The following is a 115343-nucleotide window of genomic DNA, read 5'->3' on the forward strand; positions in this document are numbered from 1 at the left end:
CAATAAAATCTTTTCAATATAATTCGATTCACATAATGGTATATGAATAACAACCTTTTGTTCGTTTAAATATACACTTGTTTCCTTATATAAGGATTCCGTTCTTTTCGTTAGTTGTCTGTATACGTGCACAGCATCATTTTTTTCTTCGAAGCAAATTTCAATCACTTTTGTCCCCCCTTTTATCCCCGCTCTAAAGGATTGCATCTATACGTTACAAATCCTATAAGAGTCCGATCTATGGAAGTTCACTCTTAGTAGAAACCTATCTCCCATCGTTAGAACATCCACTCGATATGGCTTGCTAATTTTATATATATTAAGGGAGGGAGAAAAAAATGATACAAGCTACTCTGAAAAAATGATTAAAATAAAGTGAAACTTTAATCAGTGGAGGTTTTGTCCATCCTCCACTGATTATTAGCCTTCACCAATCGGGCTTTTACGGGCAGCCCGACTCCCACCTAACTTCTTTGCTTTACAGCCGAATTTTGAGGTGGGAGTCTTACTGCCCGGCAAATAGCGGGATAAAAAAGAGCAAGCTTCTCAGCTCGCTCTTTACTTATTACGACGGTTCTTCCCACCAATCGGAATTGGTTTCGCTAAATATCTAATTCGTTCCATAATACGAGCTGCTTTCATTTTTTCTGCTTCACCGCGCTGTGTATACGTTAAATGATGTTCCAACTCCTTAAAATCAAAGTTAGATGTAAAGAACGTCGGTAAGTTTTCTAACATACGGAACTGCAAAATTGCGCCGAGCACATCATCACGTACAAAGCTTGACATCGCTTCTGCTCCAATATCATCTAACATTAAAACTTGTACGCGTTTCACCGCATCAATCTTTTCGCCAATCGAATTATCTTGAATCGAACTTTTAATTTCACGTAAAAATTCTGGAAAGTATACGAGCATCGAACTTATTTTCTTTTGAGCAAGCTCATTCGCAATTGCCCCTAAAAGATACGTTTTCCCTACACCAAATTTACCGTACAAATATAAACCTTGCACTTTTTCACCTGGTTTATATGCGCTTAAAAATTCATTCGCTGCCCCAATTGCATCAATACGTGCATCTAAATCGGACGGATCTAAGTTTTCCATCGTTGCCTGTAAAATGTCAGCTGGCATATATACACTTTGAACAAGTTTTTCATATTTTTTTCTCTCATCATATGCTACTTTTCTAATGCAACGATCGTATTGAATATCAATCATCTTACCTTGGATGACGAGCTTCGGCTCATATCCTTGTAGCATATTTTTACATGATCCTAAATTTGGACAATCAGCGCACCCTACACTTTGTCCAATGTATTCATATAACTTCACAAGACTTCGTTCAATCATCGAAGTCGTTACTTCACCTTTATGTTCGTCTATAAATTCTTTCACACGTGGGTGCGCCATTACTTCTGCTTTTAACACTTCATATCTATTTTTAAAGTTTTTATTTTCCATTAACTTCGCAAACGAATTTTGAATATGCTCCATTTCCTCACCTCAAAGAGCGTTCATTCTCTTCTATTAATCACGCTTATATTTTTTTAACACTTCTTCTAATCGCTTCCGTTCATCTTCTAACGAACTTGAATTTTTCTCCACACTCACGTCGTTTTTCACAGTTTCTTTCACTTCTTCTTTCGGCTCTTCTTTAAGCCAATCTGGTACCATTTCGCTTCGTACCGTTTTCTTCGCCGTACGACCTTTTTTCTTCGTCTCAGCCCACTCTTGATATTGACGATTCTCTTCTTTCGCTAGCGCCATCGCCTCACCTACTGTACCGACCTTTTTTCGCGCCCAATGTCCAGCAATCTTCTCGACATACGTTTTAGCAAGCTTCATATCTGAGCGTAGCATAACGTAATAAATAAGTACATTCACAACCCCTGGCGTTAACTTTTGGTTTATCATTACATCCTCAACGATTTGCAAGTCCGCTTTCGTCGCCTCTGCACCGCCTGAAATCTCTTTCAACAGTTGTTTTGGCGAGATTTCCTCTAACTGCTTCATTAGCATCTCTTCTTGCGTAGATGGTTCTTTCTCTTTCATGGTACGAGCAGCATGAGGTTGCACCCTTTCACTTAATACAGGTAATGCTTGACCATTTTCGAATTGATACCAATCGCGTGCTCCCTTCCGAAGCCTTTCGATATCAATTGTTTGTATCTCTGTCACTGCGCCAAGAACGATATTTTGCATCGATAACACATCCACACCGTACACATAAGCGAGTGTAATGACACATTCTCTCACTTGATCTGTAATCGCCTTTTTAGGAACAAGCGCTGATAGTCCTTCTACAAATAAAGAGAAATCAAAGAAATCATTCCAAACTTTCGGAGCATCCCCATTCTCGTTACTTGGCATAGTTGTCGTTTTCGGGATACGCAGTTCTTCTTGCGCATATTCAAACTGACCTGGGTTAAACGAATCAAATACATCGTTGAAGGAGCGCGTAACATTTTCATAAGAAGCAAAATCGAATTCTTCTTCTAAGAAATATTGCTTTACTTGGTTGTATTTTGTCCGACTCAAGCGATTATATAAAAAGATACTTAAAACAATATCATCAAAAAACTGCTTCGGAGATAAAGGTGGTTGCAATTCATATATAAACATTCGAATATCTTTTTCTTTCTTAATATATACATTTAAAAGACCAATCGCTTCTAACTTTACTCGTTCCCCATATATTTCAGGAAGTTGCATTTGCATAGTCACCATAAGAGAGTGATGTGTATTCTCTTTTCCAAACACACGATCTTGCTCTAACTCTCCCCATAGCGTCATGTATAAGCTAAAAGCTCTACTACCTATTAACGGCTGATACAACATCGTTAATACTTTCCGGTCGTAATTATGTAACAACCCTTTCGCACTTACTTTATAACGATCAATCGGCAATAGCTCCATCCATGACTGTTTTTCCATTCTTGCTTTTCCTTTCTCTCATCCAATCTAACCTATATTTCACTCGTTCTATCTTTATTATATAATTTATTCCGCTATTTGCGGACAGTAAGACTCCCACCTCAAAATTCGGCGAATGCGAGGAAGTTAGGTGGGAGATAAATTCCCGTAAGTGCCCGATTGGTGAAGGCTAATAATTATTGGGGATGAACCACCCAATGATTAAAGTTTCACTTTATTAGCGAAAAAGAGCTATTAGCTTCCGCTTCTAGCTCTCTTATCTCGTTTACTTACAGTATATAAAGAGATTCCTTCTACTCTCTCTCTTTTTGCAGTATATCTTTTAATTCTTCAATAAATACATTTAAATCTTTAAATTGACGATACACAGAAGCAAAACGTACGTAAGCAACATCATCAATATCACGAAGTTCTTCCATAACAATTTCACCAATCATATCACTTTTCACTTCTGATATACCTAAGTTACGAAGTTCACGCTCCACACTTTGTGTTACTTCTTCTAACTGCCTTAAAGATACAGGTCTTTTTTCACACGCTTTAATTAAACCGCGTAAAATTTTCTCTTTATTAAACTCTTCTCGTGTTCCTTCTTTTTTAACAACGATAAGAGGTGATTCTTCTACTCTTTCAAATGTCGTAAAGCGACTTAAACAACTTTCACACTCTCTTCTTCTTCGAATAGAACGCCCCTCGTCTACCGGACGCGAATCTAACACTCTTGTGCCATTATGAAAACAGGATGGACAACGCAATTCATTCACTCCTTTACAATATAATCTTTATTCTTTCGCTACTCACCTACATGTGAAAATATATATACAATATTATATAACTCATTCTTCTACAATGACCACTCTAAGTTATTACATATCGTGATCCTATTTTATATAAACTAAAAAAGAGGTGCATTATACACCTCTTTACATTTTAAATCAATTATGTTCTTTTTTAAAGAGCTTTTGTTTCTCTCTGCTTAATTTCGAAGCTACCAGTGCCTCGAGGAAGCTCGATGCTCTCACGCGTTTTCGCGTTTAAACCTTCTGCAATATATTCTGCAGCAACATTTGGATCAATACGATCCCCACAAGTATAAACATCAATACTTGCATAACCGTGCTCCGGAAAGCTATGAATTGTTAAATGTGATTCCGAGATAATTACCACTCCACTTACACCTTGTGGTGCAAATTTATGAAAAGCAACCTCACGTACTTCAGCACCAGCTCTTAGTGCTGCATCCACAAATAATTGTTCAATATACGGCATGTCATTAAGCTTGTCGAAATCGCAATCCCAAAGTTCAGCGATTACGTGACGACCCATCGTATCCATAGTATCCATTCTACAGTTCCCCCTTGTAAATTTATTCTAACTGTTCGAATTGAAAACTAATTTGCAATTTGGCTTGCTCCACTACCACGGGGGAAAGTTAGTCCAGAGAGGTCCTAACCCTTTAAGTAGCGACTACGTACCTCAGCTCTTAAGTTTACGAGTGTTAGTATACTTTGTTTATTTTCATTTTGCAACAACAGTTTTTTCGATTTTCTGTCATAATTTCCTCTTTACTTTTCCCTAAAAAAAATAAATGATTCACAAATACAGTAATCACAACGTTTTTGGTATGTCCACTATTTGAAAATATACCCATATAATTTTTTTCTTTTCAGAAAAAAATAAAAAAAGAGAGCAAATATTCACTTGCCCTCTCCCTTATTCACTTAAATATGTTGCACATTTTCTTGTTTTGCTAATTCATCAACAACTAACGTTACAAGATCTACAACACGACGAGAGTAGCCCCACTCGTTATCATACCAAGCAAGTACTTTCACTTTACGATCACCCATTACCATTGTAGATAAACCATCAATAATAGCTGAGTGTGTATTTGTATTAAAGTCGATAGACACTAAAGGCTCTTCACTGAATTCTACAATTCCTTTTAACGCACCGTTTGCAACAGTTTTGAACGCTTCATTAATATCTTCAACTGTTACATCACGTTTTACGTCTACTACTAAATCAACAAGAGACACGTTTGGTGTTGGTACACGAAGTGCCATACCATGAAGTTTTCCATTTAAATGTGGAAGAACTTTTGCAAGCGCTTTCGCAGCACCCGTCGTTGTAGGAATGATTGACTGTCCGCAAGCACGTGCTCTTCTTAAATCTTTATGTGGGTTATCAATATTTTTTTGGTCATTTGTATAAGCGTGAACAGTTGTCATTAAACCGTTTTCAATTCCAAACTGCTCATCTAACACCTTTACAACAGGTGCTAAACAGTTTGTTGTACAAGATGCATTTGAAATAACGGTATGTTTTGTAATATCTAATTGGTCTTCATTCACACCAACTACAATTGTTACATCTTCATTTTTACCAGGCGCTGTTAAAATAACTTTTTTCGCTCCAGCTTCAACGTGAAGAATTGCTTTTTCTTTTGAATTAAATTTACCAGTTGCTTCAATTACAACTTCAACACCTAGATCTGTCCAAGGCAATTCCTTTGGATCACGGTTGTTTAAAAGGCGAATCATTTTCCCATCTACTAATAAGTGATCTTCAAATGCTTCCACTGTTCCGGCAAACTTACCGTGTACTGTATCATATTTAATTAAATGTGCTAACGTTTCGGACGGATAGCTTGCATTGATTGCTACAATTTCGAATGCGCTTTCTTTTATTGCTTGACGAAACACCATTCTCCCAATACGTCCAAATCCATTAATTGCCACACGAGTCATAATATGTTATCCCCCTTGAATGCGTTATACTATTTATCTCAAATCCCAATATTAGTATAACACAAAAAGGAGGAATGTCACTAAGCATTTTCATTAATTTCACAATTTTTTAATCAATAATGTTCCACTTCTTTAAAATTACCTGTAATTGTGTTTTCGTTCCCATAATTGTGCCATCATTATTTATCACTTCATCTGCATTCTTCACTTTTTCTTCTAATGGCATTTGAGATTGAATACGCACCGTTGCTTCTTCTTCTGAAAAGTTATTTCGTTTCATTAAACGGTCTAATTGTGTATTCGGCGTAACCGCTACAACTAAAACGCGATCAACGAGACTCGTTAATTTACTTTCAAATAAAAGAGGAATATCTAACACAACCGCTTGCACACCTTCTTTTATGTACATTTCCTTTTGCATATTCATTTCCTCACGCACTGCCGGATGAACAATTTTATTTAACTGCAATCGTTTTTCTTCATTATGGAAAACGACACTTCCTAATTTCGGTCGATCCAGTTCTCCGTCTTTTTGTAACACTTCCGTTCCAAATACTTCTACAATTTTGTTATATGCTGGTTTTCCTCGTTCTACAACTTCTCGCGCAATAATATCTGCATCAATAACTGGTATACTTAGCTCGCGAAACATTTGAGACACTGTACTTTTTCCACTTGCAATGCCCCCTGTTAATCCAATTACTACTGTCATCATAATCCCCCTCATAATAAAAGGCGCGAAACTAGTGTTCCACGCCCATACTTACATTTTCCAAATTCCAATAATAATGAGTAATACCCCAGGCAGGAATGTAAATTTTTGTAACCATTTCATATTCGACAAAACCGTACCAAGCTTCATTCCAATAAATAAAAATAAAGAACTCATAACCGCGACTAATATCGCCATCATAGCAGGTGCATAACCTAATAAAGATGCACCAATTCCAGCACCAAACGAATCTACAGAAAGAGCTATACCAAGAAGTAGCGCTTCTCCTGCAGAAATGGTGCCCGATTTATCAAAATCCGCAACAGTCGGTTTCCGTAAAATTTGAATCACTAGTCCTAGTGAAGCAATCTCTAATTTCCAAACCTTCTCCTCTTGCTTCGGTTCTTCTTTTTTATCACTCCGAAAAAATTGGTATAATACCCAAATCCCTATTCCAATAAGAACAAGCCCACCGATACGCGTTGCGATAACAGGTGAAAAAATTTTCGCGATCATATGTCCAATTCCCATTGAAACGAGCATAACAGCCGCTGAACAGATTCCGATAATTATAATTGATCTTAGTGGAATTCTTACGCTCCTTAACCCGTATGTTAGCCCTACACTACAGCTATCTAAGCTTAATGTAAAAGCTAATAAAATAAGAGATAAATAAAGGTACATCGGTAAACTCCTCCCTTATACATAGCTCTGCTGTATGTATATGACAAATGCCTATCCGATGTTATCTCTTTTCTATATTCTAGGCTGACAAATTGGGCAGTAATGTGTTCCTCTTCCACCAACAACTGTTTTTTCTAAAATCGTACCGCAAGTCACACACGGTTCTCCCTTTTTTCCATATACATTTAGAAGTTCTTGGAATGAACCGATTTGCCCTTGCGAATTGATATACGTTCTAATTGTACTTCCGCCTCGCTTCACTGCTTCGCCTAGCGTTGTAACAATCGCTTCGTAAACTCTCTCAATTTCTTCTTCCGTTAAAGATGACGCTTCTCGCTCTGGATGAATATGAGAACGGAATAATACTTCATCTACATATATATTTCCAAGCCCTACTAAAAGACGCTGGTCTAATAATACGACTTTTATTTTACGATTTGTCTTTTGCAATCTCTCTTGCAAATACTTCGGTGTCAATTCAGCATCAAATGGCTCCGGTCCTAAGTCAGCAAGGGGCATTTGATTCAATTCTTCACCTTTCTTAAAGAGATGCATCGTACCAAACTTTCTCACATCTTTATAATGTAATTCAGTTCCATCTGTAAATAAGAAACGGACATGCGTATGTTTATCAATCGGCTCACCCTCTTGATGCAGTAAAAACTTACCTTCCATACGCAAATGTGAAACAATGACATAATTCGTTACATATAAAAGCAAAAACTTTCCTCTTCGCTTTATATTTTCAATTGTCTCGCCTCTTAGCATTTCTTTAAAGATTTCCGCGTCATCTGGGCGTTTTACTATTTTAGGATAGGTAACGATGACATCTTCAATCGTTTTTCCCGTCACAAGATTTTCAAGCGTCCGTCTAACATTTTCAACCTCTGGTAATTCAGGCATTTCATCACTTCCTTATTTCGCGTCGTACCAAGTTGGGCCGTAAGAATAATCAACTTTTAACGGAACTGCTAGTTCAATTGCATGCTCCATTACTTCAGGTACAAGCTTCTCTAGTTTTTCCACTTCTTCTTTTGGTGCTTCAAAGATCAATTCATCGTGTACTTGCAGAAGTAAGCGAGCTTGTAGACCTTCTTCTTCTAATCGATCCGCCATAATAATCATAGCCTTTTTAATAATATCCGCCGCACTACCTTGAATTGGTGTATTCATCGCTGTACGCTCTGCAAAGCTACGTAAATTAAAGTTACGGCTCGTAATTTCTGGAATGTAACGACGGCGATTTAATAACGTTGAAACATATCCTTTTTGCTTCGCATCTTTTACAATGTCAGCCATATATTCTTGTACTCCAGGGAAGCTTTCTAAATACCTTTCAATAAATTCCCCTGCCGCTTTTCTCGTGATTCCTAAGTTTTGTGAAAGGCCGTAATCACTAATACCGTATACAATGCCGAAGTTTACAGCTTTTGCTTGTCGTCTCATATTAGATGTCACTTCATCTTTTCCAACACCGAATACATCCATAGCTGTTTTCGTATGAATATCCATGTCATGTTGGAACGCTTCAACTAAACCTTTATCTTTTGCAATATGAGCAAGCACACGAAGTTCAATTTGTGAATAATCGGCTGCGTACATAATCCATCCCTCTTCTGAAGGAATAAACGCCTGACGAATCTTCCTTCCCTCTTCTAAGCGAATCGGGATATTTTGCAAGTTTGGTTCCGTTGAACTTAGTCGTCCCGTTTGCGTTAACACTTGGTTAAATCGAGTGTGAATTTTAGATGAATCGTCATGTACAACTTTTAATAACCCTTCAATATATGTAGAGTTTAGTTTCCCTAATTGACGGTAGTGTAAAATCTTCGGAATGATTGCATGATGATCCATAAGCTTGTCTAGTACATCAGCAGACGTAGAATAACCTGTTTTCGTCTTTTTAATAACAGGTAAATTTAAGTTTTCAAACAGAATAACCCCAAGCTGCTTCGGTGAATTAATATTAAATTCCGTTCCTGCAAGCTCATAAATTTCTTGTTCCATTTCTTTTAATCTACCCGCAAGCTCTTCTCCCATATTACGAAGACGCTCCGTATCAACTTTAACACCTTTCACTTCCATGTCAGCTAATACACGAGCAAGAGGTAATTCTAACTCTGTAAATAGTTCATATTGCTCATTCTTTTCTAATTCTTCCTCGAATGTTTGCTTCACATCATATAATACATGCACTTTACGGGCTACATGCTCAGCTACTACCTCTTGCTCCGGAACAGCACGCTTCGCACCTTTTCCGTAAACTTCTTCGTCAGATTTTACCGCATGTGTTTCTTTCATTTTCGCAACGGCACGGAAATCTTTATCGGTATCCGCTGGATCAAGTAAATAAGCGGCAATTAATAAATCAAAATCAATTCCTTGAATATCTACACCATTCCACTTGAGAGCAACGATAGCACGCTTCGCATCAAATGTATGCTTTCTCATTTCTCCATTTGCAAGCCATGTTTTGAATGCATCTGATTTAAGAGCTGTTTCTGCCGAAATGAAGTAACAACCATTTTCATTTTGAATACCAAAACCTTGAATATCCGCTTTATGATAGTTATCTTCTTGTACTTCAACAATAAGCGCACTATCTTGCTGAAGCATTTCTTCTGTAACTTCTTCCACAATATCAAATGTAATATCATCTAATTCCGCTGGAGCTGTTTCCTCTGGCGTAACACCTAACTTATTTAAAAGAGATGTAAATCCTAAATTCTCAAACATCGGAATAACATCACTTGCTTCATATCCTTTATATTCCATATCATCTACATGCACAGTAATTGGTGCATCTGTAATAATAGTCGCAAGTTCTTTACTCATAAGAGCTTGTTCTTTATTTGCTTCTAGCTTTTCTTTTAATTTCTTCCCACTTACTTGATCTAAATTTTCATATACTGCTTCTACCGTTTCAAATTGCGTTAATAATTTAATGGCAGTCTTTTCACCAACACCTGGTACACCTGGAATGTTATCTGACTGATCTCCCATTAAACCTTTCATATCGATAATTTGTTTTGGTGATAAGCTGTATTTCTCAAATAAAGCTTCTGTCGTATATTCATCTACTTCCGTAATCCCTTTGCGAGGAATACATACGAGTGTATTATCTGAAACAAGTTGAAGTAAATCTTTATCTCCTGAAATAACTTTAACATGAAGCCCTTGCTCACTCGCCTCTTTCGCTAACGTCCCCATAATGTCATCCGCTTCATAATTTTCTAGCTCATAACGCGGAACATTAAATGCATCAAGTACCTCACGAATAAACGGGAATTGCTCTGATAACTCAGGTGGAGTCTTTTGACGCCCTCCCTTATAATCACTATATGTTTTATGACGGAATGTTGTTTTACCCGCATCAAACGCTACAAGCATGTGCGTCGGTTTTTCTTCCTCTAATATTCTCATTAACATCATCGTAAAACCGTAAATTGCGTTCGTATGTATACCTTTGTCGTTATTTAAAAGCGGTAGTGCAAAGAAAGCACGATACGCGATATTATTACCATCTACTAATACGACTTTTTTTTCCAAACTATAAACCTCCCCATACAAATTTGAAACGATTTTTCCATAGAAAAAAACCGTTCCTTTCCTCTCTCTATATTAACATGACTAATAGAGAGAAGAAAAATAACGGTTTTTTTCTATTATATATAAACAGACTTTTATTGGCATAAAAGGGAAGTGACGAGAATAGCATAACTATTCTCGTCCAAAATTACTCCTTGGATGAAGGGGTTTTCATATATTATATTAACAGAGCTTTATTAATATTTAATTAAGCCATTGTTAATATATTGTAAATATCCTTCATCCTATTTTTCAGTTGCTGATTTTGGTAAAACAACCGTAAATGTTGTCCCTTGCCCAACTTCACTATCGACTGTAATCGTACCGTGATGAGCTTCAACTAAATGTTTCACAATTGATAAACCAAGACCTGTTCCACCTGTATTTCTACTTCTCGCTTTATCAACTCGATAAAAACGTTCAAAAATACGAGGAATTTCTTCTTTACTAATGCCAATTCCAGTATCCGACACTTTTATATACGCATTATATTTATCCTCTAATAATTCAACAGAAACAACGCCTCCAGCCGGCGTATATACGATTGCATTATTAATTAAATTAATAAAGATTTGTTTTAAGCGGCTCGGATCTCCAATAACGGAAACTCGTTTCAATACATTCACTTGTAAAGAAATTTCTTTTTCTCCCGCTTTATTATCAAGCACCATGTGAATGTCTTCAAGAATCCCCTTCATATCAACCGTACCCATATTTAATCTAAACCCTTGCTGCTCGATTTTTGACAAATCTAATAAATCTTCAATTAATCCTTGCATACGCTCACTTTCTTTTAAAATGATATGCAAGAAATGTTCGCAGAATTTTTTATTATCCATCGCTCCGTCCAAGAGTGTTTCTGAAAAACCTTTAATAGAAGTAATCGGTGTCTTCAATTCATGAGAAACATTCGCTAAAAAGTCTTTTCTCATTTGTTCTAATCTCTTCAGCTCAGTAATGTCATGGAATACGAGAACAATCCCTTTCCACTCATGGTTTGTCCCAATAATTGGCGCTCCGTATACTTCGAAATGCTTTCGCTCAATACCAAGCAGCAATAACATTTGTTTACGCACTTTCACTTCTGTCATAAAGATTTCTTCCACAAGCTCAATAATTTCCGTATGATGAAACGACTCATAGTATAAACGGTCTAAATATTCTTCGTCTGTTACGTGGAAAGTCTCCTTATAAGAACGGTTTACAAGGTTTATATAACCACGGCTATCAATTAGAATCATTCCGCTTCCCATATTTTCAATTAATGTGTGCAGGCGGTCTTGTTGCATTTCTTGTTCGAGTGTCATCTCTTGTAAATTACGCGCTAAAATATTAATTGCTTTACTCAGCATTCCTGTTTCATCCGAATGACTTTCGTATGCACGCGCTTTATAATTACCCTTCGCTAATTCGATTGCAACTTTCGTAACTGATTCAATTGGCCTAATGTATTGCCCTGTAATTTTGACACCTAAGAATACAACTACGAGACAAGCAATGACAAATCCGATAATTAATAATCCCCACGTTTTTTGGTGAACGTCCCTCAAAGTATCAATTGTACTTTTCACCAAGATGTACCCTTGTTTCCCTTCTACATCTTGGACGAACACAGCATGATAAAATTCATTCTTTTGATCTGTTTCTTTCGTAATGACTTTATTTTTTTGTTTTCCTGCTTCAGAAGAAAGTTCTTTAATCATCTCTTGACTAAATGTAGATTGTTTCCCTCCGCTATATTGAACTTTCTTTTTTTCATCCACAAATATAATAGAAGCTGGTATTTGTTCTTCTAACTTTTCAAAGACATACGGCTTTTTTAAAACAGAATCAAACCCTTGCTCCTCTGCTAATACAGCAACATACCTTGTCTCTTTTACCATTCTCTCTTTAGCATGATCTATATAGTAATTTTCAAATACGGTTTCTAATAATACACCTAGTCCAACTAAAATAAAAACGATAAGAGAAACAAATGTAAAAAGAAGCCTGGAGCGAAATTTATTCATCCCCTTTTGGCTCCTCTAATTTATAACCTAAACCACGTATCGTTTTAATGTACGTCGGTTTTTTCGTATTTTGTTCAATTTTATCGCGCAAATGGCTAATATGGACATCAACAATTCTTGTATCACCAGCAAAATCATAATTCCATACAGCACTTAATAATTGATCACGAGTTAATACACGACTTTTATTTTTCGCAAGATAAACAAGTAACTCAAATTCTTTCGGTGTTAACTCCAGTTTCCTTCCTTGGAAGTACGCTTCATAAAACTCCGGTAAAATTTTAAGCTCTGCAATTATGATGCTATCTTCATCTGGTGCTTCCAAAACTTGTTCTTCTTGCTGTAATTTCGTGCGGCGCAAAATCGCTTTCACACGAGCAACAACTTCCCTTGGGCTAAACGGCTTCGTCATATAATCATCAGCCCCAAGCTCAAGACCTAGCACCTTATCAAATTCATCATCTTTTGCTGTTAGCATTAAAATCGGCGTCATAACACGCTGCAATCGTAATTCTTTACAAACTTCCATACCATCCATTTTCGGAAGCATTAAATCTAATATAATTAAATCTGGGCGTTCTGTTGTCGCTTTTTGAAGCGCCATTTCTCCATCCATCGCTGTTATAACTTCAAACCCAGCTTGTTGTAAATTAAATTCAATTAAAGTTAAGATAAATTCCTCATCATCAACTACTAAAATACGATTGTTCATTCTTTTCCTCCAAGTTATAGACTTGAAACCTTCTTCATCCTAGTATTTTCCCCGTTATTCTAATCATACTAGAAAACAAGGTCCCCCTCAATATAATTGTCTATTCATGGAGCTCGTTTGTGTAAAATTGAGAAAATAGAAGTAATTATGGCTCACCTTCAGCTACACAGGATTTTTCCAAACTTTATAGATTGCTCTCTCTTTTTTAAAGCTCACTTCCGTATGAACTATAAAGTGAAACTTTAATCAGTGGGGGTTTTGTTCATCCCCCACTGATTATTAGTTGAACCAATCGGGCTTTTACGGGCAGTTGATTCCCCACCTAACTTCTTTGCTTTCGCTGAATTTTGAGGTGGGGATCTTACTGCCCGTTAATGTGGGATAAAATCTTGATTTTGCGCTAGGAAAAACGCAAGAGCATACGCTATTTTATAATCTGGTGTTTCATATCCATCAAATACTCTCCCGTACATTTCATTCGCGATCGAATCAGCCCACACTTCAGCTTCTCTCATCGTTTCAAAGATTATGTCTTCTCTTTTCCATTTCACCTTAAAAAATCACTCCTTCAATTGACTTCAACTATTAAATTATGCGATAGTTTATATTTTTTATTCAAATATATCGATATTAATAATATGGAGGTTCTATTATGCGACTAGTACTACCTATTCTATCTTTAGTAGTAACATGTATTCTTACTTTCAACGCCCCGAGCTGGGATACTATTAAAACAGGTTGTTCAGACTTCGCTGAAGGATTCACACAAGGATTCTTCAACTAAAATAGCGCTAGCTCCCTTATTAAAGGTATGCTAGCGCTATTCGTATTTTCATGTTTTAAAAATTATCTAATGCTTTTTCCATAATAGAAACTGATTTATAAGGCGGTGTTACTGTTAATGAGCCTTTCACAACAGTATCTCCCTTTTCATCATGAGCAGATACAAGCATATCAATTGTATGTTCCTCCTCAGAAACAGCCACAACTTCAAAGTGGATTTGTAACGTTTCATAATGGTGAACATGTTTCACGAACGTAAGGTCCTTCCTAGTAATATGACTACCTGGACCTGGTAAATATTTCGTAACCGCCGTTGTAATCATCCCTGTTAGCATAATGCTTGGTACAATCGGCTTTTCATACGGAGTTTGGGATGCGTAATCATGCTGAATATATAATGGATTGGCATCATTCGTTAGCCCTAAGTACAATAACAAATCTTTATCCTCAATTTTTTCAGTGATAGATAATTTCTCTCCTACTGTAATTTCATCCATTTTACGACCAATTTGAACTTTTTTCTTTAACATGTTACAACCCCCTCCGATTTTTTCACCATATTATCCTACTAAAAGCGATACCTTCTCCGAAATTTACTATGATGAGGGCAATATATAGTATAAGTCTATAGTTTCATTATAGGATACACCAAATGATAGCGTTTACATATTATTTCAAAAAAACAATTTAGTAAATAGTAGAAAAAGATTCGGGGCCCCGAATCTTTTTCCGCTTATATTTAATTATTAAACAAGAACTTTCATAACGTTACGTACAGATTCTACAGAGCGATCTAACGCTTCTCTCTCATCTGCAAGAAGTTCTAATTCAATAATTTTTTCAATTCCGTTACCACCTAGAATTACTGGTACCCCTAAGTAAAGGTCACTATAACCATACTCACCTTCAAGGTATGCAATAGCAGGTAATACACGGCGTTGATCTTTCAAGATTGCTTCTGTCATTTCAACTAAAGAAGCTGCTGGCGCATAATATGCACTACCGTTTCCTAATAAGCCTACAATTTCGCCGCCACCTTTACGTGTACGTTCTACGATTGCTTCTAAGCGCTCTTTTGGAATTAATGTTTCTAACGGAATGCCACCTGCATAGGAATAGCGTACAAGAGGTACCATATCGTCACCGTGTCCACCAAGAACAAATCCTGTAATGTCTTTCACAGAAAGATTTAATTCTTGTGCAATGAATGTACGGAAACGAGCTGTATCTAATACACCCGATTGACCGATAACACGCTCTTTCGGGAATCCTGCTTCTTTAAATACAGAATATGTCATTGCATCAACTGGATTTGTTAATACAACAATAATCGCATTTGGTGAATGTTTTGCAATGTCGCGCGTAATACTTTTCATAATTTTAGAGTTTGTTGCTACTAAGTCATCACGGCTCATACCAGGCTTACGAGCAATACCTGCTGTAATAACGACAACGTCAGAATCAGCAGTATCTGCGTAATCTGATGTGCCAATAATGTTAGCATCAAAACCTTGTACTGGGCTCGCTTCTAACATATCTAACGCTTTCCCTTTTGTTGGATTTTCCAGCTGTGGAATGTCCACTAATACAACATCTGCTAGTTCTTTTTGTGCTAATAAGAATGCTGTTGTTGCTCCTGTAAATCCTGCACCGATGACTGAAACTTTCTTGCGTTTGATTGTCATAATTTACCCCCTGCTTTAATTATGCGTTTTTGATTATCGCTACATCCATGTTTTTAATAAGTTCATTAGCGAACTCAGAACATTTCACTTCTGTTGCACCTTCCATTAAGCGTGCGAAATCATAAGTTACTACTTTTGATTCAATTGTTTTCTCAACTGAAGCAGTTACTAAATTCGCAGCTTCGTTCCATCCTAAGTGCTCTAATAATAATACACCAGAAAGAAGAACAGAAGATGGATTTACTTTATCTAAACCTGCATATTTTGGAGCTGTACCGTGTGTAGCTTCAAAGATAGCATGTCCAGTCACATAGTTAATGTTCGCACCAGGTGCAATACCAATTCCACCTACTTGTGCAGCAAGTGCATCAGAGATATAGTCTCCATTTAAGTTCATTGTTGCAACAACATCGAACTCACGTGGACGAGTTAAAATTTGTTGTAAGAAGATGTCTGCAATAGAATCTTTTACGATGATTTTCCCAGCAGATTCTGCTTCTGCCATCGCTTTATTCGCTGCATCTTTACCATCTTTTTCAACGATACGATCATATTCAGCCCAAGTAAATACTTTGTCTCCAAATTCTTGTTCAGCTACTTCGTAACCCCAGTTTTTGAAAGCACCTTCTGTAAATTTCATAATGTTTCCTTTATGAACTAATGTAACAGAAGAACGTTTTTCGTTAATTGCATATTGAATTGCAGCGCGAACAAGACGCTTTGTCCCTTCCTCTGAAATTGGTTTAATACCAATCCCTGATGTTTCTGGGAAACGAATTTTATTAACGCCCATTGCTTCTTTTAAGAATGCAAGAACTTTTTCCGCTTCTGGAGAACCTTGTGCATATTCAATACCAGCGTAAATGTCTTCTGTATTTTCACGGAAAATAACCATATCAGTATCTTCCGGACGTTTTACAGGTGAAGGAACACCTTCAAAGTAACGAACTGGACGTAGACATACATATAAATCTAATTCTTGACGAAGCGCAACGTTTAGAGAACGAATACCACCGCCAACTGGAGTTGTAAGTGGACCTTTAATTGCGATTAAATATTCACGAATTAAATTTAAAGTCTCTTCTGGTAACCACTCGCCTGTTTGGTTGAATGCTTTTTCCCCTGCAAGCACTTCTTTCCAAACGATTTTCTTCTCACCATCATATGCTTTCTCAACTGCTGCTTCTATTACGCGAGATGCTGCCGCCCAAATATCAGGACCAATTCCATCTCCTTCGATAAATGGAATAATCGGATTGTTTGGTACATTCATAACACCATTAGTTACAGTAATTTTTTCACCTGTCGTCAATGTGATAACCCCCATGTTTGAAATTTCATATGTATGAAACTGAGGGAGTAACCCCTCAGTTCAAACCGTTAGTCAAATTAAAATATTCTAATCATTATATCTTTCCGAAAAAATCAGACTTTTGAAAGCGTATTTTCACTATCAAAATAGTGTTTTCACTTATCGTTGTGCGATTGGAACATACACTTGATGCGTAGGTCCATTATAATCAGCACGCGGACGGATTAAACGGTTATTTTCATATTGTTCTAGAATATGAGCTAACCAGCCTGACATACGGCTAATCGCAAAGATAGGTGTAAATAAGTCATGGTCAACTCCTAAACAATGGTATACAGAAGCTGAATAGAAATCAACATTTGGTGGAAGACCTTTTTCTTTTGTTACAATGTCTTCAATTTTGATAGACATATTATACCATTTGTCTTCTCCTAAAAGCACGCATAATCTCTTAGACATTTCGCGTAAGTGTTTCGCGCGTGGATCACCATGCTCATATACGCGATGACCAAATCCCATAATTTTCACTTTATTTTGAAGAGCATTATGAATATATGATTCTACATTTTCTTCTTCGCCAATTTCAGTTAGCATCTTCATTACATTTTCATTTGCTCCGCCGTGAAGAGGACCTTTTAATGCACCGATTGCTGCTGTAATACCAGAATACACATCTGAAAGTGTAGCTACGCAAACACGTGCAGTAAATGTAGAAGCGTTTAACTCATGATCCGCATGAAGTACAAGTGCCTTATCAAAAGCCTCAATTTCAACTTCATTTGGCTCACGATCATTTAACATGTACAAGAAGTTTGCAGCTAATGATAGATCTTTTCTTGGCTCAACAACATCTAAACCTTTGCGAATTCTTGCATAAGCCGCAATTAAAGTTCCTACTTGAGCCTGTAATTTAACCGCTTTCAAATAATTAGACTTTCCATCCATTATTTCAGCGCTCTCATCGTATAATGATAGCATGGAAATCGCAGTTCGTAAAACCGACATCGGATGTGCGACTTTTAAATCTACTTGTTTCAAATACGTTAAAATCTCACCTGGTACTTTATAGTATTCAGATACAGTTTCACTAAATTCCGCTAGTTCTTTTTCGTTAGGAAGTTTGCGGTGCCATAATAAGTACACTACTTCTTCGAACGTAGCATTCTCAGCTAAATCATCAATATTATACCCAACATAAGTTAATGTATCATCAATAATAGAGCTCACAGATGATGTTGTTGCTACTACCCCTTCTAAACCTCGAATAACAGTCATGACATTCTCTCCTTTTCCTGAAAATTCTCCCAACCTTGCTCCTTATATCTATTTGCTCCCCTTATAAATTATGAACGCTCGTTCACTCTTTAGGCAAGCAAAATGCACGTTCATGCAAATTTGTTGCGATGTTCCCCTCTTATTGTCCATTACTTACATGGAAAGCATGAGCGTGAATGTCTCCCCGAATCCTCACGCTCAGAACAACAAGTTAGTGAGGAAAATGAATTCCGAAGAGTTTTATGATAAAAACAACATAAAACAATATCATTATAAAATTGTTTTATGTTGTTTTTATTTTATCTGGTGTAAAGTCTCTGCTGTTATGTAACTTTTCAAAGTTTCTAATCCTATTATAAACAATTATCTGACTTTTGTGAACAGAAAGAATTCAAAAATTTTATATTACTATAAAATTCCTTATTTAAACATTTGTATAATACTCATAACTGCATAGGCAATTCCAGCCCCAATTAATGGACCTACAGCAACTCCATTAAATAGAGCTACAGCTATAATTGTCCCAAAAACAAGTGCAGTTGTAATATGAGGATCAGTCGTTAATAATTGCACCCCACCTTTCGCCAATAAAGCAACCGCTACCCCTGAAGCTAAAGCAATCCATGCATAGTATGATTTCGCCGCTTCTCCAAGTTGTTTAAACCCTATTTCCCCCGTCGCAATTGGGACTAGCACCGCAATTGTAATAACCGTCACACCGAGGTTAATTCCTTTCGTTTGTAAATAAGGAAAGACTTTATCGCCTAAAAACGTAAACTTCAATAAAAATAACACTCCAACAGCTACAGTAAGCGATTGGTTTTTAGCAATAAGTCCTATAATAAGTAGTATGAATAAAAATAACGTTGACTGACTAATCATGATTGCACTTCCTTTCTGAAAATAATGAACTTGTTTCCAAACAAAAATACCTTTAAACCTATCGTTATACATGCTATATCGATTCATATTCATCAATTATAATAAAGAAACAATTTGATTTTCATATGCATTTCAAAATTACAAACAAGACTTTAACCAGAAAAAATAAAGCATGCATATACATTTAAAAGCGGATGTCTCTCCTTTCTTTTATAATAAGAAACAGGTAAAATAAAAAGGAGAGAAAATGAATTTTTTACCATATAGTAGAAGCATCACCAACAAGCTTCTGTAGTCATGAATCCGCTGCAAAAGCAGGATAAATCCATCATTCCACTATAACATAAAGTTAAACTTTGATCAGTGAATCTCACTAGTTATAAGTTGAACGAATTAGGATAATCCAAATTGGAATGGGAGGTATACATCTTTGAATCGAAACTTACTATATATGATATTACGACTCATATTCGTCATTGTAGCAACGGTAGCTGGGTTCTATGCCTTACTTTACATGTCAGGCCTTATTTACCCTTTTATTATTGCTTTTGCATTCGCTTATTTGATTAATCCTGTCGTCAATTTCCTTAATCAAAAACTACAATTTCCTCGTGCGTTATCGGTACTCGTTAGCTTAATTCTCGTATTCGGGGCTATCGTCGGACTTGTTACATACCTTGTAACTGAAGCAATCTCTGCCACAACATACTTACTACAAATTGTTACAGTGAAGTTTCCAGATATCGTTGCATTCGCCCAAAATTTTGCACTTAATCATATTATGCCTCTCTATGATGATTTAATTTCTAAATTTAATCATCTCGGAGAACCACAGCGATATACTATTACACAAAACATTCAAAACTTAGGTACCGAAGCAACGACACAAATGAAAGAACTTTTAACCGCCATCATAAGCGGATTAACAAATTTCATTAGTGCATTACCAACAACTTTAACGGTCCTTGTATTTGTCTTATTAGCCACTTTCTTCATTAGTTACGATTGGCATCGTCTTGCTCATAAAGTAAGAAAACTTCTACCTAATCGTGTACATGGATACGGAAAAACTATTTTTGTCGATTTAAGAAAAGCTTTGTTTGGTTTTGTTAAAGCACAACTTACACTCGTATCTATGACAACTATCATTGTACTAATCGGCCTTTTAATATTACGCGTGCCATACGCAATTACTATCGCAATTATTACAGGGGTTGTAGATTTACTCCCGTATTTAGGAACTGGAGCCGTCTTCGTTCCTTGGGTTATATACGTATTTTTCACAGGCGATACTGCATTCGCCATCGGTCTTCTCATCCTATACATCGTCGTGATTGTCCAAAGACAAATCATGGAGCCAAAAGTACTTTCATCTAATATTGGACTCGATCCATTAGCGACACTCATCGCTCTATTTGTCGGCTTTAAGCTCTTTGGTTTTTTAGGATTAATCATCGGTCCAGTCATATTAGTACTACTTAATACATTACACAAAGCTCATGTATTCCACGACTTATGGAAATTCATTAAAGGCTCACCATCAAAATAATATTTTCTAATTCACATACAACAAAAAACTTAACTATAATCAGTGGGAAATTCCCACTGATTATTCATTGTACTTATTTTTATATTAATTACATTTTAAACGAGAGGATTTCCTAAAAAAGGATAATTCTCTTGTTTTTTGCATAGAAAACGCATATTTCGTGGTATTTTTACATTTTTATTCTATTTACTTCATAATTATTACTTACATTTATTACTTTTTATGTAAATGAATAAATATACAAAATAACATACGAGAAGACTTTTCACCAACAATTTTTCCACTCTTATACCATTTCTTGATGCTACTTAATCTTATATATAAGGTTAAGAATTATATATATCGAATCGAAAATACATAGGGAACACAATAAAGCAGGGTGTTCATCCCCACTGATTATTAGCCCCACCTAACTTCCTCGCATTCGCCGAATCTCGAAGCAGGAGTCTTACTGTCCGGCAAATGGCCGGATAAAACAACACTTTAATCCCTGGCACCAATTAGGCTTTTTCAGGATAAAAAAATAGTGCTTAGATTGCTATAATCTAAGCACTATTTCTGCACAATAATAGTAGAGTTCTTTCTAAACTTCCATTCCATCCACTTCATAACAAACGGCTTCAACAATGCCCTCGTCACAGGAATAACAAAGATAAAACCCATTATATCCGTTACATATCCAGGTAGTACTAAAAGAATACCTCCTGCAAAGATAAAAATACCATCTAGCACTGCCTCTCCTGGCATTTCTCCTCTATTCAACTTAGATTGAATCTCTCCAAGCACTTTAAACCCTTGCCTTTTCGCCAAATAGACACCTACAACACCCGTAAATACAATCATAGCGAACGTAGACCATAAACCTATCACATGACTTGATCCAATTAAGACTGTAATCTCAATCGCCGGTATTAAAATAAACAAGAATAGTAACCACTTCACAGTTCTACACTCCTCTCACACATCATCACTTTAAACGCCCTCACAACGCCCGTATACACCATGTAAAAACCTAATACATTTTCCGGTATCAAACTCATAGTAAACAGCTTTTAAAAGCAATTTCAGGCGTTTCAAGCTATTTCTAGCTTATTTTGTGTAAAAAAAAGAGAAGGACTCCGATCCTTCTCTCCGTATTACTTATAGCACTTCCGCATGTCCATTATAAACAATTCCGCGTGCTGCATCAACTGTTACTTCTTGGCCACTTTTTAAAGTTGTTGTTACGCCGTTTACACCAACGATAACAGGAATACCGATTGATACACCTACAACAGCTGCATGGCTTGTTAAGCCACCTTCTTCTACAACTAGAGCAGCAGCTTTTTCAATTGCAGGAATCATATCTTTATCAGTGCTTGTTGTAACAAGGATATCACCTTTGTTTACGTTCGCTACAGCTTCAGCAGCTGTTTTTGCTACAACTACTTTACCTTTTGCAGCTTTACGACCGATCCCTTGTCCTTTAGCAACTTCTTCACCAACAACGTGGATTTTCATTAAGTTTGTTGTACCAGTTTCAGCAACTGGAACACCAGCAGTGATTACTACAGTATCTCCAAGTCCAATTAGACCCGCATCCATACCTGTTTGAATTGCTGTATCTAACATTTCGTCAGTAGAAGCTGCACGTTTCCCAGCCATAAACGCTTGTACACCCCAAACAAGTGCAAGACGACGTCCTACTTGCTCGTCAGATGTTACAGCTACGATTGGAGATTTCGGACGGTATTTAGAGATCATTTTCGCAGTATGTCCACTTTCTGTTGGAGCTACAATTGCAGCTACATCAAGAGCAAGTGCTGTATGCGCAACAGATTGGCTAATTGCATCTGTAATTGTTGGAGTGAACTCTTTAATACGTTTTTTGAACATATCTTCATATTGTAATGATTTTTCAACACGCACTGCAATGTTAGCCATCATTGTTACAGCTTCTACAGGGTATTGACCCGCAGCAGTTTCACCTGAAAGCATGATTGCATCTGTTCCATCAAAGATTGCGTTCGCTACGTCACTTGCTTCCGCACGAGTTGGGCGTGGGTTACGTTGCATAGAATCTAGCATTTGTGTCGCAGTAATAACCGGTTTACCTAATACGTTACATTTTTTAATTAGACGTTTTTGCACTAAAGGTACTTCTTCTGGTGGGATTTCCACACCCATATCACCACGAGCTACCATTAAACCGTCAGAAACTTCTAAGATTGAATCGATATTGTCGATACCTTCTTGGTTTTCGATTTTTGGTACGATTTGGATGTATTGAGCGTTATGCCCTTCTAATAATTCACGAATTTCTAATACGTCAGATGCTTTACGTACGAAAGATGCTGCAATGAAATCAACTTTTTGCTCGATACCGAAAACGATATCTTTTACGTCTTTTTCAGTGATACCAGGAAGCTTAATGCTTACGTTCGGTACGTTAACACCTTTTTTGTTTTTTACAGTTCCGCTGTTTAATACTTTTGTACGGATGTTTCCGTCAGCTTTTTCGATTACTTCTAGTTCGATAAGACCGTCATCGATTAGAATACGAGAACCTGGGTCTACATCGTCATAAAGACCAGCGTAAGATACAGAGAACTTCTCTGCAGTACCTAATACTTGCTCAGTAGAAAGAACTACTTCAGCACCTGTTACAAGCTCAGCTTGTCCGTCTACGAAGTCGTGAGTACGGATTTCTGGACCTTTTGTATCAAGTAAAATACCAACTGTTTTACCAGTTTTCTTTGAAGCTTCACGAATGTTTTTAATACGAGCTCCGTGCTCTTCATGGCTACCATGAGAGAAGTTTAAACGAGCAACGTTCATACCTGCTTCGATTAATTGCTCTAATTTCTCAATACTTTCACTAGCAGGACCTATAGTACATACAATTTTAGTTTTACGCATATCGCACCTCCGAAAATTATGAAACCGTTCCCAAATATCTGACATTAAGCCGATTAGATGGATAATTCTTTAGATAATTGATACATATCTTTATCGATTGTATGCTTTTGAGCTAACGCTTCGATAATGTCATGATCAACAAGTTTATTATTTTGAATACCAACACAACGTCCGCCATTACCAGCAATTAACAATTCAACAGCTCTTGCGCCAAGACGACTAGCTAATACACGGTCTTGTGCACTTGGTGATCCACCACGTTGTACGTGACCTAACACAGTTACACGAGTATCAAAGCTTGTTGCTTCTTCAATGTGCTTACCGATGTCAATTGCACTTCCAACACCTTCAGCTACAACGATAATACTGTGCTTTTTGCCACGTTCACTACCGCGTTTTAGACGAGCGATAACATCTTCCATGTCATACTTCTCTTCTGGAATTAAGATAGTTTCTGCACCATCAGCTAAACCAGCCCATAATGCGATATCTCCAGCGTGGCGTCCCATTACTTCAATAACATATGTACGTTCATGAGATGTAGCTGTATCACGAATTTTATCAATTGCATCAATAACAGTATTTAAAGCTGTATCGAAACCAATTGTGAAGTCTGTTCCAGGAATATCATTGTCGATTGTACCTGGTACACCTACACATGGGAATCCTTGCTCAGTTAATTTTTTCGCACCTTGGTAAGAACCATCTCCACCAATAACAACAAGTCCTTCGATACCATGTTTCTTTAATTGCTCGATTCCTTTTAGTCGTACTTCTGGGTCTTTAAACTCAGGACATCTTGCTGTATATAATTTTGTACCACCACGGTGGATAATATCGCCAACAGAACCAAGTTCTAATTTTTCAATGTGACCAGAAATTAATCCAGCGTATCCATGGTAAATACCATATACTTCAATATCATGGAAAATCGCTTTACGAACAACTGCACGAATGGCAGCATTCATACCAGGTGAATCTCCACCACTTGTTAATACACCAATACGTTTCATTTGTACTCACCTCATAAAGATTATTTGCCTTATAATAAAATAACACGAAAAAATATAAAAACACAATGGAGAAGATGTGTCTTTTCATAATAAAAACGTGCATTCGCGAAGAGGAACGCACGCTTTTATTATTTTATCCCAATGGAAGCGTTTGAAAACGAAACTTGCCCAATTTTCATATATTTTTCATAACGTTTTTCGATTAATTCATCTTTCGAAATTCCGCTTAATTGTTCAAAAGTTTTCTTAAGCATTAAATCTATATTTTCTGACTGTTTTAAAATATTACGATGCGCTCCGCCTTTTGCCTCTGGAATAATTTCGTCAATTACACCTAATTCTTTCAAATCTAATGCTGTTATTTTCATCGCTTCTGCAGCTTCTTTTGCTTTACCAGCGTCTTTCCAAAGAATCGCCGCCGCACCCTCTGGTGTAATAACAGAATAAGTGGAATTTTCTAGCATATGAATGTAATCTCCTACCCCAAGACCTAACGCACCACCGCTACCACCTTCACCGATAACGATACAAATAACAGGTACTGTTAAACCTGCCATCTCAAATAGATTGCGAGCGATAGCTTCACTTTGTCCACGTTCTTCAGCTGCTTTACCAGGATAAGCTCCCTTCGTATCGATGAAACAAATAACAGGACGATTAAACTTTTCCGCTTGTTTCATTAGACGCAGTGCTTTTCGATATCCTTCTGGATGAGGCATCCCAAAATTACGACGAATATTTTCTTTCGTATCTTTTCCGCGCTGATGCCCAATTACAGTTACAGGCATCCCCTTATATTTCGCAATGCCGCCGACAATCGCTGCATCGTCGCCAAATAGGCGATCTCCATGACATTCAAAAAAATTAGTAAATAAGTGCTCAATATAATCGAGCGTTGTCGGTCGTTCTGCATGACGAGCAATTTGAACACGGTCCCATACTTTCATATTGCCGTATATATCTTCCTCTAATTTTTCTAGCTTGTCTTCCAAAATACGAATCTCCTCACTGAAGTCCATCTGGCTGTTTTTCGTATAGTCTTTCAGTTCACGAATCTTATTTCTTAGCTCAACAACTGGTTTTTCAAATTCTAGCTCTGCCATACAGCCATTTCCCCTCCTTGATGAACTTCTAAAATCTTGCGAAGTGATTCTCTCATATCATCACGATGCACCACCGCATCTAATTGACCGTGCTCTAGTAAGAATTCTGCCGTTTGGAAATCTTCCGGTAGTTTCTCACGCACTGTTTGTTCAATTACACGTCTACCAGCAAATCCGATAAGTGCACCTGGCTCTGCAAGGTTATAATCACCAAGTGAAGCGAAACTCGCTGAAACCCCGCCCGTCGTCGGGTGAGTCATAACAGAAATAAACAATCCTCCTGCATTACTATGCTTTTTCAAAGCTACGCTTGTTTTTGCCATTTGCATTAAACTTAATATACCTTCTTGCATACGGGCACCACCCGAAGCAGTAAAGATAATAAATGGAACTTGTAAGTCGTATGCCTTTTCAACCGCACGGGCAATTTTTTCTCCTACAACAGAGCCCATGCTCCCCATTCGAAAACGAGAATCCATTACTGCAACAACAACAAGCATGTCATCCATTGTTCCTTCACCAGTTACAACCGCTTCATTCAATTCAGTCTTCTTACGATCGTTCTCTAATTTCTCTTCATATCCTGGAAACTCGAGTGGATTTAATGAAACCATTTCTTTGTCATACTCACGGAATGACCCTTCGTCCAATATACTATCAAGGCGCTCCCATGCATTCATAGGATGATGATATCCACAGTTCACACATACTTTTAAATTTTTCAGAAGTTCTTTCGTATACATGATTTTTTTACATTTCGGACATTTTGTCATAACGCCATCTGGTACATCTTTTCGTACTTGTTCTGAAGGTATTGCAGCATACTTTTTCTTTTTCACGAATAAATCTCTTAGCACAATTTGACCCCCTTCGTTGAGAGCTAAGGTTAGCGTAAGAAGAAAACGGGGCTAACACCAAAGTTTGATGTTAGCCTTATCTTCTCAATCTGTCTAATAACCTCTCTCTTTACGTTTAACTTTAACCGCTATGCGGTAGAATGTTTGTCATAACGTGTCATGGTCATTTCGACAAATTTTATACATTACGAGTGAAACTGTATATTCTCTACTAATTCATCGTAAATTTTTAGTGCATCATTTTCCTGCTTCGCTTCCAAAGTAGCGTAAAGCTTTCTATACATTTCGATAGAATCTCCTGAAACTTCACAAGAAAGAGTTGCGACGTAATCATTTACGATCATCCAAATGCGATATAGTAAATAATTATCGACTTGTTCAATAAGTGTTTTAAAGAACGTTTGATGAAGCGTTGGAATTGAGCTTTCATTTCCTTCAAGCACTTGATGTAACTTACTTAGTACTTTAGAAAACGTTTCTTTCGGTAAATTACACACAATTCGAATCATATCTTTTTCAAGCAATCGTTTTGTTTGTAATAAATCACGAATTGTTTTCTCATCTTGCAATAGAAACGGAGCGATTAATTGTACAAGACCGTTGTCGTAAAAGTTTCGAATAAACGTCCCCTCACCACGTCTCGTTTCAATTAATCCTACCAGTTCTAAAGCACGTAATGCTTCTCTTACAGAGGAACGTCCAACATTTAAGCGTGAACTTAACTCACGCTCTGATGGCAAACGATCCCCCGCTACTAAACAATCCTCTTCCATAATGGAACGGATTTTTTTTACAATTTCGAGATATACTTTTGTATTTGATGATGTCAATGGAAATTCCTCGCTTATTCTTTACCAATCAGCGCTAATTGTTTTGTTTTCTCAGCGACTTCATTTGGATCTACTTGACGGCGAGCTACTCCTGTCTCCATTGCTGCTTTCGCAACGTAAGCTGCTACTTGAGGCGCTACACGCGCGTCAAACGGCGCTGGAATGATATGGTCTGCATTCAACTCATCCTCTGATACAAGCTCTGCAATGGCTTGTACAGCTGCCATCTTCATTTCTTCATTAATTTGCGTCGCATGTACATCAAGTGCACCGCGGAAAATACCTGGGAACGCTAGTACATTATTTACTTGGTTCGGGAAGTCAGAACGACCTGTTCCAACAACAGCTGCGCCCGCTGCTTTTGCCAATTCTGGCATAATTTCTGGAACCGGATTCGCCATTGCAAAAATAATTGCATCGTCATTCATTGTACGAACCATCTCTTCAGTTAATGCACCTGCTGCAGATACACCAATGAATACGTCCGCACCTTGTAAAACGTCAGCTAAAGAACCTTCTATACGATTCTTATTTGTATATTTTGCAACTTCATCTTTCACCGGATTCATACCGACAGGACGACCTTCATAGATTGCACCTTTACGGTCACACATAATAACGTCACGTACACCATAGCGATATAAAAGTTTAATGATTGCAATACCTGCTGCACCTGCACCATTTGCGACAACTTTAATGTCAGACATTTTCTTTCCAACTAACTTAAGCGCGTTCACAAGGCCTGCTACTGTTACGATAGCTGTTCCGTGTTGATCATCATGGAATATCGGAATGTTTGTCTCTTTTTTCAAACGTTCTTCAATAACGAAGCAGTTTGGTGCTGCGATATCTTCTAAGTTTACACCGCCAAAAGTTGGCTCCATTAATTTTACAGTTTCAACAATTTTATCTACATCGTTTGTATTTAAGGCAATCGGGAATGCATCTACACCAGCAAAGCTCTTGAATAATACAGCTTTACCTTCCATTACTGGAAGAGATGCTTCAGGTCCAATGTTACCAAGACCAAGTACAGCCGTTCCATCTGTCACAACTGCTACCATATTTCCCTTCATTGTATATTCATATACCTTACTTTTATCGTCATAAATTTCTTTACAAGGCTCTGCAACCCCTGGAGAATATGCAAGACTTAAATCTTTTGCATTTTCTACTTTTACTTTTGATACAGTTTCTAATTTTCCTTGATGCACTTTATGCATGTGAAGTGCTTCTTCACGAAGTGTTGACAAACTATCCACTCTCCTCAAATTATTCTAGCTGGTATCAATTTCTCCAAGTGGTCTGACCACGAACACTACTACTATGATAATCGAAGTGTAGGGAAATTGTCCATTATATTTTCACAACGACATTTTCTTCACCGACAATTTCACGAAGTGTTCCTAAGCATTCTTCACTTGGATGAATTGATAAACTCCGAGATAATTGTACCATTTTATGTTCTTTTTCATAATAAATTAGTACTTTCGCAAAACCTGAATAGTCAAACAATATTTTCGTAACCTGATTTAAAAGCTTTTTCTCATACTGAGATGGCAATTTCACGTAAACAGATGCGTCTTTCTTTTCTTCATAAACATCCATTTCCTCTAACGGATAGAGTCCATTTACAATCCATTGCAGCTTATGATTTCTTAGCTCAATCGTACCGTCAACTAAAACAATTGCCCCTTCTTGTAACTTGTCTGAGAAATGTATATACGTTTCCGGGAAAACAACCGCTTCCATTTCATCATTTTGATCACAAAATGTAATAAATGCCATCTTTTGCAACTTTTTCGTACGAATCACTCTCACACTTGTTATATACACGATAGCCCTTTGCACTTTTTTCTTATGTCGCATCGCCTGAGCAAGAGATGGGATTTCCAATTCTTTTCCTAACTTCACATACTGCGCTGTCGGATAACTAGATAAATAAAAACCGAGCGCTTCCTTCTCTTTATTTAACTGTTCAATAAAAGATAGCTCTTCTCCTTGTACGTATTTTGATTTTGGAACAGCATCTCCTAAATCACGTGCAAGGTTTGCATACTCTAACGCTCCTTTAAGACTTTTCCATAAATTCGTTCTCGAAATACCAAAATCGTCAAAACATCCAGACCAGACGAACGCCTCTAAATTTCGCTCTGTTACAAATTTTGATGGCATACGAAGACAAAATTCAAATAAATCCTCGAACATTTTTTTCTCGCGTTCTTCGAGTAATGCCGTCACTGTAGCCATTCCGATATTTCGAATTGAAAGTAAACTGTAACGTATTGCATTTCCTTCTATTTGGAAGTTGTAACCACTTCTTTGAAGAGACGGTGGCAAAACGTGAAAACCTTTCCGCTTCGTTTCTCGTACATACTGCACAATCTTATCTTCATTTCCAATTGCACTTGATAATAACGCAGTCATAAATTCCAGCGTATAATTTGCTTTTAAATATGCAAGCTGATATCCGATCATACTGTAAGCTACAGCGTGACTTCGGTTAAAACCGTAATTCGCAAATCTTACAATCAAATCGTAAATTTGTTCTGAAGATGTCTCGTCGTATCCATTTTCCAAACAACCTTGAACAAAATGTTTACGTTCTTGATCTAAAATATCACGATTCTTTTTACTCACTGCACGGCGCAGTAAATCCGCTTCTCCAAGCGAAAAACCAGCTAACTTAGATGCGATTTGCATAATTTGCTCTTGGTATACAATTACGCCGTATGTTCTTTCTAAAATCGGCTTTAAATCTGGATGTAAATATTCAATGCTTCTTTTTCCGTGCTTCGATTCGATAAAGGTTGGAATTTGTTCCATCGGTCCTGGTCTGTATAACGAGTTAACAGCGACTATATCTTCAAATTCATTCGGTTTTAGCCCGCGAAGTACATTTCGCATACCACCTGATTCAAGCTGGAATACACCTGTTGTATCCCCTCTGCCTAACAATTGGAACGTCTTTTCGTCTTGAAGAGGTAAATTTCTTATATCAATTTGTGTCCCCGTTTTTCCCACGATAAACTTTATAATATTTTCAAGTAACGTTAAATTACGTAATCCTAAAAAGTCCATCTTTAACAATCCAAGTTCTTCTAATGCATCAGCAGGATATTGCGTAACATAAACATCGTTATGTCCTTCTTGAATTGCTATACTTCCTGTTAACGGTTCTTGACTCATAATAACGCCAGCTGCATGGATAGATGTATGGCGTGGTAAGCCTTCTACACGCTTCGCAATTTCAAACACACGCTCATGCAAAAGATTCCCTTGTATAAACTCACGGAGTGATTGTGATTCCTCATATGCATCTTTTAACGTTATACCCAGCTTTGATGGAATAAGTTTTGAAAATATGTCAATATCTCTTGGCGGTAGCCCCATTACACGAGCAATATCTCTAATCGCAGCTTTCGCTGCAAGCGTCCCGAACGTTACAATTTGTGCAACACGAAGCTGACCATATTTATCTTTCACATATCCAATCATCTCATCACGTCTTATATCCGGAAAATCGATATCAATATCTGGAAGTGTCACACGTTCCGGGTTTAAAAATCTTTCAAATAAGAGGTCATATTCAATCGGATCAATATCTGTAATTTCCAATACGTAAGAAACGAGCGAACCAGCTGCCGATCCACGTCCCGGTCCTGTTAAAATATGATTTTCATGTGCATATTTCATAAAGTCCCACACAATAAGGAAATAATCACTAAACCCCATACGAGAAATAACATTTAATTCATGATTCAAACGCCGTACATGTACTTCTTTCGGCACGCCATATCGTTTCTGCAAGCCATCTTCACAAACACGGCGCAAATACATATCACTCGTTTCGTTAGAGGGAACAGGAAACTTCGGTAGTTGATTCACATGGAAAGGAATTTCCACTTGGCAATGCTCCGCGATTTTTAATGTGTTTTGAACCGCTTCCGGAGCATGAGAAAATAGTGCTTCCATTTCATCCGATGACTTTAAATAATACTGATCCGTTTTCATTCTCGGCCTATCTGGATCAGTCATTTTCGTTCCAGCCTCAACAGATAATAAGCATTCATGAACAAGTGCATCACTTTGATTAATGTAGCGCACATCATTTGTTGCAACGACTGGAACGTTTACCTTATTAATAAATTCAGGCAGTTTTTCTTGTAATAGCAGTTCACCTTGAATCGCATGCTGCTGCAAGCTTATATAAAAATCACCGAACATATTTTGATACGTGCGGGCTACTTCTTCAGCCTGACTCTCTTTGTCTTCCAACAATAACTGTTCAATTTCCCCATCTTTCCCTGGTGAAATCGCAATTAATCCTTTCGCATAATGAGCCAGCCACTTCTTCGGAATACCTTCCTTTGACTTCGTCATAATACTGCTAGAAATCTTTAATAAATTTTGATAGCCTCTTTCATTCTCAGCAAGTAAGACAAGTGGATAAGACCTTTCTTCTTCTTCACTAAAAATAGAAGCTGTTAAGCCGATAATAGGCTGTATACCATGTTTCTTGCATGCTTTATAAAACGGAATAACTCCATACATGACATTTTCATCCGTAATAGCCAGCGACGAAAATCCAAGCTCTTTCGCCCGTATAACAAGCTCTTCAATTTTACAAGCACTTTTTAACAAACTAAAAACGGTTTGACATTGTAAATGCACAAACTTCACTGTTGTACCCTCTCTTTACCTATTTGACTACTTTTATTATAGGTGATGAGGAAAGCGGAAATCAAAACATACTTCTCATACTTTGTCCATATATATGAAGAAGAAAGGGGAATGACGATGGATGTAAGAGAACATACTTTTTTCTCTCTGCTTATTATTAGTTACTTTATTGCCTTTGGAGTTATACTTGGTGGTTCGTTAATTGGCGGATTTGGTGCATTTCTCATCGGAAAACCAGCTCTAACTTATATTAGTCAATTTGCCCAAAATTTAAGAATTTGGGCACTCGTTGCAGCAATTGGCGGAACGTTCGATACCTTTTATAGCTTTGAAAGAAGCTTCTTTGGCGGAGATATGAAAGATATCGTAAAACAAATTCTCCTTATTTTTTTCGCAACTGGTGGTATGCAAACTGGTCTTATTATTATTAAATGGCTTACACAGGAACATGTATGAGGGTACCAAGTGCCAATACAGCCAAAAGGTGGTATTTAGTTTTAGCTGGTGCTGCTGTTGGAGGAGTGTTGAGCTGGTTTGTTTTTTTGTACATATACGGTGTTTTTCAGCAGGAACAAGCTAGTAAAATAGCAGAACAAAAAGAAATTATCGAAAAACAAGAAGCAAAACTCCACGTCCTTCTCGAAGACCAAGAGAAATTGAACACAGAAAATAAACGGCTCTTAACAATTCAAGAAATCAAAATAAAAATTATAAATCGAAAAAAATATGATTTAGACAATCTTACACTTGAAAACATGACCACTTCTATCCATAATGATCTCCAGCATCTTTTAACGAAAAACATTCAAAGCATCGCAAAAAATAAAGACCTACTCAAAAAAGTCATCGAAAATAAAACGTACAAACATTACGATCGTATATACCGCTTTAAAGTAGACACAGTCTCTTTTGATACCGTACTTGAAATTAGTATTGATATAGAGAAAGAAAAATAAAAGATACCTCCATCTTATCGACATGCACTATTCGATAGATAGAGGTATCTTTTTAATCTATTTCATCCGAATATACTTTTATTAACATTTTAATAAAAGTATATTGATACTAATTCATTAACTTTTCTATACATCTTTCACACTATTCAAATATATGTCAAACCTTGTCCCTACTCCCACTTCGCTCTCAACCTCTATCTTCCCATTGTGATTGTGTATAATTTCTCTACATAAAGAAATACCTAATCCCGTCCCCTCCTCTTTCGTTGTGAAGAAAGGAGTATACAAATTAGAGAGAACTGCGTCATCCATTCCCTTTCCATTATCAATTATACTAATCTTTATATATTCACTTTTTTGAATTACCTTTATACAAATATACCCTTCATTCTTGTTGGGACTATCTTCAATTGCTTCAACACTATTTTTAAGTAAGTTGAGGAATACTTGCTTTATCTCCTGAGAATCCATCTGCGTAGTGCAATTTGGCTCCAATTGTTCAAGATTTATCATTATTTGAATATTCCTTAACAAAGCTTCACTTTGTATCAATGCATCAATTTCTGCAAAAAAACTTTTCAAGTATACTTTCTTTTTATAGGATTCGTTGAATTTAGCAGCAGTCAAAAAATTTTCAATAATATGGTTCGCACGATTCACCTCAGAAATAACCATTTCCGCATAATCCTTTTTATCGATTCTTTCCAAATCTTTATGTAATAATTGCATAAAACCTTTTATAATCGTTAAAGGATTTCGTACTTCATGAGCAATCCCAGCAGCGAATCTTCCCACTAAACATAATCTTTCTTGATGAAAAATAATATTTTTCAAATGAGCGATTTGCTCTTCAGCTTCTTGATATTTTTTTTGCATACTTTCTACTTGAGGAGGTATGTGGTCTGGAAATGGTGGTGTTTTCTCCGTAAATGAAGTTGTTTTGTTCATGGTATTATTTTTCCTTCGAAATCGATGTCTAAAGTTATGACGCATAAACATTCCCCCATCAAATTAATAGTTCCAAGTGAGTGTTGATTTATATTTGTGAGCTTCTTCACCATTAAAACATAAAAAAGACGTTTTTGGGAATTTTTTATTATTTTATCAAATTAATTCCATATAAAACAAAAAATCTTAATTTAATGATATTTAAATATAAAAACAAAGAAGGAGGGCTTCAGCGCCTCTCCTTCTCTTTCGTTCAACATACAACTTCTTATTTACACAACTCACGTAAATCAGTAAAAAGACGATCCGCTTCTTCCCAAGAAGATGCTTTTGCACCAGAAGCCATCGGATGTCCTCCACCATTATATTGCATTGCTAATTTATTAATAACTGGTCCTTTTGAACGAAGACGAACGCGGATAACGTCGTCTTCCTCTAAAAATAGAACCCAGGCCTTTAATCCATCAATATTACCAAGCGCCCCGACAACACCAGATGCTTCAGAAGGAAGTACATCAAACTCTTCTAGTACCTCTTTCGTTAATTTAATGTACGCTGCGCCTTCTTCTACCATCGTAAAGTTTTGTAAAATATAACCGTTTAAACGAGCAATCTTTTCTTTCGTCTTATACATTTCATTGTATAAATCCGTAAATTTAACATCCATCTCGACAAGCTCACTTACGTAACGGAGCGTTTTTGCTGTTGTATTCGGGAATAAGAAACGACCTGTATCTCCAACAATACCCGCTAAAATAAGGCGAGCTGCTTCTGTTGTCACCTTTAATCCTTTATTTTTTCCATAACTGTAAAACTCATAAATCATTTCACTTGTAGAACTAGCTGTCGTATCCACCCACGTAATATCTCCGTACGGGTCTTCATTCGGATGATGATCAATTTTAATTAACATCTTTCCTTTTGCATAACGCTGATCACAAACACGCTCTTGATTTGCTGTATCACAAACGATAACAAGTGCATCTTCATATACACTATCTTCAATATCATCCATTACTCGTAAAAACGATAAAGAAGGCTCGTTGTACCCAACCATATAAATACTTTTCTCTGGAAACGATTCTTGCAGAATTGTACCAAGTCCGCACTGAGAACCTAACGCATCTGGATCCGGACGTACATGACGATGAATAATAATTGTATCAAACTCTTTAATTGCTCCTAAAATTTGCTCATGCATATGTATAATCTCCTTTTTATTCAACTTCTTCACTTTATCCCGCATTAAATGCACGTAAAAGCACGATTGGTGAGGGCTAATAATTAGTGCGTGGGATCTCCTCACACAAATTAAAGTTTCACTTTATCCCCCATTATAACGGAAAACATTTCATACATGCGAACAATTGCTTTATAATAAAAATTAGAAAGTTTAGATTTTTCTTTTTTCTAAATTGTTATTTTTATACCAATCGATGGGAGCGTGTATTATGCCAGTATTCGTCTTTTGTATTATCATCTCATTTGTTTTGTACCTCTTCTACAAAACAAAATTCTTTCGTACAAACCGTCCAATGGAGAAGGGATGGCTCTCAGGAAAATCCGCAATGGCACTCGGCTTATTCGTCCTATTCTTTGGGATAAACCAATTCTTTTTAGAACTTTCAACTGCCCGCATTATCGTTGGTGTTTTGTTTATTTTACTTGGCAGCGCGAGTACATTTAATGGATTCCGCCAATATAAACATTTTCTACCATTAGCAGTCAAAGAAGCCGAATCTTATAAAATAACGTAAAAAAGCATCAATATTGTGATGCTTTTTTACGTCCCTTAACTTTCAAAATCATACTTGCAACAAACGCAGACGGTATATTAAATAGATTGCCTTGCACATGAAAATGTAATTGCTCTTCTTCAAAAGACATCTGTTTGTATAGTTCTTGCTGAGATAATCCTGTTCGTTTCTTTTTTTCATTTAATCCTTGTAAGTATAAGTATTGAATTGGTATCATCACAAGAAAGTACAAGAGTGCGATACCACCAAAAAAGAGTAATTCTGATGACATATTGCATCCTCCTTCCGACATCCATTATCTTACAATCTAATTATAACATAGTATACAATCTAAATGAATTAATATTCTGTCTTTTCAGTTTTTACCTTTCCATTAGTTTTCCTACTCCACCTTATACATATTCCTCTAAAACTCACTCGCATCTTTTTTTGTTGGTTTCCAAACTTAAACCAACAAAAAAAGATGGAACAAACCAAAACGATTTGTTCCATCTTTTTATTTATCGATTAACTGCACCATAAGCAATGCTTTCCCAACGACATTACCTTCATGATGCACTTCTACATCAACCTTACCAAATTTACGGCCAATTTCTAATACTTTCGGATGAACCGATACAACATTATCAATTTGAACCGGTTTTACAAAATAAATTGTTAAATTCTCAACAATTGAATCGCTCTTCTTCTGCGCACGAATAACACGGTTCGTTGCTTCCGTCACAATTGTTGTGAATACACCGTAAGATAATGTCCCTATTGAATTCGTCATTTGTGGCGTCACTGAAAATTGATACAAATGCTCATTTTTTGCTTCTTTCGGCGTCATAAATTGATTCGTTACAATATCATCAATCGTTTCACCAACTTGTGGTTGACGCTGAATCATTTGCAGCGCCTGAAGTACATCTTGACGACTAATGATTCCTTGTAATTTATTTCCATCCTCCACAACAGGAAGTAATTCAATACCTTCCCATACCATCATACGTGCTGCAGCTGCGACAGACATCTTTCCATTTACCGTAATGGGATGTTTCGTCATCACTTTATCAATCGGTGTATCTTTCGCAACACCAATCATATCTTTCGAAGTTACGATACCTAACACCTTTTTATTTTCATCCACAATTGGATAACGTCCATGCATCGTCTCTTCATTGTACTCATGCCATTTCTGCACTGTATCACTTGGCTTTAAATATAACGTTTCTTCAATCGGTGTTAAAATATCTTCAACGAGTACAATTTCTTTCTTAATAAGTTGATCATAAATTGCACGGTTAATTAACGTTGCGACCGTAAATGTATCATAGCTACTCGAAATAATTGGAAGCTTTAATTCATCTGCTAACCTTTTCACATGCTCTTCCGTATCAAATCCACCTGTAATTAATACAGCAGCCCCTGTTTCTAATGCTAATTGATGTGCATTCGTACGGTTCCCGATGATAAGCAAGTTCCCCGCTTCTGTATAGCGCATCATAGCTTCTAATTTCATAGCCCCAATAACGAATTTATTTAGCGTTTTATGTAGCCCTTCTCTGCCCCCAAGTACTTGGCCATCGACAATGTTAACGACTTCTGCATATGTCAGTTTTTCGATATTCTCTTTCTTCTTTTGCTCAATTCGAATTGTTCCGACACGTTCAATTGTACTAACATACCCTTTATTTTCTGCATCTTTAATTGCACGGTAAGCTGTCCCTTCACTTACACTTAAATCTTTCGCAATTTGCCTTACAGAAATTTTATGCCCTACCGGTAGGCTATTAATATGTTCTAAAATTTGATTATGTTTGGTAGCCAAATGGTTTCACCATACTTTCTTTTCCCTAAATTCTTCATGTGTTGTATTTTCAGTATACTATATTTTCAAAACTGTTACACTCTCTCTTTGTATATCTGTACTATTTTTTTTATAACAAAATACTCCTTACATTACACCAGTCATTCTATTACAACAATGTAATGGTATTGTCATCTCGTTCGATAGTTTGTCCACTCGATTCCCTATACAATTAAGACAAGAAATGAAACAAAGGAGCGAATACATGATGAAAAAATTTTTAGAGGTTATAAGTGCTGTATTTTTAGCTTTCGCAGACGGAAAAAAAGTTGCAATGGAGTTGAATGAAACACCCGAACAGCCACTTCCAAAAAGAAAAGAATCACCAAAACAAGCGCAAACTTTAAAAGCTGTACTACACACGTAAAAAACCCTTCACTTGTCATTTCAAATGAAGGGTTTCTTTTTTATAATGTAATACTTTCTCCAGCTTCTAATACTTTCCCTGTACAATTTTGTAGCTTTTCTACAAATTGATATGGATCTTGTTCAATAACTGGGAACGTATTGTAATGCATCGGTACAACCGTTTTCGCACCAATCCATTTTGCTGCTAACACAGCATCTTCTGGTCCCATTGTGAAATTATCACCAATTGGTAAAAATGCTACATCTATATCATTTAGTTCTCCAATTAACTTCATATCAGAGAATAGAGCCGTATCTCCCGCATGATATACCGTTTTCTCTTCTGCTGTAAACAAAATACCAGCTGGCATACCTGTATATGTAATCGTCTTATTTTCTTCATCAATATAACTAGAGCCGTGGAATGCTTGGGTCAATTTCACTTTTCCAAAGTCAAACTCATGTGAACCTCCAATATGCATTGGATGTGTATTTACACCTTGCCATCCTAAAAATGTCGCTAATTCAAACGGTGCCACAACAACCGCATTATTTTTCTTTGCTAACGCTACTGTATCCCCCACATGATCACCGTGTCCGTGCGATAAAATAATCGCATCAACCTGTACATCTTCAGCCTTTAAATCTGTTTTCGGATTTCCCGTTAAAAATGGGTCAATTAAAATAACTTTTCCATTCGTTTCAATCTTTACAACTGAATGCCCGTGATAAGATACTTTCATCATTACATTCCTCCCCTATTCACATTCTCACTTTTTATTCTACATGATTTTTCAATTCCCTGTCTTTTCTAACATCTATTTACTTGTCATAACGCTTTCCTCCGATGTAAAGTTATATTTGTAATTAAATATCTCGGGGGTGCCAATCGATGAATGCTAGATTAGAAAATTTAATGCAATGGCTAAAAGAAAAAAACGTAGAAGCTGCGTTCTTAACTTCTACACCAAACGTTTTCTACATGACAAACTTCCACTGTGAACCACATGAAAGACTACTTGGTATGTTTGTATTCCAAGAAAAAGAACCTATTTTAATTTGTCCTAAAATGGAAGAAGGCCAAGCTCGTAACGCTGGCTGGGCCCATGAAATTATCGGATTTACTGATACTGACAAACCATGGGATATGATTGCAAAAGCAATTAAAGATCGTGGTATTGATGCAAATGCAGTTGCAATTGAAAAAGAGCATTTAAACGTAGAGCGCTACGAAGAGTTAACGAAATTATTCCCGAAAGCAGCTTTCAAATCAGCTGAAGAAAAAGTTCGTGAGCTTCGCTTAATTAAAGATGAAAAAGAACTTTCTATTTTACGTGAAGCAGCTAAAATGGCAGATTATGCTGTTGAAGTTGGTGTAAATGCAATTAAAGAAAATCGTAGTGAGCTAGAAGTATTAGCAATTATTGAGCATGAATTAAAAACAAAAGGCATCCATAAAATGTCATTCGATACGATGGTATTAGCAGGTGCAAACTCTGCTCTTCCACACGGTATTCCAGGTGCAAATAAAATGAAACGCGGCGATTTCGTACTATTTGATTTAGGTGTAATCATTGAAGGTTATTGCTCTGACATTACGCGTACAGTAGCATTTGGTGATATTTCTGAAGAACAAACTCGCATTTACAACACTGTACTTACTGGACAACTACAAGCAGTTGAAGCATGTAAACCAGGCGTTACATTTGGTGCAATTGACAACGCTGCTCGCTCTGTTATCGCAGATGCAGGTTACGGAGACTTCTTCCCACACCGCCTTGGTCACGGACTTGGAATTAGCGTACACGAATATCCAGATGTAAAAGAAGGCAATGAGTCTCTATTAAAAGAAGGTATGGTCTTCACAATCGAGCCAGGTATTTACGTACCAAACGTAGGTGGCGTTCGTATTGAAGATGATATTTACATCACAAAAGACGGATCAGAAATTTTAACGAAATTCCCGAAAGAATTACAATTTGTGAAATAATAAAGTGAAACTTTAATCAGTGGGGGGTTTGTTCATCCCCCACTGATTATTAGTTGAACCAATCGGGCGTTTACGGGCAGTTGATCTCCCACCTAACTTCTTCGCCCCAGCCCAACTTTGAGGTGGGAGTCTTACTGCCCGTTAATGCGGGATAAAAAAGGTAGCGTGATCGCTACCTTTTTATTAAAGAAGGCCCCTTAAAAGGTGCCTTCTTCTATTTCACTAATATTTAATTGAAATTTCACAATCCAGACTGAGAAAAGATGGACAAGAATCGCAAACGCCATACATGCTCCACTCAAAAAGGTTAATATAGGATGCGCATACACATGCCCCAACCCATAAGACGCTCCTACGAAAAACAATGTTATGTAAATATATATTGCTCCATGTATTTGCCTCATATAAACCTCCTTTTCCCATATTATAACATAAATTTTCTGATTATTCACATTAATTACTTGTAATCAATATTTCTCAACTGTTACACCTCTAACAGCAGCCTTACTATATGGTGCTCCTTGTAAACTTTGTAAATCCTCTGTTTTGCCTGTTACAACTACATCGTATATTGATAAGTCTTCTAATTTGAAGTTTTTCATCTCATTATAGTTTGTCCTAAAATATTCTTGATATCCCCCTTTATTTTCACTTAAAGATTTCATAGATCCAATAAACTCCATAGAGTTTATTTTAATATTCTCGTACTCATCTTTCTTTCTATCAGCATAACTCCCCTGAAATCCAAACACAGTTTTTGATTTCTCTATTAATAATGATTCAAACGTATCATGACTCATCTAGCTCTCCTTTCTATATACTCAACGTTTGAGAGCACAAAATGTATACAGCCTTTCCGAAAAAATTTTTCATAATAAAAAGCACATCCATTTTGATGCACTTCTTACAAAAATACTATTCTATTATTTCACCGCTTCTTTCACAACATCTTGAATCATAACAACTTCTGTTTTCATATCAACAGACGGTACTTCTTCATCAATACACTCATACCAAAACGCTAAGTGCTTTTTATCAATTTCATGATGAGAATTTTCGACAAGAGTACCGCCTTCTCCTTGCACAGAATACCAATATAAGTACTCTTCTCCATCTCTTATTTCCCGGAAAATTGTCTCTACATACATTTTTTCGTCGCTTAGTGTCAAAAGCACTTCTTTCATATTGTCATTAAGAAGCTGCATCCATTCATCTACACGATGACTTTTACCTTGTTTCACTTTAAATCTCGTTAACTCCACATTCATTTTTATTCCCCCGTTCTCTTACGTACAAACAATCTATATTCTATTGGATTATAAAAACTTAATTTACTAGCTAATTTTTGCGAAGGAATATTGTCTACATAACAATCCCAGCACGGTGTAATATCATTTTGCATGCAATGTTCAATGAACCGTGTTGCAACAGCTTGGGCTAATCCTTTCCCTTGATATGCTTCATGCGTCGCAATATCAATTTCAGCAAATCCATTCCCGCTAAATATCGAAACACATTCAGCTACAATTATCCCATCTTGTTCTATACAAAATCCAAAACCACCGTTCAAAAACGTTTCTTTTGATCCCCAATATTCTTTGTAGTACTCCTCTGTAAATTCACTGCTTCCTTCTATATCTCTTCTATCAATACGCTTCACTTCATATGTATTTTTGTTTACAACTCGTGTTCTCTCTTCAAAAATCCCTCGTTGAAATTTCATTCGTGGGATGTTCCTAAGTGCGTTACTAAAACGCTCTTCAATCATCATTTCCCATTCTTCGCTAGAAGTGCAGAATGTAAATCTCTTCTCTGTTTTTTCAATAGCCGTTTTTAAATACGAAAATAAATCTTCGTTATAATTTTGATCATCAGTATCACCAAATAAATAATAGATACCATTAGCTGTAATAATTAGTCCTGCTGTTAACTTCTCGTTGGCAAAAATCTCACCATCTATCATTTGGTCACATACCGCATAAGCAAACGTCGTCGTTCTTGTAAGACTTTCTAAAATCGGAAGGATTTTTCTATACTGGGCTACAGATAATTTTTTCATAATTGCTCCACTTTAATCGTATCAGCCTCTATATTTTCAAAACAAAGATTTACTGTTCTCTTTAATGCTCTCGTTCTATGGATCGTGCATGCTGGAATTAAGATAGAATCATTTGGCTTTAAAATCGCCGTTTCTCCATCTTCAAAATCAATAAGTAATTCTCCCTCTAACACAATAAATAATTCATCCGAATTAGAATGATAGTGCCAATCATATTCACCAGTAAATACAGCGATTCGTAAGCAATGACTATTTACATTTGAAACGACGAAGTTTTTATGTTGCTCTTGAATATCCTTTGTTAATTCTATTAAGTTCACAGTTTCCATATTTCGTCCCACCCTTTCATTAGTCATTCTTTTGAAAAAACTAATTTAGTCTCCGCCACCCCCGCAGTCGCCTCCACTATCACTTGAGCTGCTACAATCGTTGCTACTGTAGTAACCAAATCCACTTGATGAGCTTGAAGCGTATGAAGATTTTTTTCTCTTTTTGTTCCTATCTCTCTTACTTTCATGACTAGGCCATACTGTAGCAAAGAGTATAACGAATAAGGCTAATTCTATTACGACAAGTATAAATTCTAGAATACTCTCAATAATATTGGGAGTTATCCCAAAACTGTAAAACACCCCAAGAGAATACATACACAAAATTACATACAGAGCCATACAAATATACCGAAATGTTTTTTCTATCATAATGACTACTTTTTTTGAAATTGGTATGTTCTGTTCCTGTTTTTTCTTTATGTATTTCTGTCTCCTAGCTTGCTTTTTCTTCCTATTTTTGCTCCCCATCAAATCTCCTCTTTTGACTTTTATTTTTCATTTAATTCCAAATTATCACAAAAAATAACATCATAACAAGCTATATTTCTCGTAAAGTTTTGTTTACTTTTTGTAAAGTTTTATTTACTTTTTTCCTAAAAATGGATATAATAAATGTAACAAATTTACAAAAAGGAGACTTTGTATATTTGATTAAAAATAAGGTGAAACAATTCCGCGTCGTTAGAGACATCACCCAAGAACAATTAGCTTCCTCTGTTCAAATCACTAGACAATCCCTCATCGCTATCGAGAAGAATAAATACAACCCGAGTTTAGAATTAGCATTGAAATTATGTGAGTTTTTCAACTGTAAAGTAGAAGATTTATTTCAATTAGATAAAACCGGGGAGGAAAAAGAATGAAAAATACTTTTAATCAAGAGTTCATTTCGCATCTTACCATTTTATTGTTAGGTTCAACTTTTCTTTATTTCAATAGTAATGATGAAGAAAAGATTAGTTCTGTCCTTCTATTCGCTGGCGTATACATACTCTTATCCTTAATACTATTAGTAGTGAAACGAATATTCTTTAAGAAAAAAAAGAACGATTCCGAGAAATATCCATTACCTGAGATTGATGAAAGAATCGAGAAGATGAGTTTAAAACTTATGGCGCAAATTTTCGGTCTCTCTCATTTAATCGGTTCTGCGATACTATTTATTTTATATATCACTGACAAAAATTCGATGATACGAGTTGAGTATGCCTTGTATTACTTGTTCGGCATTCTTTTCTTTACAATGATGTTCGGATTGAGAATTGTAAAGAAATTAGATAATTAATTTAAACAAAAAGACCCTTCCTATAAAGGAAAGGTCTTTATTTTATTTCTATTATGATAAAGCAGGAGCTTTTTCAAGAAGCTCTTTTGCATCAGCGTATTGTAAGCCGTGCGCTTCTGCAACTGCTTCGAATGTTACATAGCCATCTAATGTGTTAATACCTTTTAATAATGCAGTATTGCCTAGGCAAGCAGCTTTGTAGCCTTTGTTAGCAATTTGTACTGCATATGGTACTGTTACGTTTGTTAATGCAAGAGTTGATGTACGTGGAACCGCACCTGGCATATTTGCAACTGCATAATGAACAACGCCATGTTTTTCGTAAGTTGGGTTGTCATGAGTTGTAATACGGTCAGTTGTTTCGAAAATACCACCTTGGTCAATCGCGATATCTACAACGACAGAACCTGGTTCCATTGATTGAATCATTTCTTCTGTTACAAGTTTTGGCGCTTTTGCACCTGGGATTAATACCGCACCGATTACAAGATCAGATTCTCTTACAGCTTCTGCAATGTTGTACGGGTTAGACATTAACGTTTTTACTTGGTTACCGAAAATATCATCTAGTTGACGAAGACGTTCTGCGCTTAAGTCGATGATTGTTACATCTGCACCTAAACCTACTGCAATTTTCGCTGCGTTTGTACCAGCTTGACCACCGCCGATAATTGTTACTTTACCGCGTTTAACCCCTGGAACACCTGCAAGTAAAATACCTTTTCCGCCTTTGTTTTTCTCAAGGAACTGTGCACCGATTTGCGCAGCCATACGACCTGCAACTTCACTCATTGGCGCAAGTAATGGTAATGAACGATTATCTAATTGCACTGTTTCGTATGCAATTGATGCGACTTTGTTATCAATTAATGCTTTCGTTAATTCTGGCTCTGGAGCTAAATGTAAGTATGTGAATAAAATTAAACCTTCGCGGAAATAACCGTATTCACTTGCAACTGGCTCTTTTACCTTCATAACCATATCTTGATTCCATGCTTCTTCAGCAGTTTCAACAAGTTTCGCACCAGCTTGTACGTATTCTTCATCTGTAAAGCCTGATCCTATACCTGCTCCTTTTTGAACAAAAACTTCATGACCATTTTGCACTAAATGTACAGCTCCCGCTGGCGTCATTGCCACGCGGTTTTCATTGTTTTTAATTTCTGTTGGAATACCGATACGCATTATTAGTTCCCCCTTGAGTTATGAAATGACCCCTGAATCATTTTTTAAAGCGCTTTCCACGCTCTTATATTTTAACATAATATCTCAATATTTGACAAAAAATAAGACGAGTTTTCCGATAGATTTAATCTTACATTAAAGGACAGTATTATCCGCACCTTTCAGTATAAAGGATAAACTGTCCAATTATTCGAAACTTCACTTTATTTAATTCTATCGATGTCTATGAATAACATCAACAGCGCCTGTTACTTCAATAATCGTACCAGTAATCATATCAGAATCGCCCTCACATAAAAACGAAATGGTTCTTGCGATATCTTCGCCTGTTCCAGATCTACCAATTGGTGTGTTACGATCTTTCAGCTGACGTGCTTCTTGAATTGTCGCTTCTTTCATTTCACCAATAATATCACCAGGACATACCATATTCGCAGTAATACCATATTCCGCCTCTTCGTAGGCTACTGTTTTCGTTAATGAAACAAGTCCTACTTTCGCAGCTGCAAAAGCTGAACGATAAATCCATCCAGGTGCGCTATCTGCCCCTTGAAATCCATAGTTAATAATACGGCCAAATTGCTGATTTCTCATAATCGGTACGACAAGTTTTAATAAATGAAACACCGCTGTTAAATTACCCTGGATCATTTCATTCCATTCGTCTTCTTCGTAATCGACTAATTTTTTCCTTTCAAATACGTAAGGACCAGCATTATTAATTAAAAAGTCAATTTTGCCAAAACGGCTCATCGCCTCTTCTACCATTTTATGTAAATCTTCCTTTTTCGTGACATCAGCTTGCACGAACTGTAGACGTTCTTCTATATTTTTATATGTTTCTTTCATTGTTTCCATAGCTGCTATATCGCTATGATACGTTACTGTTACTGAATACCCTTTAGCCAATAACTTTTCTGTTACTTTCTTTCCTAAACCTTTCGTACCGGCTGTAATGAGCGCATGTCTCACAAAACTGCCTGCTACTAAAAATATAGACAAATGTACATTCTTAGAGTATTCCTGCTTCTCTGTGTCCTGTCTCGCCACTCACTCGCTACTACAGTTTGCTGTGACACTCCACAGGCGTAAATTCCGATGTAGCCCACCGTACATATATACAATCTATTTACGTTAGTATTGTATATATTTTTGCTTGTAAAAGGTTGATTGACGCGTTCAAATCTCTATCCATTACATTTCCACAGTCACATTCATATACTCGGTCGGATAGCTTTAAGTCTGCTTTCTTTTGACCACAACATGAGCATAACTTTGACGAGGGATAGAATGTATCTACTTGACGTAGTTCAATTCCATATTCCTCACATTTCGTTAACAACCATGTTTTAAATGTATAAAAGCACTGCTTCGCAATTGCTTTAGATAGATGTTTATTCTTCATCATACCTTTCACATTCAAATCTTCTACTGTAATAAACGTTGGCTTGGTTTTCACCACATCATTTACAATAGACTTTACATACGCTAATCGAATATTTGCTAACCTAGCATGTAGTTTTTGCACCCTAAGAATGTTTTTATCTATATTCGCTCTTTTATTAGTAACAGGTTGTTCACCTCTCTTTCTTATATTTTCAAATTTGCGTGATAAAGAGCGTTGTTCACGTTTCAACCGTTTTTCTATCTTTTTTACTTGTACTGTTTTATTTATATTTTTATGAGTTTTTCCATCGCTACGTACAGCGAAATCCTTCAGCCCTAAATCAATCCCTAGACCTATATTATTCAATATTGGTTTTACCCTTACTTCTTCTCTTTCACAAAGTACAGATACAAAATATCTTCCTGCTCTTTGATATACTGTGCCACTTTTTACCGTTGCATTTTTAGGGATATATCCATATTCTTTTAACCTTATCCAACCAATTGTAGGGATTTTTACTCTATGCCTTTCTACTGTCCAATCTGTTTTGTTGTTTTTAGGAAAATAGCACTTCACATCTTGCTTCTTCTTTTTCTTGTATCGTGGAAATTTAGATAAACCTTTAAAAAATCGCTTAAAAGCTTTATCTCCATCCATAATTGCTTGTTTTACCGCTTTGCTCGACACTTCTTTAATCCAATGGTCGTACTCTTTTGTATGAATGTTATTTAGCCATTTAGAAAATTCATAGCCACTCAGAAATCTCCCCTCGGATTCATATATCTCTTTATTTTTAGATAGATATAGATTGTAAACATATCTGCACACTCCAATCGTTTGATGGATCTTGGTTATTTGCTCATTTGTCGGTTTAATCTCTATTAGATAGGCTTTTTTCATAGCTCTTCATCCTCCGACATTTTCTCTTTATATTTTCCCAATCCATATATTCTACAACTACATACATGAATGATAGATATCAAATTTTGAACAATTTCTTCTTGTGAAGACAACTTTTCATTAGTAACAATGATAACTTTGACTCCCATCTTATGAAGAAATCCCTTAAACCAATCGTAACCAAAACGAAAAAACTATCTTTGTGTGCGATGATGATGTTTGAAATATTTCTCTCTATACAGTCATCAAGCCTATATTTCACTACGCATGTCACGTTTGCCTATGTTTTTACTTACTGTTGTTTCCTTCTTTTAAATTTCTATAGTTCATATGTAACAAGTTCTCGCTCCAATTACAACTAAAATGAATTAAAGCAAAGTTTTCAAAATTTTGTAACGTTTCCAGTAAGCACATTACCAAAATTTGTTTTATAATTAAGTTGTAAACAGTTATAAAAATGATTGGGAGGAATTTACTATGAATAATACATATACAAATATTTTAATTGCGGTGGATGGTTCTAAAGAAGCAGAAAAAGCGTTTAAAAAAGCAATTCAAGTTGCAAAACGAAACAATGCAACATTAACAATCGCTCATATCGTTGATGTAAAAGCGTACTCAGCAGTAGAGGCTTATAGCCGCGCGATTGCTGAACGCGCAAATCTATTTGCAGAAGACTTATTAGAAGACTACAAAAAAACTGCGCTTGAAGCTGGCCTTGAAAAAATTGAAACTGTATTAGAATTTGGTAATCCTAAATCTAAAATTTCAAAAGAAATCGCTCCAAACAATAAAGTTGATTTAATTATGTGTGGTGCAACTGGTTTAAATGCTGTAGAACGTTTCCTAATCGGTAGCGTCTCTGAACATATTATTCGCTATGCGAAATGCGATGTCCTTGTTGTTCGTGGTGATGAGGAGCAAGGTGATCTTTAATTCATAAAAATAAATAGGGTAGATAAGAGGCTTTCTCTTATCTACCCTATTTTCATTTATACTTTAGGAATTCTGTAATCCGGATTATGTTGCTCCCAGCCACCTTGTGTATCTACACTCGTATCGCCATCACCATCTACCCATATTGTGCTCCCATCAGGTAAAACTCTTTCATGGGGTGTTACATGATGAGTATTCGGATTTTCTTCCGTTGTATATTCTACATCAGTTGCTTCTGGAGCTGATGCTTGTGCTACACTATCACTTTCTACTCCCTCTGCTATTCCATCCGCACCATCAACTATATCAATAACTCCAACTGAGAAGACGCCTACAGCTGCAACTTTAGCTAATTCTTTTCCTGCTTCTATTGCTTTATCAGTGTCTCCTTCTCGTATCGCTTGCACAGTTTCAACTCCCTTTTCTGAAACATGTACAACTCCGTTTCCAATCGTCCTTGCCGTATCCTGAACTGTTCCAATTATTTCTTCATATCCTCGTTTCGCTTGCTGTTTATCGTCTGTAATGAGTCCACCTATAGCATCATATGTCCCATCAGCAATATTCCCAACAATTTCTCCCGTTTTAACAGTAGCTTTATTAACCCCTTTTCCAACATCCTTTATGAAATTACTGTTCGTAACTTCTCCTACTGCTTCTATCGCACCGCCAACTACTTCACCTGTAACTTTAGCCGCTGCTCTAGTCACTGATTTAATTAAATTCATATCGCATCCCCTTTTATTCCAAACACAAAATATGATATTATTACGATTTTAATTATATAGTTGTAGCCTATATACCTACAACTTATTTCACAAACTTCACTATAAATACAAGACAAGCTACAACAACAACGGTAACTGCCAACACATACTTCAAAGACCATAGTGCCATCATTATCGTCGCAACCGTTAAGTACGTTTGCTTTGCATCTTCTGTCATTTTTTTACGAAGAAAGAAAACATACAAATAACCGATTAGCGGCGTAATTTTCCATTCCTTTCTCATTTCCTAACATTACATTAACATACATTTTTTAGAAATAGACGGACAAAATATGTGTGTTTAGAAAAGGAGGATGCTACATGGATGATTATGAACGTATTATTTTAGATGTGAATGGGAAAGAGATTGAAATGTTAGATACGATTCGCACACATTTTAAAGAGAAACATGGTGTGGAACTAAGTAATGGTGCATTACTTCGAGATTTGATGGATATTGAGTATATTCGAATTACGAAAGATCGACATAAGTATGATTAATCGATAAAACTTTAAGCCTAGAACATATTGTTCTAGGCTTAATTAAATTCATACGAAAAATGTTATAATTAAGAAAAAAGTATGGAGGATACCAAAATATGCAATCTGAAAATATCGCAAAGCATTTTCAAACATTATATGCACAAAGAAGTCAATTCCTTTCTCATCTCCATTCACTATCTCAAGAACAACTATGGTATCGCCCGAAGAAGGGAAAATGGTCTATTGGAGAGCATTTTTATCATTTATATTTAATTGCAAGGATGCTAAAAGTAGCGATTAAATTCTCTTTCACTCTTATCCCTTATGCCAAGCTAAGAAAAAACGCTCCATTTGCAACTGACATACATGACATTTATGCCGAATATAAAGAAAAACACGGCAGAGGCATGAAAGCCCCTTGGATTTTAATCCCTTCAAAAAAAATCTATTATTCTATGAGTGCAATAGAATTAGAAAAATTACTTTCACGTGAAACGGATGAAATAAAAAAACTAGTTCAAAATATAGAAGAAAATATTGCAGGACATATCGTATTTTTAGATCCCATTGCTCACTACCCTAACCTTATTCAATCTATCCAACTATTAGCGATTCACGAAAAGCATCATTTTATGATTATGAAAAACAATTATGAAATGATAGATACATACCTAAAAGTCTAAATACAAAAAGGTAAGGTACTTTTTAAAAAGCACCTTACCTTCTATATCATACATCATTTAACTTCCAACAAACTCTCCAACTAACCCCTTCGCCTTCTCCAAAGCGTTTTTGATTTGTTCAAACCCTGTTCCACCCGCACTGTTACGGCGCTTTACAGCAGCATAAGGTGACAGAACCTCATACAAATCTTCTTCAAATAACGAACTCATCTCTTTATATGTTTCAAGTGGCACATCTAATAAATAAATTCCTTTTTGTGTACAATGTAGAACTAGCTTCCCAACAATTTCATGAGCTTGACGGAATGGTAGTCCTTTATTTGCTAAGTAATCAGCAATTTCTGTTGCGTTAGAAAAATCTTGCGTCACAGCTTGCCCCATTTTTTCTTTGTTTACAGTCATCGTTTCTAGCATGCCCGCCATAATATGAAGGCATCCTTCTACTGTTTTTACTGTATCAAACATTCCTTCTTTATCTTCTTGTAAATCTTTATTGTAAGCGAGTGGTAATCCTTTCATTACTGTAAGTAAACTGAATAAATTACCGTATACTCTGCCAGTTTTACCGCGGATCAGTTCCGCCATATCTGGATTTTTCTTTTGCGGCATAATACTGCTTCCAGTTGCGTATTGATCGCTCATTTCAATAAATTGAAATTCTTGACTACTCCATAAAATAAGTTCTTCGCAAAAGCGTGATAAGTGCATCATAAGCATAGATGAGTTACTTAAAAACTCCAGTATGAAATCACGATCGCTTACGGCATCTAAACTATTTTCATAGATTCCATTAAATCCAAGAAGCTCCGCACTATATTCTCGATCAATCGGGAATGTTGTACCAGCTAGTGCTCCTGCTCCTAATGGTGAAATGTTAATACGCTTTAACGAATCTTCATAACGATTCACATCGCGCTCTAACATCCAAAAGTAAGCGAGAATATGGTGCGCAAATGAAATCGGCTGCGCACGCTGCAAGTGCGTATATCCCGGCATAATGGTTTCAATATTATTTTCAGCTTGATGAATAAGAACAGTTTGCAATTGTTTTGTAGCTTTTATAATATCTTCTACTTTTTCTTTTAAATACAAGTGCATATCTGTCGCTACTTGATCGTTACGGCTTCGACCTGTATGAAGTTTCCCTCCTACTTCACCGATTCTTTCAATTAACATCTTTTCAATATTTAAATGAATGTCCTCCGCTTCGACCGAGAAATTCAATTTATTTTGTTTCGCTTCCTCTAATAAATATTGAAGCCCTATCTTTATTTTCTCTGCTTCTTCTTTCGTAACGATGCCTTGCTTTGCTAACATCGTAACGTGTGCGATACTACCTTTTATATCTTGATTAACCAATTGCTTATCAAAGGAAATAGAAGCTCCGAATTCTTCTACCCATGCTTCCGCTTCTTCTGTAAAACGTCCGCCCCAAAGTTTGCTCACGCTTCCACCTTCTTTTGATTCACTTGGCTGTATACTTTTGTAGGTAAACCGAATAATGAAATGAAACCAACTGCTGCATCATGATTAAATTCATCTTGGGCAGTATACGTTGCAAGTTTTTCATCATATAAAGAGTACTCAGATTTACGTCCTTCTACAATCGCATGACCTTTAAATAATTTCACACGCACTGTACCTGTTACATTCTTTTGCGTTTCTTGTAAGAAAGCATTGAGTGCTTGTTTTAAAGGTGAGAACCATAAACCGTTATAAATTAATTCTGTTAGTTTTTGCTCAATCATCGGTTTGAAATGAGCGACCTCTTTCACAAGTGTTAAATCTTCAAGTTCTTTATGCGCTTTTATTAATGTCATTGCTGCTGGGCATTCGTACACTTCACGAGATTTAATACCGACAAGGCGATTTTCTACATGATCAATACGTCCAACGCCATGTTTTCCAGCAAGTGCATTTAACGTTTTAATTAATTCTGAAAGTGGATATGCAGTGCCATTTAAAGTAGTCGGCACGCCTGCTTCAAATCCGATTTCTACAAACTCTGGTTTATTCGGTGTATCTTCTAATGCTAATGTCATTTCGTATGCTTCTTCTGGCGGCGCTGCCCACGGATCTTCTAAAATTCCACATTCGTTGCTGCGTCCCCATAAGTTTTGATCGATTGAAAACGGGCTATCTAAATTAATTGGAATCGGTATATCCTTTTCTTTTGCGTATGCGATTTCTTCTTCACGTGACCATTTCCATTCACGTACAGGCGCAATAACTTCTAAATATGGATTCAGCGCTTGAATAGAAACTTCAAAACGAACTTGGTCATTCCCTTTCCCTGTACATCCATGTGCAACTGCGCTTGCGCCTTCCTGCTCTGCAATTTCTACTAATTTTTTCGCAATAAGCGGACGAGATAATGCAGAGACAAGAGGATATTTCCCTTCGTATAACGTGTGAGCTTGCATCGCTATCAATGCATATTCATTCGCAAATTCTTCTTGAACATCAATCATATATGATTTAATTGCTCCTACTGAAAGTGCTTTTTCTTTTACAAACGCTAAGTCTTTACCTTCCCCTAGATCTAAGCACAGCGCGATAATATCATAATTCTTCTCTTGTAACCATTTAATTGCAACGGAAGTATCAAGACCTCCGGAATATGCTAATACAACTTTTTTCTTCTCCATTTTTGCATCCCCCTAAAGAATAAATATTCATTATTTCTTATAATAATTCAAACTTTAACACCTTTCATAAAATGAATCAAGGGGAATTCATAAATTTTTTCAAACAATTTCGTCGAACTTCTTTCTTTTTTTATGTAAAATAGAGGCAGGAAAATGGAGGAGTGTCTATGAAAAAGTATTTTATATACAATGAACATCTAGGAATTGAAGTACCGAACATACAAGAAAAATGGGAAGACATCTCTGAACAAGCGCAGCATGGCATTTTATTAAAATGGGAGCAAGTTCGCGGAAAAATACCCGATCGTATAAAAGAACTTGAACATTACATTAATCAAAAACAACATCGTTTAAATAACGAAGAGAATTTTGAAATTTCCTGTAAGCTTAATTCTGAAATTGCTGATCTTGCTTCAATTATTAACGATCTTTGGCTTTGGTATCGTCTTACCCAAAACGTATCTGAAGGAAAAGCACACCAATGAAAAAAGCATGCCCCTCAAGTACTTTGGGTCATGCTTTTTTGTCGTAACACGATTTACAATATATTTCTTGCGCCGTTTTTGCCAAACATACATCAAATGGGCCAACTAACAAGTTTTTTTCTTTCGGTAACTTCACAAACGCAACAAGTTCTTCTTCATATTCAATCTTTCTTTGACATGAAATACATTTTAATTCTTTTCTTTTAAACATATCCTTGAACATATACTCCTCACCTTTCATCTATTTATATTAATATACTCTCATAATAATTAAATTTTGTAAAAAAATTACACATCACAAAATAAGCCATTCATATACTATGTACAAAAGGAGGCCTCAAACTTATGCGAGCTTTCATTATTATCGCTTTAACTTTTTTGAGTGTTATGAGTTGGGATGCGTTTTTTAAAGATAAGAGTGATGAAGAGAATACGATTGAATAACTGATTATCTTTTCTTTTTACTTATTGGACAAACTCTCTAAAGCTTGTTCAATTTTAAAAATCACTTAGGCTTTTCTACAAAAATATTTAAACATAACAATTTTTGTAGATTCCCTCCGTTTATTGTCGGTTTCCATCCGCATACAGTTTTTGAAAGTATGATATAATAATATAAATCTTGAAGGAAGGGATTTTGATATCATGATCGCTCGAAGGAGCATGTGGCATCGTATTGACGAATCATACACGTAGCGTATTTTCCAGCTCAGATACTTTAGTCTAGCGAAAAAAATACGAGAGTGGGGAAATTATGATTGCCCGAAGGATAATTTGGCAAAAAAAAGACTCTTCTTACACATAGCGTTTTGTTTAGGACTTAGTTGTTACTAGCTAAACAAAACAAAGAAGAGCAGGATTGCTAAATGACGAATCCTACTCCACGTTTTGTTTAGTCGCTTTAAGACTTAAACTAAAACGAAGGTAGGGAGAATTGATGGACGAGAGGATTATTCGTTATTTCTTCAGCGACATATAGCGTAGTTAGTTTTATGTAAACTAACTGAAGGCTACATGTGAGCTCGTAGTTAGTTTACAACACCAAAAGGACTACTAACTACGGAAAGAAGGAATAACGATGAGGAACATCCAAAGTCGACAAATTATTAAAGAAGTTTTTATGGTTTTAATCGGTTCATTTATTTTAGCAACAGCGCTATATCACATTCACTTCCAAAACCACTTAACAGAAGGTGGCTTTGTAGGTATTGCACTATTTATCCAAAATTTTTATGATATTTCACCGTCTATTTCAACTGTAGTAATGGATATCCCTATTATTTTACTATGCGCTTCATTTTTAGGTAGAAAAATGGTTGGTTATTCATTCCTTGGTTCAATTTCATTCGGAGTATTTTATTCTCTTATGGAAAATTATTCTCCTTTTACGGTAGATTTATCAAATAATTTATTTGTAGCTGCAGTAGTTGGTGGTGCGTTAGCTGGTATTGGACTCGGTTTTATATTGCGATTTGGCGGTGCAACCGGTGGAGACGATATTTTAACAATTATACTAAGTAAACGAACTCGTTTTACAATTGGGCAAATTTTCTTCGTCTTTGACGCGATTGTTCTTGCGCTTTCATTATATTATTTAAATTGGACAGAAATTGCTTTTACTATTCTTTCGATTGCCGTACAGGCAAAAACATTGGATTTAATTTACTATCCAAAAGCAGAAAAGAAAGCAGCAAAGCAACCCGTATCTATTCCAATGTCCAAAAAACATGCGACAAACTAAAAAGCGAAAGGCTTCGGCCTCTCGCTTTTTTTTCATGCTCTCTTTTCTTTTTCTAATATGTAGCGTACTTGATAAAACTTATTTGCAAATTCAGTAACATTCCTCGTTAAGCGATAGTTCACTGTAGATCCAATTGCCATTCCAAGTACAGGAATTCCTTGGAATAATTTACGACGAAGAGCATAAATCGAAAATGTCTTCAAAATTTGTTTTAACACAACCTCAGTAGAAGCTGGCTTTAACACCTCTTCGTCTCCTTCATAAAAGAATGAATCTTCTTGCTCAAGTTCTCTCAGTAAATTGTACCATGCATATTGCTGAAGTCTCGCCGGCAATAATGCTGCATGGAATACTTTTAATGCAAGCATCATTTCATACGGCTTGTTTACATCATGACCAAATGATGTAGCAATAAGCTGTACGGCCTTCACATTTAATGCAATCATAACCGGAAAATCAGCCGTTAATAATAATAGACCGCCAGCACCTGTTGCTCCGCCTTGTACGAATGAATATAGACGATGACGTGCTGTTTGCTGCTCTGCTATGTATGTTAATTGATCAATAGATAACGCCTTCAAATCTTCAAGTTGCTCAATGGATTTATCAAATAATCTCGACGTTCCTAAAATACGATTACGTGCATCTAACTGTGATTGTGAACTTTGAATAAGTGCATGCAAATGAAAGAGCCATCCATCTGCTTTCGTAAAAAAGTCTTTTCGTTTTTTCTCAGGTAGTTTTGCAACTGTAGTATGCAACCACTTATCAAACATCTTTTGAAAATCGGTCGCTTCTTGCTCTACTAATTGCCCTTCCCACTCTTTTATATTTTCTAAAATGGCTTGTTCTCGCTTCGATCGCATCGCAACAACCACCTCGTTCGATTTTTTTCTATTGTAACATATTTGCAAATATGCTTGTACATCGCATGTTCTTTATTTACAGCCTAAGTCACTATGAAATGGAAATACTGATATAAAAGATGAACAAACAGCGTCATATGCAAAATGGATTCCCATTACTGCATTCATTAAGCAGGAAAAAGTACTATATCCAAATGGAATTTTAAAATATATCTAAAAGAAAAAAGACGAAACCCTATAGGATCTCGTCTTTTTCATTCATATATTAACCAATATCTCCAAGACGTAATACGTCACGAGCAATCATAACTTCTTCGTCAGTTGGAATTACGATAATTTTTACTGGAGAGTGTGGGAAGCTGATGAATGCTTCTTCGCCATGAACATTGTTACGTTTTGGATCGAAGTATACGCCCATAAACTCAAGGCCTTCTAATACACGCTCACGAATTAGAGCACTATTTTCTCCAATACCAGCTGTAAAGATGATTGCGTCTACACCTTTCATACGAGCTGCATAAGAACCAATATATTTATGAATACGTCCTACGAATACATCTAGCGCTACTTCTGCACGGTGGTTTCCTTCTTCTTCCGCTTGTTCGATGTCACGTAAGTCACTAGAGAATCCAGAAAGACCTAGCATACCGCTTTTCTTGTTTAATACGTTCAGAACTTCTTCTACAGTTTGACCTGTTTTTTCCATGATGTATGGAATTAACGCAGGGTCAATGTTACCAGAACGTGTACCCATTGTTACACCAGCAAGTGGAGTGAAGCCCATAGAAGTATCGATAGATTTTCCGCCTTCTACTGCTGCGATACTTGCACCGTTACCTAAGTGACAAGAAAGTAGGCTTAAGCTTTCAAGTGGACGACCTAATAATTCAGCCGCACGCTCAGTTACGTATTTATGAGAAGTTCCATGGAAACCGTATTTACGGATACCAAATTTCTCATAGTACTCATATGGTAAGCTGTATAGGAATGCAGATTCCGGCATTGTTTGGTGGAATGCTGTATCGAATACTGCTACTGCTGGTACGTTTGGTAGTACTTCTTGGAATGCTTTAATACCAACAAGGTTTGCTGGATTGTGAAGTGGTGCTAAATCGCTTAATTCTTCGATATCAGCTAATACTTCGTCATTAATTAAAACAGAATCAGCAAATTTTTCGCCGCCGTGTACAACACGGTGACCGATACCGCCAATCTCATCAAGAGATTTTACGATTCCGTTTTCAGTTAATTTCTTAAGAAGCATGTTAACTGCTACTGCATGATCTGGGATGTTTGTAATTTCTTTTTGTTTTTCGCCATTTACAGTAATTGTGAAGATACTATCTTCTAAACCGATACGTTCTACTAAACCTTTTGTTAATACTGTTTCACTTGGCATTTCAAATAATTGGAATTTTAAGGAAGAGCTTCCTGCGTTAATCGCGATGATTTTTGACATCTAGTCTTTCGCCCCTTTTTCTCTTGGTAGTTGTGTGGATCGTTCCACAAACCGCTCGATTTTATCTAATTAAATTCACTCATTATGAAAACGTTTCATCATTAGTAAATTTTATACTCACGATTTTAATTTAAACATCGTACGACATATATTTCAAGTGAAAAAATTGTAACACCAAGAAAAAAAATATATTACAGATTTCAAAAAAATTCAGTTAAATCTTGTATATATTAAAAAATATTACATATCATATACAACTGTACTACATTAATTACTAACCCTGTTACATATTCCTTGTATTACTTATGTGTTGCAAACCACGTATTTAGTTGATCCATAATGTTCTCCATAGCCTTCATGTTAGAGAACTTAGGTAATTCCACTAGCAGTGCCTGTTTCGGCATTGTTACACCCTGGCCTTTCTTTTGGAGCACAAATATACTTTTTGCATTTTTCTCGTTTTTAAACATGGAAACAGGTAGCTGTAATAACCCTTGAATAAAACATGTTTCTTTAATAAATGCATGTAATTTCGGCGCCTGATCACTTTCGAAAATGAAGTTCGGTACTAAGAAGAATAAGTACCCGCCTTCTTTCGTATGTTTCACACTTTGTTCAATAAATAAGTGATGCGCATATGACATTCCTTCATCTGCTTTTAACTTATATTCACTTGCACCGATTTCATTTGGATAGTAACCGATTGGTAAATCTGAAACAACTGCATCAACTGGATCAATATAAAGTGGTGCTAGTCCATCTTGATGGAAGAATTCGATTGCATGCTTTTGTAAATTCGCATTTACTAAAGCAAGTTTAATTAGCACTTCATCCACTTCTACACCAAATCCACTCATTTCAAGTCCTTCTTTGGCGCTATTAAACACTGTAGTCATTAAGTTACCTGTTCCAATTGCAGGGTCTAAAACAGTAATTTCTTTTTGCCCTTGCATAAATTTATGGAATAAGTAGCTCATGAACATTCCAACTGCATCAGGCGTCATTTCATGATTCGCTTGCACGCCTTCTTTCATTCCTTTTAAAATGGCTAGCTGAAATGCTTTACGAATTTCTTCCCCTTTATATGTTTCTTCATTAAACGTACTATATTCACGATTCAACCTTTCAATTGTTGATTCGGATAATTCCTCTTGTAAAATCGCTCCCTCAAACAAGTTATCACCTGTTTCTACAAGCGCCTCTAAATATGTTACATCTAATTCTTTACGTAAAACTACCGTAGAAGAATCAAAAATAGAAAATAATGTTTCTACTGCCTGACTCACGTACATTCCTCCTTCTCTCATTTACACATAACTTATATCATACCACAAAGTGATTTTTTCCAAAAAGAAAAAGCGACCTCTTGCAAAGAGCTCCCCTTCAAGTTGTTTATGACGTAACGTCTTTTCTCATATATTGGTTCAGTTAACAATATACGAGAAAAGACGACCTCTTCTAAAGTGAAACTTTAATGAGAGGTCGTCTTCTTTTACATTACTTCGCAGATTTTGCTGCTTCTAATGCTGCTTCATAGTTTGGATGGCTTGTACCTTCGCTTACGTATTCTACGTAAACTACTTTGTCATTGCTATCTACTACGAATACTGCACGAGCAAGTAAACGAAGTTCTTTCATTACTAAGCCATAAGCTTCACCGAATGAAAGGTCACGGTGATCAGAAAGTGTCGCAACGTTTTCTAAACCGTTTGCTGCACACCAGCGTTTTTGAGCGAATGGTAAATCAACGCTAATTGTTAATACTTTCGCATTTTCAATACCTGCTGCATCTTGGTTAAAACGACGTGTTTGTGCATCACACACACCTGTGTCGATTGAAGGTACAACACTAATTAATTTTACTTCACCTTTGTATGTCTCTAAACTTACTGGAGATAAGTCGTTTGCTAATACTTGGAAGTTTGGCGCTTGATCGCCAACTTTAACTTCTGTTCCAACTAAAGTCATTGGATTACCTTTAAAAGTTACGTTTGCCACTTAAAAATCCTCCCTTATTTAAACAAAATATGTACAATGTAAATGATAGTTTGTCCCTATCGATAATGCAAATAAAATCGCTTTATTTACAAAAAAATTAAAGAAGCCAATCCATTGATCAGCTTCTTTATTCGTTAAATTTGAAATTCAGGATCATCTTCTTTTCGTTTATCCATCATTTCTTTCACTTTATCAACAGCTTGTGGCGCTAATTCAATTATTTTATCGATGACGTGTGTTTGCTTATCTAAGTGTAATACTTTCACACCTTCTCCATTTATAACAAGAAAGGCAACAGGATTAATAGAAACTCCTCCACCACTACCTCCACCAAATGGATGACGGCCTGAATGTTCTACTTTACCAAATTCACTTCCACCAGCAGCAAATCCAAAACTGACTTTCGAAACGGTAAGAATTACACTTCCATCTGCCGCTTTAATTGGGTCACCAACAATTGTATTTACATCAGTCATTTGTTTTAAGTGCTGCATTGCGGTCGTCATTAAACCTTGAATTGGATGGTCCATTCTATATCCCCCCTATGCTTGAACAGATTTTTCTGTCATACCAGATCTTTGCTTTCTCATAAACATGAGTAATTTCACCGCTGTTTTTACAGTACGGAATATACGAAAAGATGCTGTTAACTCACATCTTGATGCAAATCCCTTCCCTTGAAAAACAGGTGTAATTTCAAATTCCGGTACGTCGACAATATGCATATATTGTCCTACAACTCCAGCAGCCATTCCTTTTGTCCCCCATGCATATCCAGTGACAATTCCAGTACTAGCTGCGTCGCCTGCTCCAATTTGCGTATGCCATTTCCAACCATTGATTTTCACTCGTTTGAGAAAATCTTTAACAATAGTATGAACGTCTTGAAGCTTTTTTATCAGCTCTCCAATGCTATCAAGTTGCGCCATAATTTTATTATCTATTCCACCGTCTTTTTCGGCTTTTTCGATTTTCTGTCCTGTCTTTTTCTGCTGTTTTTCAATTCTTTCCAATACATCAAACGTATATCGAATCATCCATATTTTCACTTGAAATAAACATTGTTTTTCCATTTCTGAATATAAAAATGTCACCTTAAGCGATATTTTCGATAATAGTATTAGCAAAATAAAAAGTAGAAGAATTATCATTCCAATTACGAGCCACTTCATTCGTACCATCCTTTCACTCCATACCCATTGTCGACAAGTTTATTCATCATTAAACAGACTTTGATAAAATTGAATATAAAAATTTTTCTAAAAATAAAAAGGGATTTTGACAATTTATATCGAAATATACTATTTGAACATATCATCCAGAAACATACTCTGACGATATGTAGCACTAAGACTAGAAAATTTAACTGCAGTGGAGGGATACATAATGGCAGATCGTCGCAATTTATTTTTCTTTTATGGTGATGACAAAGTAACACTCGTTGAAAAAATGAAACCAATATATCGTATTTTAGAGGAGAATGGATTTACCATATTAGATCATCCAAAAAATGCAAATGCTATCGTCAGCGTTGGAGATGATGGAACTTTCTTACAAGCCGTTCGTAAAACTGGTTTTAGAGAAGATTGCTTATACGCAGGTATTTCTACGAAAGATGAAATTTCTTTCTACTGCGATTTCCATATCGATCACATTGATACAGCCCTTCAAGAAATTACAAAAAACGAAATTGAAGTGCGAAAATATCCAACAATTAAAGTAGATGTAGATTATGGTACATCTTTCCATTGTTTAAATGAATTCACATTACGCTCTAGTATCATTAAAACATTTGTTGTAGACGTACACGTCGACAATTTACATTTTGAAACATTTAGAGGTGATGGATTAGTTATCTCCACACCTACAGGAAGTACCGCTTACAATAAATCATTACATGGTGCAGTTGTCGATCCACTTATCCCATGTTTCCAAGTAAGCGAACTAGCATCTTTAAATAACAACACATACCGTACACTCGGATCACCGTTCCTTTTAAATCACGAGCGTACGTTAACTTTAACACTTAAACCAGATGGAAATGATTATCCTGTTATCGGAATGGATAACGAAGCACTTAGCATTAAACAAGTGGAAAAAGCCGTTGTTCGTTTAAGCGATAAACAAATTAAAACTGTTAAATTAAAAAACAATTCCTTCTGGGAAAAAGTACAGAGAACGTTTTTATAGTATTAAAAAAACGCCGAATTATGGGAATCCCATAATTCGGCGTTTTTTATTTCTCTCGCTACCGGCGAACAGTTCTTATTATTGTTATTTTTTGTCGGTAAATCGATATTGTAAAGTGAAAATAAAGTTATTTAATTTCACTATAAAAATATAAGAGCCTTGCTACATTTTATGGTAGTAAGGCTCTTATAAATTGTTTAATTTCTATTCATTTAAATATATTTAAACTCAAAAATCAATAATAAAGTTGGTTAATCTTGTTCAACCAAAGCACCTGTTTGTTGAACAAGAGGTGCTTTAATTATAGAGCCGTTGACTTTTTAAACAAAGGTATGTATCCTCCACTAGGCCCATAAGCAACCCCAATCTTTTCCCATCCATATTTTTCATAATAGTCTTTAAGATCTGAAGTAAGATAAAGAAATTTGTACCCTCTTTTTGCTGCTTCTAGCAGTCCATGATTCAACAATTTTGCTCCTAGAGAGTTGCCCCTAAATTTTTCATCTACAAACAAACATGCTAGCCATGGGCTCAAATCCTGACGACTATTTAGATCATTACGAATTAATGCATAAGTTCCGATAATCTTATCATCTACTTGTGCAATGTAAAAACTCGGTATGTCATTTGGATCAGTTAAAGCATTAATCATACAATCTTCATAAAAAGTACGTCCTCCTTCCTCACCCCATTCTTTCCAAAAAACATCTATAGCCTTATTAAATAAGTCATCCCTCTTTAGTAATTGAATTATTTCCATAAAGCTATCACCCCAAAAGTATTATTTAATGATTGTAGAACCAACCAAAATTAATGTTTTTTCAAGTATCTTTATTCCCTTTATGTAACCAGATATAATTTCCTCACCCTGAAATATAGGCCTTTAATATTTATTCTCTTAACTTATAAAAATTCCTTTTTAAACGAACATGCACCGTTAGTGACATAAGCAATGCTTTTCATTTTTAAACAATCTTATTGTCATTAAACAGATATATTTCAATAATCGCTAATATATTTTTACATACCTTTTCTATAGACAACCCGGCCATCTATTACAGTCATTTCTGCCTGTACTTCTTTTATTTCTTCCGCATCAATTTCAAATATATTGTAATCCAATATCGTAAAGTCTGCTTCATATCCTTTGGCAATTTGCCCCCGCTTCTCTTCTTTCCCAATTGCGTAAGCACTTCCTGTTGTAAATAAAGAAACAGCCTCATATACCGTTAGCCTTTCTTCTGGCATATAACATACGCCATCAATAAAACTTTTACGTGTAACAGCACTATATATACCTAAAAATGGATTCACCTGTTCAATTGGTGCATCAGATCCACCATTGCAATGTAATCCTGCATCTAGTAACGTCTTCCAAGCGTACGCGTAACGAAGACGATGCTTTCCTAGTTTTTCAATAACTGACGGAAAATCCGATGAAACAAAGACGGGCTGAATATCAATAATTGCTTGCAAACTCTTCATTCTTTCAATTAATTCTTCACGGGCAAGCTGGCAATGAATAATACGGTCACGTAATCCTTCTGCAGGTGGATATAATTCAAGTGCATCAATTACATATTCAAGCGATAAATCACCGATTGTATGAATCGCAACTGGCATATGTAAGTCACGGGCTTTCTTCACTAATTCTGCAAGCTCTTCACGCGAAAAAATTGCAACGCCGTTTGTTTCCTTCGCATCTTCATATGGTTCACTTAATAAAGCTGTTCTTCCGCCAAAAGAGCCGTCAGAAAAAATCTTCATCGCACCAAATTCAATATAGTGTTCATTTTCATATTCTTTTCGTTCAGCCGCAACCTCATGATGAACGAGCAAATGTGCTTTAAATGGCATTTCTTTTATAACTTGTGAAAACGCATTGTACGTTTTTTGAAAGCCGCTATAATAGTTTAAGTCTTCCGTGTGCCCGCCAACTAATCCGTATTGCCAGCAGTCTGAAATCGCCGTTTGCAGAGCTCTTTGTAAATAGGCTTCATCAATTTCAGGCTGAACATGTTTAATTAATTCTTGTCCTTGTTCATATAAAAGCCCTGTTAATTTATTTAATGAATCCCGCCCAATTTTCCCGCCTTTCGGATCTTGCGTCTCTTCTGTTATGTTCGCTTCTTGCAATATGTATGAGTTCACCCATGTAACGTGACGACAAACGCGCTTTAACAAAATCGGATGTTCTTTAGAGATTTCATCTAAATCACGTACATGAACTTGTTTTGTATCTGTAAAGTTATTTTCATTCCATCCTTCTCCGATAATCCAAGAACCTTTTGGCGCTTCTTCTACTCGCTTCTGAACAAGAGTAAGCACTTCGCTATAAGACGTACAATTTGATACATCTAAACGAAGCAATCTCTCTCCATGCCCAATAAGATGCATATGACTATCAACGAGACCTGGAATCATCGTTTTCCCTTTTAAATCGCACGACTTCAATTCTGCATATCGGCTTTCTAACTCTTCCTTACTCCCAATATCAGCGATTCTACCGTTTTCAACGTAAATAGCATCTACTTTTTCATTTTCTTCTCTCATCGTGTAAATGGTGCCGCCGTACCAAATTTCTCCCATATATTTCATCTCCTTTATTTTTATTGTATAAAAAAAAGCACCATTTCAAAACATGGTGCTTTTCTAAAAATCACTTTTGTTCAGTAGTAGACGTTGTAACTTGCCATTCAATGCTAAATTTATCTTTTACTTGTCCGTATGCTGGGCTCCAGAACGTTTCTTGAAGTGGCATAATAACTTCTCCGCCTTCTTGTAACTTATCGAATACTTCTTTCGCTTTTTCTGCATTACTAATTTGAATTGCGATTGTTACTTGAGATCCGATTGCATGCCCTTGACCGGGGAATGTATCAGAAATCATAAGTTCCGTATTACCAACTTTTAAAGTAGCATGTGCAACGCGCTCTTTCGCTTCAGCTGGAATCGGGTATTCTGGATTTTCAGGCATGTCACCAAAAGTTTGCATGACTTCTACTTTTGCATCTAGCGCCTCTTTATAAAACTGTACAGCTTCTTGCCCACTACCATCTAAAACTAAGTACGGATTAATACCTAAAATCATACGGACACCTCTTTTTTTAATTTATAAAATCGAACCTGTGTTCGTTTTTATAATATCATACGTTTTACATTTCATTCAACTATTTACTTCCCTATTTTCAAAATTATTTTGAAGGAAGCTCCATCTCTTGTTTTCTAAGTTCAATACGGCGAATTTTTCCAGAAATCGTTTTTGGTAGTTCATCTACAAATTCAATTTTACGAGGATATTTATATGGTGCAGTAAGTTCTTTGACGTGTTGTTGAAGTACTGGGATCAATGTTTCTTCGTTCTTTTCTATATTCTCTCTTAATACGATAAATGCCTTCACGACACTTCCGCGAATTTCATCTGGACTTGCGACAACCGCACATTCTCTTACGTATGGATGTTTTACAAGTGCATCTTCTACTTCAAACGGTCCGATTGTATAACCTGAGCTAATAATAATATCATCACCGCGCCCTTCAAACCAGAAATAGCCGTCTTCATCTTTCTTCGCTTTATCACCAGTAATATAATAATCACCGCGGAATTGCATTGCTGTGCGCTCGTCGTCTTTATAGTATTGTTTGAAGAGGGCCGGTGTTTCAATGTGAACTGCAATATCACCAACTTCTCCTACCTGTACTGGAACGCCTTCCTCATTTACGATATCAACGTGGTTGCCTGGCGTCGGTTTTCCCATTGATCCTGGTCTAATGTCCATTCCTTTCATTATCCCAACAAGTAATGTGTTTTCCGTTTGCCCATAGCCATCTCTTACTGTAATGTCGAAATGCTTTTGGAACGTTTCAATGACTTCTCTATTTAACGGCTCACCTGCGGATACAGCGCTATGTAACGCTTCTAAATTGTACTTAGTTAAGTCTTCTACCTTTGCCATTAATCTATACTCAGTCGGCGTACAACAAAGTACATTTACCTTGTTATCATCTAATAAATTTAAATATGTTTTTGGTTCAAATTTGCCGTTATATACAAATCCTGTTGCACCTGAACCGAGAGTTGCTAAAAATGGGCTCCAGATCCACTTTTGCCAGCCGGGACTAGCTGTTGCCCATACAACATCATTCTCTTCAATTCCGAGCCAATTTGGGGCACTTGTACGTAAATGAGCGTATGCCCACGCATGCGTATGAACGACACCTTTCGGATTTCCTGTCGTCCCTGACGTGTAAGATAAAAAGACCATATCTTCTTTATCTGTTTTCACTATTTCTAACATGTCACTTTCTGTTTCTAATGCTGTTTTTAAATTTGTCCATCCATCTACTGACTGCTCGCTCAGGACGAATTTTTGAAGAGAGTCCATCGCTTCTATGTCATCAAATTGTCCAATGTACGGTTCATAACTTACAATCGCTTTTACTTCCCCGTGTCCAATACGATATTCGATATCTTTTTTTCGCAACATTTCCGAACTCGGAATTACGACAAATCCTGCTTTAATCGCAGCAATATACGTCATGTAAGCTTCAATTAAGCGCGGCATCATAATAAGGAGCTTGTCTCCTTTTTGTAAGCCACTTTTTATAAAAGCGTTTCCAATTCTATTCGCACCTTGCATTAATTCAAAATATGTAACTTCTCGTCTATTCCCTTTATCATCTTGCCAAATTAAAGCAAGCTTCTCTTTATCATTCGTATATTTCTCTATTTCCGAAACTAAGTTATAAGACGGCGGCGCCAACAATTCCTCTCTCTTCATAAACATCCTCCTTTATTTCTATGCCTCCCTTATATAATAAAGAATTTTCAGTAAATTTTGAACCCTCTTCTTTTGACAATTTTTTTATATTTATGTCGAATTGATGCATAGATTTATAGCGACGCTGTTTTTAACATATCAATTCACCGGCAAATAACGACGAAAACGACAAAAAGAAAGAGCGGGAGAACCCGCTCTTTCTAAGCCATCGTATATGGGATTATTTTTGGTAACCGCCTAATTGTTGCTCAGCTAGTGAAACTAGACGTTTCGTAATTTCGCCACCAACAGATCCGTTAGCGCGAGATGTTGCATCAGCTCCAAGTTGAACACCAAACTCTTGAGCGATTTCGTATTTCATTTGATCTAATGCTGCTTGAGCACCAGATACTGCTAATTTATTTGTGCTTGCCATGTTGTATCACCTCCTTGTGAGTATAGAGTGTGATAAACAACATGACTTCATGCACATTTGAATGTGGTAATTTATGGGTTTAGAAAAGTTCTTCGAATTTTTCTTCTTCGGCTACTACTTCTACTGTTTGTAATACCATTGTTTCTTTGTTCGCTACAGCCTCTTCAATTAACGGCGCGAAATCGTACTTCGCTTCAAAACGATTTGCTTTCTCACGCTTCGGTTTTGTCGATGGACTTGCTGGTGTAAATACTGTACAGCAGTCTTCATATGGACGAATTGAAATATCATACGTTCCAATTTCATTTGCAATTTTAATAATTTCTAATTTATCCATCGTAATAAGCGGGCGAATAACAGGATAGTTTGTCACTTCGTTAATCGTATGCATACTATCTAACGTTTGGCTCGCTACTTGTCCAAGACTTTCACCAGTCGTAATTGCAAGTGCATTACGCTCCTCTGCAATACGCTCTGTAATACGCATCATCATACGACGCATAACTGTCATAGAATAGCTAGATGGAATTTCTTTATTAATCGTTTTTTGCACTTCAGTAAATGGAACAAGGTGAAGTGTTACACGTTTACAGTATTTCGTTAACTCTTGTGCTAAATCGATTACTTTTTGTTTCGCTCGCTCACTTGTGAAAGGTGGACTATGGAAGTGAACTGCTTCCACAGATACGCCGCGTTTCATCGTTAAGTAAGTCGCTACCGGGCTATCGATACCACCAGAAAGAAGTACCATTACTTTTCCGCCAACGCCAACTGGTAAACCGCCAGCTCCCATGCGCTCACCACACATAATATAGCTGTAACCACTGCGAATTTCTATACGTACATTCACATCTGGATTATGAACATCTACTGTGATATCCTCTGTATTTTCTAAAATGTGCCCACCGATTTCTGGAAGTAACTCCATCGTCTTCATTGGGAAGCGCTTATCAGAACGGTGCACTGTAATTTTAAATGTTTTTACATCACCTTTTACTTGTAAGAAAGCTGCTAATGCACCTTTTTTAATATCTTCTAATTCTGATGGTACTTTCATCGCTAAGTTAAACTTATGAATACCAAATACATCTTTCAATCTCTCAGAAATTGCTTCATGGTCTTCACCATTTAACTGAATGTACATACGATCATGTGTTGCATCAATTTTAATGTTTGGGAATTTTTTCAGTTTGAATTTCACATTATCTTTTAACGTGCTTACAAATTTAGAACGGTTCTTACCTTTTGTCGTCATCTCTCCGTAACGAACTAAAATATATTCATATGTCATCATATTTCTTTACCTCATCACTTCATATAATTTTGGCATTGTCTCTTTAACAATACCTTCAAATTGTTTTACTTCTTCCATCGTGTTGTCCGGTGCTAGACTAATGCGGATTGCACTCACAGCTGCGGCGTGTGGTACTCCCATTGACACTAATACTCGGCTCACTTCATTTGCTTTTGAAGAACAAGCAGACTTCGTTGATACATATACACCATGCTCTTCTAAAGCATGAACGACCACTTCTGGTTTTAAACCAACAAATGATACATTTAAAATGTGCGGTGCCGCATATTCAAGTGACGTATTAATCGTTACATCTTCCATCTCTTTAAAGAAACGGACAAGCTCTGCTTGTAAATTTTGCAAATGAACTACCTTTTCTTTCACTTGCTCCATCGTCATACGAAGTGCTTTTACCATCGCTACAATACCAGGTAAGTTTTCTGTTCCTGAACGATACTTAAGCTCTTGTTGACCACCTGATAAAATTGGATCTAATCTTACACCATCACGTACGTAAAGAAGACCTGTCCCCTTTACGCTATGAAATTTATGCCCAGATATTGAACAAAGGTCAATATGAGAAGCATATAAATCAAGCGGTACTTTTCCTATCCCTTGTACATGGTCCACGTGGAATCTTATTTTCGGATAGTTCGATAATAATGTTCCAATTTCAGCAACAGGCTGAATCGCTCCAGTCTCGTTGTTCACGTGAATAATTGACACAAGAATCGTATCTTCACGAAGCGCTCGTTTTACATCCTCTACCGATACAACACCGTGCTCGTTAACCGGTAAATATGTTACATCAAAACCGAGATCTTCTAATTGTTTATATGCCTCAAACACAGACGCGTGTTCAATATTTGTTGTAATGATATGTCTACCGCGCGAACGATTCCTCATCGCTATCCCTTTAATCGCAAGGTTATTCCCTTCCGTTCCACCCGATGTGAAAATTATTTCAGAAGGTTTAACGTGAAGGAGCTGTGCTGCAATCGTTCTCGATTGTGTTAATAGACGCTCTGCCTCTCCTCCAAGCGAATGAATAGAAGAAGGATTTCCAAAATATTTCCCCGCAACCGTTACGTACGATTGAAGAGCTTCTGGATATGGCTTTGTCGTCGCACTATTATCAAAATAGATCATCGTTCTTCCCCTTTCAGCGCTGTCACATCGTATAATCATATCATAAATACGTGTAATTACGCTAAAACTACTCAAAGGTTCCGTTTTATTTTAAAACGAACAACCTTACTGTATTCCGCTATTCATTATAGCAACATCGCCTTCAAAATTACACAAAAAAACAAACCCTTTATTAAAGGGTTTGCTCATTGTCTACATATTCAGCTATTTTTTGAACAACGCCAGGTTCAAGTTGCTCTAATACAGAAGCCGCTTGTTCTAAAGCTGCATCGTATTGATATTCACGGAATAATTTCTCAGCGTAATTTAAGCTTTCTGCAAGGTTCTCATCATGACTGCGGTAACGGTTACCGTATTGAATTAATTTTTCAACTAAATATGCTTGTCCAATTAACTCTTCTGCCATTTCTGCTACACCGTTAACAGTTGTGTACGCCTCTTCTAAACTGCTATTTACAGCATTCATATTTAACGGTTTTACTTCTAATTGATCATATACAGCTTGCATTGCCATTTGCCCTCTTTGTAAATCTTCCATAATGCTTACCGGAAGACCTGGCAAATTCGACTTTTGCATAAAGCGTTTCGTTTCTAAAATTGTATTTCGCATTTCTTGTAACTTCTCACGCGCTTCAAATTCTTCTTTACGCATCGTTTGTAGCATTTCTTTATATTCTGCATGAAGTACTTTTAACGTTTCACATTGCTCATAAATCTCTTCTAATTCCTCACGAATAATAGAGAAGGCAATATCTTGTTCTGCAACGCGGATTTGCAACACTTCAAAACGTTTCGTTAAAATATGCATTTGCTTTTCAATTACTTTTTGCGACTCAATATCTTTGTCTTGTAATTGATAACTTTGTTTCACAAGTTGTGTTTCTGCTTTTGTTTCGATCGTTTCAACACGAATTTCTTCTAAATCTTCGTAAACAGAAAGTGTTTTTTGTTCCACATAATGTCTCGCATGCACTTCTTGTTCAAGTTGATCATAAAAACTGTCTAAACGAGTTTTTAAGTTCTCTACTTTTCCTGCTGCTTCCGTTATATGAAGCTCCTGTATATCCATTAAACACGTTTGTAGTTGTGTCGTCATATCGCGAACTTCTTTAGGAATTTCCAAATACTCTAATACGTAGCCTTGTCTTATCATATCATCATGACCTTGTAATAAATCCTCCAGCTGAACTGGTAATGTCGCTTGACACTCTACCAATAAATCTGGAATTTGATGAATGATGATTTCTAAACTTGCTAAACCTTCTTCTAAACTAATAACAATTTCTCGCGCTTTTAAATAATCACCATTATCTGTTGCTTCTTCAAAGGTTTTGAACTTCTCGGATTCAACATCTAACATCTCTTCAATTTTTTGCTCAGCTGCTCCATACATGTGTCGATGAGCAAGAACGCTCTTTTTCATACTACGATATGTATCACGTAACCCTTCAATTTCCGAGCTATTTTTCTCATGGCTTTCTAACAGTTGCTGTAATTCATTTAAAATGTCTGTAATACGATTATCAGCGTCATCTAAACCACTTATGGATTCGGTCATCGCATGCTTTGCTTTTCGGAAGGAGAATTGCGAGGCGAATTTTCGCGCTTGCGCTAAATCTTTTTCAGCTTTCGGAAGAGTTGTTGATACAATTTCATCCCATTCTTCACGCCATTTACCAAACAGCTCTTCTGTTTGACCCGTCATATTTAAATCTTTTACCCGTTTTAGTTCATCTGCCACAGGTTTATCTTTTATTTCTTGTTTCCACTGCTCCAGTGCTTCAATATCTTTATATGAACGATTTCTTATCACAAGCTCTATCATGAGCAGCACTAGAATAGAGCTTACTACAATGATAACGATCGTCAGGATAGAATCCATGCAAAAAAGCCTCCTAGTTATATCTCTTTTTTTGTCCGTTCCGTTTATGAAATGGAAGGCATTATGTATAAAAAGGGAATTCCCCTATATTTAACAACTAACAATGTTCTAATCATACCATGTAATGGCGTGTTTTTGACCTAGTTTTTTTTAAAATTTCATGTTTCTTTAAATGTAATTGTAATCTTTCTTAATATTCCGCTTGTTCTATTCTCCACCCTCAAATGAATGCAATAAAGTGAAACTTTAATCAGAGGGGGTTTTGTCCATTCCCCTCTGATTATTAGTCCTCACCAATCGGGATTTTACGGGCAGTTAATGCGAAATAAAGAGCTTTCTTTCATATGAGAGACGAAATAAATCTTTCGCATTAGTGGTGGTTCTACAGAAATCGCACGCACGTTACCTTGCATTGCGGCTTGCTGTACAGCTGCTTCTGGAAGCAATGTTATACCAAGTCCAGCGCCTACCATCGCAATCATCGGTTCTGCATAAGATGTTTCAACTGCAATGATTGGTTTCGCGCCCATACATTGAAACACATTCATAATCATTTTCCTTACATCGCATATTTCTGGGTATACAATTAGCTTTTCATTTTGCAACTCTTCCATTCGGATTACCGTTTTCTCTTTATACGGATGATCATTTGAAACAGCACAAACGATTTTTTCTTCCCGCATTTCTTTTATATACGTAGCGCCTTCTACTACTGAATCAATAAACATCGCTTCAATTTTTCGCGCTTTAAATAATTCCATTAATACTTTCGTATGCTCAATTTGCCATTCTATTTCATATGTATCCTCTAATAAGTCTTTACACTTTGATATGTAATGAGCCGCTAAACTCGGTAATATACCTATTGAAATTTTCCGCTTCTCTTGATATTCCTTCATTTCCGTTTTCACTGCATTTATTTGCTCCAAAATCGGTAACATCCTCTTTATAAATAACTCTCCAGCTTTTGTTAATTCTACCCCTTGAGCGGAACGTTTTAATAAAGTAACCTCTAAGTCAGCTTCTAATCTTTGAATTTGTTTACTAAGCGCTGGTTGTGAAATATGTAAAAGCTTACTCGCTTTTGATAAACTTCGCGTATGCTTTACTTCAATAAACGATCGTACTGCCTCCAAATCCATCGTACACACCTCTAACAAAAAGTTATAACTGCCATAAAAAATCGATATTTCCTTCTACAAAGAATTACTCTTTATACTTATTTCATCAACTTACTATAACGAAATAGAAAGGAGAATGATACTCTTGGCAAAAAAACAAATGCTACTCGGATCCCTTCTATGCTTACTTGCTGTAACGGCTTGGGGATTTATGTTTCCTGTGATGGCAAATGCTTTGCAATTTATCGATCCGTTCTTCTTCACAACTATTCGATATGGATCAGCAGCTATTATTTTCCTTATTCTTCTCTTAATCGCTGAAGGAAGAAATTCGCTCCGCTTCGAAAAACGAACTCTTTCGTTATTCTTTTACGGAACAGTCGGTTTCGCAGGATACGGTTTTCTCGTTTTTTACGGCCAACAGCTTGCCGGCCCTTCCGGAGCAATCCATGCCGCGATGATTCAGTCTCTTATGCCACTCATCGCCTTATTATTGCAATGGATAACGAAAAACAAACGCCCTCAAAACTACACATTTCTTTGTATGTTCGTTGCGTTACTCGGTGTTATGCTTGTCATTTCAAAAGGAAATATTCACTTATTATTTGGAGCAGCAAGTCACTTATCCACGAATATATTGATGTTATGCGGCGTTACTTGCTGGGTCATTTATACGAATGGCGGTGCTCGTTTTCAATCTTGGTCACCACTTAGGTACACAACATTAACTTGTTTATTCGGTTCTATTTCACTCGTTATAATCGTTACTGCATTAACAAGTGCAAATATAGTCGCTGTACCGTCATTACACACAATTATGAGCGTTCGTTTTGAACTCTTTTATATGTCGATTGTTGCGGGGGTTATCGCTGTATTTTGCTGGAACACAGGAAATCGCTATATTTCATCAATTAACGGCATATTATTTATGAATTTAGTTCCTGTACTTGCTCTTATCGGTTCCATATTTCGAGGTTATACAGTCGACAAAATTGAAATTGCCGGAGCCTCATTAACAATCATTGCGCTATTATGCAACAATTTATGGCAAAGAAAAGAAACGACAAAAATCCCCACCTCAGTTCGTTAGGTGGGGATTTTTCACATATGAACAGCTCTTGGCAATTCAAAATACATATTCGTTTTGCATAATGCCTGCTCCATCCATTGTTCAATTTCTTTCGTATACATTTCTAAGAAAAATGTCTCGGATGGAAAAGAATGCAGCACTTCTGATATATATTGCGGATATAAAAACGGCATATTCATCATGCCTTTTAATTGCGTCATAAACATTGTAAAAGATACCTTCTTAAATTCTTGATTCATTTGTCCCTGTCTAATAATTTGCTCTATATAATATCTTTCTTTTGAAAAATAAATCGTCATCACTTCACGAATTAATGTCGTATCAAGCGAAAGCTCTCGGTAGAAAAAACGTGTCAGTTCTCTATTATCAAATTGATATCGTAAAATCCCGCGCACCATTTGCACCATCACATCTTTAGCCGAAAAATATTCTCTCTGTTCAAATGCCGTTTCAATTACATGAATATATCCTTCTAAAAAATCAGTAATAAGCTGTTCTAATAAACCTTGCTTTCCAGCAAAATAATATGAAATATTCGCTACATTCACATCCGCCCGCTTTGCAATGTCTCGTACCGACGTTCCATCATAACCTTTCGTATTAAACAATGATATTGCCGCATCAATTACCTTTTGTTTCGTCTGCTTCATGCGCTCACTTCCTCTCACTGAACAGCTATAGTTTAAATTTCTTGACTTTTAAGACAAATTCCTTTAATTTTCTATCGACAAAGTCATGTGAAATACATCGTATTTTGCCAATATTTTACACACCTCGATAAAAAGGGAGTTGTTTCCATGTTTACAAAAGAAAGTTATGCAGGATCTCGTGAGCAGCAATATGAGACAGTAATTAAACAACTGGATGCACTATTAACTGGCGAACCGAACGTAGTCGCAAACTTATCAAATGCGTCCGCACTATTAAATCAATTTTTAGATCGCGTTAATTGGGTTGGCTTTTATGTAACAGAAGGAAATCAGCTTGTTCTTGGACCATTCCAAGGAATGCCAGCTTGCGTGCGTATTCCGTTCGGGCGAGGTGTTTGCGGCGTTGCAGCTGAAACGAAAACAACGCAGCTTGTAGCAGATGTTCACCAATTCCCAGGACATATCGCTTGCGATAGTGCCTCTAATTCTGAAATCGTTGTACCGATTATGAAAGAAGGAAATATCATTGGTGTACTTGATATTGATAGTCCCGAAAAAAATCGTTTCGATGAAGTAGATCAGCACTATTTAGAAAAGTTTGTGGAAACACTCCTAAAACATATGTAACAAGAAAAGAGGGAATTATCGATTCAGTACATCACGTACGAAACCGATAGCTCCCTCTTTTTTATTGATTACTAACAGTAGATATCTTCTTTAGTGCCTGCTCTAAATCAGAAACGATATCCTCCCATGATTCTAAACCGACAGATAGGCGTATTAAATTATCGAAAATACCCATTTCTTTTCTTAATTCAGCAGGAATCGCAGCGTGCGTCATCGTTGCTGGATGCTGGATTAACGTTTCTGTATCTCCTAAACTTACCGCAATTGTAATAAAGTGAAGATCATTGATAAACGACTGCGTTTCTTCTTTTCCGCCTTTTACTGAAAAAGAAATTACGCCGCCGCCCCGCTTCATTTGGCGAGATGCAATATCTCCTTCTGGATACCAAACACCTTCTACCGCATCATGATTCTTCAAGAACGATACAATTTTTTCTGCATTATCACAATGGCGATCCATTCTTACTGCTAACGTTTTTAATCCGCGTAACAATAACCACGCATCAAATGGCGCCATAATACCGCCGATATCTTTTCGCATCGGGCGAACTTTGTCAGCTAACGCTTTCGTTTTACAAATTGTGACACCCGCCACAACATCACCGTGACCACCAATATATTTTGTCGCACTGTGAACAACGGCGTCACAACCGAGCTCAAGAGGTCTTTGTAAATAAGGTGAACAAAACGTATTATCGACAATAACAAGCAAATCATTGCGCTTCGCTACCCCGATCACCTTTTCTAAATCAATTAATTTCATCGTTGGATTAATCGGCGTTTCAACGAAAATAAGCTTTGTATTTGGACGAATCTTACTTTCAAGATCCTCCTCGCTCTCCATATCACAAAACGAATGCGTAATCATAAACTTTTCTTCTAACACTTCTAAAAAACCGTACGTACATCCATATAATCCATTTGAACAAATAATATGATCTCCAGCCTTTAGAAAACCAATTAAAGTTGCTGAAATAGCTGCCATACCAGATCCAAAGGCAAGCGCTTCTTCTCCTCCTTCTAACACCGCCATACGTTCTTCAAATAATTTCACAGTTGGATTTCCAAGTCTTGAGTAAATATAAGATGGATCCACTCCTGCAAAACTTGCCTCGCCTTGCTGCGCAGTCCCAAACGTAAATGTAGAAGTTTGAAATAAAGGTGGTGTTAAACTCCCTTTATTTTCATTTGATTCATAACCGTGATGAATTAATGCTGTCTCCATATGTTTCTTTTTCATAAAAACATCCCCCTTATGTCTTTATTGCCACATATCTACCAGTAAAAATCTGATGAACGCTTTTACTACATTTTATGTAAGCGTTTTACTTCTGTTTCTAACTCTCTTCTTTTATATTGTTTTAAATTCCTTCTTGTTAATTTCCAAAATTTATCTGCATAAAACAAAAAGGTAGTCGCTTGACGAAACTGTAGGTAAAAGATATAATAGCGTTTGTGTAAAATAAAAAGGCAGCCTTGTAATGTGAGTTTATCGTTTGTATTTTGTTCCTCTACGGAGGTGTATCTCGTAACTCCCTGCTGCTGGAGCGAAGGTACATGAAAACAAAATGCCCGTAAATATCGATTACGTCTGTTTTTATTTTACGTAAATAAAAACATTTTTAAAGGAGGAGTCAACTATGGCTCGTTATACAGGTCCAGCTTGGAAACTGTCTCGTCGTCTTGGAATCTCTCTAAGCGGCACAGGAAAAGAATTAGAAAAACGCCCTTACGCACCAGGTCCTCACGGTCCTAACCAACGTAAGAAACTTTCAGAATACGGTTTACAATTACAAGAGAAACAAAAACTTCGTCACATGTACGGCATGACTGAGCGTCAATTCCGTCGCACATTTGACCAAGCAGGTAAAATGCCTGGTAAGCACGGCGAAAACTTCATGATCCTTCTTGAAGCTCGTCTTGACAACTTAGTTTACCGTATGGGCTTAGCTCGCACTCGTCGTGCAGCTCGCCAATTAGTAAACCACGGTCACATCACGGTTGATGGATCTCGCGTAGATATCCCATCTTACCGCGTTAAACCTGGTCAAACTATCAGCGTTCGCGAAAAATCTAACAGCCTTGTTGTTGTTAAAGAAGCGATCGAAGTTAACAACTTCGTACCAGAATACTTAACTTTCGATGCTGATAAGTTAGAAGCTACTTACACTCGTCACGCTGAGCGTTCTGAGTTAGCAGCTGAAATCAACGAAGCATTAATCGTAGAGTTCTACTCTCGTTAATGACAAAAGGCCAATCCTGTGGATTGGCTTTTTTCAATTCTCACCATAATTTTTTATATCCCACGTAACATAAAAATCCCAATACTCTATACTCCCATATAAAACAAATATGTTTTATCTAATCAAATTCAAATAAAAAAATAACCTTCCTATTTCCATACATAACTTATGTTATATTATGAATTCTTAAATAATAGTATTAATATTAAGGATTTTTAAACTTTATAACGAGGAGACGTTAATATGGAATTCAGAAATGACATAAACAAAATAGCTAACCAAATTTTAGAACGAAAAGAGTACATAACTAATGAAGAAATGACCAAGCAATCATTAATTATTCCTTTTCTTCAAAAGCTAGGTTATGACGTTTTTAGCCCTTTAGAAGTTAGACCTGAGTATATTGCAGACTTTGGAACTAAAAAGGGAGAAAAAGTCGATTATGCGGTTTTCAAAAATGGAGTTCCAATTATTTTAATTGAGGCAAAATCTGTAACAGAAAATCTCCTTAAACACGATGCGCAACTATCTAGGTATTTCAATGCCTTACCTGATGTCAAAGTAGGGGTACTAACTAATGGTGTAGAATACAAATTTTATACTGATTTAACAAATGACAATGTAATGGATGAAAAACCTTTCTTCACATTCAGTATGGATAATTTAAGTAATTTAGATATTGAAACGATTGAAACTTTTACAAAAGAGAATTTTGAAGCTGAAGAAATCGTAAAATATGCCGAAGAGCTTATTTATATGACCAATTTAAACTCCACAATTAAAGAGTTATTTAAAAACCCTTCAGATGACTTCCTTCGTTTTCTAATTAAAGACTTTAGCTCAACTAGAATTACAAATAACGTTTTAGAGCGGTTCCGACCAATTGTTAAAAAAGCAATTAATCGAACACTATTAGAAATAATCAGTGATGGTTTAACACCAAAAGAAACAAAAACATCGAAAAAAATAGAAACAAGCCTAGTTGCAGCCGCTTCCGCCGAAATAATGGAAGACATTAGCAAAGAAGACAAAACAGATAGAGTTTTCACTACCGAAGATGAACTGACTGCCTTTAACATTGTTAAAGAAATATTAACTGAAAATCAAAGAGACATCAGTGACCTTAAATATAAAGATACTATTAGTTATTTTTGCATCATGAATCGTGTAATCACAAAATGGTTTATACGTCTCTTCCTTGATGGAGATGCAAAATCCTTAGTTGTAAGACTAGATCTAGAATCTACTAAACAGCTATGTCCTAATTTTGTAGTTGAGCAAGCCCCAAAATCACAGGGAGTAAGTAGAATTTTCATTGATAATGTTAATGATTTAAAAGATTTGGAACCACTTATTATTTCATGCTATGATCAAATTTTAGCTAATGTTTAAAAAGAGGGATTTCCCCTCTTTTTCCAACGCAATGACAAAAAGCCAATCCTCTGGATTGGCTTTTTGTCATTTATATATAAAATAAAATTATTTATTTTCCTCTTTTTGAACATATACATAAGCATCTTTCTGCTCTTTATGTATATCAACCTTCGTATTCTCTGCAAGCTGACCCGCATTTAGCAAAGAAAAAATAATGAGCGCTTCTAGTGACATTCCGTTTTACCACTCCTTTCTATTTGTTATACGTTTATCATACCGCTTACATGTGATTTCCGTATGAACACGAAAAGGAGATTAAAACAACAAGCTTAAAGGCTTGCTAACTGTACTCTATCGCCAAAATGGTTTATTCAAGAAAATTATTACGTTATAATAACCATAAAATAGGAGGTTGATTCATTTTGACAATAAACCAAATGGTTCAATTAGGAAGTTCTTTAATGCTGTTTATTACTTCAGCATTTATTAGTTGGTATCAGGGGAGTAATTTAATAGATTATCCTGATGAATGGAAATATAGCGCTAAGTTTACGAATTATTTTAAAGGGTACGTTTCACATTATGACGATATTTATCAAATCGATTTCTTTATATATGCAGCAAAATTTTATCCCACAGCATTTGTCGTTATGTTAGTTAGCTTACTTTATATGCTCGTATTAATTCTTCATATTCTATTTAAAAGAAATCATGAGGCAATTTAAATGCATACATAAAAACCCCGAACGATAGACTTTTCAGCCTACAATTCGGGGTACTATTGTTTTAATTTCTTTTCTTATTAGTAACGAATTAAGAAATATTTCTTCTTACCGCGGCGAATGATTGTGAATTTATCTTCGATGCGGTCGTTTTCTGTTACAACGTAATCTAATACTTGTGTACGCTCACCATTTACATAGATTGCACCATTTGTTACATCTTCACGCGCTTGACGTTTAGATGGTGAAATTTTGCTTTCTACAAGTAAGTCGATTAATACTGTATCTTCTGCAGTACGTTCTACAGATGGTACGTCTTTGAATCCTTGTTCGATTTCGCTTGCAGTAAGTTCTGCTACAGAACCACTGAATAATGCAGCTGAAATTTTAATTGCTTGCTCTAACGCTTCTTCGCCGTGAACAAGTTTTGTCATTTCAGAGCCTAATGCTTTTTGTGCTGCACGTTTTTCTGGCGCTTCAGTTACTTGCTTCTCAAGCTCAAGAATTTCTTCATGAGATAAGAATGTGAAGTATTTTAAGTATTTAACAACGTCACGGTCATCTGTGTTAATCCAGAATTGGTAGAACTCGTAAGGAGTTGTTTTCTCTGGGTCTAACCAAATTGCGCCGCCTTCTGTTTTACCAAACTTCGTACCGTCAGATTTTGTAACTAGTGGAATTGTTAAACCGAATGCTTTCGCATCTTCTTCTGATTTACGGATTAATTCAAGACCAGCTGTAATGTTACCCCATTGGTCACTACCACCGATTTGTAGACGACAATTATGGTTTTGGTATAAGTTTAAGAAGTCGTATGATTGTAAAATCATATAACTAAACTCAGTGAATGAAATACCAGTATCTAAACGAGATGCTACTGTATCTTTTGCTAACATATAGTTTAAACCGAAGTTTTTACCGATATCGCGTAAGAATGAAATTACATCTAAGTTACCTAGCCAGTCATAGTTGTTAGCCATCGTTGCTGGGTTGTCCACGTTTTCAAACTCTAAGAAGTTTGAAAGCTGGTTTTTAATGCTTTCTGTGTAGTAAGCAACTGTATCTTTCGTATTCAATGTACGTTCTGCTTTTTTACCACTTGGGTCACCGATCATACCAGTACCACCGCCAACAAGTGCGATTGGTTGGTGACCAGCTAATTGGAAGCGACGTAACATTAATACTGGTAACATATGACCGATGTGTAAGCTATCCGCTGTTGGGTCGAAACCACAATATAATTTAACGCTTTCTTTTTCTAATAATTGCTCAAGGCCTTCAGCATCTGTTTGCTGATTAATTAGACCGCGAAATTCAAGATCTTGTAAAATACCCATATCCTACATACTCTCCTTTAAGTTCATTACTGGCGTGAAGGTTGAAAACATAAAAAAATCGCCCCTTTAAATAAGGGACGATTTTGATTATCGCGTTACCACCCTAGTTGCAGGCAAAAAAAAGCCTACCACCTTATTTACATAACGGCTTAGCACCGTCTTTTCCCTTTTGAATACAATTCAATCGAAAAAAGATGCTCTAGGGGCGTAATTCGCGATCATCTATGTGCTGATTTCCACCGACCATCAGCTCTCTAAAACAGGGAAATGATCACTACTTCTCCCTTTCCACGCTCAATTATTCATATACTTTTCTTTATACCATCATTTATATAGGCGTGTCAAATAGAGGTAGGATTTCTCTCCTTGCCAATCCTTTACAACGTTGCAAGGAATATTGTAATAAGAGAAAGAATCGGTATACCAACTAATAACGATACATGAAACACAACCGATAAATCATTTCCTATCGTCGACTCCACAGGATCTTTCACTGGAGAACCAAGAAATCCGATTAATCGATCGAATCGACTTACCGTTTTTGGAAAATCCGGTATTTCTATATGGTCGCTATCTAAATGCTGCTGTAATTTATATTCATTTTTAAAGGGATTTTCGTTCAATTTCATCCACCTCCAGCAATTGTTTTAATTTCTTTATCCCGCTATGAAGTCTCGATTTCACTGTTCCGACTGGAATATCTAATACCTCGGCAATTTCTTTTTGCTGCATATCATGATAATAAGAAAGGATCAAGACCGCTCTTTGCTCTTCAGAAACTTTCAAAATTGCGTCCCTTACTGTGAGCCGATCTTCGTGGGAAAACTCCTTTTCCTGAATCGGCACTAAAAACGGTAAAAGAGAACGCCACTTTTTTCTTCTATTTAATTTATTAATCATAAGACGATAACCAATTTGAAATAAATACGTTTTTATTCTGCCTTTTCGGGTTTCATACATATGTTTCTTTCGCTCTAGCATTAAAAACGTGTCTTGCACAAGGTCGATACTTAATTGTTCATCTCGATTAAATCGATACAAAAATGTATATAGCGCTGGTTTGATTAAAACATATAGTTTTTCTCCCGCCTGTTGATCCCCACTTTGGTACGCAAGCATGAGCTCCTCCTCAATCCCAATCTGCGCCATGATTTTTGATCTCCTTTATTCCTTTTAACGTTAATGAAATTCGGGAAATTAAATATATACTTGCGACAATAATCCATACTTGTGATTGATTCGTAAAAAATTGGACGTAAGGGTTTTGAATTGTATAGCCGATTGAAACTAAAATATTTAATGCTTGCACACATATGCATGCATACACCGCAAGACTGGCCGAAATCGTATCAAATACATTCCAACGAAAATACACTTTTGTTTTTGTAAAATCAATTTTATATCCATTTTTCCGTACTATATGTTTTCTATCAAACGGAATAATGATTGAAAACATAACAATCATCATAACTCCAGCTGTAATCATTGAAACTTTAAATCCAATTGGCATCGGTAATAACAGACCACAAGAAAATACGACGATAATTCCGATTAAAGCAAAAGTAAGAAGTAACTTATTAGACATGTAAAAGCCTCCCTCATCTATTCTTTCATAAATGTATACAGACGAGGAAGGCAATGCGTTCAAATATTATTTTATTTTTTTTATAATTTTTGCAGGATTCCCGCCAACTACTACATTATCGGGCACATCTTTCGTTACAACGGCGCCAGATGCAATAACTGCATTGTCTCCGATTGTTACGCCCGGATTAATAATCGCTCTTCCGCCAATCCATACGTTATCGCCAATTGTAACTGGTTTTCCGTATTCTGATCCGCTTATACGCTCTACTGGATCAAGCGGGTGTGTTGCTGTATAAATGTGAACACCTGGGGCTAACATACAATTCACTCCGATTGTTACTGGGCATACGTCTAAAATCGTACAATCAAAGTTCGCGTAAAAGTTTTCGCCAACGTGAATGTTATAGCCGTAATCACATCTAAAAGAAGACTCAAGATGAATATTATCTCCTGTCGTTCCGAATAATTCTTTTACGATTTCGCTACGCTCTTTTAATTTCACTTCTGGCGTATCATTTAATTTTCTCGTTAATATACGAGCTTGCTCCCTGTCTTGTACTAAAACTGAATCCGCTGGTATGTACATTTCCCCTTGTATCATCTTTTCTTTTTCTGTTTTCATTTCCTTCTCCCCTTCCAACACGTATATATAAGTTTATCATAACATAAAAAAAGGTCTGAACGTTGTTTCGTTCAGACCTTTCTTTTTTAATCTTCCATCGTCGATAAATCGCCTGTTGGTAAGTTTAATTCCCACGCTTTTAATACGCGGCGCATAATTTTACCACTTCTCGTTTTCGGTAATTTATCTTTAAATTCAATTTGCCTTGGCGCTGCATGAGCTGCTAGGCCTTTCTTTACAAATTGACGAATTTCTTCTTTTAATTCTTCTGATGGCTCATATCCTGCCCGAAGCGCGATAAATGCTTTAATGATTTCTCCGCGAACCGGATCAGGAATACCAATTACCCCAGCTTCTGCAACAGCAGCGTGCTCGATTAATTTGCTTTCTACTTCAAACGGTCCAACGCGCTCACCTGACGTCATAATTACATCGTCAATACGTCCTTGGAACCAGAAATATCCGTCTTCATCCATATAAGCTGAATCACCTGATACGTACCAATCTCCCGGCATGAAGTAAGACTCATACTTTTGCGGGTTATTCCAAACAGCGCGCATCATAGATGGCCAACCTTTTGCAATTGCTAAGTTCCCCATTGTGTATGGAGGCACTTCATTTCCTTCATTATCAACAATCGCTGCTTTCACACCTGGTATTGGTTTACCCATTGAACCTGGACGGATTTCCATACAAGGGTAGTTACAAATAACTTGTCCACCTGTTTCTGTCATCCACCACGTATCATGAATACGAAGTCCAAATGCATTCATACCCCAGCGAATTACTTCTGGATTTAATGGCTCACCAACACTTAATACGTGACGAACTTGTGATAAATCATATTTTTTAATTGCTTCTTGTCCAGCTCCCATTAACATACGGAACGCTGTTGGTGCGCTATACCAAACTGTTACACCGTAATCTTGCAGTGCTTCATACCACGCTTCTGGGCTAAAGCGTCCACCTAAAATAACATTTGATGCCCCCACTAACCACGGTGCAAAAATACCGTAAGCTGTTCCAGTTACCCAGCCTGGGTCAGCTGTACACCAATATACATCATCTTCTTTTAAATCTAATACCCATTTCGCTGTTTGATAATGCTGAACCATTGCGTTTTGCGCATGAAGCACACCTTTTGGCTTACCAGTAGAGCCAGACGTGTAATGAAGGATTAAACCATCTTCACGGCCTAACCATTCGATATGTAATTCTTTTGAAGCTTGTTCAAATAAAGGATTGAATGCTACAAGTTTACCGCCTTCTTCTGCATTATCTCCAACAAGAAAGACTGTTTTTAAAGCAGGTAAATCATTTAATGGTATGCGCTCTAACAATTCAGGCGTTGTAATTAACACCTTTGCTTCGCTATCTTCTAAACGATCGCGAACTGCACCTTCCATAAATGCTTCAAATAGCGGTCCAACAATTGCTCCTAATTTCACTGCACCAAGAAGTGCAAAATATAATTCTGGAGAACGTGGCATAAAAATAAAAACGCGATCGCCTTTTTCAACATCGCCATAATTTTTCAGGACGTTTCCTGCTTTATTAGAAAAATCCTTCATTTCCTTAAATGTATATTTCTCTTTTCGCGATCCATCTTGATAATAAAGTGCTACTTTATTCTTTCGATCGGATTTCGCATGCTTATCAATTGCCTCATACGCCATATTCACTCGGCCTGTTTCATTCCAAGTAAAATTTTTATTAACCTCTTCCCAGTTAAAATTCGCGTATGCCTCTTCATAATTCGGCAAATTATTTTCGCCTTTAATGACAGGAAGCGTTTCTACTTTCATACTTTACATCCCCCTCCTATGTATTCTATTATCTATTATAATGACATTATTTAAAATTTTCAGTATATTTGTTGATTTTTAGACAAATTTTTAATGACAAATTTCGATTCACATCGCATATATTATAAAGTACGATATTAATAGATTCACAAACCCTCAAGGTGGTGAGCAATACATTGATCCATAAAAAAATATATAATGCCAGAAACTTAAAAACAGCGAAAGGCACTTTAATTATTGAAGGTCCTGTCTCTACACATAATCTTGAAATGTATGAATTTCATCCTGACTTAATTGCGTTTCGTCCTGCCGAGCAGCAATATAAAGCTATTGTCGAAATTTCTAAATTACCAGAAGCTCGTCTCATTATTGCTAGACATGACCAAACGATTGTTGGGTATGTTACATACTTGTATCCTGATCCGCTCGAGCGATGGTCAGAAGGAAAGATTGAAAACTTAATTGAACTCGGGGCAATTGAAGTCGTCCCAGCTTTTCGCGGGTGCTCTGTCGGAAAAAACTTATTAGAAGTTTCAATGATGGACGATCATATGGAAGATTACATTATATTGACGACTGAATATTATTGGCACTGGGATTTAAAGCAAACAGGCTTAAATGTTTGGGAGTACCGAAAAGTAATGGAAAAGATGATGAATGCTGGTGGGTTACAATGGATGGCTACAGATGATCCTGAAATTTGTTCACATCCTGCCAACTGTTTAATGGTTCGCATCGGAAAACGCATTGATACGGATTCTATTCAAGCGTTTGATCGTCTACGTTTTCACAATCGTTTTATGTATTAATAAAGGGGGCAACTGGAATGATTGTAGAAGAAATTATGAATCAAAATGTAGTGACACTACATCCAAACGATACAATTGAAACAGCCATCCGAACAATACGTACAAAAGGTATTCGGCACATTCCAATTGTCGATCAAAATAATCATGTCGTAGGCATTATTTCTGATCGGGATGTAAGAGATGCAAGTCCATCAATTCTAGATGAACAAGTTTCACTCGATATGCTGAAGCAACCGCTCGAACTCATTATGAAACATCCTGTTATGACTTGTCATCCTCTCGATTTTGTTGAGGAAATCGCGACTTTATTTTTCGAAAATAAAATAGGCTGTCTTCCTGTTACGAAAGCTGGAAAACTCGTAGGTATCATTTCTGAATCTACAGTACTGCATACGTTAGTGAAATTAACAGGAGCACATCAACCAAGTTCACAAATCGAAATTCAAGTAAAAAACGAACCTGGTATTCTCGGAAAAGTAGTTGCTATTTTTAGTGATTTACAAATAAATATCGTAAGCGTTCTCGTCTATCCAGCAAAAGATGAGAATGATAAAGTACTCGTTTTCCGCATTCAAACGATGAATCCTCTAAAAGTGATTGATGCACTTGAAGCAGAAGGATACCGCGTCTTATGGCCAAATATTATGGGGATGCAAGCATGAGTAGCGCGTTTATTTATTCGGATGACTTTCGGGGCTATTCGTTTAGCCCTGATCATCCTTTTAACCAACTGCGCGTCACACTTACGTATGATTTATTACAAAAAGGCGGTTTTATCTCTCCCTCTCAAGTCATCTCACCACGGATGGCTACAGATGAAGAGATTGCTTACATTCATACAGAGGAGTACATAAATGCGGTAAAACTTGCTGGAGAAGGAAAGTTAGAAAAATCAATTGCGATGACATATGGGCTCGGAACTGAAGATACACCGATGTTTCCAAATATGCACGAAGCAAGTGCATTACTCGTTGGTGGAACATTAACAGCTGTCGATGCTGTTCTTTCTGGGAAAGTAAAGCACGCCCTCAATTTAGGAGGCGGCTTACATCATGGCTTCCGAGGTAAAGCATCTGGCTTTTGCATTTATAACGATAGTTCTATCGCAATGAAATATATTCAAAAGAAATACGGTTTACGCGTATTATATATTGATACAGATGCTCATCACGGTGATGGTGTACAATGGTCTTTTTACGACGATCCTAACGTATGCACCATTTCATTACACGAAACTGGGCGTTATTTATTCCCCGGAACTGGTGCTGTAAATGAACGTGGACAAGGCAATGGATATAGTTATTCTTTTAACGTTCCGCTCGATGCCTTTACAGAAGACGAATCATTTTTAGATTCGTATCGAACTGTTGTAAAAGAAGCTGCAGCATACTTTAAACCGGATATTATTTTAACGCAAAATGGTGCCGATGCACATTATTACGATCCACTTACACACCTTTGCGCAACGATGAACATTTATCGCGAAATACCGAAGCTCGCTCGTGAAATCGCTAATGAATATTGCGATGGTCGCTGGATCGCTGTCGGCGGTGGTGGTTATGACTTATGGCGCGTCGTCCCAAGAGCTTGGGCACTCATTTGGCTCGAAATGAACAACATCCAAAACATCTCAGGTTATCTCCCTCCAGAATGGATTGACGCTTGGAAAGGACAAGCAGAAACAGAACTTCCCCGCACATGGGAAGATCCAGACAACATGTATAAACCTATCCCTAGAAAACCAGAAATTGAAGAAAAGAATGCATTAACTGTAGCGAAATCCCTTGAAATTATTCGGAATAATATGACAAAATCTTTGTATTAAACAGAAAGGAGGCTCGTTTTTGAACGGTCTCCTTTTATTTATAGTTTGCTACTATTGTCGTTTTTTTGTTGTTAAGTCGATATTTCATGTCGAATCGCTGATATATTTTCATTTACTATTTAAATCCAGTAACCATTACCCTTTTCTAGAAGAAGTCACCCCATTTATTTCTGCTACTCAAAATTTTTGTGAATCGTTACAACCAAAAAGTAGCAGGCACTAAACCTGCTACTTTTTTCATGTTTATTTCCCTACAAACGTAACTTGTTCCCCAGTTGCCCAGGCTCCCATTGGCACAACTATATACTTCATTCCTCGCTCTAATGTTGCACCGTTTTGCAAGTCAAAGATTCCTACTGCACCTTTTCGAGAGCTGAAGCGATATTGCGCTTCTAATTTATTTCCGTCTTCACTTTGTAATTCTACTTTTCTACCAGCAAAGAGTTCCATGCCCGGATCTTTATCTAAGGTTACTTGAAGAGACTTATTGTCTATTCCCTCTGCACTTTGAATGACTAACGGTGCAATAGTTGAAGCTGTAAATTTCGGATTTTTAACAGTTGCCCAATCAGACGTAATTGTATATTCTGTTCCTGTCTTCAATGTTTGACCTGCAGGTAAGCGGAATTTAGGTGCTTGTCTACCATCTGCCGCTTGTGTAAACGGAACATATGCAACTTCAATTTTCTCACCTGAACTTGCTGTAATCGTTAGTTTTCTATCACGAAGTGAAGAGATTACTTGATATTGTTTACCATCTTTATCTTTATTTTCATCATCTAGTTGGAAAGCTTGATTTCCTCTTCCAGCCTTATACGCTTCAATGATGTTCGCATAATCTGTCACACCATCTTCTAAAAATGATTCAATTTCAAACGTATCATTTGTCACTTGCTTCGCTTGGCGAACATTGATCTTTTCTGAACTTCCTTCAAACTTTTCTTTTTTTCCGCCCTTATAACTTAACGTATATTTCCCATCTGGTTTTTGCACTTTTACAGGTACGATATATGTACTCGTTGCTCCTGTTTTTAGTCTCGGTACATTTACAATTTCTAAGCCATTACTAAATACGAAGTTTTTCTTAATAGCATCTAAGTTTTCTAATTTCACTTCTTCTTCTGATAAAGGTTTAGAAAATGTTAGTTGTAATGTCATTGCGTTTAATGGCTCTAGTTTCGTAATTTGTGCTTGTTGTTTTTTCTTCTCTTTCTTTACCTCTTGCTTCGTTTCTTGTTTTGTTTCCGCCTTCGTTTCACCTTGCGCACACCCCGTTACAAGCACTGTAAATCCAAGCACTGCCGGTACTAAAAATTTCATTTTTTTCATCTTTATACCCTCCAAATTTATGATCAATACTTTCATTGCTTCCTGTGATATTTATAATAAATAGCGGGTATAAATTGCCTATAAAGAAATTATTAAAAAAAGATAAAATAAAGATAATATATTTTTTATCTGGTATTTTTCTATACAAAAAAACCTGCCAATCACTCGGCAGGTTCACTACACATTAAAACGATAACCAGCTCCCCACACAGTTTCAATATATTGCGGATGAGCAGGATCTCTTTCAATTTTTTCACGTAGCTTTCTAATGTGAACAACGACAGTAGCTAAATCGCCAGCTGAGTCTAATCCCCAAATGCGTTCAAATAACTGTTCTTTATTTAACACTTGATTTGGATGCATTACAAAAAATGTTAATAAATCAAATTCCTTCGTTGTAAACGCCACTTCCTCATTATTTATAAACACTTTTCTCGCTCGCTGATCAATAGAAATTCCATGAATGTATAACGTATCACGTTGCTTAACCATATTTCCTGATAACCTTTCATAACGGGAAATATGTGCTTTTACTCTTGCGACTAATTCACTTGGGCTAAATGGTTTCGTTATATAATCATCCGCACCTAATCCGAGCCCGCGAATTTTATCTATATCTTCCTTTTTTGCTGAAACAAGTAAAATCGGAATATCTTTTATAGCACGTATTTGTTTACAAATTTCAAATCCATTCATCTTCGGAAGCATAATATCTAAAATAATTAAATCATAATCTTCCTGCAGAGCCCGTTGTAAACCTGTTTCTCCGGAGTGTTCTACATCAACTTGAAAATCACTAATTTCTAAATAATCTCGCTGTAATTCTGCAATGCTTACTTCGTCTTCTATTAGTAAAATCCTTTTCAAATTACTCACCACATTTCTCTACTTTTTCCAATGAGAAGAAAATGCTTGTGCCTTTCCCAGGCTCGCTTTCCGCCCAAATATTCCCGCCATGTTCTTCGATAATTTGCTTCGCTATCGCTAAGCCAAGTCCACTTCCACCTGTACTAGAATTTCGCGATTGCTCTGCACGATAAAAACGTTCAAAAATATAGGGGAGTGTATCCGATTCGATACCTGATCCATTGTCCATTACTTTCACAATAACTTTATTGTTATCACTTGATACCGTTACAGTAATTTTCTTTTCTTCTTTATCCATGTATTTCACACTATTATGAATTAAATTTGATATCACTCTATTTATCTTTTCGCAATCAGCCGTTACATATAGTGGGGATGCATGTAATTGTAAGTTAATTTCTATACCTTCCTTACTTAAATCCATCTGCATCTCTTCTATTAATTCTTGCATAAACATGTTTAATTCTATCGTTTCAAACTGAAAGGGAACTCGATTCAAATCGAGCTTCGAAAATAAAAATAGTTCATCAATGAGTGTATCCATATGCCTTGCTTTCGTATGGATAGTCGTTAAGTACTTATCCATTTTTTCAGGTGTATTTGCTACCCCGTCTTTTATTCCTTCTACATATCCGATAATAGATGTAATCGGTGTTTTTAAATCGTGAGAGATGTTTGAAATGAGCTCTTTTCGATTTTCTTCATACTTTGTTTGCACTTCAATCGATTCTTTTAACTTCTTCCTCATTTCCTCAAACCCTTGATTTAACTGCCCTATCTCATCATGCGATGTAACTGGAATTTGAAAATCTAAATTCCCTTCTTTAATTCTCTCCGTCGCATCTTTCAATACAAATATTGGTTTTATCACACTTCTTGAGACGAGATAACTTAATAATCCAATAAGCAAAATAGCTAAAAGTAAGAGCGCTACGAACAAAATCGGAAATAATTTTTGGGTAAGATCTACAAATGAACTTTGCTTTTTTAATACAAATATACTCCCCTCTTCTTCCTGAGGAAAATAAAAATCAAATTTTACATATCGATAAAATGTATCGCCTAGTTCCGTTGTACCACGACTATTAATATTTGCTGATTCAAATTTCGGAAGGGCTTCTGTTAAGGTTGAACTTTCAAATTCTTTCGAAGCATATGAAATGGAGTCTCCCTTTCTTACAGCTATTTTCACACCTTCTTTTTCAATTGATGAAACGAACGATTCATCTAATAGTTGTGATTGATGTTGCTTTGCCGCTAATTTCAATTCAAGATACGCATTCTCTTCTTCTTGCGTAAGCGGCTTTTGAATATAGGAACTTTTATAAAAATTTTTCACTGACTCCAAGTCGCCTGTTATTGAAAAAACAATTAAAAACCCCGCGACTAATATGAGCGTAATAGAAACGAGAATAACGGCAATATAAGAAAATAAAAACCTTGTTTTAATAGACATATGTTAAATCCTCACTTTATTAAACCTTATTACTCATAAGCATAGAAATATATGTTCAAATACTCAAGCGATTTTATAGTAATTTTAGCGTCAGTTTATAAAAATTTAATGTTCTTATTTTAGAGTTGAAATTAGGAGGTTGAAATTCCATGTTCAAAAAAACATTAAGCATGATATGTTGCGTAATTTTTTTGCAAGGATGCTCGCAAGAACAAGAAGTTAAAAAGGAGATGACAAGCATGGAGACAGCACTACTAACAGCTACTGAGAAACAAGAAACGAACACTGTTATATCGTTACTCAAAAAAGGGGCTGACATAAATATAACGGACAATAAAGGACGTACTCCGCTTATGATTGCTACATACAAAAATGATGTAAAAACCGCCAAAGCTCTTATCGACGCTGGTGCTAACGTAAATATCCAAGATGATATGAAAAACAATCCCTTTCTATACGCCGGTGCAGAAGGTTACTTAGACATTTTAAAACTAACGATTGATGCCGGGGCAGATCCATCGCTTACAAATCGTTACGGCGGAACAGCTCTTATCCCCGCCTCAGAACATGGCTATATTGATGTTATTAAAGAACTCCTCACGCGAACAACTATTGATGTTAACCATGTAAATAATCTTGGGTGGACCGCTTTAATGGAAGCCATCGTACTAAGTAATGGAAATGAAACACAGCAACAAGTCATTCGCCTTCTTATTGAACACGGTGCAGATGTAAATATTCCAGACAATGATGGTGTTACCCCACATCCATCAACTTAAGGATTTAGACTATTCTTAAACTTAAAAGCACGTTACTATTCTCTTATGTTAATGAGAAAGGGTGACGTGCTTTTTATGAATATGCATCAAAAACAAGAGCTGTCTTTATTTGCCGAAGAGTTATATCGATATATGTCTCCCGCTACACTTAATCAATTAGCTATAGAAGCAGGTGGAATGAAACGAAAACGTAAGTGCCATGGGCACCATTTTTTATCTTTGTGTGTATGGTTAAATCAACAAATCGCTACAACCTCTCTTACTCAACTTTGTAGTCAATTAGAAACTTCAACAGGAATTTTATTAAGTCCTGAGGGACTGAATCGACGATTTAACTCGGCTTCTGTAGCCTTCTTTCGAAATGTATTTACTACACTTCTACAAGCTAAAATTGGAGGATCATCTACAATTTCTCATTCTCTTTCTGCTTACTTTGAGCGGATTCGCATCCTTGATTCTACAACCTTTCAAGTTCCAGATCGATTCGCAGCTACTTATCCTGGTGCCGGAGGCTGTAGTCATACAGCTGGTGTGAAAATTCAATTAGAGTATGACTTGTTGAGTGGAGAGTTTTCTGATGTGAAAATTGAACCAGGAAAACGAAGTGATCAGGCATATGGGGCGACTCGAATGGACATGACACAAAAGAATGAACTATATATTCGTGACTTAGGGTATTTTCGTTTACAAGACTTTAAATCGATCCAAGATAAGGAAGGGTATTATTTATCGCGTCTTAAATTACCAACTAAAATATATAGAAAAGAATTCGAAACAGTGGTATTTAAAACAAAACCTGCTCAATTGAGACCGGTATATATACAAATTCATTTGGAAGACATCATGAACCAATTACAACCTGGCCAAGTGTATGAATTACATGATGTATATGTAGGGAGCAAAGACAAACTACCCACTCGCATTGTGGTTTATAGATGTACAGAGGAGCAAAAACAGAAACGTCTACATGATCGAGCTATTCGCGAAAAGAAAAAAGGGATTACATATACAGAGCGTACGAAACTTTTACAAGGAATTACGGTATATATGACAAACATTCCTACGGAATGGGTACCGAAAGAGAAAATCTATGATTTATATTCACTGCGTTGGCAAATTGAGCTGTTATTTAAAATATGGAAATCTTGGTTTCGAATTCATCGTTGTAAATCTATTAAACAAGAGCGATTAGAATGCCACCTTTATGGACAACTCATTAGTATCCTATTATGTTCTTCTACTATGTTTAAAATGAGAGAACTCCTGTTACGTAAGAAACAGAAAGAACTAAGTGAATATAAAGCGATGTACATAATTAAAGATTATTTCTTACTTTTTCATCAAGCACTACATAAAAACACCCAAGAATTATCAAAGATTCTCCTTCGTCTGTTTAACCTCCTACAGCGAAACGGACGAAAATCTCACAGATATGAGAAAAAAACAGTCTTTGATATTTTAGGTGTTGTGTATGAGTATACCACTTCTGCCCATCAGGTAGCATAGCGAAAAATTTGAAACCCGTCAGGGTTTATTTGATGTGCCTACTTTTATAACATCTATAAAAGATAATAAAAAACTACGTGGAAAGACCGCATTTTGTATAAAAATATACGTTAAGTTGATGGATGTGTGGTGTTACCCCGCTAGAGCATGCCCGCGCTCATAACTTCGAAGAAATAGAGAAGATTTTGTTAGAAGGACGTAAGTAAAAAGCTATTTTTTGCCTTCCTCCCCCACCCTATGCTACATTTAACCCGTTATATCAATATTGATAGGGTGGGAATAAACATGAACAAACCTAAAATCGGAATGATTGGACTTGGAAGTATTGCACAAAAAGCCTATCTTCCAACACTTACAAAAGAAACAGATTGGAATTTTGTAGGAGCATTTACACCTAATGCAGAGAAAAGAAAACAAATTTGTCAGCAATATCGTATTCAAGATTTCCATTCTATTGAAACATTAGCTTCGGAATGCGATGCAATCTTCGTTCATAGTTCCACTGCTACACATTATGAAATCGTTTCTGAACTTCTTAAAAAGGGAATCGATGTTTATGTTGATAAGCCGCTGGCAGCTACTACTGAGCAAGCAGAGAAGCTAGTTGAAATGAGTGAAAAGTATAATCGAAAGTTAATGGTTGGATTTAACCGCCGCTTCGTTCCTATGTACGTTGCTGCAAAAGAGCAGGCTAACGATATTTCATGGATTCGAATTGAAAAGCACCGCACAAATAAAGTGGGGCCATATACGTATGACTTTACTATGCTAGATGATTACTTACATATTGTAGACACTGCTCGCTGGTTAGCTAATGATGACCTTAACGTCGTTCACAATATGATGCAAATCAATGAAAAGAACGAACTTCTTTACGGACATCATACATATACAACTCCAAGTGGACTGTTACTTTCTACCGCGATGCATCGCCATGCCGGTACAAATTTAGAACAAATTGAACTTGTAACGACAGGGAAAATCATTCGTGTCAAAAATATGAATACATTTGAAATTGAACAGGAAAACTCCGTTTCACAAAGCAGTTCCCCATCATGGGATACGACGTTAAAACAGCGTGGGTTTGAAGATGCAGTTCACCATTTTATCCAATGTGTACAAGGTAATATGAAACCGATTATAGATGGATTAGAAGGGTTAAAAACACAACAATTGCTCCAATCTCTACTGCAAGCTGCAAGCAAAAATTAAAACGGATACATTTTTCAGAATTTACTTTCATTCCCATTTTCCCTTTATTTCTCTCATAAATTTCTATAGAATATGTTGATAGGAATTATAAATTTCATATTGAATCGTGGAAAGGATGGGAATAACACATGTGGAACGAGTTTAAAAAGTTCGCCTTAAAAGGGAACGTAATGGATTTAGCTGTCGGGGTTGTAATCGGTGGTGCATTCGGTAAAATTGTTTCTTCATTAGTAGGCGATGTTATCATGCCATTAATTGGTCTATTACTTGGTGGAGTAAACTTCAAAGGACTTTCCTTTACATTTGGCGGCGCAGTTGTAAAATATGGTGCATTTATTCAAACAGTTGTCGACTTCTTAATTATCGCATTCTCTATCTTCTTATTCATTAAATTGTTTAATAAACTAACGTTGAAAAAAGAAGAAGAAAAGACAGAAGAAATTCCAGAGCCAACAAAAGAAGAAGTTCTTCTTGGCGAAATTCGCGACTTACTAAAACAACAAAACTCTTCTAAAGATAGAGCATAATTGAACGGATAAAAGGCATGCCCCTCTTGGGACATGCCTTTTATATGCTATAACGTTTCCGAATTCATATGAATAAATATAATAATACCTGCAACCATCAGTACCATAATGCTACCTGCAAATAGTGTAATACCAATAAACATTAAGCTCGTACTTAAATCTATCGAAATACTTTCAGTAAAAATTGAAATTACATACGTGATAAGGGCAATTCCTGCAAGAATACTTCCTGGAACAAATCGCTTTAAGCCATTTTGTTTTAACGTCATATATGCAAAAATAGCAGTCATGCAAAGCGTAATTATCCAAAGAACGATCATCTTTTCTCCCCCCTCACAAGCCTTTTCTTTCTATTATACATGACATTGCCCTATAATAGTTAAATTTGCACTTGTGTGACATATAACAAGGAATAACCCTAATTGTAGCGAATGTCTTATGAAGAATCCCAAATACATTATTATTTTCAAAGTAACGTATTTACAATACCAGCCTCACTCGTAGCGAGTATTGTTTATAGAGTAAAGCATCAAGCATAAGGAGACTGATATCATATGTACGCTGTAAAATTATTATTTGAATCTGTTCATTCAAGTGAACCTAATCCTAGTAAAATAGATGAGCATTATGAAGAGAATCACGATACACTTTTTGAAGAAAGCATCATTCTCGTTAAAGCGAACAGTTTAGAGGAAGCGCATGAGTTAGGTGAAAAGCTCGCTATACAATCTGAATTAACATACGACAATGTGTACGAGGAGCAAGTCACATGGAAATTTCGAAAAGTGTTACACGCGTTTGAATTAGACGATACGCCATTTGGAACAGGAAAAGAATTGTACGCAAGATTTTTACACGTTAAGAAAAACGAAACTGTGGATACAGTAGTTAAAAAATACTATCCTGAATACGAATAAAAGCTCACAGCAATCGCTGTGAGCTCTCTTATTCTTACTTCGTTGAATCCCTAAATTGGATACGGTGAGGTAAGATAACTGTGTGATCTTCTACTTTTTCTTTGTTCATATATTTCGTTAGTAGACGCATTGCTACTGCACCGATATCATACATTGGTTGTACAACTGTCGAAAGCTGTGGGCGTACCATTAATGCAAGACGTGTGTTGTCAAAACCAAGCACTTCGATATCAGTTGGTACGTTTAATCCCGCGTCTTGTGCTGCATGGATTACACCTAATGCCATTTCATCAGAAGATACGAAGATGGCTGTTGGTTTTTCATCCATACTCCAAAGTTTTTCAAATGCTTCTAAGCCTGAATCATATGTGTAATCTCCATCGATTACAAGATTTTCATCATATGAAATACCTGCTTCTTCTAAAGCTTTTTTATACCCCTGTAATTTCTTAGCGCTTCCTGCTTTATCAATGAAAGGACCAGCAACGAAACCGATACGTTTATGTCCTTGCTCAATAAAATGCTTCATTGCATCGTAAGCTGCTTGCGTATAATCAATATTCACTGATGATGTTTCATTTTGCTCATCAAATGATGCTGCTAATACAATTGGCACTGGAGATTTTTTGAACTCTTCAATATGGATATCGGTAATATCTTCACCCATGAATACAATCCCGTCCACTTGTTTCCCAAGCATCGTATTTAATAAGTGGAACTCTTTCTCTTTGTTTTGATCAGAGTTACTTAAAATGATGTTATATTTGTACATTGTTGCGATATCTTCAATTCCACGAGCAAGTTCTGCATAAAACGTATTTGAGATATCAGGAATAATAACACCCACTGTAGTTGTCTTCTTACTTGCTAGTCCACGTGCTACCGCATTTGGGCGGTATCCTAAACGATCAATTGCTTCTAGTACTTTCTTTCTTGTTGTAGGCTTTACATTTGGGTTACCATTCACAACACGTGATACGGTAGCCATTGAAACATTTGCTTCACGCGCTACATCATAGATTGTTACGTTCATCTCTTCGCACACTCCTTCTATTTATGTTATCTATTTTTATGTATCGGTTCACTTGAATGAAAAAAAGACATCAACTCTATTTGCAGATGCCAACAATCGTCCCGAGTTCTTCCTTTTACTAATGATACGATAAAAACGCAGGGTCATACAATATTTTCCCGCAAAAGTTTCGAAAAAATTCGCTTCTTTTCTCGTATTTTCGTATTTTTTATGCAAAAAAGGTCAATTTTTGTAAAAAAACTATGTAACAAGGGCTACATAGACTAAGAAATCTTTTTATAATTTACTTCCGAATGCTTTTAATTCTTTCATAAACTCATTGAACTGCGGAAAATTTATAAAATAAAAAAGACAGCTTAAAAACTGTCTTTTTTTATTATAGGTAAGAAACAAACGGTTTATCGCTGTTCTTCTCTTTTATAATAACAGCCTCAATTTTACTCTCGGACTTTATCTGTAATTGAACTTTAGCATCTTTAGGGAATTGTTCTAACATACTTTGAACAGCTATTTGAGAGAGTGCCATTAATTCTGACTTACCATTATATTTAACGACAATATCCATCTTTAATTTATCCATCTTATTTTGCTTATAAGAAATCTTAGCATTAACAGGGATATAATCTCCTGGAGAAAATGCCTTCATTGCTTTAGAAAAATTCTTTAGCTTATCATTATCTTCCCCATGTGCCCCCTCAAATTCTTGAGAAGGATACGAATACGATTTTTCATCAATAGTATCCCAATTTCCAAGGTTAGTCTCGTTCTTTTGAACAGTAGCGCTTGAAATATAAGTACCATTCTTTAAAGAACTTGTACTTTCTTGCTTGAATATAGCAAACGTAATTGGAGATTTGTTATATTTATCATTTTTATTAATAGCTTCTATAAGCCCCTTAGCGACTTCAGTACCTTTAGAAATAGCTTCCTCATTAGATACACTTGAAGACATAGATAAACCAATAACAACACCAGATAAACTTAGTTCATTTGAATTCTGTTTGCCGAAGTAGTCCTGTTCTATAATATTAGTCAAAACTGGTACTTCTTGTTTCGTAACTAATTCATCAATTGTTTTCTCTGGAATATATTGATTTAATTGTAATACGTAATTTTCTGTATCGAATTGTTTTGAAGCAATATTCATTAAACCATTTTCATATTCTGCTAAATCTAGTTTAGAATTAGTTTTAACATTAACTGTATTAATTACCTTTTGTTCTTTTAAAGGAATAACAGTTCTATAGTAATCCTTAGAAACAGCAGTTCTTGGAATCATACTTTTTTCTTTCGTATCTTTCTGTACAACTTCATCTTTCTTCTCAATAGTATTATTGCTGCAAGCCCCCAGTAATAAACTTAAGCTTGCGATGCATAACGCCATTTTCTTCATTGCTTAAAACCCACTTTCAAAAGTCAATTTACTTAGTTTTAATGTATCTATAGTGTACCATTAAATATATTGCAACAAAATAAAAAAGAAGCAAGCCCTTCGCTTGCCTCTCCCTATTTTACATTCTCTTCTAAAGCTTCTTTTTTAATATTCCAATGCGATGTATGCCATACTACCATTCCATCTTTAATGTATAGCACTTGCGGAGATTCATGCTTAATGCTGTACTGATCTGCAACATGGTTCGAAACATCTCTCGCATCTTGTACGTATAAGTAATATGCTGGTACTTCTCTTTCTTCACCGCAATACGCTTGAAACTCTGTATATGCACCGTGACTAATTGGGCATGTCGTACTATGTTTAAAAAGAACGTAAGGCTCGTTCTTTTCTACTAATGCTTCAAGTTCTTCAATTGTTTCAATCTTCATCATACTCATCATTACTCACCTCTCATGCGAAGTCTAGAGCGCTTCTCTCTCTTTTCAGCCTTCTGCTCAGCTCTCTCAAGTTTACGCTCTTCTTTTTCAATCTTTTTCTCTTGTCTCGTAGCACGGTAATGATTGTATACTTCAATTGCTGCGCTGCTCCACTGTACAACTTGTGCTACTTTATCTGCATTATTTTCAATTTCGTCCGTAACAGACTCTGAAACATTGCGAAGCTTCGTATTTAAAGAGTGTATCGTCGTTCCGATTCCATCTACACCTTCTACTACTTTATTTAGCGACTGTGACTTCTGTTGAATATCGTCAGCTAACGCATTTGTCTTATGTAATAATTGCTCCGTCTCTACGCTTATTCCTTGCATTTGCTTTTCTAAACCTTCTAACGTACTTGCAACATTTTCTAACGTCTTCTGAACCGATAACAACGTTCTGCATACATACACTACTAATACAGCGAAGGCAACTGCAATAATAGCCGCACTTACGTATAAAAGAACTTGCATTTCATCACTTCCTTTATCTTTTTCATACTTTCTCTTATTATACAATCATTTTCTGTTTCGTTCTAATCCCTATCTTTTCATTGGAATTTTCATACTTATTCGTTAACTTTAACATAAATCATTCAACAAATTCCACTAAGTAGGTTACAATAGGAGAGGATACATAATTAGCAGGGAGGCTTTACATATGAAAGATCCACGCATTGAAAAGTTAGCATACAATTTAATTAACTACTCTATTCGCTTACAAAAAGGCGAAAAAGTATTAATTGAAAACTTTGGCTTACAAAAAGAACTTGTAACTGCACTTGTAAAAGAAGCATATGCAGCTGGTGGTTTCCCATTCGTTTCTTTAAAAGATCATCAAGTAGATCGCTCTTTATTAATGGGTGCTACTGAAGAACATTTCGAACAAATCGCTGCATATGAAGCAAGCGTAATGAAAGATATGGACGCTTATATCGGTCTTCGCTCTGGCGACAACATTAACGAACAAGCTGACGTTCCAAGTGAGCGTATGAAAGTTCACGGTCAAACAGTTGGTAAGAAAGTTCATAGAGACATCCGTGTTCCAAAAACACGCTGGGTTGTTCTTCGCTACCCAAATGCTTCTATGGCGCAACTTGCTAAAATGAGCACAGAAGCTTTCGAAGACTTCTACTTCGAAGTATGTAACTTAGACTACGGTAAAATGGATAAGGCGATGGATAGCCTTGTTACATTAATGAATAAAACAGACAAAGTTCGTTTAACTGGTCCTGGAACTGACTTAACATTCTCTATTAAAGACATTCCAGCTATTAAATGCTCAGGTCATTTAAACATTCCTGACGGTGAAGTATACTCTGCACCAGTTCGCGATTCTGTTAACGGTACAGTTTCTTACAACACACCATCTCCTTACAACGGTTATACATTTGAAAATGTACAACTTAAGTTTGAGAATGGCCAAATCGTTGAAGCAACTGCAAACGATTCAGAGCGTATTAACAAAATCTTCGATACAGACGAAGGCGCACGCTACGTTGGTGAGTTCGCAATCGGCGTAAACCCATACATCTTACATCCAATGGGAGACATCCTATTCGATGAAAAAATCGATGGTAGCTTCCACTTCACTCCTGGACAAGCTTACGATGATGCATGGAACGGCAACAACTCGAACATCCATTGGGATTTAGTATGCATCCAGCGCCCTGAATACGGCGGCGGCGAAATTTACTTCGACGACGTACTAATCCGTAAAGACGGACGCTTCGTTGTTCCTGAGTTAGAAGCTTTAAACCCAGAGAACTTAAAATAATATGAAAAGCGCTCGGGATTCTATCCGAGCGCTTTTTCATTAATACTCTAATAATTTTTTAGCCACATCTTCTGGTACTTTAAAACTGTTTTTATTTTTTATTTTATTCATTTTCAATTCAACCTCAACATAAGGGACATCTTTATATACTGTCATAGTACCAATTTCATGTAACTCTTTTTTATCTTTACTCGAATCTAATAATTTCGGTGTATCCTCTTGATACATTTTAAACGTTTTCTCTTGCGGAGTATCCATAGGAGCCGCTTCCATTTCCCACTCATCCATTTTGATTGATTCAAACAACTTTGTGATTTCTTTCTTATCAGTAATTGTTTTTTTATCACTCGAATCAATAAGCGATTCTATTTCAATTTTTTGTGCCTTTTCTAAGTTTATATCATCCTTTTCCTTCTTCGTACTACATCCTATTACTAGAATCGATACGGTCAGTAGCAGCAAAAATAACGTACAGATTTTTTTCATTTCTAATCCCCCTTATACGAACTACTTTCCTCGCTTTTTGTTTGCTGAAAATGAAAATAAAATAAAAGCGTCACTGCAATAGTACCGATTAATATTGGAACATATAAGGGCAGATCCCATTTAATATATACTCTAGTGCCACCAACAAGCACAAACAAAACAAAAGTTTTACATATTTCATCTCTTACCTACCATTTTTATTTTTACATGTGGATTCTCTTTCTCAACAAGTGCCAAAAAACTTGTCATATCTTGCGGCATCGCAATCATATGTACTTTATATGCATTCGTCGTAATTTCAAGGGACTTCCCAACTTGCCGAATAATTCTTATATCTTTTAATACAACATCATCATTTAAAATGCCGTACTTTAACACACCATTTTCTACTTTATGTTTTTTAATGAATATTTCCCAAACGAGAGGGACATTTACAATGAAGCATAAACCCATCCCAATTAACGCTGACATCCACTGCTCTTTATTTGTAAAAATCATGACAATTGGATATACAAACATAAAAGCTAACGTGAGACTAACGAAAATTACCGCTGATTTACTTCTTTGAATTGAAAAATCCATACACACACCCCCTAACCAAATTATACCATGTTTTCCATTTTAATTAATAAAAAAAGGTCATTTATGAATGACCTTTTTAAATAATATATCTATAAAATTTCTTATCTACCTCTAGCACCGGAAAATTTTTTGGCAACTCTTCTATACTCACACTTCGGAAACCATTCTTCTCATAAAAGCGATGCGCCGCTAAAAATTTCACTGTCGTTCCTAAATAAATATCTTTCAACTTTTTATCCTCAGCCCACGAAATTGCTTTTTGAAGAAGCATATGTGATGCGCCCCATTCTTTTCCACGAAACTCTTTCTTCACGAACATTTTTCTTAGCGCTACTTGATGCTTCCCAATATCTAATAAAGCTACCGTTCCAACTACTTTACCATCATACGTTGCTACCCAAAAGTTTCCGTTGTCCCTGTGATAGAACGTTTCTATTTCAAGTAAGTCAGGCTGCTCTTCTTTCGTAATCGGAACATTATACTCTTTTTGCTGAATATGAACAATGAGATTTACTACTTCATCTTGAAACTTACTTTCATACGGAATAATAAGAATCTTCTCGTTCATCGAATCTCTTTCCATTCTGAAGCTAATAAACTATAAACAGCAATATCATAAAAATGATCATACAACCATTCGTCTTCTCTTAAAATACCATCTAACTTAAACCCTAAACGTTCTGGAATTGCGCGGCTTTTCGTATTTCCAACACCGCACCGAATTTCAATTTTATTCAGATTTAAATTTTCAAATGCATAGTGAAGTACAGCCTTTACGCTACGCGTCATAATACCTTTCCCGCCAGCATCTTCTGCAAGATAATACCCAAGACTCGTAGCTTTCTTCCCCCAGCTCACCGGATGAATGCCTACCATCCCAACGAGCTTTCCTTTATAACGTATACCACTTTCAAAACCGTCTCCCTCTGAAAATTTCTTTAACCACATCGGAAAAATTTCATCATAAGCATCAGCAGATTTCGTCCCATCTACCCACGGAAGCCACTTTCTTAAATGGTCACGGTTCTGATCTATTAATTCATATAGTTCCTCTTTATGATGTTTTTCTAATAGTTGTAATTCGATTTTGTCATCTACTCGGAGTGTGAACATGTTTTTTAGCCCCCTTTTATTTTTCTTATTATTCTAACATTTTCAGTTAGAAAATGTTAAATATTAACACCTTTTTTCGATCTTATCTTAATAAATCCAGAAGAATATAGTACTCCCGTAACAACTAATATCATTCCTACAGATTGTGCGGGTGTTATATTGACTCCTTCAATAAAAGAAATAAGCATTGTAACAACAGGCACTAAATTAAAAAATAAAGATGTTCTAGCTGCACCAATTTGAGCAATTCCATTATTCCACCATAAGTAACCAAGCACACTCATTCCAATTGCCATAAAGAGAATCGCTCCCCAGGCTAATAAGGGCATTTCCAAAACTGGTACTATACTTTTTTGCGTAGAAGATATCATAATAAAGGCAAGGGCACCAATAGTCATCGTATATGTCGTAGTTTGTATTGGGCTACCAGTTTTAATAAACCTTCTGCTTAATACACCGTATAACGCCCAGCAAATATTCCCTAATAAAATATAAAAATCCCCTTTTGAAAATGATAAATTTTGTAGTGTGGTAAACGAGCCTTGTGTAAGTACGAAAACAACACCAATTAGTGCAAGTAACATTCCAATTACTTGGCGGTTCACTATTTTCTCTCGTAAAATGACACTTGCTAATAATGTGGTAACGAGCGGATTTGTCGCCATAATAAGTGCACCATTAATAGCTTCTGTATGTTTCATTCCTGAAAAGAAAAAGAAGTTAAAGCCGAATACACCAACAATACCTAACAAAAGGTAATAGGCCCTATTCTGCCTCCATACTTCCAGCTCAAAATCTTTTCGTATTTTTAACAAACATAACATCACAAATGCAGCAATCCCAAAACGCCATGCTGCTATATGAATTGCTTCGAAATACTGCACCGCATATTTCGAAGCATTAAATGTCCCGCCAGTAAATATCGCAAACCCTAACAGCTGAGCATATACTTTATTCTTCATTGTCAGCCTCCGGGGTTTTCTCTTCTAGAAAACCATAATAAATTTCTAACTTCTCCTCTGTTAGCTGAACTACTTTTTGCAATTGTTCCTGTTGTTCTTTTAACCGCTCTAAGTGAGTTGTTAAAATTGAAATTCTCTTTTTTACTTTCGCAGGTACTTCCTCGTTCCGCTGCTTGATCTCCTCTATAATACATCCATCACTCGCAAACTCCCCCATCTCTTCTAATGACATGCCAGTTTGTTTTAATGAATATAAAAATTTTAATAAACGCACATCACCTTCTGTATACTGCCGAATGCCGCTATTTCGCGTTGGTGGTGGTAATAATCCTAATTTTTCATAGTAGCGTAAAGTATGAATACCCATCCCTGTTAACTCTGCTACTTCACCGATTTTATACATGTTCTCTCCCCCTTGTTTTTACATTTTCATTTTACAACCTAGAGTTAGCTCTAGGTCAATACGCAAATAAAGTGAAACTTTAATCAGTGAGGGGTTTTGTTCATCCCCCACTGATTATTAGCCTTCACCAATCGGGCGTTTACGGGCAGCAGGGCTCCCACCTTACTTCTTTGCTCAAGCCGAATTTTGAGGTGGGAGTTTTACTGCCCGGCAAATAGCGGGATAAAAATCGTACACAACAAAAAAGACGCACAGCCATAGCTATGCGTCTTTCTTCTTACTTCTCTGCAACTTGAACTTCTTTTACGTAAGCTGCTTCGAATTTTTGGATGTCACCTGCGCCCATGAAAATTAGAACGCCGTTTTTATGTTTCTTTAATACATCCGTTGTTGTATCTGTAATTAATTCTGCACCGTCAATACGCTTTTGCAGATCTTCAATTGTTAATTCACCTTTGTTTTCACGTGCTGATCCGAAAATATCACATAAGTATACTTGGTCAGCTTTGCTTAGGCTTTCTGCAAACTCATCTAAGAATTTTTCTGTACGTGAGAATGTATGCGGCTGGAATACAGCGACAACTTCACGCTCTGGATGTTTTTGACGAGCTGCTTCAATCGTTGCGTTAATTTCTGTCGGATGGTGTGCATAGTCATCAATGATAACTTGCTCTCCCATTGGCTTCTCATTAAAGCGACGTTTTACACCTTCAAAAGTTGTTAATTGATGTTTAACTGCTTCTACATCAACGTTTTCGTAATGGCAAAGAGCGATAACTGCTAATGCATTTAATACGCTGTGATCGCCGTATCCAGTAATTTTGAACGTATCATAATACGTATTACGAACGAATACATCGAATATAGTACCATCAGTTCTCTTTTGGATGTTACGTGCTTGGAAATCATTATCTTCTCCAAATCCATAGAAAATAACAGGTACTTTCGCTTGAATTTTTTGTAGTTCTTCATCATCACCACATGCAATAATACCTTTTTTCACTTGCAATGCCATCTCTTGGAATGCATTAAATACATCATTGACGTCTGTAAAATAATCTGGATGATCGAAATCGATATTTGTCATAATTGCATAGTCTGGATAGTAAGACAAGAAATGACGACGATACTCACAAGCTTCAAATACAAAATACTTACTATTTTCTACCCCATGCCCCGTTCCATCTCCAATAAGGTAAGATGTTGGATGTGCACCTTGCATTACATGGGCTAACAAACCAGTTGTTGATGTTTTTCCATGTGCACCAGTTACAGCAACACTTGTGTACTGATTCATAAGGTCACCTAAGAAGTGATGGTAACGATGTACTGGTATATTTAATTCTTTGGCTTCTACGATTTCTTCATGCGTATCAGGAAATGCGTTTCCCGCGATAATCACTTGTCCTTCTTTAATATTATTTTTATCAAAAGGAAGGATGGAAATACCACGCTTTTCCAATGCTGTTTGTGTAAAGAAACGCTTTTCATAATCAGACCCTTGAACAGTATGCTTCATGTCATGAAGAATTTGCGCTAATGAACTCATTCCTGTTCCTTTAATTCCTACAAAATGGTAAACTGTCATCTTAAAGAACCTCCAACATTTCGAACTAATACAACGGCCTATCTATAAGACAGTATATGAATCTTTTCTTATTTTGGTAATCATCATACATTTCTGATGCAGTGAATTTCTTTTTATATTCACTTATCAATGATAAACTCGTACGTACTTCTTTTATGTCCATAACACATTTATTATAGCAAAAAACAAGCCGCTATACTATGATAACAGAAAAACTGATAGGGTCAATCACCTATCAGTTTTTCTCGCTTTTACATATCTTCTTTTGTTTCTAATTGAACACGCTCTAGACGTGGATTTGGACGGTATTTACGACCAGCTTTCGCTTCTGGTTTTCCATTTAATTCTACGTTATCACCAGTAAAACCAATATTCATTTTTAATAAGCTACTTCCTACTCCGTATATATCGACAGGAACATTTTGAGCTTCAAATTCACGAATACGTTTTTCATCAAACCCACCAGTTACAACGATATCTACATGTTGGAAACCTTCCTCATCAAGAGCCTTACGAAGTGCAAATACAAGTGATGGATTTACACCACGTGGATCGAATGTTCCAAGTACTTCTGGATGACGAATGAAATATTGATCAATCATTGTACGAGACGTATCTACACGTACACCTTTTAATGTTGATCCAAATTCACGCGCTACACGAAGTGCATCTGTAATGACATCATTGTTGTAATCAATTAGTACGACTAATTCATCTTCTGGGAATTTTTTATGATATGCCTTTGCTGCTTCAACAACATCACCATTAAACATTTGAATTAAAGCGTGAGGCATCGTCCCCATACCACTTCTGCCCCACCATTCATTCATTGCATGCGTCGCTTGTGCGCTCATACCTCCGATGTATGCCGCATAGCCGTCACCAGCTTGTTGCGTATAATGATCGTCACGATCTCCCATGAAAATAACCGGTTTTTCTTTATCTACACTACGTGCAGCTTGGACAACGTTATATACGTTTGTCGCAACTGATGTACGACGAGCTAAAATCCCATCAATTACACCTTCTAAAAAGCCGAAGTATTCATAAGGACCATGAATTGTTAAAACTGTTTCAAACGGACTAATATTATCGCCATCCTTTAAAGAATGAATTTCTAATTCCTCAGGATTTTTGGCGAATGTTTGTAGCAATGCGATTACCTCATCTGCTCCGCAAAGAACTGCATGTTCTTTTTGGAAAAACTGCATTGTTACAACACTTTTCGGGCGAAATTCTTCAATGATTTCTCTAGTTTTTAAAAAGTAAACGGCAGAGAACCAACCTTCTCCAACACGTTCATCAAATTTAAATGTTTTATTTGTTAGTCGATTTATTTCACCTTTTAATTTTAATTCAATTTCTTTCATGTCGCTTTACTCCCTACTTTACTATCCAACATTTTCTCTTAGTATACAGCAAAACCGCTTACTATACATTCGTTTCCTGCATAGCAGCGAATTCATCCTCAGAAATAAGGACATCTCTCGGTTTCGTTCCTTTTCCTTCAGAAATAATCCCTTGCGACTCCATCTCTTCAATTAGACGTGCCGCGCGATTATAACCAATGCGGAATTTTCTCTGTACAGAAGATGTGGACGCTCCCCCTTGCTCTACAACAAATTGACATGCATCAAAAAATAGTTCATCTTCAGACTCACTCTGCTCTGATTTTGCTAATAAATCTTCTTGCTTAAATAAGTAATTTGGCTTCATTTGCTTTTTCACATAATCAACTGTTCTTTCAATCTCATCATCTGATACGTATACACCTTGTACACGAACTGGTTTAGACGTGCCGTTTCCTAAAAATAGCATATCACCACGGCCAAGTAATTTCTCCGCGCCCCCAATATCGATAATCGTACGCGAATCAACTTGAGATGATACCGTAAACGCAATACGCGTTGGAATGTTTGATTTAATTAAACCTGTAATAACGTCTACAGATGGACGCTGCGTCGCAACTAATAAGTGAATACCACAAGCACGAGCTTTTTGTGCAATACGACAAATCGCTTCCTCAACATCACCAGGAGCAACCATCATTAAGTCCGCTAACTCGTCAATGACGATTACAATATAAGGTAATGTCTCACCTGGGATTTCTCTCTCACTTACAATCGTATTGTAACGAGTTAAATCACGAGCACCAGCATGAGCAAACAATTCATAACGACGTTCCATCTCTTCAACCGCCCACTTTAACGCAGCAGTAGCTGCTTTTACGTCAGTAATAACAGGTGCTACAAGATGTGGAACAGAATTATATGGTGCCAACTCAACCATCTTCGGATCAATTAGTATCAACTTCACTTCATGCGGCTTCGCTTTATATAAAATGCTCGTTAAAATCGCGTTAATGCACACACTTTTCCCTGAACCAGTTGCACCTGCAATAAGTCCATGTGGCATTTTTCGAATATCCGTTACAACTGGATCACCTGAAATATCAAGCCCCAGCGCAACTGTAAGCGGTGATTCACTCTTTGTAAATACAGGACTTCTTAAAATTTCACGAAGGAATACTGGCTTACTTTCCTTGTTCGGAACTTCAATTCCAATTGCACTCTTCCCTGGAATTGGCGCTTCAATTCGAATATCTTTCGCAGCTAAACTTAACTTAATATCATCACTTAAATTTGTAATTTTATTTACTTTCACACCTGGGTCTGGTTGTACTTCAAAACGAGTTACCGCCGGCCCTTGTGACACATTAATAACATGTGCTCCAACATGGAAATTATTAAATGTCGTATTTAATAATTCTTCCTGTTCTTCTAGCCACTCCGTATTATCTAATGCTGCCTGCTGTGGAATCGACAACAACGTTAATGACGGAAGTTCATATTTCGGTGGCGTTTGTAGTACGTTGCGCATATCGTTCTCTTTTTGATTTACAACATATGCTTTCTCTTGTACTTCCGTACTTGAAATCTGCTCTTGCACTTGTCCAACCACAGCTACTTGTTGCATCGGTTTTTCTTCTACTTGTGGTTCCACTACTACTTGCTGCATTGGTTTTTCTTCCACTTGGGTTTCTACCACTACTTGCTGCATTGGTTTTTCTTCCACTTGGGTTTCTACTACTACTTGCTGCATTGGTTTTTCTTCCACTTGGGTTTCTATCACTACTTGCTGCATTGGTTTTTCTTCCACTTGGGTTTCTACTACTACTTGCTGCATTGGTTTTTCTTCCACTTGGGTTTCTAATGCCACTTGCTGCATTGGTTTTTCCGTTACTCGTTCACCGACAGTAGATTGCGTTACGTTCGTTCTTACCGCATGTCTTTCCATTAACTTCTTTCTGTCTTGTTTTAACATGACAACGTTAAATGGAACATGACGTTTTTTCTCACGTTTCGGCTCTTCTTTTTGTGCAGCAGGCTGTTCTCCAACAACTTGTTTCTTTTCTTCAGCTTCTTCAATTAAAACATTCGCAAAGCTTTGAACATCTTTCTTCGTTTGCTCATCTGCTTCTGAAACTGGTACGAATACTTCACTTTCTTCCATGAACTCAATTGTTTCTTGCTGAGACATCACTGGTTGCTCTGCAACTGCTATATTTTCTAACGACTCTGTATTCATCGTTTCTTCAATTACTTCTTCTTGCGGTGTTTCCTCTAATGCGAATTCCGTAACTAATTCTATTTCCTTAGATTCCTCTAACTCCGCAACCTCTGCTTCTTCCTCAGATTCTTCTAATTCCACAGCTTCGGCTTCTTCCTTAGATTCTTCTAACTCCGCAACTTCGGCTGCTTCCTCAGATTCTTCTAATTCCGCAGCTTCTGCTTCCTCAGATCCCTCTAATTCCGCAACTTCTTCTGCTTCCTTAGATCCCTCTAATTCCGCAACTTCTTCTGCTTCCTTAGATCCCTCTAATTCCGCAACTTCTTCTGCTTCCTTAGATTCCTCTAACTCCGCAACCTCTGCTTCTTCCTCAGATTCTTCTAATTCCACAGCTTCGGCTTCTTCCTTAGATTCTTCTAACTCCACTGCTTCTGCTTCTTCCTCGGATTCTTCTAACTCCGCAACTTCGGCTGCTTCCTCAGATCCCTCTAATTCCACAACTTCTGCTTCCTCAGATTCTTCTAACTCCGCAACTTCGGCTGCTTCCTCAGATCCCTCTAATTCCACAACTTCTGCTTCCTCAGATTCTTCTAACTCCACAACTTCTTCTGCTTCCTTAGATTCTTCTAATTCCACAGCTTCGGCTGCTTCCTCAGATTCTTCTAACTCCGCAACTTCGGCTGCTTCCTTAGATCCCTCTAATTCCACAACTTCGGCTGCTTCCTTAGATTCTTCTTCAAAAGCATCAGGTATTTCTATAGTAATTGTTTCTTCAAGCTTTTCATCTGCTTTTACAATCACTACATCGTCTAAGGTTTCTTCTTCGACTTGATTTGCTGCAACTTCAGCAACAGTTTCTTCTATTTCTGTATTACATTCATTTTCTTCTGTTAATATCGAATCCACGTGCTCTACTTTAGAATCTATTGACTCTTCTTGTAAAGTTTCTTCGTTATCTTCTGTAGATGATAACACCACTACATCTTGCTCCTGCTTCAAGGCTTGTACAATTGTAGCCTCTGCTTCCACATGCTGTCCTACTGTTTTATGAAGCAAATCATCACTTAGGCTTTCTTCTAATGAAGGGGCTTGACGTTCAACTTCGTAACCGTTTTTCTCTAACCATGCATCCACAACCGATTTTTCTTCTACTTTATTACTTCGTTCGTTCTTAACAGATGAACTCCCTTGTAGAACTTCCGAAAAGTCAGATAATGTATATCCCTTTTTCTCTAACCATGCGTCAACAACAGCTTTTCCTTCAACAGATATTTCAAGATCTTCTCTTTCCTTTTCTTCCTCCTGCACAACCTTCGTTTCTACTGAAGGACGGTTATATCCATAAATCGGAGAAATCATTTCTGTTGGACGAAATGGTCTACGGTTACTTTCTTGCGACGGTACAAATGCTTTTTTTACGACAGGCTCTGGTTCCGGTTCATATTGCAATTCCGGTTCTTCATATGTAGGGGCTTCTGTTTCCACATACGGTCGTCTGCTTCTTTCCACTTTTATTCCTCTTTGAGTAGGCTGTTCTTCATATGTTCCTCTTTGAATAGGTTGTTCTTCAAAGTTAGGTAGTTCTCTTACATCCTCCTCATCGAAGCCATTATCTGGTATTAATGGAAAACGACATTTCCCTACATTCCGACTTGCCATTTGTGCTTCTCTTGCTTCAGTGTAGTGGTTTACACGAGGAATTTTCGGCTGACTTTCAATTTGCTTTCGTACTTCTTTATTCATCACTGTTTTTTCTTCCTCTTTGTTAAACAGCTTTTTCATCCAATCTAACATGCTTACCACTCTTTCTACTAAATAGTAACAACCTTTATTGTATCAGCATTCGGCAAAAAGTGCAGGTAAAATTAAGCATATTAACTTTATCCATAATATTCTAATTTACGAGTATTTTGTATATAGAAAAAAGCAGCCTTCCATATAAGACTGCAATTTAAGCTTTATTTTTCCGATATTCATCTACACTATCCGTCACGCTTTGTAATAAAAAATTTACATACTGTGGGTCAGATAATTTTTTGTCTTCTTCTGGGTTTGACATAAATCCGAGTTCTAATAGTACTCCAGGTACTTTCGACCAATTAAATCCAGAAAGGTCATCTCGAAATTTAATTCCATTTACTTTCACCTGATGATTTCCTCTCATTTTGTTTACAATTGTTTGAGAGACTTGAAGACTTTCAGCATAGATTTCTTTCGTATATTGATTTCCTTCTGCTGGCGTCAATACAGCGAATCCACTTTGGTTTGGATTTTCAGAACCGTCCGCGTGAAGACGTAAAAACAAATTCGCCTTATGATCATTCGCGAATGTCGCTCGTTCCTTATTACTTATATCAACATCTTGTGACGTTCTCGTCATCAATACTTGTATACCTTTTGCTTCCAGCTTTTCTTTTAATATAAAGGCCATTTCTAATACAAGGACAGACTCTCTCTTTTTTGTCACAACGCCTGTTGTGCCATCTGTCACTTTATATTTTTGAGTAGTTGCTCCTGGACCAATTGGCTCTAAATTTAAATTCGCTTTTTGTTGATGTCCTGGATCAATAACGACGAGAAACCTTTCTTGTTTCTCATTACTCTCTACTTTTTGTTCATTATTTTGTACGGGCTGTTCAATCGTCTGCGCCGGCGGGATTTCCTCTGTCTTTTCTTTGGCCGACACTTCCTCCTGCTTAAGTTCAGCTTGTTCATTCGTTTGAATTGCTTGCAGTTCTTCTGTCTTTTCTTGTTCTTCCTGCTGCTTTTCTACCGGTGCGTCTTCTTTTTTATCGTTGTTTTTTTCTTGTACAGAAGATGTTGTTTCTTTTTTCGGTTGTTCTTGTGAACAACCTCCCATATATATTCCAATGACTGCAATAGCGCTCATTATTTTTATATACTTCATTTTTCTCTCCTATCACTTTGCACCGGACTCAAAGCATTTTCTTATAGTATTTTTATAATATCGTCCATATTTCCGATATAAATCGGTTGCCACGTTTCCGTACCGCGCTCAGCTGTATAAACAGGGTAAGTATCTTCATCTACATTAACGAAAACAGGATCTCCCATATCCGTTTCATATCCAATAACAATCCATCCTTCTTGCCATTTTCCACTTTCATTGCTTATTAATGAATTTTTATGTTTATCATATCGGTAACCGATTTGCCCTTTTTCTAATTCACTTTCACTAAACACATATATTTCATAGGAACCTAACTCGATATCTTGTTGTTTTGAAGTTTCAATTCGTTTCAGAAGTTCTGCAATTTTTGGTTGTTGTTTCATACGTCTATCCCCTTCTTTTTTCTAAATTTTACCTAATCTATTTTTAAAATACAATATAGATTTTGAGAGGAAACGTTACAATACTAGGAATTTCGCACAAAAAAATAGCCTCACGTATGCGAGGCTACTTTTCTAATATCAATTAAAATTTAAATTCTTGTCCAACTTCAAAGCTGTCTTCTAATACAAGAATACCTTTTTCTTGTGGAGCGTCTGGAAGCTCTAATTCACGTGCAGAGCAAATCATTCCAGAAGAAGGAACACCGCGAAGTTCAGCTGGTTTAATTAACATACCGCTTGGCATTACAGCACCGATTTTCGCAACAACAACTTTTTGTCCTGCATCAACGTTTGGTGCACCACATACGATTTGTAATGTTTCTGTACCGATTTCTACTGTACAAATGTTTAGTTTATCAGCATTTGGATGTTTTTCTTTTTCAGCAACATAGCCTACAACAAATTTCGGCGTGAAATCAGCTTCTACTTTTTCTTCAAAGCCGTTCTTCGCTAAAATCCCGTTAATTTTTTCAACGAATTCTTTCGTTAATGTAACGTTTCCGTTGTCTGTTACTTCTACATAAGAAGACGCATTAAAGATGTTGAATCCTCCTGTTACGTTGCTTTCACGATCATAAACGCGAGCAACATCTCCTTTGCGGTCAAATGCACGGTTTTCTAAAGTAATATCTTGTAAGGCAACAATTAAAGTGTCACCAATTCCTTCAAGGTTGTAAAAAACGTTCACTTCGTTCATCCTTTCTCTTTTCCATCTGTCTTCTTCCGATTCTTCGCTAAAATAAAGATTGGTTCAAAGTCGCCATCCTCATATACGAATGAAAGTGATGTAATCGGAACATGCCCTTCGGCAAAAAATTTCATTGTCATTTGTGCAATAATATCATAACCGATTTCGTTGACGATATCAGCAATAATTAATACATCTTGGTGAGGAACAGCAACAACCATATCACCAGAGATCTTTTCACGCATCGAGTGTAGTAACGATTCGTTTAAAATACGAGTCGCATCATACCCATCATTTGTGTTTAAAAAGTAGAATGTATTATCAGCTACTGTTTCTTGTTTAAATTCATAACCTAATGAGCGAGCGTTGAATAATGCCATTTCACGCACTTGCTGCTCTGTAAGCTCTAATTTTTGCAATAAGCGCTCATCAATTAATCGATACGTTTTATTAGAATCTAGCGCATAGTAAATACGTGTTTCCGCCGTATGGTCCGTCATAATAAACGGATTTCCTTCTTCTGATTGCTTTGGGAAAGAAGTAGAGCGGATAACAGGTAAAATTTTCGCCGTGCTATTTTCTTCTTTATGCATTGCAATTAGCGCTTCTTGTACGTAATAAGCGACCTCTTCAATCGCTTTTTCTTTGTTCACTTCCCATTTTGCAACTACTCCTGGAAGTGATACGTTAATACCTTTTTTCGAGTCTGTTTGTTCAATACGAAGAACTTCTTTCTCGCTATCATAATGGAAATCCCATTCTGGTCGAGATAATTTCTTCATTAACTCGTCTCTCATCTTTTTACTTGTCATTTTCATCTCTTTTTCCTCCCTTCCAAAAAAACAACCTCCCCCGCGAAGGTAGAGGTTGTTTTTACAATTCAATTGGCTAATTGTCTTATTTTAAACCTTCAATAAACTCTTCGATTTGCTCTTGTGTTTTACGATCTTTATTTACATAGCGTCCAGTTTCTTCACCTTTATTGTACGCTACAAAGCTTGGAATGCCAAATACGTCTACTTTCACACATAAATCAATAAACTCATCACGATCTACATAGTAAAATGAGAAATCACTATACTTCTCTTCTACTTCTGGCATAAATGGATCAACGAAACGGCAATCTGGGCACCATTCTGCTGAGAACATGAAGACTACATTCTCTTCATTTTTTAATTCTTGGAATTGTTCCATGCTTTCTAATGATTTCATCTATATTTCCTCCTCTAACGAGTGCACTTTTTTCACACTATAATCTTTTCTTTATACTAACATACATCGCGCATGGTGCAAGGTTTATGCTTGCTTTTCATCATACTTATATTGCCCAACAAGTAACTTAACAACGTGTACAAATAATTCCGTTCGGTCGACATAATCATCTGTAAAAATACCGATAGCACCTTCGTGACTACGAATATCTTTTCGCTCTACAAACTCTTCCATCACTTCGCTTAACTCTTTTCCCTCTTCAAGAGGTGCTAAAAAATCGTCTGGTAACTTAATACGTGCCCCACCCGCAACAAATGTTTTACCGTCAATCGTCGCTAAAGCACCCCAGTTACACATAAATAATCCATGCTCCGTTTTCATAACGCCGCCTTCTAGCCCAATGCCGATATGAGCTTCACCTTCCTGCAACGCTCTCTTCGCTCTATTTATTGCTCCTTGCATCGTCTCTTCATCTGAGAAAGGCTGGTTTGCTACTCCTGAAGGAACAGAAAGAGATGTAATTTCAGCATCTTTCCAAACCTTCTCCACAGCCCCAACTTTCGTTTTATTCTTCGATCCAACTACTACTTTCATCTCGTTCACCTCTATGTAAATTTACAATTATAGTCTAACTCAACATATTCACATAACTACCCAGCCTCGAAATTAATAAAGAATCCTACTTTCACTATTACTATCTGTAGGTTAAATCACTTGGCATCCCTTCACCTATAAAAGAAAGTGACTTTCCACAATATTTCCAGCCTTAAACACAAAAACAGTCTTCCTCTCTCTTCTTATCCGGGATTTATAATACATCGCTCGAGCACCAATTAGGCACTAACCGCTCCCACATATCGCTGGGTCATCTATTCAACCCAAAAAAAGAAAGGCTCTTCAGCCCTTCCTCTTTATGCGTTATTCTTAATTGTCTCTAACGTCGTTTTGTCCGTCGCTCTCACAAGCTTCGTAATTAATTCCTTCGCTGCCGCATAATCATCAACATGTAAAATAGAAGCATGTGTATGAATGTAACGTGCACAAACACCAATTACTGCTGATGGGATACCAGAGTTGCTTGTATGTACACGGCCCGCATCTGTACCACCTTGTGAAATAAAGTATTGGTACGGAATGTTATGTGTTTCTGCTGTATCTAAAATAAATTCGCGCATTCCTCTATGTGTTACCATTGTGCGGTCGTAAATACGAAGAAGAGCACCTTTTCCTAATTGACCGAACTGCGTTTTATCACCAGAAGCAT

The 115343-nt window shown here is 36.5% G+C and carries 119 protein-coding genes, 6 pseudogenes and 1 other annotated feature (2 of these 126 running past the window's edge); of the genes and pseudogenes, 32 read left to right on the top strand and 93 right to left on the bottom strand.

Annotated features, from left to right (window positions below):
- The 13 genes from ytxC to QUF93_RS24285 form a co-directional block, all read right to left on the bottom strand.
- Positions 1–168, bottom strand: the start of a protein-coding gene (gene ytxC, locus QUF93_RS24225) for a putative sporulation protein YtxC (protein WP_002122954.1). The gene continues 714 nt to the left of window position 1, outside the view; only the first 168 of its 882 coding nucleotides appear in the window; it begins with the start codon at positions 166–168; its stop codon lies beyond the left edge, outside the window.
- Positions 169–558: 390 nt separating this feature from the next.
- The gene (gene dnaI / locus QUF93_RS24230) at positions 559–1497 is read right to left on the bottom strand and encodes a primosomal protein DnaI (RefSeq protein WP_289360443.1); all 939 of its coding nucleotides are present in this window, start codon (positions 1495–1497) and stop codon (positions 559–561) included.
- A gap of 33 nt (positions 1498–1530) precedes the next feature.
- On the bottom strand, positions 1531–2937 hold the full coding sequence (locus tag QUF93_RS24235; protein ID WP_289360444.1) for a replication initiation and membrane attachment family protein: 1407 nt from the start codon (positions 2935–2937) through the stop codon (positions 1531–1533).
- A gap of 293 nt (positions 2938–3230) precedes the next feature.
- Positions 3231–3692 carry a transcriptional regulator NrdR gene (gene nrdR / locus QUF93_RS24240; protein ID WP_001203686.1) on the bottom strand — a complete coding sequence of 154 codons (462 nt, stop codon included), beginning with the start codon at positions 3690–3692 and terminating at the stop codon, positions 3231–3233.
- A 196-nt stretch (positions 3693–3888) separates the two neighbouring features.
- Entirely contained in the window at positions 3889–4272 is a 384-nt protein-coding gene (gene speD, locus QUF93_RS24245; protein ID WP_002003660.1) for an adenosylmethionine decarboxylase, read from the bottom strand.
- A gap of 386 nt (positions 4273–4658) precedes the next feature.
- A complete protein-coding gene (locus QUF93_RS24250) occupies positions 4659–5687 on the bottom strand; it encodes a glyceraldehyde-3-phosphate dehydrogenase (protein ID WP_002112190.1) in 1029 nt (342 codons plus the stop codon).
- A gap of 109 nt (positions 5688–5796) precedes the next feature.
- On the bottom strand, positions 5797–6399 hold the full coding sequence (gene coaE, locus QUF93_RS24255; protein WP_289360445.1) for a dephospho-CoA kinase: 603 nt from the start codon (positions 6397–6399) through the stop codon (positions 5797–5799).
- Between the two features lie 51 nt (positions 6400–6450).
- Positions 6451–7083, bottom strand: a complete 633-nt coding sequence (ytaF, locus tag QUF93_RS24260) for a sporulation membrane protein YtaF (protein WP_000281731.1) — start codon at positions 7081–7083, stop codon at positions 6451–6453.
- A 72-nt stretch (positions 7084–7155) separates the two neighbouring features.
- Positions 7156–7986, bottom strand: a complete 831-nt coding sequence (gene mutM / locus QUF93_RS24265; protein ID WP_002122964.1) for a DNA-formamidopyrimidine glycosylase — start codon at positions 7984–7986, stop codon at positions 7156–7158.
- Positions 7987–7998: 12 nt separating this feature from the next.
- Positions 7999–10632: a DNA polymerase I gene (gene polA, locus QUF93_RS24270; RefSeq protein ID WP_289360446.1), complete on the bottom strand. Its 2634-nt coding sequence runs from the start codon at positions 10630–10632 to the stop codon at positions 7999–8001.
- A 284-nt stretch (positions 10633–10916) separates the two neighbouring features.
- Positions 10917–12680, bottom strand: coding sequence for a sensory box histidine kinase PhoR (gene phoR / locus QUF93_RS24275; protein WP_289360447.1), 1764 nt, complete (start codon positions 12678–12680; stop codon positions 10917–10919).
- Positions 12673–13392, bottom strand: coding sequence for a two-component system response regulator PhoP (phoP, locus tag QUF93_RS24280; RefSeq protein ID WP_289360448.1), 720 nt, complete (start codon positions 13390–13392; stop codon positions 12673–12675). Before phoP ends, phoR begins: the two co-directional genes overlap by 8 nt.
- 371 nt (positions 13393–13763) lie before the next feature.
- On the bottom strand, positions 13764–13943 hold the full coding sequence (locus QUF93_RS24285) for a hypothetical protein (protein ID WP_289361031.1): 180 nt from the start codon (positions 13941–13943) through the stop codon (positions 13764–13766).
- A gap of 101 nt (positions 13944–14044) precedes the next feature.
- Between QUF93_RS24285 and QUF93_RS24290 the strand changes: the two genes are divergently transcribed.
- Entirely contained in the window at positions 14045–14176 is a 132-nt protein-coding gene (locus QUF93_RS24290; RefSeq protein WP_002122970.1) for a hypothetical protein, read from the top strand.
- Between the two features lie 55 nt (positions 14177–14231).
- On the opposite strand, the gene QUF93_RS24295 is transcribed toward QUF93_RS24290, so the two are convergent.
- From QUF93_RS24295 to QUF93_RS24315, 5 genes are all read right to left on the bottom strand, one after another.
- Positions 14232–14705, bottom strand: coding sequence for a MaoC family dehydratase (locus tag QUF93_RS24295; protein ID WP_000914178.1), 474 nt, complete (start codon positions 14703–14705; stop codon positions 14232–14234).
- Between the two features lie 216 nt (positions 14706–14921).
- Positions 14922–15860: a malate dehydrogenase gene (mdh, locus tag QUF93_RS24300; protein ID WP_000153234.1), complete on the bottom strand. Its 939-nt coding sequence runs from the start codon at positions 15858–15860 to the stop codon at positions 14922–14924.
- A gap of 19 nt (positions 15861–15879) precedes the next feature.
- Complete coding sequence (gene icd / locus QUF93_RS24305; RefSeq protein ID WP_002122975.1) at positions 15880–17172, bottom strand: NADP-dependent isocitrate dehydrogenase; 1293 nt, start codon at positions 17170–17172, stop codon at positions 15880–15882.
- Positions 17173–17331: 159 nt separating this feature from the next.
- Positions 17332–18480 carry a citrate synthase gene (gene citZ / locus QUF93_RS24310; RefSeq protein WP_002122976.1) on the bottom strand — a complete coding sequence of 383 codons (1149 nt, stop codon included), beginning with the start codon at positions 18478–18480 and terminating at the stop codon, positions 17332–17334.
- A gap of 387 nt (positions 18481–18867) precedes the next feature.
- Positions 18868–19329, bottom strand: coding sequence for a DUF441 domain-containing protein (locus tag QUF93_RS24315; protein ID WP_002112200.1), 462 nt, complete (start codon positions 19327–19329; stop codon positions 18868–18870).
- Between the two features lie 430 nt (positions 19330–19759).
- On the opposite strand from QUF93_RS24315, the gene ytvI reads away from it, so the two are divergent.
- Positions 19760–20878, top strand: coding sequence for a sporulation integral membrane protein YtvI (gene ytvI / locus QUF93_RS24320; RefSeq protein WP_002122978.1), 1119 nt, complete (start codon positions 19760–19762; stop codon positions 20876–20878).
- 552 nt (positions 20879–21430) lie between these two features.
- On the opposite strand, the gene QUF93_RS24325 is transcribed toward ytvI, so the two are convergent.
- The 8 genes from QUF93_RS24325 to dnaE form a co-directional block, all read right to left on the bottom strand.
- The gene (locus QUF93_RS24325; protein WP_289360452.1) at positions 21431–21820 is read right to left on the bottom strand and encodes an FxsA family protein; all 390 of its coding nucleotides are present in this window, start codon (positions 21818–21820) and stop codon (positions 21431–21433) included.
- A 198-nt stretch (positions 21821–22018) separates the two neighbouring features.
- A complete protein-coding gene (gene pyk, locus QUF93_RS24330; protein ID WP_289360454.1) occupies positions 22019–23776 on the bottom strand; it encodes a pyruvate kinase in 1758 nt (585 codons plus the stop codon).
- A 53-nt stretch (positions 23777–23829) separates the two neighbouring features.
- Positions 23830–24789 carry a 6-phosphofructokinase gene (gene pfkA / locus QUF93_RS24335; protein WP_002034288.1) on the bottom strand — a complete coding sequence of 320 codons (960 nt, stop codon included), beginning with the start codon at positions 24787–24789 and terminating at the stop codon, positions 23830–23832.
- 128 nt (positions 24790–24917) lie between these two features.
- Positions 24918–25892 carry an acetyl-CoA carboxylase carboxyl transferase subunit alpha gene (gene accA / locus QUF93_RS24340; protein WP_289360455.1) on the bottom strand — a complete coding sequence of 325 codons (975 nt, stop codon included), beginning with the start codon at positions 25890–25892 and terminating at the stop codon, positions 24918–24920.
- Positions 25880–26749, bottom strand: coding sequence for an acetyl-CoA carboxylase, carboxyltransferase subunit beta (gene accD, locus QUF93_RS24345; protein ID WP_289360456.1), 870 nt, complete (start codon positions 26747–26749; stop codon positions 25880–25882). The genes accA and accD overlap by 13 nt, the downstream gene beginning before the upstream one ends.
- A gap of 185 nt (positions 26750–26934) precedes the next feature.
- Positions 26935–27579: a FadR/GntR family transcriptional regulator gene (locus tag QUF93_RS24350; protein WP_002122982.1), complete on the bottom strand. Its 645-nt coding sequence runs from the start codon at positions 27577–27579 to the stop codon at positions 26935–26937.
- Positions 27580–27593: 14 nt separating this feature from the next.
- Positions 27594–28802, bottom strand: a complete 1209-nt coding sequence (gene ystJ / locus QUF93_RS24355; RefSeq protein ID WP_165763976.1) for an NADP-dependent malic enzyme — start codon at positions 28800–28802, stop codon at positions 27594–27596.
- 133 nt (positions 28803–28935) lie between these two features.
- Positions 28936–32262, bottom strand: a complete 3327-nt coding sequence (dnaE, locus tag QUF93_RS24360; protein ID WP_289360457.1) for a DNA polymerase III subunit alpha — start codon at positions 32260–32262, stop codon at positions 28936–28938.
- A gap of 42 nt (positions 32263–32304) precedes the next feature.
- On the opposite strand from dnaE, the gene QUF93_RS24365 reads away from it, so the two are divergent.
- Positions 32305–32718, top strand: a complete 414-nt coding sequence (locus QUF93_RS24365; protein WP_078172708.1) for a YtrH family sporulation protein — start codon at positions 32305–32307, stop codon at positions 32716–32718.
- Complete coding sequence (gene ytrI, locus QUF93_RS24370) at positions 32715–33218, top strand: sporulation membrane protein YtrI (protein ID WP_002122986.1); 504 nt, start codon at positions 32715–32717, stop codon at positions 33216–33218. The genes QUF93_RS24365 and ytrI overlap by 4 nt, the downstream gene beginning before the upstream one ends.
- Positions 33219–33344: 126 nt before the next feature.
- Here ytrI and QUF93_RS24375 read toward each other — a convergent pair whose 3' ends face one another.
- Both QUF93_RS24375 and QUF93_RS24380 read right to left on the bottom strand, forming a co-directional pair.
- A complete protein-coding gene (locus tag QUF93_RS24375; RefSeq protein WP_289360458.1) occupies positions 33345–34094 on the bottom strand; it encodes a two-component system sensor histidine kinase NtrB in 750 nt (249 codons plus the stop codon).
- A 340-nt stretch (positions 34095–34434) separates the two neighbouring features.
- Entirely contained in the window at positions 34435–35367 is a 933-nt protein-coding gene (locus tag QUF93_RS24380; RefSeq protein ID WP_289360459.1) for a DHH family phosphoesterase, read from the bottom strand.
- A 250-nt stretch (positions 35368–35617) separates the two neighbouring features.
- Between QUF93_RS24380 and QUF93_RS24385 the strand changes: the two genes are divergently transcribed.
- Positions 35618–35923 carry a YtpI family protein gene (locus QUF93_RS24385; protein WP_289360460.1) on the top strand — a complete coding sequence of 102 codons (306 nt, stop codon included), beginning with the start codon at positions 35618–35620 and terminating at the stop codon, positions 35921–35923.
- A 7-nt stretch (positions 35924–35930) separates the two neighbouring features.
- Here the strand turns inward: QUF93_RS24385 and QUF93_RS24390 are convergent, their stop codons facing one another.
- Together QUF93_RS24390 and QUF93_RS24395 are read right to left on the bottom strand one after the other, a co-directional pair.
- The gene (locus tag QUF93_RS24390; RefSeq protein WP_289360461.1) at positions 35931–36194 is read right to left on the bottom strand and encodes a DUF3949 domain-containing protein; all 264 of its coding nucleotides are present in this window, start codon (positions 36192–36194) and stop codon (positions 35931–35933) included.
- 225 nt (positions 36195–36419) lie between these two features.
- On the bottom strand, positions 36420–37733 hold the full coding sequence (locus tag QUF93_RS24395; RefSeq protein ID WP_002122992.1) for a CBS domain-containing protein: 1314 nt from the start codon (positions 37731–37733) through the stop codon (positions 36420–36422).
- A 244-nt stretch (positions 37734–37977) separates the two neighbouring features.
- On the opposite strand from QUF93_RS24395, the gene QUF93_RS24400 reads away from it, so the two are divergent.
- On the top strand, positions 37978–38139 hold the full coding sequence (locus QUF93_RS24400) for a hypothetical protein (protein WP_289360462.1): 162 nt from the start codon (positions 37978–37980) through the stop codon (positions 38137–38139).
- 40 nt (positions 38140–38179) lie between these two features.
- Here the strand turns inward: QUF93_RS24400 and QUF93_RS24405 are convergent, their stop codons facing one another.
- Complete coding sequence (locus QUF93_RS24405; RefSeq protein WP_289361012.1) at positions 38180–38863, bottom strand: metal-dependent hydrolase; 684 nt, start codon at positions 38861–38863, stop codon at positions 38180–38182.
- 149 nt (positions 38864–39012) lie between these two features.
- Here QUF93_RS24405 and pepQ point away from each other — a divergent pair, with 149 nt between their 5' ends.
- Entirely contained in the window at positions 39013–40110 is a 1098-nt protein-coding gene (gene pepQ / locus QUF93_RS24410) for a Xaa-Pro dipeptidase (RefSeq protein WP_289360463.1), read from the top strand.
- A 197-nt stretch (positions 40111–40307) separates the two neighbouring features.
- Here the strand turns inward: pepQ and QUF93_RS24415 are convergent, their stop codons facing one another.
- The 6 genes and pseudogenes from QUF93_RS24415 to QUF93_RS24440 all read right to left on the bottom strand — a co-directional run bounded on the left by QUF93_RS24415 (position 40308) and on the right by QUF93_RS24440 (position 42969).
- On the bottom strand, positions 40308–40514 hold the full coding sequence (locus QUF93_RS24415) for a hypothetical protein (protein ID WP_002122998.1): 207 nt from the start codon (positions 40512–40514) through the stop codon (positions 40308–40310).
- Positions 40515–40577: 63 nt separating this feature from the next.
- Positions 40578–40871: pseudogene (locus QUF93_RS24420) on the bottom strand (anti sigma factor C-terminal domain-containing protein); the annotation flags it as partial.
- 162 nt (positions 40872–41033) lie between these two features.
- Entirely contained in the window at positions 41034–41378 is a 345-nt protein-coding gene (locus QUF93_RS24425) for a DUF6176 family protein (RefSeq protein WP_289360465.1), read from the bottom strand.
- Positions 41379–41380: 2 nt separating this feature from the next.
- A complete protein-coding gene (locus QUF93_RS24430; protein ID WP_289360466.1) occupies positions 41381–42169 on the bottom strand; it encodes a GNAT family N-acetyltransferase in 789 nt (262 codons plus the stop codon).
- Complete coding sequence (locus QUF93_RS24435; protein ID WP_289360467.1) at positions 42166–42498, bottom strand: cupin domain-containing protein; 333 nt, start codon at positions 42496–42498, stop codon at positions 42166–42168. Before QUF93_RS24435 ends, QUF93_RS24430 begins: the two co-directional genes overlap by 4 nt.
- 45 nt (positions 42499–42543) lie before the next feature.
- Positions 42544–42969 carry a YxzE family protein gene (locus QUF93_RS24440; RefSeq protein WP_289360468.1) on the bottom strand — a complete coding sequence of 142 codons (426 nt, stop codon included), beginning with the start codon at positions 42967–42969 and terminating at the stop codon, positions 42544–42546.
- 131 nt (positions 42970–43100) lie between these two features.
- Between QUF93_RS24440 and QUF93_RS24445 the strand changes: the two genes are divergently transcribed.
- On the top strand, positions 43101–43364 hold the full coding sequence (locus QUF93_RS24445) for a helix-turn-helix transcriptional regulator (RefSeq protein ID WP_002003636.1): 264 nt from the start codon (positions 43101–43103) through the stop codon (positions 43362–43364).
- Entirely contained in the window at positions 43361–43786 is a 426-nt protein-coding gene (locus QUF93_RS24450; protein ID WP_289360469.1) for a hypothetical protein, read from the top strand. Before QUF93_RS24445 ends, QUF93_RS24450 begins: the two co-directional genes overlap by 4 nt.
- Positions 43787–43837: 51 nt before the next feature.
- Here the strand turns inward: QUF93_RS24450 and ald are convergent, their stop codons facing one another.
- From ald to QUF93_RS24465, 3 genes are all read right to left on the bottom strand, one after another.
- Positions 43838–44971, bottom strand: coding sequence for an alanine dehydrogenase (ald, locus tag QUF93_RS24455; RefSeq protein ID WP_289360470.1), 1134 nt, complete (start codon positions 44969–44971; stop codon positions 43838–43840).
- A 213-nt stretch (positions 44972–45184) separates the two neighbouring features.
- Complete coding sequence (locus tag QUF93_RS24460; RefSeq protein WP_289361013.1) at positions 45185–45973, bottom strand: SDR family oxidoreductase; 789 nt, start codon at positions 45971–45973, stop codon at positions 45185–45187.
- A 127-nt stretch (positions 45974–46100) separates the two neighbouring features.
- On the bottom strand, positions 46101–47258 hold the full coding sequence (locus tag QUF93_RS24465) for an RNA-guided endonuclease InsQ/TnpB family protein (RefSeq protein ID WP_289360471.1): 1158 nt from the start codon (positions 47256–47258) through the stop codon (positions 46101–46103).
- Positions 47259–47735: 477 nt separating this feature from the next.
- On the opposite strand from QUF93_RS24465, the gene QUF93_RS24470 reads away from it, so the two are divergent.
- On the top strand, positions 47736–48194 hold the full coding sequence (locus QUF93_RS24470; RefSeq protein ID WP_001066674.1) for a universal stress protein: 459 nt from the start codon (positions 47736–47738) through the stop codon (positions 48192–48194).
- Positions 48195–48250: 56 nt separating this feature from the next.
- Here the strand turns inward: QUF93_RS24470 and QUF93_RS24475 are convergent, their stop codons facing one another.
- Positions 48251–48922 carry a hypothetical protein gene (locus QUF93_RS24475; RefSeq protein ID WP_289360472.1) on the bottom strand — a complete coding sequence of 224 codons (672 nt, stop codon included), beginning with the start codon at positions 48920–48922 and terminating at the stop codon, positions 48251–48253.
- 82 nt (positions 48923–49004) lie between these two features.
- A pseudogene (locus QUF93_RS24480) lies at positions 49005–49187 on the bottom strand (hypothetical protein); the annotation flags it as partial.
- A 95-nt stretch (positions 49188–49282) separates the two neighbouring features.
- Here QUF93_RS24480 and QUF93_RS24485 point away from each other — a divergent pair.
- Both QUF93_RS24485 and QUF93_RS24490 read left to right on the top strand, forming a co-directional pair.
- Positions 49283–49462, top strand: coding sequence for a hypothetical protein (locus QUF93_RS24485; RefSeq protein WP_002123011.1), 180 nt, complete (start codon positions 49283–49285; stop codon positions 49460–49462).
- Between the two features lie 98 nt (positions 49463–49560).
- Positions 49561–50127 (top strand): DinB family protein, encoded by a 567-nt coding sequence (locus QUF93_RS24490; protein ID WP_289360473.1) that lies wholly within the window; start codon positions 49561–49563, stop codon positions 50125–50127.
- A gap of 57 nt (positions 50128–50184) precedes the next feature.
- On the opposite strand, the gene argH is transcribed toward QUF93_RS24490, so the two are convergent.
- Both argH and QUF93_RS24500 read right to left on the bottom strand, forming a co-directional pair.
- Positions 50185–51573 (bottom strand): argininosuccinate lyase, encoded by a 1389-nt coding sequence (gene argH, locus QUF93_RS24495; protein WP_002123015.1) that lies wholly within the window; start codon positions 51571–51573, stop codon positions 50185–50187.
- The gene (locus QUF93_RS24500; RefSeq protein ID WP_002123016.1) at positions 51570–52775 is read right to left on the bottom strand and encodes an argininosuccinate synthase; all 1206 of its coding nucleotides are present in this window, start codon (positions 52773–52775) and stop codon (positions 51570–51572) included. Before QUF93_RS24500 ends, argH begins: the two co-directional genes overlap by 4 nt.
- 167 nt (positions 52776–52942) lie before the next feature.
- On the opposite strand from QUF93_RS24500, the gene QUF93_RS24505 reads away from it, so the two are divergent.
- On the top strand, positions 52943–53260 hold the full coding sequence (locus QUF93_RS24505; protein WP_002123017.1) for a hypothetical protein: 318 nt from the start codon (positions 52943–52945) through the stop codon (positions 53258–53260).
- Positions 53261–53288: 28 nt separating this feature from the next.
- On the opposite strand, the gene QUF93_RS24510 is transcribed toward QUF93_RS24505, so the two are convergent.
- The gene (locus QUF93_RS24510) at positions 53289–53483 is read right to left on the bottom strand and encodes a hypothetical protein (RefSeq protein ID WP_002123019.1); all 195 of its coding nucleotides are present in this window, start codon (positions 53481–53483) and stop codon (positions 53289–53291) included.
- A gap of 855 nt (positions 53484–54338) precedes the next feature.
- Between QUF93_RS24510 and QUF93_RS24515 the strand changes: the two genes are divergently transcribed.
- Positions 54339–55001, top strand: coding sequence for a YitT family protein (locus QUF93_RS24515; RefSeq protein WP_289360474.1), 663 nt, complete (start codon positions 54339–54341; stop codon positions 54999–55001).
- A gap of 32 nt (positions 55002–55033) precedes the next feature.
- Here QUF93_RS24515 and QUF93_RS24520 read toward each other — a convergent pair whose 3' ends face one another.
- Complete coding sequence (locus QUF93_RS24520; RefSeq protein WP_289360475.1) at positions 55034–55867, bottom strand: EcsC family protein; 834 nt, start codon at positions 55865–55867, stop codon at positions 55034–55036.
- Between the two features lie 86 nt (positions 55868–55953).
- On the opposite strand from QUF93_RS24520, the pseudogene QUF93_RS24525 reads away from it, so the two are divergent.
- A pseudogene (locus QUF93_RS24525) lies at positions 55954–56084 on the top strand (DNA mismatch repair protein MutT); the annotation flags it as partial.
- A 48-nt stretch (positions 56085–56132) separates the two neighbouring features.
- Here QUF93_RS24525 and ackA read toward each other — a convergent pair.
- The 5 genes from ackA to QUF93_RS24550 all read right to left on the bottom strand — a co-directional run bounded on the left by ackA (position 56133) and on the right by QUF93_RS24550 (position 60505).
- Positions 56133–57326, bottom strand: coding sequence for an acetate kinase (ackA, locus tag QUF93_RS24530; RefSeq protein ID WP_289360476.1), 1194 nt, complete (start codon positions 57324–57326; stop codon positions 56133–56135).
- A 299-nt stretch (positions 57327–57625) separates the two neighbouring features.
- On the bottom strand, positions 57626–58612 hold the full coding sequence (locus QUF93_RS24535) for a class I SAM-dependent methyltransferase (protein ID WP_133059380.1): 987 nt from the start codon (positions 58610–58612) through the stop codon (positions 57626–57628).
- Between the two features lie 211 nt (positions 58613–58823).
- Entirely contained in the window at positions 58824–59324 is a 501-nt protein-coding gene (gene tpx / locus QUF93_RS24540) for a thiol peroxidase (RefSeq protein ID WP_002123029.1), read from the bottom strand.
- A 134-nt stretch (positions 59325–59458) separates the two neighbouring features.
- Positions 59459–59854, bottom strand: coding sequence for a GerW family sporulation protein (gene ytfJ / locus QUF93_RS24545; protein WP_000350005.1), 396 nt, complete (start codon positions 59852–59854; stop codon positions 59459–59461).
- A 12-nt stretch (positions 59855–59866) separates the two neighbouring features.
- Positions 59867–60505: a DUF2953 domain-containing protein gene (locus QUF93_RS24550; RefSeq protein WP_002123030.1), complete on the bottom strand. Its 639-nt coding sequence runs from the start codon at positions 60503–60505 to the stop codon at positions 59867–59869.
- Positions 60506–60710: 205 nt separating this feature from the next.
- On the opposite strand from QUF93_RS24550, the gene QUF93_RS24555 reads away from it, so the two are divergent.
- Entirely contained in the window at positions 60711–61514 is an 804-nt protein-coding gene (locus tag QUF93_RS24555; RefSeq protein ID WP_289360477.1) for an NAD kinase, read from the top strand.
- Positions 61515–61815: 301 nt separating this feature from the next.
- Here the strand turns inward: QUF93_RS24555 and QUF93_RS24560 are convergent, their stop codons facing one another.
- The 9 genes from QUF93_RS24560 to QUF93_RS24600 all read right to left on the bottom strand — a co-directional run bounded on the left by QUF93_RS24560 (position 61816) and on the right by QUF93_RS24600 (position 72177).
- Entirely contained in the window at positions 61816–62274 is a 459-nt protein-coding gene (locus QUF93_RS24560; protein ID WP_002123033.1) for a GNAT family N-acetyltransferase, read from the bottom strand.
- A gap of 260 nt (positions 62275–62534) precedes the next feature.
- Positions 62535–64103, bottom strand: a complete 1569-nt coding sequence (locus tag QUF93_RS24565) for an amidohydrolase (protein ID WP_289360478.1) — start codon at positions 64101–64103, stop codon at positions 62535–62537.
- Between the two features lie 70 nt (positions 64104–64173).
- Positions 64174–64605, bottom strand: coding sequence for a VOC family protein (locus tag QUF93_RS24570; RefSeq protein WP_002123036.1), 432 nt, complete (start codon positions 64603–64605; stop codon positions 64174–64176).
- A 103-nt stretch (positions 64606–64708) separates the two neighbouring features.
- Entirely contained in the window at positions 64709–66295 is a 1587-nt protein-coding gene (gene mbcS / locus QUF93_RS24575; protein WP_289360479.1) for an acyl-CoA synthetase MbcS, read from the bottom strand.
- Positions 66296–66515: 220 nt separating this feature from the next.
- Entirely contained in the window at positions 66516–66710 is a 195-nt protein-coding gene (locus QUF93_RS24580; RefSeq protein ID WP_000168891.1) for an alpha/beta-type small acid-soluble spore protein, read from the bottom strand.
- Between the two features lie 79 nt (positions 66711–66789).
- Positions 66790–68004 carry a tRNA uracil 4-sulfurtransferase ThiI gene (gene thiI / locus QUF93_RS24585; protein WP_289360480.1) on the bottom strand — a complete coding sequence of 405 codons (1215 nt, stop codon included), beginning with the start codon at positions 68002–68004 and terminating at the stop codon, positions 66790–66792.
- Positions 68005–68010: 6 nt separating this feature from the next.
- Positions 68011–69153, bottom strand: coding sequence for a cysteine desulfurase family protein (locus QUF93_RS24590; RefSeq protein ID WP_289360481.1), 1143 nt, complete (start codon positions 69151–69153; stop codon positions 68011–68013).
- A gap of 172 nt (positions 69154–69325) precedes the next feature.
- Positions 69326–71035, bottom strand: coding sequence for a septation ring formation regulator EzrA (gene ezrA, locus QUF93_RS24595; protein WP_289360482.1), 1710 nt, complete (start codon positions 71033–71035; stop codon positions 69326–69328).
- A 305-nt stretch (positions 71036–71340) separates the two neighbouring features.
- Positions 71341–72177, bottom strand: coding sequence for a LysR family transcriptional regulator (locus QUF93_RS24600; protein ID WP_289360483.1), 837 nt, complete (start codon positions 72175–72177; stop codon positions 71341–71343).
- 124 nt (positions 72178–72301) lie between these two features.
- Here QUF93_RS24600 and QUF93_RS24605 point away from each other — a divergent pair, with 124 nt between their 5' ends.
- On the top strand, positions 72302–73246 hold the full coding sequence (locus tag QUF93_RS24605; protein WP_289360484.1) for a DMT family transporter: 945 nt from the start codon (positions 72302–72304) through the stop codon (positions 73244–73246).
- A gap of 11 nt (positions 73247–73257) precedes the next feature.
- Here QUF93_RS24605 and refZ read toward each other — a convergent pair whose 3' ends face one another.
- Entirely contained in the window at positions 73258–73896 is a 639-nt protein-coding gene (gene refZ, locus QUF93_RS24610) for a forespore capture DNA-binding protein RefZ (protein ID WP_289360485.1), read from the bottom strand.
- Positions 73897–74043: 147 nt separating this feature from the next.
- Between refZ and QUF93_RS24615 the strand changes: the two genes are divergently transcribed.
- A complete protein-coding gene (locus QUF93_RS24615; RefSeq protein ID WP_002123047.1) occupies positions 74044–74523 on the top strand; it encodes a free L-methionine (R)-S-oxide reductase MsrC in 480 nt (159 codons plus the stop codon).
- 61 nt (positions 74524–74584) lie between these two features.
- Here QUF93_RS24615 and megL read toward each other — a convergent pair whose 3' ends face one another.
- Positions 74585–75763 carry a methionine gamma-lyase gene (gene megL / locus QUF93_RS24620; RefSeq protein ID WP_289360486.1) on the bottom strand — a complete coding sequence of 393 codons (1179 nt, stop codon included), beginning with the start codon at positions 75761–75763 and terminating at the stop codon, positions 74585–74587.
- Positions 75764–76163: 400 nt separating this feature from the next.
- Between megL and rpsD the strand changes: the two genes are divergently transcribed.
- Positions 76164–76766 (top strand): 30S ribosomal protein S4, encoded by a 603-nt coding sequence (gene rpsD, locus QUF93_RS24625; protein ID WP_000135322.1) that lies wholly within the window; start codon positions 76164–76166, stop codon positions 76764–76766.
- A gap of 243 nt (positions 76767–77009) precedes the next feature.
- Entirely contained in the window at positions 77010–78158 is a 1149-nt protein-coding gene (locus QUF93_RS24630; RefSeq protein ID WP_289360487.1) for a type I restriction endonuclease, read from the top strand.
- Between the two features lie 87 nt (positions 78159–78245).
- On the opposite strand, the gene QUF93_RS24635 is transcribed toward QUF93_RS24630, so the two are convergent.
- Positions 78246–78374 carry a hypothetical protein gene (locus tag QUF93_RS24635; RefSeq protein WP_002112286.1) on the bottom strand — a complete coding sequence of 43 codons (129 nt, stop codon included), beginning with the start codon at positions 78372–78374 and terminating at the stop codon, positions 78246–78248.
- A 188-nt stretch (positions 78375–78562) separates the two neighbouring features.
- Here QUF93_RS24635 and QUF93_RS24640 point away from each other — a divergent pair, with 188 nt between their 5' ends.
- Positions 78563–78865: a YjdJ family protein gene (locus QUF93_RS24640; RefSeq protein WP_289375850.1), complete on the top strand. Its 303-nt coding sequence runs from the start codon at positions 78563–78565 to the stop codon at positions 78863–78865.
- Between the two features lie 77 nt (positions 78866–78942).
- On the opposite strand, the gene tyrS is transcribed toward QUF93_RS24640, so the two are convergent.
- The 6 genes from tyrS to acsA all read right to left on the bottom strand — a co-directional run bounded on the left by tyrS (position 78943) and on the right by acsA (position 84213).
- Entirely contained in the window at positions 78943–80199 is a 1257-nt protein-coding gene (gene tyrS, locus QUF93_RS24645; protein WP_289375851.1) for a tyrosine--tRNA ligase, read from the bottom strand.
- A gap of 70 nt (positions 80200–80269) precedes the next feature.
- Positions 80270–80499 (bottom strand) — a binding site (T-box leader).
- Between the two features lie 77 nt (positions 80500–80576).
- Positions 80577–80822, bottom strand: a complete 246-nt coding sequence (locus QUF93_RS24650; protein ID WP_289360490.1) for a hypothetical protein — start codon at positions 80820–80822, stop codon at positions 80577–80579.
- Positions 80803–81348 carry an RNA polymerase sigma factor gene (locus tag QUF93_RS24655; protein WP_289360491.1) on the bottom strand — a complete coding sequence of 182 codons (546 nt, stop codon included), beginning with the start codon at positions 81346–81348 and terminating at the stop codon, positions 80803–80805. Before QUF93_RS24655 ends, QUF93_RS24650 begins: the two co-directional genes overlap by 20 nt.
- Positions 81329–81784, bottom strand: a complete 456-nt coding sequence (locus tag QUF93_RS24660) for a hypothetical protein (protein WP_076540760.1) — start codon at positions 81782–81784, stop codon at positions 81329–81331. The genes QUF93_RS24655 and QUF93_RS24660 overlap by 20 nt, the downstream gene beginning before the upstream one ends.
- A gap of 66 nt (positions 81785–81850) precedes the next feature.
- Entirely contained in the window at positions 81851–82408 is a 558-nt protein-coding gene (locus QUF93_RS24665; protein ID WP_289360492.1) for a maltose acetyltransferase domain-containing protein, read from the bottom strand.
- 86 nt (positions 82409–82494) lie between these two features.
- Positions 82495–84213, bottom strand: coding sequence for an acetate--CoA ligase (gene acsA, locus QUF93_RS24670; protein ID WP_289360493.1), 1719 nt, complete (start codon positions 84211–84213; stop codon positions 82495–82497).
- 176 nt (positions 84214–84389) lie between these two features.
- Here acsA and acuA point away from each other — a divergent pair, with 176 nt between their 5' ends.
- The 3 genes from acuA to acuC are packed head-to-tail and all read left to right on the top strand — an operon-like array spanning position 84390 to position 86847.
- The gene (gene acuA / locus QUF93_RS24675) at positions 84390–85022 is read left to right on the top strand and encodes an acetoin utilization protein acetyltransferase AcuA (RefSeq protein ID WP_002123076.1); all 633 of its coding nucleotides are present in this window, start codon (positions 84390–84392) and stop codon (positions 85020–85022) included.
- Between the two features lie 17 nt (positions 85023–85039).
- Complete coding sequence (locus tag QUF93_RS24680; protein ID WP_002123078.1) at positions 85040–85684, top strand: acetoin utilization AcuB family protein; 645 nt, start codon at positions 85040–85042, stop codon at positions 85682–85684.
- Positions 85681–86847 carry an acetoin utilization protein AcuC gene (gene acuC / locus QUF93_RS24685; RefSeq protein WP_289360494.1) on the top strand — a complete coding sequence of 389 codons (1167 nt, stop codon included), beginning with the start codon at positions 85681–85683 and terminating at the stop codon, positions 86845–86847. The genes QUF93_RS24680 and acuC overlap by 4 nt, the downstream gene beginning before the upstream one ends.
- Positions 86848–87090: 243 nt before the next feature.
- Here acuC and QUF93_RS24690 read toward each other — a convergent pair whose 3' ends face one another.
- The 3 genes from QUF93_RS24690 to QUF93_RS24700 form a co-directional block, all read right to left on the bottom strand.
- Complete coding sequence (locus tag QUF93_RS24690) at positions 87091–88176, bottom strand: hypothetical protein (RefSeq protein WP_289360495.1); 1086 nt, start codon at positions 88174–88176, stop codon at positions 87091–87093.
- 177 nt (positions 88177–88353) lie between these two features.
- Positions 88354–89043 (bottom strand): response regulator transcription factor, encoded by a 690-nt coding sequence (locus QUF93_RS24695; RefSeq protein ID WP_289360496.1) that lies wholly within the window; start codon positions 89041–89043, stop codon positions 88354–88356.
- Between the two features lies 1 nt (position 89044).
- Positions 89045–90499: a sensor histidine kinase gene (locus QUF93_RS24700; protein ID WP_289360497.1), complete on the bottom strand. Its 1455-nt coding sequence runs from the start codon at positions 90497–90499 to the stop codon at positions 89045–89047.
- Between the two features lie 149 nt (positions 90500–90648).
- Here QUF93_RS24700 and QUF93_RS24705 point away from each other — a divergent pair.
- The 5 genes and pseudogenes from QUF93_RS24705 to mscL form a co-directional block, all read left to right on the top strand.
- Positions 90649–91263 (top strand): annotated as a pseudogene (locus QUF93_RS24705) (ankyrin repeat domain-containing protein); the annotation flags it as partial.
- A 90-nt stretch (positions 91264–91353) separates the two neighbouring features.
- The gene (locus QUF93_RS24710; protein ID WP_080019313.1) at positions 91354–92784 is read left to right on the top strand and encodes an IS4-like element ISBce2 family transposase; all 1431 of its coding nucleotides are present in this window, start codon (positions 91354–91356) and stop codon (positions 92782–92784) included.
- 128 nt (positions 92785–92912) lie between these two features.
- Positions 92913–92990, top strand: a pseudogene (locus QUF93_RS29080) (ankyrin repeat domain-containing protein); the annotation flags it as partial.
- A gap of 79 nt (positions 92991–93069) precedes the next feature.
- Entirely contained in the window at positions 93070–93996 is a 927-nt protein-coding gene (locus tag QUF93_RS24715) for a Gfo/Idh/MocA family protein (protein ID WP_289360499.1), read from the top strand.
- Positions 93997–94124: 128 nt separating this feature from the next.
- Positions 94125–94523: a large conductance mechanosensitive channel protein MscL gene (gene mscL / locus QUF93_RS24720; RefSeq protein ID WP_289360500.1), complete on the top strand. Its 399-nt coding sequence runs from the start codon at positions 94125–94127 to the stop codon at positions 94521–94523.
- A 47-nt stretch (positions 94524–94570) separates the two neighbouring features.
- Here mscL and QUF93_RS24725 read toward each other — a convergent pair whose 3' ends face one another.
- Positions 94571–94843 carry a DUF3917 domain-containing protein gene (locus tag QUF93_RS24725; RefSeq protein ID WP_000636596.1) on the bottom strand — a complete coding sequence of 91 codons (273 nt, stop codon included), beginning with the start codon at positions 94841–94843 and terminating at the stop codon, positions 94571–94573.
- A gap of 111 nt (positions 94844–94954) precedes the next feature.
- Here QUF93_RS24725 and QUF93_RS24730 point away from each other — a divergent pair.
- A pseudogene (locus tag QUF93_RS24730) lies at positions 94955–95062 on the top strand (DUF3949 domain-containing protein); the annotation flags it as partial.
- A gap of 15 nt (positions 95063–95077) precedes the next feature.
- The gene (locus QUF93_RS24735) at positions 95078–95440 is read left to right on the top strand and encodes a DUF4288 domain-containing protein (RefSeq protein ID WP_289360501.1); all 363 of its coding nucleotides are present in this window, start codon (positions 95078–95080) and stop codon (positions 95438–95440) included.
- Between the two features lie 34 nt (positions 95441–95474).
- Here the strand turns inward: QUF93_RS24735 and ccpA are convergent, their stop codons facing one another.
- From ccpA to QUF93_RS24755, 4 genes are all read right to left on the bottom strand, one after another.
- Positions 95475–96473: a catabolite control protein A gene (gene ccpA / locus QUF93_RS24740; protein ID WP_289360502.1), complete on the bottom strand. Its 999-nt coding sequence runs from the start codon at positions 96471–96473 to the stop codon at positions 95475–95477.
- Between the two features lie 376 nt (positions 96474–96849).
- Complete coding sequence (locus QUF93_RS24745) at positions 96850–97866, bottom strand: CamS family sex pheromone protein (protein WP_289360503.1); 1017 nt, start codon at positions 97864–97866, stop codon at positions 96850–96852.
- Between the two features lie 113 nt (positions 97867–97979).
- A complete protein-coding gene (gene ytxJ / locus QUF93_RS24750) occupies positions 97980–98306 on the bottom strand; it encodes a bacillithiol system redox-active protein YtxJ (RefSeq protein WP_033712295.1) in 327 nt (108 codons plus the stop codon).
- Positions 98307–98308: 2 nt separating this feature from the next.
- Positions 98309–98818 (bottom strand): DUF948 domain-containing protein, encoded by a 510-nt coding sequence (locus QUF93_RS24755; protein WP_002123106.1) that lies wholly within the window; start codon positions 98816–98818, stop codon positions 98309–98311.
- A gap of 187 nt (positions 98819–99005) precedes the next feature.
- Between QUF93_RS24755 and QUF93_RS24760 the strand changes: the two genes are divergently transcribed.
- Positions 99006–100121: an aminopeptidase gene (locus QUF93_RS24760; protein ID WP_000654729.1), complete on the top strand. Its 1116-nt coding sequence runs from the start codon at positions 99006–99008 to the stop codon at positions 100119–100121.
- A gap of 39 nt (positions 100122–100160) precedes the next feature.
- Here QUF93_RS24760 and QUF93_RS24765 read toward each other — a convergent pair whose 3' ends face one another.
- The 16 genes from QUF93_RS24765 to QUF93_RS24840 form a co-directional block, all read right to left on the bottom strand.
- Positions 100161–100607, bottom strand: coding sequence for a hypothetical protein (locus tag QUF93_RS24765; protein ID WP_289360504.1), 447 nt, complete (start codon positions 100605–100607; stop codon positions 100161–100163).
- A gap of 177 nt (positions 100608–100784) precedes the next feature.
- Positions 100785–101189: a PH domain-containing protein gene (locus QUF93_RS24770; RefSeq protein ID WP_002123111.1), complete on the bottom strand. Its 405-nt coding sequence runs from the start codon at positions 101187–101189 to the stop codon at positions 100785–100787.
- A gap of 76 nt (positions 101190–101265) precedes the next feature.
- Entirely contained in the window at positions 101266–101757 is a 492-nt protein-coding gene (locus QUF93_RS24775) for a GNAT family N-acetyltransferase (protein ID WP_289360505.1), read from the bottom strand.
- Complete coding sequence (locus QUF93_RS24780; RefSeq protein WP_289360506.1) at positions 101754–102302, bottom strand: GNAT family N-acetyltransferase; 549 nt, start codon at positions 102300–102302, stop codon at positions 101754–101756. Before QUF93_RS24780 ends, QUF93_RS24775 begins: the two co-directional genes overlap by 4 nt.
- A 56-nt stretch (positions 102303–102358) precedes the next feature.
- The gene (locus QUF93_RS24785; protein WP_289360507.1) at positions 102359–103264 is read right to left on the bottom strand and encodes a DMT family transporter; all 906 of its coding nucleotides are present in this window, start codon (positions 103262–103264) and stop codon (positions 102359–102361) included.
- The gene (locus QUF93_RS24790) at positions 103254–103667 is read right to left on the bottom strand and encodes a MerR family transcriptional regulator (protein ID WP_289360508.1); all 414 of its coding nucleotides are present in this window, start codon (positions 103665–103667) and stop codon (positions 103254–103256) included. Before QUF93_RS24790 ends, QUF93_RS24785 begins: the two co-directional genes overlap by 11 nt.
- Positions 103668–103944: 277 nt before the next feature.
- The gene (gene murC / locus QUF93_RS24795; RefSeq protein ID WP_002123121.1) at positions 103945–105255 is read right to left on the bottom strand and encodes a UDP-N-acetylmuramate--L-alanine ligase; all 1311 of its coding nucleotides are present in this window, start codon (positions 105253–105255) and stop codon (positions 103945–103947) included.
- Positions 105256–105506: 251 nt separating this feature from the next.
- A complete protein-coding gene (locus QUF93_RS24800) occupies positions 105507–106625 on the bottom strand; it encodes a nicotinate phosphoribosyltransferase (protein WP_002123122.1) in 1119 nt (372 codons plus the stop codon).
- A gap of 61 nt (positions 106626–106686) precedes the next feature.
- Positions 106687–110619 (bottom strand): DNA translocase FtsK, encoded by a 3933-nt coding sequence (locus tag QUF93_RS24805; RefSeq protein WP_289360509.1) that lies wholly within the window; start codon positions 110617–110619, stop codon positions 106687–106689.
- 157 nt (positions 110620–110776) lie between these two features.
- Complete coding sequence (locus QUF93_RS24810) at positions 110777–111733, bottom strand: N-acetylmuramoyl-L-alanine amidase (protein ID WP_289360510.1); 957 nt, start codon at positions 111731–111733, stop codon at positions 110777–110779.
- A 41-nt stretch (positions 111734–111774) separates the two neighbouring features.
- Positions 111775–112119, bottom strand: a complete 345-nt coding sequence (locus tag QUF93_RS24815; RefSeq protein WP_193645431.1) for a thiamine transporter — start codon at positions 112117–112119, stop codon at positions 111775–111777.
- Between the two features lie 142 nt (positions 112120–112261).
- A complete protein-coding gene (gene ytpR, locus QUF93_RS24820) occupies positions 112262–112876 on the bottom strand; it encodes a YtpR family tRNA-binding protein (protein ID WP_002123129.1) in 615 nt (204 codons plus the stop codon).
- Positions 112873–113685: a DUF1444 domain-containing protein gene (locus tag QUF93_RS24825; protein WP_289360511.1), complete on the bottom strand. Its 813-nt coding sequence runs from the start codon at positions 113683–113685 to the stop codon at positions 112873–112875. The genes ytpR and QUF93_RS24825 overlap by 4 nt, the downstream gene beginning before the upstream one ends.
- Positions 113686–113764: 79 nt before the next feature.
- A complete protein-coding gene (locus QUF93_RS24830) occupies positions 113765–114079 on the bottom strand; it encodes a thioredoxin family protein (protein WP_002015619.1) in 315 nt (104 codons plus the stop codon).
- An 84-nt stretch (positions 114080–114163) separates the two neighbouring features.
- Positions 114164–114673 carry a DUF84 family protein gene (locus QUF93_RS24835; protein WP_002160194.1) on the bottom strand — a complete coding sequence of 170 codons (510 nt, stop codon included), beginning with the start codon at positions 114671–114673 and terminating at the stop codon, positions 114164–114166.
- A 317-nt stretch (positions 114674–114990) separates the two neighbouring features.
- A protein-coding gene (locus QUF93_RS24840; RefSeq protein ID WP_001031515.1) for a M42 family metallopeptidase crosses the window boundary here: on the bottom strand, positions 114991–115343 show its end. Its footprint extends 721 nt past the window's final position; only the last 353 of its 1074 coding nucleotides appear in the window; its start codon lies off the right edge, out of view; it ends in the stop codon at positions 114991–114993.

Origin of the sequence: Bacillus hominis (assembly GCF_030348325.1) — a bacterium.
Taxonomy (GTDB): domain Bacteria; phylum Bacillota; class Bacilli; order Bacillales; family Bacillaceae_G; genus Bacillus_A; species Bacillus_A hominis.

Excerpts from the sequence above, each read along its gene's own strand:
- QUF93_RS24515 (WP_289360474.1), top strand. The coding sequence starts at position 54,339 with ATGAGGAACATCCAAAGTCGACAAATTATTAAAGAAGTTTTTATGGTT.
- accA (WP_289360455.1), bottom strand. The coding sequence starts at position 25,892 with ATGGCAGAGCTAGAATTTGAAAAACCAGTTGTTGAGCTAAGAAATAAG.
- ackA (WP_289360476.1), bottom strand. The coding sequence starts at position 57,326 with ATGTCAAAAATCATCGCGATTAACGCAGGAAGCTCTTCCTTAAAATTC.
- mbcS (WP_289360479.1), bottom strand. The coding sequence starts at position 66,295 with ATGAAGAGAGAGGAATTGTTGGCGCCGCCGTCTTATAACTTAGTTTCG.
- tyrS (WP_289375851.1), bottom strand. The coding sequence starts at position 80,199 with ATGGGTATTTTACAAGATCTTGAATTTCGCGGTCTAATTAATCAGCAA.
- QUF93_RS24600 (WP_289360483.1), bottom strand. The coding sequence starts at position 72,177 with ATGGATTTGGAGGCAGTACGATCGTTTATTGAAGTAAAGCATACGCGA.
- QUF93_RS24250 (WP_002112190.1), bottom strand. The coding sequence starts at position 5,687 with ATGACTCGTGTGGCAATTAATGGATTTGGACGTATTGGGAGAATGGTG.
- QUF93_RS24505 (WP_002123017.1), top strand. The coding sequence starts at position 52,943 with ATGAAAAAGTATTTTATATACAATGAACATCTAGGAATTGAAGTACCG.
- QUF93_RS24385 (WP_289360460.1), top strand. The coding sequence starts at position 35,618 with ATGCCAGTATTCGTCTTTTGTATTATCATCTCATTTGTTTTGTACCTC.
- QUF93_RS24835 (WP_002160194.1), bottom strand. The coding sequence starts at position 114,673 with ATGAAAGTAGTAGTTGGATCGAAGAATAAAACGAAAGTTGGGGCTGTG.
- ccpA (WP_289360502.1), bottom strand. The coding sequence starts at position 96,473 with ATGAACGTAACAATCTATGATGTAGCGCGTGAAGCAAATGTTTCAATG.
- QUF93_RS24700 (WP_289360497.1), bottom strand. The coding sequence starts at position 90,499 with ATGTCTATTAAAACAAGGTTTTTATTTTCTTATATTGCCGTTATTCTC.
- QUF93_RS24520 (WP_289360475.1), bottom strand. The coding sequence starts at position 55,867 with ATGCGATCGAAGCGAGAACAAGCCATTTTAGAAAATATAAAAGAGTGG.
- QUF93_RS24400 (WP_289360462.1), top strand. The coding sequence starts at position 37,978 with ATGATGAAAAAATTTTTAGAGGTTATAAGTGCTGTATTTTTAGCTTTC.
- QUF93_RS24435 (WP_289360467.1), bottom strand. The coding sequence starts at position 42,498 with ATGGAAACTGTGAACTTAATAGAATTAACAAAGGATATTCAAGAGCAA.
- acsA (WP_289360493.1), bottom strand. The coding sequence starts at position 84,213 with ATGAAAGTAGAAACGCTTCCTGTCATTAAAGGCGAAAATAATTTGCCG.
- QUF93_RS24295 (WP_000914178.1), bottom strand. The coding sequence starts at position 14,705 with ATGTTAAAGAAAAAAGTTCAAATTGGTCGTAAAATGGATGAAATTACA.
- QUF93_RS24785 (WP_289360507.1), bottom strand. The coding sequence starts at position 103,264 with ATGAAGAATAAAGTATATGCTCAGCTGTTAGGGTTTGCGATATTTACT.
- QUF93_RS24725 (WP_000636596.1), bottom strand. The coding sequence starts at position 94,843 with ATGATCGTTCTTTGGATAATTACGCTTTGCATGACTGCTATTTTTGCA.
- QUF93_RS24755 (WP_002123106.1), bottom strand. The coding sequence starts at position 98,818 with ATGCAAGTTCTTTTATACGTAAGTGCGGCTATTATTGCAGTTGCCTTC.
- murC (WP_002123121.1), bottom strand. The coding sequence starts at position 105,255 with ATGACAGTTTACCATTTTGTAGGAATTAAAGGAACAGGAATGAGTTCA.
- QUF93_RS24660 (WP_076540760.1), bottom strand. The coding sequence starts at position 81,784 with ATGTCTAATAAGTTACTTCTTACTTTTGCTTTAATCGGAATTATCGTC.
- QUF93_RS24590 (WP_289360481.1), bottom strand. The coding sequence starts at position 69,153 with ATGATCTATTTTGATAATAGTGCGACGACAAAGCCATATCCAGAAGCT.
- QUF93_RS24580 (WP_000168891.1), bottom strand. The coding sequence starts at position 66,710 with ATGGCAAGCACAAATAAATTAGCAGTATCTGGTGCTCAAGCAGCATTA.
- QUF93_RS24510 (WP_002123019.1), bottom strand. The coding sequence starts at position 53,483 with ATGTTCAAGGATATGTTTAAAAGAAAAGAATTAAAATGTATTTCATGT.
- QUF93_RS24635 (WP_002112286.1), bottom strand. The coding sequence starts at position 78,374 with ATGTCACTAGAAGCGCTCATTATTTTTTCTTTGCTAAATGCGGGTCAG.
- rpsD (WP_000135322.1), top strand. The coding sequence starts at position 76,164 with ATGGCTCGTTATACAGGTCCAGCTTGGAAACTGTCTCGTCGTCTTGGA.
- ytfJ (WP_000350005.1), bottom strand. The coding sequence starts at position 59,854 with ATGGACCATCCAATTCAAGGTTTAATGACGACCGCAATGCAGCACTTA.
- dnaI (WP_289360443.1), bottom strand. The coding sequence starts at position 1,497 with ATGGAGCATATTCAAAATTCGTTTGCGAAGTTAATGGAAAATAAAAAC.
- QUF93_RS24760 (WP_000654729.1), top strand. The coding sequence starts at position 99,006 with ATGAAAGATCCACGCATTGAAAAGTTAGCATACAATTTAATTAACTAC.
- QUF93_RS24425 (WP_289360465.1), bottom strand. The coding sequence starts at position 41,378 with ATGAATGTGGAGTTAACGAGATTTAAAGTGAAACAAGGTAAAAGTCAT.
- QUF93_RS24775 (WP_289360505.1), bottom strand. The coding sequence starts at position 101,757 with ATGAACGAGAAGATTCTTATTATTCCGTATGAAAGTAAGTTTCAAGAT.
- QUF93_RS24560 (WP_002123033.1), bottom strand. The coding sequence starts at position 62,274 with ATGGAAATAATTCAATTACTAAAGAGGGATGACTTATTTAATAAGGCT.
- mdh (WP_000153234.1), bottom strand. The coding sequence starts at position 15,860 with ATGACAATCAAACGCAAGAAAGTTTCAGTCATCGGTGCAGGATTTACA.
- ytpR (WP_002123129.1), bottom strand. The coding sequence starts at position 112,876 with ATGAACGAAGTGAACGTTTTTTACAACCTTGAAGGAATTGGTGACACT.
- QUF93_RS24475 (WP_289360472.1), bottom strand. The coding sequence starts at position 48,922 with ATGAATTTAATTAAATCAGTGACTAGAGCAGCGGCTAAAGTTACAGGT.
- QUF93_RS24485 (WP_002123011.1), top strand. The coding sequence starts at position 49,283 with ATGGATGATTATGAACGTATTATTTTAGATGTGAATGGGAAAGAGATT.
- QUF93_RS24830 (WP_002015619.1), bottom strand. The coding sequence starts at position 114,079 with ATGAAATCATTAGAAAGCATGGAACAATTCCAAGAATTAAAAAATGAA.
- QUF93_RS24745 (WP_289360503.1), bottom strand. The coding sequence starts at position 97,866 with ATGAAGAAAATGGCGTTATGCATCGCAAGCTTAAGTTTATTACTGGGG.
- QUF93_RS24615 (WP_002123047.1), top strand. The coding sequence starts at position 74,044 with ATGTTTACAAAAGAAAGTTATGCAGGATCTCGTGAGCAGCAATATGAG.
- QUF93_RS24555 (WP_289360477.1), top strand. The coding sequence starts at position 60,711 with ATGGCAGATCGTCGCAATTTATTTTTCTTTTATGGTGATGACAAAGTA.
- QUF93_RS24450 (WP_289360469.1), top strand. The coding sequence starts at position 43,361 with ATGAAAAATACTTTTAATCAAGAGTTCATTTCGCATCTTACCATTTTA.
- QUF93_RS24715 (WP_289360499.1), top strand. The coding sequence starts at position 93,070 with ATGAACAAACCTAAAATCGGAATGATTGGACTTGGAAGTATTGCACAA.
- speD (WP_002003660.1), bottom strand. The coding sequence starts at position 4,272 with ATGGATACGATGGGTCGTCACGTAATCGCTGAACTTTGGGATTGCGAT.
- QUF93_RS24780 (WP_289360506.1), bottom strand. The coding sequence starts at position 102,302 with ATGTTCACACTCCGAGTAGATGACAAAATCGAATTACAACTATTAGAA.
- QUF93_RS24415 (WP_002122998.1), bottom strand. The coding sequence starts at position 40,514 with ATGAGGCAAATACATGGAGCAATATATATTTACATAACATTGTTTTTC.
- mscL (WP_289360500.1), top strand. The coding sequence starts at position 94,125 with ATGTGGAACGAGTTTAAAAAGTTCGCCTTAAAAGGGAACGTAATGGAT.
- QUF93_RS24710 (WP_080019313.1), top strand. The coding sequence starts at position 91,354 with ATGAATATGCATCAAAAACAAGAGCTGTCTTTATTTGCCGAAGAGTTA.
- QUF93_RS24680 (WP_002123078.1), top strand. The coding sequence starts at position 85,040 with ATGATTGTAGAAGAAATTATGAATCAAAATGTAGTGACACTACATCCA.
- pyk (WP_289360454.1), bottom strand. The coding sequence starts at position 23,776 with ATGCGTAAAACTAAAATTGTATGTACTATAGGTCCTGCTAGTGAAAGT.
- ald (WP_289360470.1), bottom strand. The coding sequence starts at position 44,971 with ATGCGTATCGGTATTCCAACAGAAATTAAAAACAATGAAAACCGCGTG.
- pepQ (WP_289360463.1), top strand. The coding sequence starts at position 39,013 with ATGAATGCTAGATTAGAAAATTTAATGCAATGGCTAAAAGAAAAAAAC.
- phoR (WP_289360447.1), bottom strand. The coding sequence starts at position 12,680 with ATGAATAAATTTCGCTCCAGGCTTCTTTTTACATTTGTTTCTCTTATC.
- QUF93_RS24800 (WP_002123122.1), bottom strand. The coding sequence starts at position 106,625 with ATGAAAGAAATTGAATTAAAATTAAAAGGTGAAATAAATCGACTAACA.
- QUF93_RS24570 (WP_002123036.1), bottom strand. The coding sequence starts at position 64,605 with ATGATTTTAGGTATTAATCCGTACTTAGTTTTAGATGGTAGTGGGCAA.
- thiI (WP_289360480.1), bottom strand. The coding sequence starts at position 68,004 with ATGATGACATATGAATATATTTTAGTTCGTTACGGAGAGATGACGACA.
- QUF93_RS24315 (WP_002112200.1), bottom strand. The coding sequence starts at position 19,329 with ATGATTAGTCAGTCAACGTTATTTTTATTCATACTACTTATTATAGGA.
- QUF93_RS24655 (WP_289360491.1), bottom strand. The coding sequence starts at position 81,348 with ATGGCGCAGATTGGGATTGAGGAGGAGCTCATGCTTGCGTACCAAAGT.
- coaE (WP_289360445.1), bottom strand. The coding sequence starts at position 6,399 with ATGACAGTAGTAATTGGATTAACAGGGGGCATTGCAAGTGGAAAAAGT.
- QUF93_RS24805 (WP_289360509.1), bottom strand. The coding sequence starts at position 110,619 with ATGTTAGATTGGATGAAAAAGCTGTTTAACAAAGAGGAAGAAAAAACA.
- ytaF (WP_000281731.1), bottom strand. The coding sequence starts at position 7,083 with ATGTACCTTTATTTATCTCTTATTTTATTAGCTTTTACATTAAGCTTA.
- ystJ (WP_165763976.1), bottom strand. The coding sequence starts at position 28,802 with ATGCATAAAGTGCATCAAGGAAAATTAGAAACTGTATCAAAAGTAAAA.
- QUF93_RS24765 (WP_289360504.1), bottom strand. The coding sequence starts at position 100,607 with ATGAAAAAAATCTGTACGTTATTTTTGCTGCTACTGACCGTATCGATT.
- QUF93_RS24565 (WP_289360478.1), bottom strand. The coding sequence starts at position 64,103 with ATGGGAGAAATTTGGTACGGCGGCACCATTTACACGATGAGAGAAGAA.
- ezrA (WP_289360482.1), bottom strand. The coding sequence starts at position 71,035 with ATGGATTCTATCCTGACGATCGTTATCATTGTAGTAAGCTCTATTCTA.
- QUF93_RS24465 (WP_289360471.1), bottom strand. The coding sequence starts at position 47,258 with ATGAAAAAAGCCTATCTAATAGAGATTAAACCGACAAATGAGCAAATA.
- QUF93_RS24550 (WP_002123030.1), bottom strand. The coding sequence starts at position 60,505 with ATGGTACGAATGAAGTGGCTCGTAATTGGAATGATAATTCTTCTACTT.
- QUF93_RS24825 (WP_289360511.1), bottom strand. The coding sequence starts at position 113,685 with ATGAAAATGACAAGTAAAAAGATGAGAGACGAGTTAATGAAGAAATTA.
- QUF93_RS24790 (WP_289360508.1), bottom strand. The coding sequence starts at position 103,667 with ATGTATAAAATCGGTGAAGTAGCAGAGTTAACAGGGATGGGTATTCAT.
- QUF93_RS24390 (WP_289360461.1), bottom strand. The coding sequence starts at position 36,194 with ATGTCATCAGAATTACTCTTTTTTGGTGGTATCGCACTCTTGTACTTT.
- ytrI (WP_002122986.1), top strand. The coding sequence starts at position 32,715 with ATGAGGGTACCAAGTGCCAATACAGCCAAAAGGTGGTATTTAGTTTTA.
- QUF93_RS24500 (WP_002123016.1), bottom strand. The coding sequence starts at position 52,775 with ATGGAGAAGAAAAAAGTTGTATTAGCATATTCCGGAGGTCTTGATACT.
- QUF93_RS24440 (WP_289360468.1), bottom strand. The coding sequence starts at position 42,969 with ATGGGGAGCAAAAATAGGAAGAAAAAGCAAGCTAGGAGACAGAAATAC.
- QUF93_RS24430 (WP_289360466.1), bottom strand. The coding sequence starts at position 42,169 with ATGAAAAAATTATCTGTAGCCCAGTATAGAAAAATCCTTCCGATTTTA.
- QUF93_RS24810 (WP_289360510.1), bottom strand. The coding sequence starts at position 111,733 with ATGAAGTATATAAAAATAATGAGCGCTATTGCAGTCATTGGAATATAT.
- megL (WP_289360486.1), bottom strand. The coding sequence starts at position 75,763 with ATGAAAAAGAAACATATGGAGACAGCATTAATTCATCACGGTTATGAA.
- refZ (WP_289360485.1), bottom strand. The coding sequence starts at position 73,896 with ATGAAGCAGACGAAACAAAAGGTAATTGATGCGGCAATATCATTGTTT.
- phoP (WP_289360448.1), bottom strand. The coding sequence starts at position 13,392 with ATGAACAATCGTATTTTAGTAGTTGATGATGAGGAATTTATCTTAACT.
- QUF93_RS24290 (WP_002122970.1), top strand. The coding sequence starts at position 14,045 with ATGCGACTAGTACTACCTATTCTATCTTTAGTAGTAACATGTATTCTT.
- QUF93_RS24380 (WP_289360459.1), bottom strand. The coding sequence starts at position 35,367 with ATGCATGAGCAAATTTTAGGAGCAATTAAAGAGTTTGATACAATTATT.
- QUF93_RS24405 (WP_289361012.1), bottom strand. The coding sequence starts at position 38,863 with ATGAAAGTATCTTATCACGGGCATTCAGTTGTAAAGATTGAAACGAAT.
- pfkA (WP_002034288.1), bottom strand. The coding sequence starts at position 24,789 with ATGAAACGTATTGGTGTATTAACAAGTGGTGGAGATTCACCTGGTATG.
- acuC (WP_289360494.1), top strand. The coding sequence starts at position 85,681 with ATGAGTAGCGCGTTTATTTATTCGGATGACTTTCGGGGCTATTCGTTT.
- QUF93_RS24735 (WP_289360501.1), top strand. The coding sequence starts at position 95,078 with ATGTACGCTGTAAAATTATTATTTGAATCTGTTCATTCAAGTGAACCT.
- QUF93_RS24375 (WP_289360458.1), bottom strand. The coding sequence starts at position 34,094 with ATGCAAAAAAAATATCAAGAAGCTGAAGAGCAAATCGCTCATTTGAAA.
- ytxJ (WP_033712295.1), bottom strand. The coding sequence starts at position 98,306 with ATGAGTATGATGAAGATTGAAACAATTGAAGAACTTGAAGCATTAGTA.
- QUF93_RS24815 (WP_193645431.1), bottom strand. The coding sequence starts at position 112,119 with ATGAAACAACAACCAAAAATTGCAGAACTTCTGAAACGAATTGAAACT.
- QUF93_RS24690 (WP_289360495.1), bottom strand. The coding sequence starts at position 88,176 with ATGAAAAAAATGAAATTTTTAGTACCGGCAGTGCTTGGATTTACAGTG.
- QUF93_RS24630 (WP_289360487.1), top strand. The coding sequence starts at position 77,010 with ATGGAATTCAGAAATGACATAAACAAAATAGCTAACCAAATTTTAGAA.
- QUF93_RS24235 (WP_289360444.1), bottom strand. The coding sequence starts at position 2,937 with ATGGAAAAACAGTCATGGATGGAGCTATTGCCGATTGATCGTTATAAA.
- mutM (WP_002122964.1), bottom strand. The coding sequence starts at position 7,986 with ATGCCTGAATTACCAGAGGTTGAAAATGTTAGACGGACGCTTGAAAAT.
- QUF93_RS24470 (WP_001066674.1), top strand. The coding sequence starts at position 47,736 with ATGAATAATACATATACAAATATTTTAATTGCGGTGGATGGTTCTAAA.
- QUF93_RS24445 (WP_002003636.1), top strand. The coding sequence starts at position 43,101 with ATGGATATAATAAATGTAACAAATTTACAAAAAGGAGACTTTGTATAT.
- QUF93_RS24770 (WP_002123111.1), bottom strand. The coding sequence starts at position 101,189 with ATGGATTTTTCAATTCAAAGAAGTAAATCAGCGGTAATTTTCGTTAGT.
- QUF93_RS24665 (WP_289360492.1), bottom strand. The coding sequence starts at position 82,408 with ATGAAAACAGAAAAAGAAAAGATGATACAAGGGGAAATGTACATACCA.
- QUF93_RS24490 (WP_289360473.1), top strand. The coding sequence starts at position 49,561 with ATGCAATCTGAAAATATCGCAAAGCATTTTCAAACATTATATGCACAA.